Below are 115,343 nucleotides of genomic sequence, written 5' to 3'. Positions count from 1 at the left end.
GCAGCGTTACGGCTGAATTGAAAGGCAGTCCGGCATTTATGCGTTGCCTAGGTCATGACACCTCTCGCCTGATTCTTAGTCAGATTATAGCACGCCGTACCATTAATAGCTATATACAGGTCTACAAGGGTTCACAGTTGCCCTTTGGAAAATTCATAAAGTTTTTTCTGTTCCAATTATTCAATCATCAATCCGGCAATAAAGTTAATTCATTAGTTTTCTTTAAATTTCATTTTATTTTAACCTCGTTCCCTTTAAATAAAACACTTTACTTAATTTATACAGTATGACGGCAATATATACTTGAATTTTTTATTCCAAGTTATATAATATACTTATATAAATATATTTGTATCATAATAGTTATATTATTGTGACCAAACAAATATTTATCAATTTACAAAGGAGGTTTTTGTATGAACGGTTTGTTTCTTGTTATTATTTCTGCCTTGATCTTCGTGCTGGCATACCGCTTCTATGGCGCATTCATCGCTGCCAAGGTATTGACGGTAAACCAATACAAGGTCACGCCGGCCTTCCGCTTTGAAGACGGTCATGACTACGTACCGACGAATAAATACGTCGTTTTCGGCCACCACTTCGCAGCTATCGCCGGCGCAGGTCCCCTCGTCGGACCTGTCATTGCCGCCCAATTCGGTTATTTGCCGGGCGCGTTATGGATCATTATCGGCGGCGTCCTCGCCGGTGCGGTTCATGATATGGTCATCCTTTTCTGTTCCATGCGTTATGACGGCAAGTCCATTGCCGAAATCGCCAAGGCGCAGATCAGCGACGGTGTCGGACTGGCCACCTCTTTCGCTGTCCTGTTCCTGAATATCCTCGCTATGGCGGGGATGGCCGTCGTTATCGTCAATGCGCTGCATGACAGCCCTTGGGGAACGTTTACGATCGGCATGACGATTCCTATCGCCATTTTCATCGGTATCTACATGCAGTATCTTCGTCCCGGCAAAATTCGGGAAGGCACCATCATCGGTGTTGCCCTGACCCTTCTTGCCGTCGTCCTCGGTCCTTCCGTTGCCGCTTCGCCGACTTTGGCGCCGCTCTTTACGATCAGCGCAAAGGGCATCGGTATTTCTCTGATCATTTACGGCTTCGTTGCCGCGGCTATTCCGGTCTGGCTTTTACTCGCACCGCGTGACTATTTATCGACGTACATGAAAATCGGTACGATCGGGGCTTTGGCACTCGGCATCATCATTGTCGGTCCGATGGTGCAGATGCCTGCTGTAACCCAATTCGTATCCGGCGGCGGCCCGGTCATCACCGGTCCGGTTCTGCCGTACATCTTCATCACCATTGCCTGCGGCGCCATCTCCGGTTTCCACGCCATGATCAGCACCGGTACGACACCGAAGATGCTGATGAACGAACGCTCCATTCTTCCTGTCGGTTACGGCGCTATGATTACGGAATCCTTCGTCGGCATGATGGCCCTGATTGCCGCCACCAGCCTGGTTCCGAACGATTACTTTGCGATCAACTCGACGGCACAGAACTTCGCCGCCCTGAATATTCCCGTTGTCGATCTGCCTTCACTGAGCCAAATGGTCGGTGAAAATGTAGCGCACCGTCCGGGTGGCGCTGTATCGTTAGCTGTCGGCATGGCCTTCATCTTCTCCAACATTCCCGGCCTTGATCACCTGATGAACTACTGGTATCATTTCTGCATCATGTTTGAAGCCCTGTTCATCATGACGATTCTCGACGCCGGTACACGTGTCGGCCGGTACATGCTTCAGGAACTGGTCGGCCGCGTATGGCCGAAATTCGCCGATCCGCATTGGACACCGGGCGCCTTGATCGCATCGGCTGTCATCTCCGGCGCTTGGGGTTACATCGTACTGCAAGGTAATTTGTCCACAATCTGGCCTATTTTCGGTGTATCCAATCAGCTTCTGGCCATCATCACATTAGCCATTTCGTCCGTTGTCATTTGCAGCATGGGCAAAGCCCGTTTCGTCTGGGTTACAGGACTCCCCTGGGCGTTCCTAACGGTCGTCATTTTCTGGGCCGATTACCTGAACATGTTCAACATTTACTTGCCGAAAGGCGAATGGCTCCTTTTCAGTGTCTCCGCCATTATGGCGATTCTTGTCATCATCGTCAGCATCGGTTCTCTCCGCAAATGCCTTGAACTCGCCAAAACGGTTCCCGCCAGCTATCTTACCTCAGCTGACGTAGAAGCGGATGAATTGAAACGACTGAAAGAATTGGAAGCGACAGATCCTATCGCTCGCCGTTTCGAAGAACAGACGATTCAAAACCATTAATTTATATCTATGCGCTTCATCAAAAAGCCTCTCCTTTAAAGGAGAGGCTTTTTCTATACAATAACCCGTTCATCGTCTATAATGAAGAGAATTATCGGAAGGAGATGACTTTTTTGTCACAGCAAACCACCCCCTGCAATGACTGCCCCCGCCGCTGCAACAGCGCGCGGCCGTATACCGACGGCCGTACGACACCGCGTGCCGGCTTTTGCCGCAGTCCGCTGCAACCGGTCGTAGCCAGAGCGGCGTTGCACTTTTGGGAGGAACCGTGCATCAGCGGCAGCCGCGGTTCCGGTACCGTCTTTTTTTCGGGCTGCAATCTACACTGCGTCTTTTGTCAAAACGCCCAGATCAGTCAAAACTGTCACGGCGTTGCCGTTTCCACGGAAAGACTGAAAGAAATCTACGGGGAATTAATCGCACAAGGCGCACACAATATCAATCTCGTCACGGCAAGCCACTTTATCCGCGCCGTCTGCGAAAGTTTAGCAGAGCCGCTGCCGGTTCCTGTCGTCTATAACTGCGGCGGCTACGAAAGGTTGGCTGCCATTGAAAAATTGCGCGGCAAAGTACAAATCTATCTGCCCGATTTTAAATACAGCACCGCCGAACCGGCAAAGCGCTACAGTAACGCTGCAGATTATCCGGCAATAGCGACCGCCGCCATTCGCGCAATGTATGACCAAGTCGGTCCCTACGAACTGGATGCAGACGGCATCTTACAAAAAGGCGTCGTCATTCGCCATCTTATCCTGCCGGGACAACTGGAAAACACCAAGGGCGTCATTGACTGGGTAGCAAAAACGTTCTCGGAAGGACAGGTTCTGTTCAGCTTGATGCGGCAATATATCCCCTGCGGCGACGCTGCGACTTTCCCGGAAATCAATCGTCGCCTGACGAAGGAAGAGTATCGGAAAGCGGAGCAATATCTCTTTGACAGCGGCATTGAAGACGGCTTTGTACAAGAAGCAGACAGTGCCAGCGACGATTTCATCCCCGCCTTTGACGGTACCGGCGTGATAAAAAAGTAGGAAACAAAACGGTTCAATAACCGGCCCGGCAACCGCTGCACGCTCTTCATGCCCCGAACGCTCACTCGACATCAAATATCTTCCCCGGATTGAGGATCAAATTCGGATCCCATGCTTTTTTCAGAGCCTTCATCAATTCGAGTTCCACCGGATCGGTATAGGCCTTCATCAGGGTCTTACGGCATTCACCAATACCGTGTTCACCGGACAGCTTGCCGCCCAACTCATATACGACGTTGCAAGCCTGCGTTTCGAAAGCGGACAGCCGTTCCCGCCACAGCGCATCGTCCAGTTCTTTGCGCAGCACGTCTAAATGAAGATTGCCGTCGCCGGCATGACTGACGCCGCGAAAAGACAGTCCCGTGTCGGCAGCAATTTGCTTCAACCGTGTCAGCAAAGCGGCCAAACAGTCCGGCGGCACGACAAAATCCTCCATAGCCACCGGTCCCTCCGAGCCCGACGCCTCGGAAAAGTTTTTTCGCGCCCGCCAGATCCTGTCGGCATCGGCTACAAAGACGTCGATAGCGCCAAGTTCCCTGCAGCAGGCGTCAATTTCCAGACAAGTCTCATCTAACAGTATTTCCTGTTTACTGTCAACTTGCATGATCATATAATTGCCTACATCGGAATAGGGTTGTTTTTCGCCAAGAAATTTTTCAACAATACGGACACAATCATTGTCCATAAACTCCAGACAAGTCGGCTCGATCCCGGCTCCCGAGAATGCGGTCACGACAGACAGCGCCGTTGCCGCATCAGGAAAAACGGCGAGAATATGGGCGCTGTACGGCGGCAGCGGCAAGAGCTTTACGGTCAGTTTAGTAATAATTCCCAAGGTACCTTCCGAACCGATGACGATTTTTTCCAACGGATATCCTGTCGTTACTTTTTTCAGGCGGCCGCCTAAGGTCGTAATGTCTCCTTGCGGAGTGACAACTTCAATGCTGTAAATCTGATCGCGCGTCGTACCGTATTTGACGGCTCTGTTGCCGCCGGCATTAGTCGCACCGTTGCCGCCGATAAAGCAGCTGTCGCCGCTGCAGGGGTCTCCGGCATAAAGGAGGCCGCGCTTCTTTGCTTCCGCTTGCAGCACCGCCGTCCGTACGGCAGGCTCTACAACGGCATACAGCCGCTCGGCGTCGAATTCGATCATATGATTCAGCCGCTCCGTCGATAAGACGATACCACCATATCTGTTGACAACGGCCCCCGCTTCAAGACCCGTACCGGCTCCGCGCGGCACGACAGGAATCCGTTCCCGATTGGCCCATCGCATGATAGCGGCAATTTCCGTGGCGCTTCCGGGCAAAACGACGGCGTCCGGAAGACGCGCAAAGCCGTCATCCGCACCTTCGTCCCTGTCGTAAGGCAGCCGTTTTTCCGCTGTCGCATAGACATAACCGGCGCCGACGATATGCGTTAAACACTCGATATGTTCCGCCGTAAGGCGTTGATACGTTCCCATTGTTAACCTCCATTTCATCCTGCTTGTCCCGTAAATCGGAAAATACACTGCCGTTTGACAGGCCTCTTCCGTCTATGGTAGAATCTTTCAAAAATCATGCTATTTTTCTTGCAGAAAGGACCGATATTGAGATGACCAGACCTATAATAGGCGTTTCCGGCAGCTGTTGGGCCGATACCTACGGCAATCGCCTCTCTTATGCAGATGAAGCTTACTTGCAAGCGCTTACCGATAACGGCGCCACGCCGATCATCTTGCCCTATACGATGAACGGAGAAGCTGCCGTCGGCGCAATGAGCCATATCGACGGCCTGCTCCTCACCGGTGGTCACGACCTGTATCCCTTAAACTACGGAGAAGAGCCGCTGCCGAAAATCGGCGCACTCTGGCCTGAACGCGACCAATTCGATTTATTGCTTTTGCGAACCGCTGAAGAGCACGCCTTGCCGATAATGGGCATTTGCCGCGGGATGCAAGTAATCAACGTCTGTTACGGCGGCACGCTGTGGCAGGATCTGAGTTACGACGAAAGCTGCTGCCTCAAGCACGATCAGGACGACAAGGAAAATCCGACGCTGCCGCTCCATACGATCACGATTGAAGCCGATTCCCGTTTGGCCAGGATAATAAAAAAGACGGAGTGGATCACAAACTCTCGTCATCATCAGGCAGTCAAGACCGTCGGCAGCCGGCTCCGCGCCGTTGCCAAAACAAAAGACGGCGTTATTGAAGCCTTGGAAGGCATCGATTTCCCCTACCTTGCAGCGTACCAGTTTCATCCGGAAGACATGGCGAAACAGAATTATTTCGCCAAGCTTCTTTTCCGGGACTTTATAAATGCCTGCAGCGGCGGCATTTATCAGCAGTAAAAGCGCGCCCCGGCAAAAATAACTGCCAAAAGCGGAATTTGTCAGCAGGGCCGCCGCATTACGGTTCTTATTTCTCCGCCTTCTATCAAAAGAGGAAAATGCAGATACACTGCATTTTCCTCTTTTTTATCCTTTCCGGGAAAGTTTTTATCCGTAAGCCGCCATAACAGCTTTTTCTCTACAAAAAGAGACTGCGCAATAACGGTACCGCCACGGGAGTATACATAAACGTAAAGAAAAGAAACACGAAAAGACCGATCGTGCCGCCGACCAACGCGCCGTTAATGCGGATCCAGGCGAGGTCTTCTCCGACCTTGCTTTCCAGAAATTGATTGAATTTCTTTTTATCGAAGCCGGAAAGAACGTCACGGACAGCCACCCCGATCAGCGCATGCTCATGTGCCAGGATGATCTCACAGGCGCGGCGTATCTGTTCATTCAGCCATTGCTTGATTTCCGGATAGTCGCGGCAATATGCCAGATAATGTTTAAATTGCGCTTCCAGCACATTCTGCAGCTTCTCTTTGCCTTCTACGCCAGTCGTAAAGTAAGCCTGTCCCGAACGCTGCGTCGCCGTTACCCATGCTTCAATGGGCAGCGAGTCGACAAACTGGTCCTGCCATTTTTCAACCGTATAAGTCAGCTGGCCGTTCATGGAGTACATCTGGATTTCCAATTTGCGGCAAAGCCACTGCCGTTCTTTGCTGCCTGCATGTTCCCAACGATCCAGCCACGTAACCAGCCCTTTTTTGATGTCAATCGCCATTTTCCGCGTATCAATCATACCCGTAAAGCGGTGAAGAGAAACCAGTAACTGCGGCGCACTCTTCGATTCATCGATCCATTCGTTCAGCATCTGCATCAGAATATTTTCGAACTCTTTCGACTGCACGCATTCTTTCAGCAAGCCGATCGTATCGCCGAGCAGTTCGCTCTCCGGATTCTCCAGCATGGCGATGATGCGGTCCTGCAGGAGGCTGACCAGCGGCTGCCGTTTCAGATATCGCCGGATATTATCCACCATCATGCGCTTTGAAGTATCTTCTTTCGCGTACAAATACACTTTTTGTGCCGCTTCATACAGCAGGGCGCGGAATTTTTCACGGCCTGAAGGCGTTTCCAGCCAAGCGATGATGCGGTCGATAAAAGAAATCGAATACAGCTTATCCTGCCACATTTGCGGCTGCAACAGCTTCTCGGAAACGATGGTCGTCATGCCGTCGATGATCTGATTGCGATGACGATGTACCAACTCCGTGTGCCAGGGAAAGCCCAAGGGCTTTTCAAAAAGCGCCGTCACGGCGAACCAGTCGGCAATGCTGCCGATAAGCGCGGATTGAACGACAAAAAACACCAAGTTTACCGCTGTTGACTCCGCCGCCGTATACCACCACCAGAAGACGAGAAGAAAGCAGAGGAAAGACAAGGCCAAAATGCCATCGGCACGCTGACGATATGTCATGTTACCAGCCTCCTTTCAACGCCAGGCGAACACAGCAAATGAAGGCGCCCAACACGGCGCCCACGAGAGAGCCGTTGACGCGGATCATCTGTAAATCGTACCAGACGCGGCCTTCCAGCTGTTCCGCCAATCGGCGCCCATCGTAGCGGAGAATTTCTTTTTCCGCCGTTTCCCCGAACCAGGTTTGCAGCCGTTTTAGTTCACGAGCAGCCAACGTAAGAACATAGCGATTCATCTGTTCCACTTGTGTCGCACTGTCGCGCCAGCTTTCCAGCCGCGTGACGGCATAGGAGGCGGCAATGCGGCAGACGCGGTTCTGCCGCTGCGGTTCCTGCACGTAGCGCTGCCAGGCTTCTTTCATATCCGGCCGCTCGACAAGATGCCTGTATGTACGCATCTTATACGATTCCACCCGTTTCTGCCAGACCTCATCCGTTTCCAGTCGCGTCGCCTGTTCCCAGAAAAAGGCAAACATCTTCTTGCGGCGCTGGGATTCGGGATCTCTGGCCTCATCAAGAATAGTCAATAATTTTCGCTGCAAACTCGCCGATACGTGTTCTACGCCGAAAAGCTCGCTGGCCATAGCCGCCCTGACGATGAGCGAATAGATAAAATTGCGGTGTTCGTACTGCCGTAACGCTTCGCTGTAAATATCGGCAATATAATTTTTCGCCGTGTTGCTCCTGACCATCGTTTCCAGCGAAAGAATGATGAAATCGAGGAAGTCCTCTCCCGCTTCACCGGACAGACCTGTTTTCATCGCTCTGCCGGCCATCGGCGCAATTTGCAGTTTGGCCAGCGCTCCTTCACCGAAGTCGGAAAAAGCCGCAACCGCCTTTTTCATATCGACTGTATAGAGAAACGTATTCAATATCTGTCCCAAAATCCGTTCCGCCGATTGGAACCCCCGCTCCGTATGCAAATACGTCAGCGCCGCATCCAATACGGGATGATGCTTTAAAACGGCGTACATGTTCGGCACCGTCAAAATCTCACTTTCAATCATATGCCGCGCCGTTTCCGCAATACGTTCCTTGCTGCGCGGAACCAGTTCCGTCTTAAAAGAAATCCCCAACGGCCTTCGGAACAGTGCCGTAACGGCATACCAGTCGGCCAGGCCGCCGATCAATGCGGCCGCCGCCATATGCGTCACCAGGGAGCCGCCGAAAGAATCGGTAAAAGGGTATGCCAATAAGAGCAGTATTGCCGCCAACACCAGGATATACTCAGCAATATGACTGCGCTTGTATTGTTGCATTATTGCCTCCTTCGCCCTTGCTGCAGGGCTTATGTCTTCGCCACCACATCACGCCAATACCGTCGTATCGCCGCCGGTACGGGGTATCCATACAGGCACGGTGGGAAAGTTTTTGTTAAAGGCCTCCGACGGCTCCCAGGGAACACCGAAGTAATGCATGGGAACCAGGCATTTCGTCACGTGAACGTGACTCAAAAAAGAAGCGACGCCCCATTCGCGGGCGCCTTCCAGCCGGGCGTCGACAGGAAAGAAGGCGAGATCGAATGTAAGCCCGTCAAGTCTTTCCATTTCCTTATCAAACAATTCTTTCATGGCCTGATTATTTTCGTCCGTGTCTCCCAGCCAGTGCCACCAATTCAGATCACCGGCATGAAAGATGCGGACGCCGTCCGTTTCAACATAAAAAGACCCGCCTTCATCAGTCGATCCGTATTGACGAATCTGCAGATCCTGAAGCTGCAGCGTTTCATAAAGAGCCAGGGAATACACGTTATCGGCAGCCCCGTTCGTAAACGGAACGCCATCATTGACGATGTATCCCTTCGTAAAGGAAGCGAAATCGGCAATATGCTTATTAAAGTGATCACCGTGGGAGTGGGTTACAAAAAAGTAGACATCCTTCCGGCTCTTTGTATACGCATCGACGACATGGGCCGGGTCCCGGTAATAATCGAAAACCAGTATTTTCGTCGCCGTTTCGGCTGCAAAGCCGCTGTGGTCCAAATACGTTACCTTTATTTCAGACATGGAATTTCCTCCTTCATCTGCGACGACTGATGACCCGTCGCCGCCTTATCAGTATATTATATCATGTCTTGCCGTATTTTCGTACTTTTCAACGAGCAGGGCTTCTTCTCCGGCCACAGCAACAACAAAAAAAGGCGAATACGCTTCGCCTTTCAATGGAACACAAGCTGCACCAGCAACATATACAGAATCGTACCGACAGCCATGCTCAACAGTACGTTGCGACGCCAAAGATGAACGGCTACAAGGACGACGGACGCAATGATCTCCGGCAGACCATAGGACCACGTGACCAGGACCGTATCTTTAAGAGAGTACACCACGAGAAGACCCATGACGGCTCCGGGCAAGACCGTTCCCAAGTAGCGGACGAGAGCCGGCGGTTCTTTCTGCGCCGCAAAAACGGCAAAGGATATATATCGCGTCGTCATCGTGCCGGCAACGACGACAGCGACGGTTAGGGCCATTTCCAACTCAGTCACGGATCACATCCCCTTTCTTATATAGGACGAAAAAGATACTCGTAATACCGATCATGGCGGGAATGATAAACTGCGCCGCGCCGAAGATCAGTAGAGCGGCAGCCGTCGTCGCCAGTCCGATAAGGCCGTTGCGAAGGCCTTTTTCCTTATGCGTCAATTCCAGCAGCAAGACGAGAAAGAGGGCGGTCAAAATAAATTCTATTCCCTTCGTCGGCAAAAAGGTGAGATAATTCCCGACCAGTCCGCCAATCGTTGCGCCGCCGACCCAATACACCTGATTAAGCCAGGTAACGTGAACATAGAACCAGGACCGATCAATATCGGGAGGCACATCTGTAGCGGCGTTGATCGCAAAGGTTTCGTCGCACATGCCGAAAATAAGATAATATGTCTTCCACCCTAAATGTCTGTATTTCGCCAACATCGCCAGTCCGTAAAAAATGTGGCGCGCATTGACCATGAGGGTCAGAAAAAAAACGCCGACAGGATTGAACGGCGCCAACAAAAGACTGACCGTTACGAATTCCATGGAGCCGGCATAAATCAGCGCGCTCATCAGTGTCGGATAATACACGGGCAACCCCTTGCTGGTAGCGTACAGTCCATAAGAAAGTCCTAAAAACAAAAAACCTGCGCAAATCGGCGTCGTCAGCGGCAACGCGTACGTAAATGCCGACCTTTTCAACATTGACATCGCCTCTCCTCCTTCATGCACTACTTTACGCTATCATTATAATTGATTATAAAAGACTTTGTCTGCATATACGGTCTCTTTAAATTGTATGCCCTACGATTTTTTTATTTCCCCAAGGGCTCTCAACTTCCTATTGACAAATGTACCATAAAGGTATAGTATCATAGGCATCATTAGAAAAAGCGATGACCAAAACAAGTACGCGTATAAAGGCCATACAGAGAGTGCCGGCCACCGGCTGAAAGCCTGCACCGCCGCCAAGTACGCCGGAATGCCTTTGGGAGCCGGATATCCGAACTTACAGTAAGATATCCCGTCTGTCGACGTTACCGATATCGAGTGGCAGCATTTTGCTGCAATCAGAGTGGAACCGCGGGCCGCCGTCTCTGTCGAGACGACGGCCTTTTTCTTTTGCCATTTTCAGGAGGACTTCCCATGTTCGCGACACTTCGCAAGGATATTCAAGTTATCAAAGACCGCGATCCGGCGGCGAAAAACACCTTGGAAATTCTCACGTGTTATTCCGGTCTTCACGCCATCTGGGCATACCGGCTGGCACATTGTTTCTACCGCCGCCAATGGTTCGTGACGGCGCGCATCATTTCAACAATCAGCCGCTTCTGCACCGGTATAGAAATACACCCCGGCGCTGAAATCGGCGAAGGTCTCTTCATCGATCACGGCATGGGAATCGTTATCGGCGAAACGACGATAATCGGCAAAAATGTTTCGCTCTACCAGGGCGTGACTTTGGGCGGCACGGGAAAAGAAAAAGGCAAACGTCATCCGACGATCGGCGACTACGTCGTCGTCGCCAGCGGCGCCAAAGTACTCGGTTCTTTCACCGTCGGCGAAGGCGCCAAAATCGGCGCCGGCTCCGTCGTCTTGAAAGAAGTGCCGCCTCATTCGACGGTCGTCGGCATTCCCGGCCACGTCGTTCTGCAAAAGGGCCGCAAAGTACGTCGGGCCCCGTCCGAAGCCGACGTCGACTTGAATCATCATACACTGCCGGACCCGCTGGAAGAGCAGATCGCCGCCTTGCAGCAGCAAGTGGCGTTCCTGCAGCGGACAGTAGAAAATCTGACGCGATCCGAGACGGTTCTCCACAGTATCCGCGGCGGCCGTAACTGATGCGATATACGCCGGGCAACTATTGTCTCTGCGTATACATATATCAACACATGGTTATCTGTTTTTACTATGTCGGGGGGGGGGGGGGAATGGCTTATGCAACTGAACTATCTCGTAACGGGACGACCTTTTCGATGTTGTCGTGAATCGTCGGAAATACACGGTGGACTATGATTCGTTATGAACAAAAAAGGAGCTATGAATATCATGAGTACTATTTATACCAGCGCATTGGATCTGATCGGCAACACCCCTTTGTTGGAACCTGTACGCTATAATGCGGCGGCAGGGATAAAGGGAAAATTATTCGTCAAGTTGGAAGCTTTTAATCCGGCCGGTTCTGCCAAAGACCGCATCGCCAAGGCCATGATTGAAGACGCAGAAAAGCAGGGCCTGCTGAAAAAAGGTTCCGTCATCATCGAACCGACCAGCGGCAATACGGGCATCGGCCTCGCCGCCGTTGCCGCCGCCAAAGGCTATCGGGCAATCTTCACCATGCCGGAAACGATGTCCGTTGAACGTCGCAACCTGATCGCCGCTTACGGCGCCGAAATCGTTCTCACACCGGGAAAAGAAGGAATGACCGGCTCCGTCGCCAAAGCGGAAGAACTGGCAAGCGAAATCGACGGCGCATACATTCCCGGCCAATTTACCAATCCCGTCAATCCCCGTATCCATAAGGAAACGACAGGTCCGGAAATTTATCGGGACACAGACGGCGCCGTCGATATCTTCCTTGCCGGCGTCGGCACAGGCGGCACGCTTTCCGGCGTCGGTCAATATTTAAAGGAACAAAAGCCTGCCGTCAAGATCATCGCCGTAGAACCGAAGGATTCGCCGCTCCTTTCCGAAGGACATGCCGGTTCACACAAACTGCAGGGAATCGGCGCGAATTTTGTGCCGAAAACGCTGGATACAACGATCTACGATTCCGTTTTTACCGTAACGACAGAAGAAGCCTACGATACGGCCCGCCTGTTTACACAAAAAGAAGGCCTCCTCATTGGGATCTCCGGCGGTGCCGCGCTCTATGCCGCCACGAGAACCGCCGCCTTGCCGGAAAATAACGGCAAGACGATTGTCGTTCTTCTGCCCGATAACGGCGACCGTTATTTGACGACACCGGACTTTATCAAGGCGAAATAAAAGCTCGCCAAGCATAGCTAAACGGGAAAAAATACGCTTTTTTAACGAAGCGACATACTGAACGAACGTTTCACAGTCTTCAGTATGCAGGACGGAAGAGAACACCGCCTCCGGTGCTCGTGTCCGCAACCCGTTCTCAATGCAGAAACGCCCTCCGCGCAGTTTCCTTATCCTGCTGCGGAGGGCGTTTTTCTCCTGTTTATTTGCAATCAATCCGTTTATTTTACCTAGCAGTACCACTGCTTTTTATTTTTTTGCCATATCGCGACTGGCAACGATATCCACGCCGAGCCCCAGAATATCGGCGACAACGACATCACCGGTCCGAACCGGCATGACTGCCGTCACACCGCGCAAGAACGCGGCACAGTCAAGAACCTTATTCTTCGGCAGCGCTTCTTTGGAAACAACCGGCAAAAGCGGCAAAGCACCGTCTTGCGTACGTACAGTCGCCGTCAGCATCCGTTTCGGCGCCGTCAGTTCCTGCTGCGCATAAGTTATGCCGCGGGGACACGTGTTTCCCGTAATCTGCCCGATCGTTCCGTCGTTGATCTCCACAGTCAAAGCGCATCCCATGGGGCAATTGATGCAGTTCATTTTTTTTATTTCCGTGCTCATCATGCTTCCTCCTCCATAACGGAAACAGACCATGTCGTATAATGGCCTGCCGCCTTGTCAGCCGGTACATTGACGGCAATCATTTCACTCGGTTTGGCAACGGGCAAGACTTTTGTCAACAACGTATCTTCGCCGCTCCTGATCGTGAGACGGCATTTTTTCAACGGCCGCCTTACACGCATAAAGAGACGAATCACTTCATGCTCTTCGGTGACCCGCAGATGCTGCGGCACACAGGTACGTACTTCATCTGCCGCCTCGACTGTCACGTCGGCGACGGCGGCGGCAAGAACGCGGCGCGCTTTCAAAGCGGCAAATTTACCGGCTATCTCTGCCTCTTCCGAAACGAAATCGACGAGATCATGAACATGGACGACATTGCCGGCGGCAAAGATGCTGGGAATACTCGTCTCACGGTGCTGATCGACGATCGGCCCGTTGGTCAGAGAGTGCATGGAAAGACCGAGGCCCAAAGATAATTCATTTTCCGGTATCAGGCCAACGGACAACAGCAGCGTATCGCAATCAATATCGAATTCCGTCCCGGCTACGGGGCGCATCTTCTCATCAACGGCGGCGGCTGTAATTCCCGTAACGCGATCTTTGCCGTGGATAGCGGTAATCGTATGAGACAAATACAGGGGAATGTCATAGTCGTCGAGACATTGTACCATATTACGCGTCAACCCGTTGGAAAAAGGGCAAATCTCCAGAACGGCCTGCACTTTGCAACCTTCAAGGGACATACGGCGCGCCATGATCAGGCCAATATCGCCGCTGCCAAGGATAACGATCTTTTTCCCCGGCAAATACCCTTCCATATTGACCATACGCTGCGCCGCGCCGGCCGTAAAAACGCCGGCAGGCCGGTAGCCGGGAATGCGAATGGCACCGCGCGTCCGTTCGCGGCAGCCCATCGTCAGAATCAAGGTCTGCCCTTGTACCGTGAACAGTCCCTGCGCCGGACTGACGGCCGTTACGGTCTTGTCCTTGTTCACTTCAAGCACCATCGTATCAACCAGGATCTCTATTTCCCGCTTATCTTTTACCAAATCATAACACCGCTGTGCATACCCGGGGCCTGTCAATTCCTCCTTGAAATGATGGAGGCCGAAGCCGTTGTGAATACATTGCTGCAAAATACCGCCCGGCTCGCGGTCCCGTTCGAGAACGAGTATGCTCTCCGCGCCGTTCTGCCAGGCGCTATACGCGGCGGAAAGGCCGGCCGGACCGCCGCCGACAATGATAACGTCATAGATCTTGTTCATTATTCCTTACCTCCCCTCGTCGTCTCTTTCGCATAAAACAGGTAAGATTCGCCCATTTCCTTGCGTACTTCCGTTACGGGAATACGGAGTTCCCGCGCCAGGATCTGCGTCACGCGGGGACCGCAGAAACCGCCCTGGCAGCGCCCCATGCCGGCACGTGTACGGCGCTTGACACCGTCAACGGTACGCGCGCCGCAAGGGCGATGGATGGCGTCGATGATTTCCCCTTCCGTAATCGTTTCGCAGCGGCAAATGACACGTCCGTAACGAGGGTCTTTGGCAATCAGCTTCTTTTTCCCGGCTGTCGAAAGCTCGCGGAAACAGGGCTGCTGCGGACGCCCTGGCCGGTAATCAGCCTTCCTCTTTGCGCCGAGTTCGGCAACGATAAACCCTGTCAAGTATTCGGCAATCGCCGGTGCCGACGTCAGGCCCGGCGACTGAATACCGGCAGCCTGAATCAACCCCTGCGTGCAGGATGAAGGGCCGAGAACGAAATCGCCCGTACTGGATACGGCGCGGATACCGGCAAATTCCGTAATCGTGGCCCCTAACGGCAACGCCGGCACCAGTCTGCGCGCTTTTTCAAGAATATCATCCATCCCCTTCAGGGTGACCATGGTATCGTCTTTTGCTTCATCAGGCAAATCCTCCGCATTCGGGCCGACGAAAACGTTTCCATGTGTCGTGGCACAAACGAGAATCCCTTTTCCCAGCTTGCTCGGCGTCGGAAAAACGGGGCTGTGTACTAAATCTTGCTGAACAGATTTATCAAAAAGGATATACTCTCCTTTGCGCGGATGAATTTGGAACGAATCATCGCCGGCAAGTCTGCTCATATCATCGGCATGAACGCCGGCCGCATTGACGACAAAACGGGTTTCAATACGGCCTCGGTTCGTTTTGACGGCCTTGACGGCGCCGTCGATAATCTCAAAACCGACAACCTTGCATTCACGAATGACGTCGGCGCCGTTGATGACGGCGTTTTCGGCAAAAGCCGCAGTAAGCCCGAAAGGCCAACAGATACCTGCCGTCGGCGCCCAGAGCGCGCAGCACACGTCGTCACTCAAATTCGGTTCGAAAGCATGCACCTTCTCACTGTCCCAAATTTCAAGACCGGGTACGCCGTTGGCTACTCCCCGTTCATACAGATCACGAACGGTCCGGGCCTGCTCTTCATCCAACGCCGCGACTAGCGAACCGCACCATGTAATATCGAGATCGAGTTCTTCTTTCAGCTCGTGATAAATCCTGTTGCCGTCGACATTCATCTGCGCCTTCATCGATCCCGTCGGCGCATCGAACCCGGCATGAAGGATAGCGCTGTTTGCCTTGGTCGTGCCTGCGGCCAATTCCGGTTCCGCCTCAAGCAGCACGGCATGAAGATCATACTTGGATAATTCCCGCAATACGGCTGCCCCGGTGATTCCGCCGCCGATTACGACAACATCTGCTTTTTTTATCATGGTTTACAACCCTTTCCTAAAAATAATGTAAAAATTACTAAAATCAGTATACGTCAATTTGAACATAATTGCAATTTTTTATTAACATATTTTCATTTTTATTCGTTCGTATTTTGCATTGCCCCTTGAATATCCATTCCGTATCCAAATAGGATAAAAAGAAAAGAGTCAAAAGATTTCTCTTTTAACTCTTGTTCTTTTTACAGGCTCATTTTTAAAATACGGAAAAAACGGCGGCTACTACATAAGCAAATAAAGCGCCTGCCATGGGAGCGAGAACGGGAATCCAGGCATACTCCCAACCGTTCCCGCCTTTTCCGGCAATGGGAAGAATCGCATGTGCGATACGGGGACCCAGATCACGAGCCGGATTCATGGCATATCCCGTCGGCCCGCCGAGACTGAGGCCCAAAGCCCAAATCAATACGCCGACGAGATAGGGCCCGAGGCCGGCAGGAATGGCTCCCACCTGTTTGGAGAAAATCATCCAGATAATAAACATCAGGAAAAAGGACGCAATAAACTCGCACAGGAAGTTAAGGGGATAGTTGCGAATCGCCGGAGCCGTGCAAAAGATTCCCAGCTTGGCCCCCTTGTCTTCCGTTTCCCGCCAATGCGGCAAGTATGCGAGCCAGACAACGGCTGCGCCGCAAATACCGCCCAGGATCTGAACGGCCGATGTGGCCAAAAACTGCGGCAGCGTATAAATGCCGATCATCATTTTTCCCAGCGTTACGGCAGGATTCAAATCCCCTTGCGGCGCGCCCAGCGTCGTCGCCGTAAAGACGCCTAAGGTAACGGCGAAACCCCAGCCGACGGTAATGCAAATCCAACCGCCGTTCTGACCTTTTGATTTTGTCAATGTATTACAAGCGCAAACGCCGGCACCGAAAACGATAAGCACAAGCGTTCCGAAAAATTCACCCAATAAGTTTTCCATCGCAATACCCTCTTTCTTTTTACAGACAGACTCTATCACTCTTCATCAAGCCAGTGCATGGCGTGCTTAACGGCCTTGCGCCAACCTTTGTAATACGCGGCCGAAGCGGCGACTTCCATTTGGGGTTCAAAGCGGTTCTGCAATTTCCAGCTCTTCTTCAATTCTTCCTTCGACTGCCAAACGCCGACAGCGAGACCGGCCAAATACGCGGCGCCAAGAGCCGTTGTTTCAATAACTTGCGGTCTGTCAACGGGGACACGGAGAATATCCGCCTGGAACTGCATGAGCATATTATTGGCGACGGCGCCGCCGTCAACCTTCAGCGCCGCAAGGGTAATGCCCGAATCGGCTTCCATCGCGCTGAGAACATCTTTCGTCTGGTACGCCATGGAATCCAGCGTCGCCCGCACGATATGCGCTTTCGACGTGCCGCGCGTAATGCCGATGATGAGTCCGCGCGCGTTCATATCCCAATAGGGAGCGCCGAGACCGACAAAGGCCGGCACGACATACACGCCGTCACTGTCCGGAACACGTTTGGCGACCCATTCCGAATCAGGCGCCGTATCAAGAAGGCGAAGGCCGTCACGAAGCCATTGAATAGCCGATCCGGCAACAAAGATAGAACCTTCCAGGGCGTATTCGACTTTGCCGTCAAGGCCCCAGGCGATCGTTGTGACCAGGCCGTTTTCCGACATAATCGGCGTTGTTCCCGTATTCATCAACATGAAGCAGCCGGTGCCGTAGGTGTTTTTGGCCATACCCGGTTCAAAGCAGTTCTGTCCGAAAAGCGCCGCCTGCTGATCCCCTGCTGCGCCGGCAATTTTAACAGGTGCGCCCAACAGCGCCGCATCTGTGTGCCCGTACACTTCACTTGACGGTCGCACTTCCGGCAACATGCTCTTAGGAACGCCTAAATACGAAAGGAGCTGATCATCCCATTTGAGCTCTTTAATATTATAGAGAAGCGTGCGGGATGCGTTGGAATAATCTGTAACATGCACCTTCCCGCCTGACAACTTCCAAATCAGCCACGAATCAACGGTACCGAAGAGAAGCTCGCCTCGTTCGGCCCGTTCTCTCGCTCCTTCCACATGATCGAGAATCCATTTGATCTTCGTTCCTGAAAAATACGCGTCAATGACCAATCCCGTCTTTTCCCTGAATTCATCGACCAGCCCATTAGCCTTCAATTCTTCGCAAATTTCCGCCGTCTGCCGAGACTGCCACACAATCGCGTTATAGACCGGGCATCCCGTCCGTTTATCCCAAACCACCGTCGTTTCGCGCTGATTCGTAATGCCGATAGCCGCGATTTCGGCGGCCGTCAGCCCCGTCTGCTCCAAAACGGCCTGCATGACATCCATCATGGTCTTCAAAATTTCATTGGCATCATGCTCTACCCAGCCGGGCTGTGGAAAATACTGGGTAAATTCCTTCTGGCTGACGCCCATGATCTGTGAATTTTCATCGAAAATAATCGCTCTGTTGCTCGTTGTCCCGGCATCTAAAGCCATGACATATCTTTTTTCCATAATGATCTCCTTTCGCACACAATAACTCTCCTTGTCTCACGAAAATCCCCTACAGCTTTATGATACCTATTTATGAACATAGTTGCAATATAAATATTACATAATTTCATTTATAATATAGACGCTATGTGTCCTATATCAAAAACACAATAATACCCTTATTATTTCTTAACATATGCTATTCGAGCATATGTTCATTGCTTTTACACTGGCAAGAGAAATTTATTTCTTGTTTCCCTCATTTTTCTATGGGATAATAAAAACAAGCCTTTATGCTTACCGAGGAGACCTTCCATGACCAAAGATAAAAGAGACAAAGCTGCGATCACTGCTGCAAAGCTCTACTATGTCAGCAATTACAGTCAACATGACATTGCCGGCGAAATGAAAATTTCCCGCCCCTCCGTATCCCGCCTGCTGCAATATGCGCGGGAAATGGGATTCGTTCGCATCGAAATTTACGATCCTGTCGCCGATCAGAGTAATTTGGAGCAGCAACTGGTCCGCAAGTTTTCGCTACGCGACGCCTGCGTCGCCAACGCGCCGCTCGCCGACGAAGAAGAAGTCAAAAAATACATCGGACAACGCGCCGCGCTGTATCTCGATGAAATCGTCAAGGATGGTGATATTATCGGCGTCGGCTGGGGTACGACGATGTACAGCCTGGCCCGCTCGCTGCTGCCGAAATCGCTGCGCGGCACGCAAATCGTCCAGCTCGAAGGAGGCATCACACTGTCTTCCGGCGATACGTATGCCAATGAAATTCTGGATTTATTCGCTAAAAATTACGACACTATCGCCAAATACCTGCCGTTGCCGGTCTTATTCGATTCCCCGGCAGTAAAAGATCTCGTCTATCAGGACCGACACATTAAACGCGTCCTGGAACTGGGAAACAGCGCGGATATCACCCTCTTCAGCGTCGGCACGGTTCGCGACAGCGCGCTCTTTTTCCGTCTCGGCTATGCTGACGAAAAGGAGCGGAAATTCCTGCAGCAACACGCCGTCGGAGATATTTGTTCCCGTTTTTTTTGCAAGGACGGGAAAATTACCAGTCAGGAATTGAACGATCGAACTGTCGGCATCGATTTGGAGCAACTTCGCCGAAAAAAATACAGCATCCTCCTCTCCGGCGGCAGCGCCAAGCTGAATCCCATCTGCGCCGCCTTGCAATACGGCTATGCCAATGTCCTGATTACGGATCAATTTACGGCGGAAGCCTTATTGTCCATGTGAAAACAAGGAACACAAAAAAAGAGAAGTCCTCCCATGGAGGCTTCTCTTTTTACTGCCACGCTTCGGCAGGTAATGCCAAAATCTCCGGCCATTGCCGGTTGATCGCTTGCGCCATCAGCTTTTTTCCCGGCGGATCCAAATGGAGTCCGTCGACAGCCAAATCACCGCGCAGCACGCCTTCTTCATCGGCCAATCCCGGTGTGATGTCGATATGGACCTGACCGCGTATGTAGTCGTTTACCTTATCAACCTGGTATTGCCAGTCAGAGACCGTCGGCTGCTGAAAGGCCTTATCGATATTGACCGGATTGAAAGGCGGCAGCGTCAAAAATACGGGACGGATCCCGTTATCCAGACATTTCGCTTTCACGGCTTCCATATCGGCAATAACCGTTTCTGCCGCAACGCCGCCGCGCAAGCTGTTGGAGCCCATCATGATCAGTACGTACTGCGGTGCGAAAGGCAAGACGTCCCGATCAAATCGAGCCACGGTCATGGCGCTCGTATCGCCGCTTTCCGAGACGTTTAACGTCGGAAAGTTCAAATAATGCTGATAGCTGAATTCCCAATCCGTCGGCGAATAAGAAACGCTGCCGCCGCCGTGACTGATACTGTCTCCCAAGGTCGCCACGACGTAATGGGCTCCCGGATCGGTCACAAACGGAACGGCATCGGAATAAACCCCCAAGGGATTACCGTCCTTATCCAAGGCCCGCACGCGCCAGTAAAAGGGCTTCGGCCCAAAGCGCGGCCGCTGATCGTACTGTTCCGCCGCCCGCGGGTAATAGGCATCGACGCGATGCACGGACGGTTCTATCCCGTTCGGATTTTCCGGCGCTTCGTCGAGAATTTCCACTTCATATTCGACAGCGGCAGGCACGGCTATCCAATCATATACGGGGTAAAGCAAAACCGTGCCGTTACCGCTGTTATAAAAGGATAGGGGCTGCGGTTTTTCCAAAAAGGGACCGAACAAATCGACCGGCGTTTCTTCCGGTTCCGAATAACTGCTGACAGGCCTGCCTTCCAAGTCGGCGCCGCGCACGCGCCAATAAAATTCGCGCTCCGAAAAATCAGCCGGCAAGGCCAACTCATACGCATTGGTATACGCCGTCTGCAAAGGCATGATTCGTTCATAATAGACGCCGCCCTCGGGGTCTTCATGCTTTTCCAAGATCTGCAACGTATACATGACAGCGCCGTCGATTCGGGACCAGGTCAAAATCGGATGCGCGTTCGCCGGCGCCGCAGTCGTATAATGGCGCAGCACCTGCGGGCGTATGCGATCGGCTCTGTCCGGCTGAAGGCAGATCCGCCCCGCCTCTTCCATCGGCAAATGGACGACAGTGCCGGTACCGGTATCTTGCCGCGAAGTCACCAACACGCCGAAGCCGAGGGTAATACCAACGGCAAAAAAGGTTAAAAAACGTTTATCCACGGCGTCGCGCCTCCTTTCTGCAGAAACGGTTCGACAAAAATACCGGCAAAAAGATATGCTCAACTTTTTGCCGGTATCTCTTTGTCGTTCATCACGCGTCCCGATGCATAGCTTGCTGCTTCCGGCACAGCTCTTCCTTGCGGAACCGCGGCCACTGCTTGATCTCCCATTCGCGGTGCATCGCTTCGTGCTGCGTCGAAAAGGCTTCACGCCAGACCAACCGGACAGGCCGGCGCGAGCGCGTATACTTCGCGCCGCAACCGCTGTTATGCGCCGCGACCCGCTTCACCGGATCCAGCGCCCACCCCGTGTAAAGCGTATCATCTGCACAGCGAACCATATACGTATAGTACATCACACTTCATCAAGCGCATCGGTAATCGTGACGGCTTCCAAGACAACATCATCGACAGGCCGGTCTGCCCGATGCGTTTTCACGTTACTGATTTCTTCAACGACATCGTAATTTCTGACGACCTTGCCGAAAATAGAGTGATGGTTCTGCAACCACGGCGTCGGGACAACAGTAACAAAGAACTGCGAACTGCCCGTATTCGGACCGGCATTGGCCATCGCCAGGATACCCGGTTCCAAGAAGTTCAGGCCGGCGCCGAACTCGTCGGGAATCATGTCTTTGGAACCGCCCCGACCCGTTCCGGTCGGATCCCCGCCTTGAATCATAAAGCCGGCAATAATACGATGGAAAATCGTCCCGTCATAAAAATGGCTTTCTGCCAATTTTTTAAAGTTTTCTACTGTAATCGGTGCCTGTTCTGCAAATAACTCAACTGTAAATTCACCGTGATTCGTTTTAAATTCTGCGTACATGCAATGCGCCTCCTTTTGCCGATCTACTGTATTATATTATCGTAGTTTATGTAATTATGCAATGTCTGTCCCCATTTCGGCAACGAAAAAGGGAAGAACCGAAACCGTTTCTCCCCTTTTATACTTATATTACGGCAAAAATATCATCGGATCCGTCGGCGTGCCGTTGACGCGGACTTCGTAATGGACATGCGGTCCCGTGCTGTGACCGGTACTGCCGGCAAGGGCAATGATATCACCGGTCTTTACCTCCTGCCCTTCTACGACAAGAAGCATGGAATTATGACCGTATCTGGTAACCAAGCCGCCGCCGTGATCGACTTCGACGAGATTGCCGTAGCCGCTGACCCAGCCGGCGATCGTAACCTTGCCGACTGCCGTAACATGAACGGGCGTACCGTAGTCAACGGCAATATCGACGCCTTCGTGGAAGACGGTACCGCCACCCGTCGGATTACCGCGATAGCCGAAGGGCGACGTGATCGGCCCGCTGACAGGCCAAATCGACGGGTATGTCGACGCCTGATATTGCCTTGCCGACTGCTGCATCTGGATAACCTGCTGCCCCGCCGTATCGCCCAATACGGTCTTTAGTGTGATAAAGCTGATAATTCTGGCATTCGTCTTCGTTTCCAAGCGAGATGCAGCGTGCAGTACATCATTGTACCCTGCAGAAGAAAGATCGGGCGACTTCTTCTGCTGTACTACAGCGCTGCCTTCACCTTTTGGGGCGTCGCCGGAACCAGCTCCTTTCACCATTTGGCGCAATTCCTGATCCAGCGCATCCATTTTATCCATTTTCTGCTGCAACGTTTCCGTCTTGTCACGCATGATTTCCAGTTGCTGCTCGTGAAGCATTTCCTGTTCGCGCAAGCCTTGCAGAGCGATGAATTGATAGATTCCTATGAGGATCGCCACGACGAGAACGGCAAGGCCGACAAGAGCCATGCGGCGATATTTCCGATATTCTTCCGGCGTCACGACGACAGATTCCGTCGGCTCCCTGCGCAGCGCCTCAAATGACGGCAGCTGCCGCAGAGATAACTGTTGCATTTCTTTTCGCAAAGACTGCCATTTTCTTTGAAAATTCAAATGATTACCTTCTTATCCTTTTTGCACAACATTTACTTCGCCCTGATAACGGAGCGCATTCTCCAGACTTTCCGTCTCTTCCGCACTCATTCCGTAAAGGCACTTGCCGCCGATAATCGGCTTGGCAAAAATACGGGACTCATTTCTCCCGTATACGCTGGACAGGCAAAACCCGTCATTTTTACCGTCAAGAACAGTAAACGCGAAGCTTAAATTATTCCCTATGTTTTCAAAGGCATTATACTTCACGAAGCCGATCTTGCGAAACGCCTGATCCTGCACCGCCAGAATATCTTTCTGCGTGTCATGCATGGCGTTCAGCGTCTGCTGGATCTCCTGCAACTGCCGCACATCTTCACGCAGTTTCGCCTCCATGCTTTGCCCGACTTCATCTTGCATGAAAAATTCATATTTCTTATTCAATTTATGAACGCGGTAATTGAGTACCAAAATATATATCAGCAGAAGTATTAAGACGGCGCCGACAATACCGGCAGCGCCCAAATAAATCCACGTCAGGTCCAACCCGTATAACATGTCCTGCCTCCTGCTACCGTGACGATAACCAAAATTAAGATGTAAGGTGAAAAAGCGACGACATCCATGTTATATATGAAAAGAGACTTTCTGCACATCTTCACGGCGTTTTTCCGTATCGGTCAAAACGGAGAGGAGACGTTCAAATTCGTCTTCAGATGCAAAGGATATCTCAATCTTCCCTTTCCCTTTTCCCTTCGGAAAACGGATGGCCACTGCCGTTCCCAAATGCATTTTGAGCCTGTCCTGCAGTGCTTCCACATAGGGATCGGGATCCTCTTTTTCCGGTACCGTCTCTTTTTTTTCTAACAGTCTTCGAACCAACGCTTCAGCCTGCCGCGCCGACAGGCCGAGAGCGATGATCTGTCCTGCAATTTCGCATTGTTTTTCTTCATCGTTGATCTGCAACAGCGGGCGAACTTGCCCCATCGTCAGCCGTCCTTCGGAAACGTGTTGCTGCACCGGCACTGCGAGTTTCAAAAGACGCATCAGATTGGCCACGTGAGAACGACTCTTTCCTACTTTTTCGGAAACTTCGGCCTGTGTCAGACCGCAGGTGTCGATCAGCATCCGATAAGCCGCACCTTCTTCTATGGCGTCGAGGTTTTCGCGCTGCACGTTTTCTACCAGTGAAACGATCGCCGAAACGTCGTCTCCGTCGGTACGAACCAGGGCCGGTACCGTCTTCAGCCCGCACAACGCGGCCGCCCGCAGCCGCCGCTCACCGGCGATGAGTTCATACCGGCCGCCGCCTTTTTCGCGAACGACGAGGGGCTGAACAATACCGTACGCCTTGATCGACGCCGCCAACGACTGCAGCGCCTCTTCGCGAAAGACCCGCCTGGCCTGCTGCGGATTGGCCGTAATGGCGGCAAGCGGGATTTCCCTGATACCGCCTCTTACAGGTTTACCGTCACTGTTCTTGCGGTTCAACCCCAGCACGGCCAGCCGTTCATCCATATTGCCGCTATCGCCCAGTCCCGTTTTCTTAGCCGACACGGCGAATCACCTCTTTTGCCAATTGCTGATATACTTCCGCACCGCGCGAGCGCGGATCATACGCCGTAATCGGTTCTCCGTGGCTAGGCGCTTCGCCGAGCCGGACGTTGCGCGGAATGATCGTACGAAACACGTAATCGCTGAAATATTTTTTGACCCGTTCCATGACCTGAATGGAAAGATTCGTCCGGCCGTCATACATGGTCAGCAGCATGCCCAGAATACGCAGTTCTTCATTCATGCCGTTTGTTACCATATTGATCGTCTGCATCAGCTGCGTCAACCCTTCCAGAGCATAAAATTCACACTGTACGGGAATCAAAACGGAATCAGCTGCATTCAAGGCGTTTATCGTCAGCAACCCCAACGACGGCGGACTGTCGATAACGACATAATCAAACGGCTTTTTGGCCGTATCCAAAAAGGCGCGCAACACGTTGCGCAAGATAAACTCCCGTTCCTCCATAGCGACCAATTCGACAGCCGCACCGGCCAGATCGATTGTCGTCGGTACGATGAACAATTTTTTAATACTCGTTTTTAACACAACATCTTTCAACGGCGTATGTTCAATCAGACAATCATAAAGGTTGCCTGAAAGCTGCTCCTTATCAATGCCTAAACCGCTCGTGGCATTTCCCTGCGGATCAAGATCGACCAACAACGTTCGTTTGCCGCATTCTGCGAGACAGGCGCTGAGATTGATCGCCGTCGTCGTCTTGCCGACGCCTCCCTTTTGGTTCGTCACAGCAATAATATGAGCCAACACATTCACCTCATTCCGTTCCATTACCCTATCCGATTACTTTCGGAGCCTATTGTATAGTATAGCATAAAGGCAGGCGGAAACGATAGGTGCTTTTCGGAAGATTCCTCTGTAAATACATATTTTTGACACGTAACTGCAACGCCATGTTTTCTTGCAGCAAAAAACAGCCGAACCCGTTCTCCGCCATATCAACTATGGTATAATGAGCAAAGAAAGAAGAAAGGATGATACGTATGGCAAAGGCCAACTTGTCTTTACAGGAAATCAATATAGACGCAATCAAACACTATGCGGCGCTCCGCAATTTGGCGGATACCGGCGATGATGCGTTAAAAAAAGCGGCTGACAGCGTCATCGCAGCAGCCGTACCGCAAGGGCTTTACCAGCAGGTATTTTATGACGATGCCAGTCACGCTATCCTTTGTGACAGCCCTTTTACGCTGAGCAGTCAGCAACTCCGCACTCGCCTGGAGCACACCGGAGACATCGTCTTGCTCCTGGCAGCCACGCTCGGGCCAGCCGTCGACGAAGCCATTGACCGGCTCTTTCTGGTCAAAGACTTTCAAGACGGCCTGCTCCTTGACGCCGCCGCCAGCGCCGCCGCCGATCAGCTGCTCGGCATGCTGACCAGCGAAATCGCTTCTTTTGCCGCGAAAAAAGGCTATGCCGTCGCGTGGCAAAGCAGTCCCGGCTGCGGTGACTGGCCGCAGGGACAACAAGCCGACCTCGCCATTGCTGCCGGCGGCGCACAGATCGGCATCACCGTAACGGCAAGCCGCATGCTGATACCGCGCAAAACGATCACGGCCATAACCGCTCTCCGATATACTGGAGACGCCGCCTGCAGCGGCGGTTGCGCCGCATGTGCCATGGCGGGAAATTGTCACGCCGAAGAGGAAGATAACGATTGGTAACCGGAAACAGTAAAAAGGGAGATTCCGTCAGCGGAAATCTCCCTTTTGTTCGAATCGTCAAAGATTAAAAAATATCGTGAAGGACGATCGTCTGCGATCGGTTCGGACCGACGGAAACGATGCCGAGGGGAACGTCGACGAGTTGGGCAATACGTTCCACATAGTAGCGCGCATTTTCCGGCAGTTCCGCATAGGTCTTGCAATGCGAAATGTCTTCCTTCCAGCCGGCCATCTCTTCATAAATCGGTTCAGCCTTTTCCAAGACGTCGAGACTGGCAGGATATTCTTTCAAGACTTCTCCGTTGTACATATAGCCTTTACAGATTCTGATCGTATCCAGTCCGTCCAGGATATCGAGGCGCGTAATCGCCAGGTAGTCCAGGCTGTTCAGCATAGCCGCATACGCAACGACTGCCGTATCCAGCCAGCCGCAACGGCGCGGACGGCCGGTAACGGTTCCGAATTCATGTCCTGTCCGGCGCAGATAGTCGCCGATTTCATTATCCTGTTCAGCCGGGAACGGACCGGCGCCGACACGGGTCGTATACGCCTTGACGACGCCGACAATATTCGCCATCCGACGCGGTCCGACACCGGCGCCGACACACGCGCCGCCGGCAGTCGGGTTGGAACTCGTGACAAACGGATAGGTGCCGTGATCAAGATCCAACATAGCGGCCTGAGCCCCTTCAAACAGAACCTTTCTGCCTTCCTTGATGTATTGGTTGGCCGAGTAATTCGTATCCTTGACAAACGGGCGAATCCGTTCGGCATAAGCCAGATATTCTTTCGAAATCGTTTCGTAATCAAATCCTTCACAACTATAATATTGTGTAAACAGCCGGTTTTTCAAGAGCAGATTTTGTTTCAGCTTGCGGCTGAACACGGTTTCATCCATCAAATCGCCGATACGAATACCGACGCGGTTGATCTTATCGGCATAGCAGGGGCCGATGCCGTTCTTTGTCGTACCGATTTTCGCATCGCCCTTAAGCTTTTCATCTTCTTCATCGATGCGAATATGGTAGGGCATGATAACGTGGGCCCGTGTGGAAATTTCCAAGGCGCTGATCCGAACGCCGCGCGCCCTCATTCCGTCCAGTTCTTCCAAAAGAACGCCGGGATTGACGACGACGCCGCTGCCGATAATACACGTCTTTTCAGAATATAAAATACCGGACGGCAAAAGACGCAGCGCAAAGGAAGCGTCTTCGACGACAACAGTATGCCCCGCATTATTGCCGCCTTGCGAACGAATGACGACATCCGCCTTCTGCGCCAAATAATCTACGATCTTGCCTTTACCTTCATCGCCCCATTGCGTCCCCATTACCATTGCTGTAGCCATATATTCAACATCCCTTCATTAAGTCCAATTCACAAACACCTTTTATTATACACGAAAGACACGCAAATTGATATCCTTAATGAACGAGAAAACAGAATCTTCTTCCATCTTTCACCCGGCATTCTTCCCATACAAAAACAAAATACGGTTTAAAAACTATTTTGTATTAGCAATTTAACCGATTTTACGATATAATGAAAAAATATATGGAAGAACTTAAGTAACTATTTGTATATAGCAAGGAGACGGTTATGTTATTTGAAAAATCCACTGTCGGCGGCATCGATGTATCGTGCCGCATTATCCGTTCGGCAACCTTTGAAGGAATGGATGACGGACACGGCTGTCCGAAAGAAAAGCTGATCGAATTGTATGAAACGCTTGCCGACGGCGGCGTAGGCCTGATCATTACAGGCATGATGGCCGTCAGCCCCAAAGAATTCCACCAGCATCGCCAAATCAGGATCGACGACGATCGCTTCATCGCGCCGTTGCGAATATTGACGGACCGGGTTCACGCCCACGGCGGCAAGATTATGGCGCAGTTGGTCATCATGGGTTCCGCCATCGCTTTGCCTGAAGGCGCAGGCAAGGCGATTATCAGCCCCAGCGGCATTCCCGATAAGGTCGTTGTCAAAACCCAAGAGTCACGGGCATTGACCGTCGACGAGATCAAAAGTCTCATCGACGATGCCGTCCACGCCGCTCTCCGCGCACAAAAAGCCGGTTATGACGGCATTCAATTTCACGGCGCTCACGGCTATCTGGCCAGTAAATTCCTGACGCCATTCTTCAACAAGCGCACAGACGAATACGGCGGATCGTTGAAAAACAGAGCCCGCTTTCTCACAGAAACGATTGCCGCTATTCGAAAAGCCGTCGGCCCTGCTTATCCGATTTGGGTAAAGCTGAACAGTTCCGACTACATGGAAACGGAAGGGCTGACCCTTGACGAAAGCATGCAAGTCATGGCCTGGCTTGCCGATGCCGGCGCCAACGCGATAGAGATCAGCGGCGGCAATACTTCTTCATTGCCGCGTCAAGGCCCTATCCGCGCCATCCGCCGCACGAAAGAACCAATGTACTTTGCCGGCGCCGCAGCAGCGGCGGCGGCGGCGCTGAAAGGACGTATTGCTATCGGCGTTGTCGGCGGCTTCCGTACGGCTGCAGAAATGGAAGACTGCTTGCAAAAAACGGATATCGCTTTCATTTCCATGAGCCGTCCCTTGCTTCGCCAGCCCGATCTGCCGAACCTATGGCGCGACGGCAGCACGGAACCGGCGTTGTGCATCTCCTGTTCACGCTGTTTTCGAGCCGATGACGTGGCCTGTATTTTTAATGAAAAAGATAAATAAACTGTAATCTCCTTCCCTTCCCGTGCTATACTATATGTATATATTGTTTCGTAATACCCTCGGCCCCGAAAGGAGGAGAGGCGATGAGCGGATTCTTCATTTTCCCGGCGCTCCTGTTGATGACAGCAGTCGCAATCCTTTGTCTGCCGCTGCTGTATACAATCGAAATATCTACTGCGTCACCGTTCCGCTGCCACGGTCGCGCCGCATGGTTCAACAAGGCCCTTGCCGTTGAATGGAAGTATGAATACGGCCGTCCTCTGGAGAAAAAAATGTTTTTCCGTTGGCGCCCCTGGCAGAAGGCAGACGACAGCGAGTCCTTAAATCCCGACGATATCGCAGCGTCTCTTGCAACGGAGCAAGCGCAAACGACATACGAAGAACTGGCTCGCGCCCCAAAAGAACAGTTGGAAAAAAGCCCAAAACATGCATTTCCTTGGAAAACGTATGTGCTCCGCCTTGATTTCTTCATTGCCGTCCTTCGGTTCCTGCGGCAGCTGCTTCATCACTCCCGTATCCGCCGTTTTACAATATGCGGCAGTTTAGGCCTCGGTTCACCGGATCGGACAGGGCTCGTCGCGGCCCTCTTATACAGTACGATACCGGCAAATATCGGCGGACTGCAATTTAATTATGTAGAAACCGAGTACGATTGCCTGACTGCGCTGTCCGGTCGAATCCATCCGGCAGTTCTCATCGCCTATGCGGTCTCACTGGTCCTTACCAGACCCGTGCGAACCCTGGCTTTTACTTGGTTCAAAGAGAGAAGGGAAGATCACCATGGATAAAAACGATGTAAAAAACAATTTGGAAACAATTTTTGAAAACTTCCGAAATATGATCAAAGTGGAAACAGTCGTCGGCGAAGCGGTCCACATCGGCGATGCCATTCTGGTTCCCTTCGTCGACGTCTCTTTCGGTTTCGGCAGCGGCAGCGGCGGCGGCGATATGGCGCATCAGGGAGCAGGCGGTGGCGGCGGCGCGAAACTCGAACCGACGGCAATTTTAGTAATCAAAGGTGAACGCGTCGAACTGTTCTCCATCAAGAAAGGCGGCTATCAGGCCTCCGCTTTTGAAAAACTGCTGACAATGGCGCCGGAAATCATCGATAAAATGAAAAAGGACAAATACATTTACATCAAAGACGAAGACGCGACGGAGACGGCGCCAAAGTCGACGGACGCTACCGTATAACGTAGGTAATGTATAGGTATAGTCACATTTCTGTTACAATAGTTGTAGTTTCAAAACAAGTCTGCTATAATTAGCAAGTACAAGAGCAAATCAATTCGTTCATTTCAGGAGGTACACCTATGAAATTAAAAAAACAGTTGGCATCCCTTGCGGCAGTAGGCATGTTAAGCGTTGCGGCAGCAGCGTCGGCATTCGCATCGGGAGTAGGCTATGTAAATTTTGATACGTTAGTTCAAGCTCATAAAGATTTTCCGAAAGTAAGCGCTCAGATGCAATCAGCCATTAAAGATGCCAATGAACAGTTTGCAAAACGTTCAAAGGACATGAAAACGGATCAGGAAAAACAGAACCTCGGCAAAGAGTTAGCGCAAAATCTCAGCAAATTGGAAAACAGCCTGATCGTTCCCATCGAAAAAGATGTTGTCGCCAAGGTGGAACAAGTTCGCCAGAACAAAGGATATGACGCGATTGTAGCACAAGGCGCGATTATTGCCGGTTCGGAAAATGCAACGGACGAAACACAAACAGTAGCGCAGCTTTTAAAATAATTCATCTGTAAAAAAACGCAACTTCTCTTGAAGAGGTTGCGTTTTTTCTATGCAAAATAAGCAAACATATGTTTAATCCCTCCCTTATCAGGTTTCAAATTTTCGATTTTAAGGCCTTGTTATTTTTATCTGCATATACTTTTACCTATTTTTATTATATTTCGTCGTATCCCCTTTTACGGGTGTTTTTCATAAATTACACCTTATCGGTAAATTTTATTGATCATATCCTTGACATATACCCCTATAGGGTATATGATACAAGTAGATAAATACCCTATAGGGGTATTAAAAAGGGAGGTTATTCTATGAAAGAAACCAACGGTTCCGGCGCCGACGATTGTTGCCTGAAAATGAAATATCGTGATAAAACCGGTACCGAATATAAATGTCTTATTTCACGCTTAAATCGAATTGAGGGACAAGTTCGCGGTATAAAAAACATGGTCGAAAATGACCGCTATTGTGTCGATATCCTGACGCAGGTCAGCGCCGTTCAATCGGCATTGAACGCCTTTAATAAGGAGCTGTTGGCGCAGCACATCAAAAGCTGTGTCGTAACCGATATCCGTAATGGCAATGATGAAGTAATCGACGAACTTGTCTGTCTTTTACAAAAACTGATGAAGTAGGTGATCATCGTGAAACATGAAAAGTATGCAATCAGCGGCATGAGCTGTTCAGCTTGCTCCGCGCGGGTGGAAAAAGCGGCCGCCCGTCTGCCGGGCATGAAAAAGGCAAGCGTCAATTTGTTGACAAACAGTATGCAAGTCGACTATGACGAAGCACTGTTATCCTCTCAGGATATCATTACTGCCGTCACGAACGCCGGTTACGGCGCCGCGCCGGCAGGCGCGGGAAAAGAAAGCTTCGTTGCCGACGAAAGCGCCGCATCGGCAGCTGCAAGCGCCATTCAGGAGCTGAAAAACCGTCTCATCGGCTCTGTTCTTTTTCTGCTCCCGACGATGTATATCGCCTCCCACGGACTCTTCCAACACCTTTTCGGTCTTCCTGTCCCCCATCTGGTCGAGGCTGTATTCGACGGGCCGAGAAATGCCATCGCCTTTGCGTTCGCCCAATTTCTCCTGCTCCTGCCCATTATGTACCTGAACAAAAAATATTATATTAACGGTTTCCACAGTCTCTTTCAAGGGGCTCCGAATATGGACAGTCTCGTTGCCATCGGCTCATCAGCTTCTGCCGTCTTCGGTATCTTTGCCATTTTCCGTATGGGCTGGGGACTTGGTTACGGTGATTTGGGACTAGTAGAAACATACAGCACCAACCTTTACTTTGAATCGGCAGGCATGATCGTGACCTTGATTACAGTCGGCAAGTATTTGGAAGCCAGAGCAAAGGGAAAAACGAGCGCGGCCATTGAGAAGCTGATGGACCTGGCGCCGAAAGAAGCGACGGTCCTGCGTGACGGCAAAGAAGTATCCATTGCCATCGAAGAGCTTCTCATCGGCGATGAAATCGTCATCCGCCCCGGCGAAAGCATTCCGGCAGACGGGATTATCTCGCAAGGGACGACGAGCATTGACGAATCGGCTATTACCGGCGAAAGCATTCCTGTTGAAAAGCAAGTCGGTGACGCCGTAACAGCCGCTACGATCAACAAGGCGGGATATATTCACGTTACAGCAAAGCGTATCGGCGAAGACACGACGATCAGCCAAATTATTAAACTCGTCGATGAAGCCAGCGCCAGCAAGGCGCCTATTGCCAAAACGGCCGATACGATTGCCGGTATTTTTGTGCCGGCCGTTATCGCGATTGCCCTGGTAACGACGGCAATCTGGTATTTCTTTGTCGGCACCGATCCGGAATTTGCCTTTTCTGTCGGCATCGCCGTCCTCGTCATTTCCTGCCCCTGTGCTCTCGGACTGGCAACGCCCGTCGCCATCATGGTCGGCACCGGCAAAGGCGCGGAAAACGGAATCCTCATCAAATCCGGCGAAGCGTTGGAAATAGCACATCGGATTGATACGGTAGTAATGGACAAGACCGGCACGATTACGATCGGGAAACCGTCTGTAACCGATATCCTGCCTTACGGCGTCACAAAAGAAACACTTCTCTCTTTGGCTGCCGGTTTGGAAAAAGGCAGCGAACATCCTTTGGCAGAAGCCGTCATCGCCTATAGCCGTGAGCAGGGAATCACGCCGACGGCGATCAGCGATTTCCGCGCCATCTTCGGGCGCGGCGTCTGCGGAACCAGCAACGGCGTCACGTATTATGCCGGCAACCGGGAGCTGATGAGCGAGCACAAGATCGACACGACGGCGCTGAAAGAGACGCTGGATCGGTTATCCGATCAGGGTAAAACACCGCTTATCTTTGCCGCCGGCGATAAGATCATCGGAATCATTGCCGCTGCAGATACGGAAAAAGAAACGAGCGCAGCCGCTATTTCCCGTTTCAAAGAACTCGGCATCAAGGTTGTCATGCTGACGGGAGACAACAAAAGGACAGCCGAAGCGGTCCGCAAACGCCTGCATATTCCCCAGGTCATTGCCGGGGTCTTACCGCAGGATAAAGAAAAGCATATTGCCGACCTGCAAAAACAGGGCCATTGCGTGGCCATGATCGGTGACGGTATTAACGATGCCCCGGCATTGATGAAAGCCGATCTGGGCATAGCCATCGGTGCCGGAACAGACGTTGCCATCGAAAGCGCCGATGCGGTGCTGATGCGCAGTGATCTCCTCGATGCGGTCAGTGCCGTTCGCCTCAGTAAAGCGGTTATTAAAAACATCAAAGAAAACCTCTTCTGGGCCTTTATTTACAATATCATCGGAATTCCCCTGGCAGCCGGACTGCTCTATCCGGCCTTCGGAATCAAGCTCAGTCCCGTTATCGGCGCCGCCGCCATGAGTTTGAGCAGTTTCTGTGTCTGCATGAATGCCTTGCGGCTCCGGTTCTTTAAAGCGGAAAGAGCGCCTCATCATGTTTCACGTGAAACATTGCCGGCTCAGTCCGTCGTCACATCCGCTCCTTCAGAAATACCTGCAAGCCCTGTACACACAACGCTTACCGTAAGAGGAATGATGTGCCAACATTGCGTAAAGCAGGTCACCGCCGCGCTTTCCGAAATAGCCGGTGTCACTGCTGTCAACGTATCGTTAGAAAGAGGCGAAGCCGACGTCTCCAGTACAATCGCCATCCCGACGGCAGTATTCTCAGAAACCCTTACTGCTGCAGGATATACATTACAACTTCCAAAGGAGGAACAAGAAATGGAAAAAACAATTAAGATTGAAGGAATGATGTGCCAACATTGTCAACAACACGTACACGACGCGCTTTCAAAAATAGACGGCGTCACTGCCGTAACCGTTGATTTGGAAGGCAAAAAGGCCGATATAAAAGCTGATCGTGATATTCCGACAGATGAATTGGCCAAAGTCATTGCCGACGCCGGATATGAACTCGTCAAATGAAGAAAGAGCCACCATGTTTCACGTGAAACATGGTGGCTCTTTTTTTTAGATACAAGCGTTGCTTCGAGATTGTCGCCAATGGCCTTAGGCCAGGCCGCGCCATTCTGCGATGGATACCGTTGTCGGTAACGATGACCGCTATGGCTTCCTCTATAGAAGGGTACCCACATCATCGCCCGACTGTATAAGAAGATTAGGATTCACCTATCGGTATGCGAACGGTAACTGTCGTTCCCTCGCTTACACGACTTGCAACATCGATCGTTCCGTCGTGGCAAAGAACATATTGCTTCGCCAGAGCCAACCCGATACCGCTGCCGCCGCTGCCTCGATTCCGCGATTTTTCGCCACGGTAAAAATATTCAAATATATGGGGCAGATCAGTCTCCGCAATTCCCTTCCCTTCATCGGCGATGGTCAACACGAGATAGTTCTGGTTATTTAGCGCAGTCGTAACGGAAATGGTCTTGCCCGTTTCCGTATAGCGAACGGCATTGTTCAACAAATTATACACAACTTGATTGAAACGATCCGCATCAACGTTGACAGGAGGCAGATCGGCCGCCAAATGCACTTCGATCCTGAGCCGCTTCTCGTCAAGCATGGGCTGGAGCATATTGACAGCCCGCGATAACAGATTGTTGATATCCGTTTCTTCTTTGTGCAGCAGTAATTCATGATTTTCCGCCAGGGACAAATCGCGCAAATCCTGAACCAGGCGGCGCATGCGGACCACTTCATCTTCAAGCGACAAGACCGTCTCTTTGTCAAGCGGTACGACATCGTCCAGCATACCTTCCAAATTGCCCTGTAATATCGCCATGGGCGTACGTAGTTCATGAGCCATTCCGGCAAAGAGCCGCCGCCTTTGCTGATCGTTTTCGTAAAGCCGGCGGGACATATCGTTAAAAGCGGCTGCCAGTACGCCGATTTCATCATGACGCCGCACCGGTACGGTCTTGCCCAAATGCCCTTCCTGCAATTCCCGCACGGCCGCCGTCAGTTCCGATACCGGCCGCGTCAGATGACGAATGACAAAATAACTGACCGTACTGCCTAAAATAACCATGACGAATCCGATCCAGAAGAGGAATTTATGCACGGAAGCAATGTATGCTTCTTCATCAATCCCCTTGACAGCAACGGTCAACCCGTCAGCCTCCGTATAGACATATTCCGAAAAATGGGCTTCCATTTGCAAGTTGACAATCATAACAAGCAACGCAATCACCGCCGCAAAGAGAAAAAAGATCATAACTGCCAACCGAAAAGAAAGTCGTTCGTTTTTACCCAAGATGTTCACCGCCAAACTTATACCCTATCCCGTAAACAGTCAAAATATAAGCGGGATTGGCCGGATCGACTTCCACCTTCTTCCGTAAGTTGCGAATATGTGTATCAATCGTCCGCTCAAACCCTTCAAAGGCATACCCGCCCTGTACTTTTTCCATCAGCTGCATGCGGCTGAATACCCGTCCCGGAGATAATGACAGTATCTCCAGCAGCTTAAATTCCGTCGGCGTCAAAGTCAACGCTTGATTGCCGCGATAGACGAGAAAACGCTCTCTGTCGATAAGAAGGTCGGCTGCACGGTAAGACGCCGGACGGTGAATGACTTCACCCAGGCTGCGCCGCAAGCGAGCATGAACCCTAGCGACGAGTTCCTGCATATTGAACGGTTTTGTGACATAGTCGTCGGCACCGATATCAAGGCCCTTCAGCCGATCCTCTTCACTGTCACGGGCGGTCAGAAAAATAATCGGAATATCGCTGATCTGTCGCACACGATTACAAACCTCATACCCGTCCAGCTTGGGCATCATTATATCGAGAAGCATAATTTGCGGCTCATGTCGTTCCATCATGGCCAATGCTTCTTCTCCGTTTTTGGCAATATAAACAATAAATTGATTCTGCTCAAAATAGGAACGCAGCAATTTGATCAGTTTGTCATCATCATCGACAATAAGAATAGAATACGGACTCATACGGCATATCTCCTTACGCATCAGTATTGTGCTTACATTGTACACCATTTATACAAAACACGGAAACAGAAGCGCTCTGTTTCCGTGTTTTGTATAAAACGTACTGACATCTCTAGCTATTCTTGTGTTGGTTCTGATCCTGATCAGCTTGATTCATCGGGCAGGAGTCCGCGTTATTCCCGTTCATGCCGCCCTGTCCGCCTTGGTTCATATTCATCGATTGCTGCTGATTCATCATATGTTGATGCATGTCACCATGATTCATCGTATCATGTGACATACCGCCGTGATTCATCATATCGTTTGACATGCCGTCATGATTCATCATCTGCCCGCCGGGCATGCTCTGCTGCGGCGCCGTCCAGCCGGCAAGCTGCGGATCAGCCATGCCGAAAACCATGGCAATATGCGTTAAAGCAACGAAAGCAAAGACCCAAATAACGTGTTTTTTCAATTTCATTCTCGTATCACTATTTTTACTGATAAGATTGAATTCCATAAGTAAAATAACGACAGCAGGTATGACGGCAAGTAAATAACTGTAAACAGCAATTACATCAAGCGGACCGCGCCACTGAATAGTCGGAACATACCAGACGGCGATGAAGATCGCCACGGCGATAAAGAAAATCGCTAAGACAATCGACGCCCCGTGTCGCAATGAGCTCCAAGTACCTTTTCCCTCTTCCTGATAATACAAACTGAAAATCTCGGAAGCCAAAACTGTTTCCGCCAAAGTCATCGGCACCAACATGAATAAAATCAGAAACCACGGTTGGTGCAACGACAAAAGTTCCATATAGTGTGTCATTGCCATATTCATCATCATAAATCACTCCTTTTTGTAGTGTCTACAGTATACCTGTTCCCTATAGAGAATTTATGAAGAAAATGTGAAGATATAATGAAGATCACCTTCACCCAACCCCCGTCACCGAAAGAGCATCGCTGCATCTCAACATGCGATGACCGTATGTATTGCCTGAAGACCTTGATTTTTCTTTTACAACATACTATAATATCATCAACGTCCGTAATTTTAGTTGCATTGTAGGGAACTTAAGTTGCTATACAAGGAGAGGGGTCTTATTTATGTCCATTCAATTAAGTATCGTCATTTTATATATCTTCCTGCTTTTTGCGATCTCTCTCTATGTCAAACATCGTGCAGCCCAAAATCCGACAGAATACTTATTTGCCGGCCGAAAGCTTTCAACGACACTGGTTGCCGTCAGTATCACCGGCATGGCCGTCGGTGCCGCTTCTACGGTCGGCGTCGCAGAAAGCGCCACAAAGATCGGGCTTGCCGCCGGCTGGTATAACGGCGCCTGGTCTATTGGCGCCATCGTCATGGGGATTCTTGCGGCAGGCCGCTACCGCTCGCTGAATTGTACAACTATTCCGGAACTCTTTGAGCGGAGCTACGATAAGAAAGCTCGTGTCATCAGCGTTATCGGTCTTTCCCTGATTATGATCTGCATTACGTCGCTGCAATACGTTGCCGGCGGCTCCATCTTATCAACGCTTATGCCCGATATCTTCACGATGGAATCGGGCATGATCGTAAGCGCCGTTGTATTCATCGGCATTACGGCTATCGGCGGACTCTGGTCTTCAGGATTGTCAAATATCCTCAGCGTCACCGTCATTTACTTGGGCATTATTTATTCTCTCGTCCGCATCCTGCTCCGCGACGGCGGTATCAGCGGCATCGCTGCCAGTCTTCCCGTTTCCTCCGTAGATTGGTTCAGTCCCTTTGCCGGCATTTCGGCGGCGACGCTTCTCGGCTGGATCATCGTCATGGTGACGCAGGCAATTACCGCACAGGGACCGGTCCAAATCGCCTGCGGCGCAAAAGACGCAGGCGCCGCCAGACGAGGGTTCATTTTAGGCGGCATATTGATCTTTCCCATCGGTTTCCTCTGCGCCATCTTGGGATTGGCCGCCAAAGCGCAATATCCCGACTTGAACCCGACATTGGCATTACCGCAAATTATTATGAGTCTCGATCCCTTTTCGTCGGGCCTGACCTTGGCCGGTCTCTGGGCCGCCGACGTTTCAACGGCCTGCACGATCCTTCTCGGCGCCAGCACTCTCGTTGCCCAAGATATTTACCGCCGCTTCTTCTCACCGAAAATGACACAAAAAACGTATTTGCGCGCCAACCGAATGATTACGCTCCTGATCGGCATCGGCACCTTATGGATGGCCTTTAACGCCGTCGGCATCGTCAAGATCATGCTGATCGGCCTGAGTCTGACGACCGCCTTTACGCTCGTCTTCCTCTGCACGCTTTTCTGTCCTTCCCTATGCCGCAGGAACACGGCCTTCTGGACGACACTCGTCGGAATTGCAGGACTGATCCTCTGGCAGCTTTTCCCGGCAATACGCATCTTGCCTCATGTCATTTATTTTGAATGGATCATCTGTACGGTTACCCTTCTTCTCGTCCGTGTTATCGACAAAACGCCGATTACGCCGCCGACACGCCGGGAAGACGACCTGTAAAATGCGGCACATGCAGACGGCATTGACGGAAGCGCGAGAACCCCCGGTGTTCTCCAATTCGTCAAATAGCTAAACAGAAAGGGTCTGCAGCGAAAGGCATATTCAATGCCTTCCGCTGCAGACCCTTTTGCCATGTTTCACGTGAAACACCAGTAGATGATATTGTCAAACGTCTACATCCCGCAAATCCAAAGAACGAACTTTTTCGCGTACAGGCAAGATCGCCGCCGGACTGACAGACAATTCATCAATCCCCATGCGCAGAAACGTTTCCGTCAAGGACAAATCGGCGCCGAGTTCGCCGCAAATGCCGACCCAGATACCGGCGGCGTGTCCGTTCCGAACCGTCATTTCAATCAACCGCAAGATCGCCGGGTGATGGGCGTCGAAGAAATCGTCAAGCCGTGTCTGCTGACGATCGATGGCCAGCGTATATTGCGTCAGATCATTCGAGCCGATACTGAAAAAATCGACTTCTTTCGCCAGTTCATCACTGATAATCGCCGCCGCAGGCGTCTCGATCATAATCCCTACTTCCATTTCTTTGTCGTAAGCGATCCCTTGTGCCGTCAATTCTTCTTGTACATCGCGAAGCATCGCTTTGCTCCGCCTGATTTCATCAAGGGAAATAATCATCGGAAACATGACGGCGACTTTGCCGAAGGCGGAAGCCCGACACAACGCGCGAAGTTGGATCCTGAACAAGTCGGGGCGGCTGAGGCAAATGCGGATGGCCCGCATGCCCATGGCCGGATTTTCTTCCGTCTCCAAGTTGAAATAGTCTACTTTCTTGTCGGCGCCGATATCAAGGGTGCGAATGACGACACGTTTACCGCCCAGTGCCTGCGCCGTTTTTTTATACGCCGCAAACTGCTGCTCTTCCGTCGGATATGTCGTATTTTCCAAATACAGAAATTCACTGCGGAACAGGCCGATCCCTTCCGCGTCATGTTCCGCTACTTGGGCCAAATCTCCCGTATTGCCGATATTGGCATACAAATCAATTCTTTTCCCGTCCTTCGTTTGTGTCGGCAGTCCGCGCAGCCGCTCCAATGCGGCCTGATGAGCCGCCGCCGTCTCCGCTTTGCGCTCCATCGCCGCCAACATCTCCGGATCGGGATCGAGATAGACCGTACCCGTATACCCGTCAATAATGACTGTCAACCCTTCAACGTCATCATGGAACGGCGTATCGGTGCCGACAACGGCGGCTATCCCCAACGTCCGCGCCAAAATAGCGGTATGTGAATTGGTGCTGCCGCCGGATGTAACAAAACCGAGGATCTTATCCGTATCGAGCTGCAGCGTTTCACTCGGTCCCAAGTCATCGGCGCCGATAATGACACCGTCATAAGCGCTCAAATCGGTATCCTGGCAGCCGCAAAGCGCCGCTTCGACGCGGCGTGAAATGTCGATGACATCGGCGGCGCGGGCTTGCATATACGTATCATCCATAGCACGAAACATCTGGGCAAACTGCTGCGCTGTCCGTTCTACTGCGTCTTCCGCACTCATATTGCCGCTGCCGATCAAGGTTTCTACCGTTTCCAGATAGTCATCGTCGGCAAGCATCATCTGATGCACCTCAAAAACGGCGGCTTCGTCTTCCCCCACTTTTTCAACGGCGCGTTCGTACAGCGCCTGCAACTGCGCGACAGCCGTTTGCCGGGCCTGACGGAAACGCTGCAGCTCCGCTTCTATGCCGGCAGCAGGCCGCTGCGCCGCAGAAGCGGACTGCCGGTGAAACAGTGCTAGCGGTCCGATCGCAATGCCGGCAAACACGCTTTTCCCCCGTATCACTAACATCGGCATCCCTCCTTGCTATAAATTGGCTTGCAACGCCGCTGTCACGGCGGCAGCCGCCGCTTCTTCATCGGCACCGTCAACTTGTACGGTAATGGTCTCGCCTTGCTTGATTCCCAGCGCCATGACGGCGAATATCTTTTTCAAATCACCGGTTTTGCCGCCTTTAACAACGGTAATGGCTGAGGTAAATTTCTTCGCTTCCTTCACGAGAATGCCGGCAGGACGAGCGTGGACTCCTTGAGGGTCGGTAATAACGTAAGTAAATTCTTTCATTGAAAAAACCTCCTTTATACGAAACACGTAATCGGAAAAATATTGACAAACAATCTATTTCAACCGTTAACAGATGCGAAATCTATGCCGCGTCGTCACGGATTATTCCCATGATGACCGCTCCGACGGCGGCACCGGCAAGCAGCGACAACGCATACATGGGCCAATGCGTAACGACACCGAAAACGAAGATACCGCCGTGCGGCGCCGGAACGGCGCATTCGAAGAGCATCGATAATGCGCCGGCCACGGCAGACCCGACAGCACAAGACGGAATAATATGAACCGGATCGGCGGCGGCAAAGGGAATAGCGCCTTCCGTAATAAACGATAAGCCCATAATAAAATTGGTTACCGTCGACTGCCTTTCCTTGACCGTGAATTTTTTGCGGAAAAGGAGCATCGCCAAGGAGATGGCAATCGGCGGTACCATGCCGCCGATCATGACGGAAGCCATAATGCCGGAACTGACAGCAGCTCCGGACGCGTTCAGAAGCGACGCCGTCCCGAACACGTAAGCCGCTTTATTGATGGGTCCGCCGAAATCAATCGACATCATGCCGCCAAGAACGAGGCCGAGGATCACCTTGCTCGACGTCGTCATCGACAACAAGGCGTTCGCCAGCCATTGATTGAACACGGCCGTCGGCGGATTGATCAGATACGTCATGACGACACCGATAAGGATCAACCCGCCGACGGGATAAATAAGGATCGGCTTCGTTCCTTCCAGCGCCTTCGGCATGTTCCGGCATAATCGTTTCAGCGCAAGCACCAAATACCCGGCAATAAACCCGGCGAAGAGAGCGCCGAAAAAGCCGGAACCGCCGTTCGTCGCCAAAAAACCGCCGACGATACCGGGCATTAAAGCGGGCCGTTCGCCGATGCTGGCGGCAATAAACCCGGCCAAGATCGGCAGCATCATACTGAAGGCAAGGCCGCCGGTCTGTTTCAGGAAAGCCGCCGTTGCCGTACCACTTCCGAAAGCGGCCGTACCGGCATGTTCCATATCGACGAGAAATGCCAGGGCAATGAGAATGCCGCCGCCGATAACAAACGGCAACATGTGGGAAACACCGTTCATGAGATGCTTATAAACCTGACGCCCCACACTCTCCCGCCCCGTATCGCCGGCCGCTTCGTCGCTGCTGCCGCCGCCATCGAAAACGGGAGCCGTACCGTCCACGATAGTCCGGATCAATCGTTCCGGCTCCTTGATCCCGGCAGCCACACGCACGAACAGTACTCTTTTACCAGCAAACCGCTGTGTCGGCACGTTCTTGTCAGCCGCCACGATGACGCCGGCAGCTCGTTCAATATCGTGCGCGCTTAAGCTGTTCTTTATGCCGCCGGAACCGTTCGTTTCCACCTTGATCGCGATTCCCATGGCCGCCGCCTTGTTTTCCAACGCTTCTGCCGCCATGTACGTGTGGGCAATGCCGGTCGGGCAGGCCGTCACGGCGACGATAAAAGGTTGCGTCGCCGTATCGGCAACTTCCGGGAAATGCTCTTCTTCGCCAAGGATAGCCGTCTCCTTGGCATCAATGCAGGCCAAAAAGGCTTCTTGCGTCGGCGCCGCCAGCAAACGGGCACGAAAATCATCATCCATAAGCATACGGCTTAACCGGCTCAGAACATTGAGATGAACGTCGGCGCCATCTTCGGGAGCGGCGATGAGAAAAAACAGAAAAGCCGGTTCATCGTCAAGACTTTCGTAATCGACGCCGCCGCGAACGACCATCGCCGCCAGTCCCGGTTCAGCAACGGCAGCCGTCTTGGCATGCGGGATGGCTACCCCTTCGCCGATACCGGTACTGCCTTCCGCTTCACGCCGCAGAACGGCGTCTTCATACGCCTGCGCATCAATCAGATTACCACTTTTTTCCATCAGCGAAACGGCATGAGCAATGGCGGCGCGCTTATCGGCCGCCACAGCCTGTAAATCAATGCTGCAAAGCTGTAACAAATCGCGAATCCTCATGATCTATCTCCTCTCTTTATTCAGTTGCAGACTAAACAGCCGCATAACATCCTCTTTTTCAGCTAACCAAGGGCGAAAGGCGGAAGCGCTGCCGGCACTGATTCCCAACTGCAGCGCCTTTTGCAGATCGCCGTCGTACCGTTCATACCCGGCAAGAAAACCGGCCACCATACTGTCGCCGGAACCGACGGAATTGACCAGCGTGCCGGCAGCCGCCGACAGGCGGTAAACCTTTTTATCTTCCCCCAGCAGCAGCGCGCCTTTACTGCCGAGCGAAACCAATACATTACAGGCTCCCATAGCCTGAAGCCGTCTGGCACAGAGAACGACCTCTTCATCGCGATGGAGCTCCAAGGCGAACAGTTCTCCCAGTTCAGCCTGATTCGGTTTGATCAGGAACGGGTGATAGTTCAGGACTTTTTTCAACAAGTCGCCCGTAGCGTCGACAACGGTGCGAATCGGCCTGCCGCTGAGTCCTTTTAAAATTTGCTCGTATATGTCGACGGGAATATCTGCGGGAATACTGCCGGCCAAAACCAGCGTATCCCCGTCTTGAAGGCGCTGCAGCCGCTCCGTTAAAGCGTCCAGGGCAGAAGCGGGAAGATGAGGCCCCATCCCGTTAACGGCGGTTTCCGAGGCAGCGCTGATCTTTACATTAATACGGGAATTCCCTTCCGTCAGGCGGATAAAGTCGCAGTCGCCGCCGTTGACCCGGCAAAGACGCTCAATCTCCTGCCCCGTAAATCCGGCGACAAAGCCGAGCATCTTGGCCGGGATCCCCAGGTTGCCGAGCATTAAGGCGACGTTGATCCCCTTGCCGCCGGGATAGATCCGCTCTTCTTCAGCCCTGTTGATATCGCCGCTGACAAACCGCTTCACGCGCACGACATAATCAAGAGACGGATTAAACGTTACTGTATAAATCATACGATATGCACCTCTGTAATCTGCTGAAACGGCGTAAAATCAAAATGCTCCGCTTCCTGCGCCGTAATAATGGAAACTTCCGCCAAATCGGCAAACGTAATGTGTGAAGCCAAACCGAACTTACTGCAGTCCGCCAAAACCGATTTATACCGGCAATGCTGCAGGGCCGCCATTTTGCAATCGCCTTCTTCCGCATCCGGCGTCGTACAGCCGGCTTGGAGAGAAATGCCGTTCGCACCGAAAAACCCTTTCGTGAAATGATACCGCCGCAGCATATCCCGCATCTCACTGCCGACGATGGCCGCCGTTTTCTCCTTGATGCGGCCGGGCAGGATCAGTACGTCTCGACCGAAATGAGCCAATTTCTGTGCCAGCGGCAAACTGTTGGTCACGAAAGAAGCCTTGGAACCGCTCAAAAAGTCGGCCATCTGTTCAACAGTGGAACCGGCATCTAAATAAATAAAATCAGCATCGCCGATCTGTGCCGCCGCAAAGCGGGCAATCCGTCGTTTCGCCTCCATGTGGTACGCGTATTTTTGCTGTAAATCCTCCCAGTCGGCATCGTAAGCTCCGCAGCCCTCACGCCACGTCGCTCCACCGTGAACGCGATTTACAAAACCCGACGCCTGCAGAGACAGCAAATCACGCCGTGCCGTCGCTTCGGAAACGGAAAACAGAGAAACGATTTCCTGTACCGTAAGGGCCTTTTGCCGGCGAATGTACTTTAAAATTTCCTGCTGCCGCTCTTCCGCCAACATGTGATCACATCCTTGCTCTTGTCGTTAATTATGTATTCAGTATATCGTCACATTCATTCTAAATCAATCATATTCAATCAATATATAAATTAAGCAATCAAAATCGATCGCTTATAAGATAAAAACATACCGATACCAAACAATTGTGCCCTCTCCGGCCGGTTACGGTGCAAAAACCTGCTATCCCGCCATCTTCCTCAGCCCATGTTAAGCGCCCTACCGGGACGGCCGCCGTTTTTTCGCGGCTACCGGCCACTTCGTTTCGGACAATGTAATTTTACACAATTTATACAGCCTCTTTTCACGTTACTGAATATCCTTCTGTATCATAACTGACAGAGTGATATTTTATCGAAAAGGAGAATAGTAAATGAGATTAAAAACGCTAGCTTTATGTGCCTTGACGGCATTCAGTATTGTCGGCCTGATCGGCTGCGGCAATACCGGCACCACCGCATCTTCCGGCAACTCGGACAAAAAAATCGAGCTTAAATTCTGGCATGCCATGGGCGGCAGCGGCGCCAAGGGGATTGATGAACTCGTCAAGCGGTTTAACGACTCACATCCCAATATCCACGTAACGGCTGAATTCCAGGGTTCCTATGACGATACGATCACGAAACTGCGCAACGCCGGGAACGGCAAAAACCTGGGCGCCGACGTAGTACAGGTTTTTGATCTCGGCACGCGGTACATGATTGATTCGGGCCTGACCGTACCGGTCCAGGATTATCTGGACAAGGACAAGTACGATATCTCCAAGATAGAACCAAATATTGCGGCGTATTATACGATAAACAATAAGCTGTACTCCATGCCGTTCAATTCGTCAACGCCGCTTTTGTATTACAACAAAGACATCTTCAAAAAAGCCGGCATCGAAAAGCCGCCGACATCGCTGGAAGAACTGAAAGCGATGGGACCCAAATTAGTTCAAGACGGCGGCGCGCAAATGCCGTTGGCTCTGACGATATACGGCTGGTACAGCGAACAGTTCTTCTGCAAATCCGGCATTCCTATCTTCGATAACAATAACGGACGTGAAAAAGCGCCAGGCAACTATATTGCCAATAACAATAAAGAATTGGAACAACAATTGACTGTTTGGAACGAATTGGCCAAAGCCGGCATTGCCCCCAATATCGGACGGAAAGGCGGCCCTGATGAATTCAATTCCGGTAAGGCGGCCATGACAGTCGCTTCAAGCGCCAATCTCCGTGATACGCTGAACCAGGTCGGCGGTAAATTCGAAGTCGGCACGGCGTTTTATCCCAGCGTAAAAGCCGGTGATAAAGGCGGCGTGTCCATTGGCGGCGCTTCCCTTTGGATGATCAACAGTGAAGACAAAGCCCGTATGGACGCTACCTGGGAATTCATCAAGTTCATGATCAGCCCCGAATCACAAGCTTATTGGAATTCCATGACCGGCTACTTCCCCATTACGGTAGATGCAGCAAAAGAATCGGTCTTCAAGGATAACATGTCCAAGTTCCCGCAGTTCCAGACGGCCATCGATCAGCTGCATGCTTCCAATCCTCAATCGCAAGGCGGATTAAGCGCGTCCTTCGCCGAAATTCGTCAGATTACGGAAAAGGAAATCGAAAATATGCTGAACGGTGCCAAGACACCGGCGCAGGCAGCCGCCGCCATTGCCGAACAGGCCAATGCAGCCATAAAGATTTACAATGACGCGAACGGCACAAAATAACAAACTGGAACAATTTCATTAACGGACATTGCTGACAGAAAAACGACAATTTTTTCCTTGTCGTTTTTCTGTGTTTTTTGCAAAAATAATACAGCCAGACGGCAGACGAGGTACTCTCATGAACAAAGACCTTTTGTCAAAAATAATGGCCTGGGAAGGCTATCTGTACCTATTACCGGCCATACTTATTATGGTCATATTCATCATCTATCCCTTCGTGCAGACCATCATCCTCTCGCTTCACCAAACGAATGTAAAGGGCCTGATGATACATTTTAAAGGCCTTGGCAACTACATCGATCTGTTTTCCAATCCCGTATTTTATCACAGTATCATGATCACCGTCGTATTTGTCGTGATCACCGTCTGTGTCGGTGTTTTCATCGGCTTGACCAGTGCGCTGCTTTGCCAGAAAGACTTTCCCGGCATCCGCGTATTCTCCGCCACCTACGCGATGCCAATGGCGATCGCTTCTTCCGGAATCGCGCTGATCTTCCAGATCATGCTGAATCAGACAAACGGGATTATCAACATGCTGTCAGGCGCCCATATCGGCTGGCTCACTACCCCGACCTATGCACTGCTGTGCGTCAGCTTTATTACGGGTTGGCTCAACAGCGGCGTCAATTTCCTTTACTTCTGCGCCGGCCTGGCCAGCATTGACAACAGCTTATATGAAAGCGCCTCTATTGACGGCGCCGACAGTATCAGAAAATTCCTATACATTACCTTGCCGAATCTCCGCCCCATAACCTTCTTCGTTATCGTCACCAACATCATTCAGGCCTTTCAGGCCTTCGGACAAATCAAAATCCTTACTATGGGAGGACCGGGAGAAGCTACCAATGTGCTGGTGTACGACATTTACAAAAACGCCTTCATCACCTTCCGCTACGGGTACGCCTCTGCCGAATCGGTAACCTTGTTTATTATTGTCATGATACTGACATTTGCTATCTTCAGACTCCGCGCCAAAGGTGGGCAACAACATGAAAAAAATTAACGATTGTAAAACAGCGGGTATACTGCTTTTAAACATACTGATGGCCATATTTGTCATGTTCCCGATCATCTACGCCGTCTGCATCACCTTCAAACCGCCAAGCGAAGTATTTGAAGCCAACTTTTTTCCAACAAATCCTACCGTTCAGAATATTATCGACGCCTTTGAAACGGCGCCATTGGGAACCTATCTCTTAAATACTTTCATCGTGGCGGTCTCCATTACGTTGGCACAGTCGCTCACTTCCTGTTTAGCCGCCTTCGCCTTCCGTTTCCTGAAGTTCAAAGGCAAAAACTTGCTGTTCGCCCTGGTCATGGCCACCATGATGGTTCCCGGCGAAGCGATCATTATCGCGCAATATTTGATGGTCCGGGACTGGGGTTGGCTCGACACGCTGTATGTATTAATCATTCCCTTCGCCATTTCCACTATCGGCATTTTTTTATTCAAACAGGCGTTGGAAAATTTTCCCTATGAAATTTACGAATCGGCCCGAATGGACGGCTGCTCAAATATCTACTTCGTCTTTTATATTCTGATTCCCTTAATGCGGCCGACGCTGGGAGCTTTAGCGGTAAATTCCTTTTTAAGCGGCTGGAACATGTACATGTGGCCGCTGTTGACTACCAGTGCCGACAACAGCCGCACCGTTCAGATCGGGCTGAGCATGTTGAATGCCGTCGATTCGCAGTCCATCGTTCTGATCATCGCCGGCGTCGTAAGCTGCATGATCCCGTCGCTGATCATCTTCATCGTATCGCAAAAAAATATGATCAAAGGACTGGCCGCCGGCGCCGTAAAAGGATAGTGCCGTCTTCGCATAAACGACGGCACGCATTGCCAATCATATCGATAAAGGAGTTTTTATGTCTAACGTCACCTTGGAAAACATCAGCAAACTATACGACCATTCTAAACAGACCTCCGTCAGCAAGTTGAACCTCGCCATACGGGACGGCGAATTCGTCGTCATCGTCGGGCCTTCAGGCTGTGGTAAATCCACCACTTTGCGCATGATCGCCGGACTTGAAACGATCAGCGAAGGCAAACTCTACATTGACGATGAACTTGTCAATACAAAAGACGCCAAAGACCGAAACATTGCCATGGTTTTTCAAAATTACGCGCTTTATCCGACGATGACCGTGCGCGACAATATGGGTTTCGCCCTGAAAATGCACCGCGTGTCCAAAAAGGAGATCGACAGAAAAGTACGCGAAGTCGCCGGCATCCTGCAATTGGAACCATATCTCGACCGCAAACCGGCGGCTCTCTCCGGCGGCCAACGACAGCGCGTCGCCCTCGGCCGGGCCATGGTACGGCAGCCCAAAGTCTTCCTGTTGGATGAACCGCTTTCCAATCTCGACGCCAAACTGCGGGTGACGATGCGGGCCGAAATCGTAGAGCTCCATCGCAAACTGCGCACGACCTTCATTTATGTCACCCACGATCAGACGGAAGCCCTGACCATGGCGGACCGCATTGCCGTCATGAACAGAGGCAAGCTGGAACAGTTCGCAGCGCCGAAAGAATTGTACTGGAATCCGGCCAATCTGTTTGTCGCCGAATTTATCGGCAGCCCCCAAATGAACACGGTGGCGGCGACGCTGTTCCATAAAGAAGGCGCCGTTTATGTCCGGCTGCCGTCTGGAGCCGACCTGAAACTGCCCGATGCGGTCGTCGGCCGGTTAAAAAAACCTGCCCTTAATCCGAAAATCTACCTCGGCTTTCGGCCGGAGCATATCCGGCTGGCCCGGAAAGACGAAAAAAACACCCTCTGCGTTCATGTTCAAAACGTGGAAGACATGGGCTATGATACGTTCGTCTACTTCCATATGCCCGGCAGCCGTCACCAACTCGTCGCCCGCCTGACAGGCAACGAAAACATCGCCTATGACGCCGATATCTCTTTTGTCATCGACATGGACCACGTCTATCTCTTCGACGGGGAAACGGAACAGTCTTTATTAACCCCTGTTTCCGACGTCGCTGCAAAGGAGACCGGCCATGACTAGCATCATTGCTCACAGAGGGTTTGCCGCCAAATATCCTGAAAATACGATGTTGGCGTTTCAAAAAGCTCTCGCCTGCGGTGCCGACGGCATCGAACTGGATGTACAGATGACGAAGGACGGCGTCCCTGTCATCTGTCACGACGAAGACATCTCCAGAACCAGCAACGGCGTCGGTTATCTCAAAGATTACACGTATGCGGAGCTGTGCCGATTAAATTTCGCGCATACCTTTAAAGGCATCTGGAAAAAAATCCCGACGCTCGAAGAATACGCGACTTGGGTAAAGGAGACGGCTTTAATAACCAATATCGAATTAAAAACGAATATCTTCACTTACGACGGATTAGTGCCACGCGTAAGCGAGATTATTTCCCGACACGGCCTGGAAAGCAGGACCATCTATTCCTCCTTCAATCATGAAACGATCCGGGAAATCAAGCGCCGTCAGCCGGAAATCCCCTGCGGCTTTCTGACCGACTGCCGCCTGCTGCAGCCGGAAGACTATTGTCGGCAGCGCCATGTCGAATGCTATCATCCCAACTATCTGCACGTCACGTATGAAACGGTTCAGGCCTGCCATGCCTGCAACATCGCCGTAAATCCGTATACGGTAGACAAGCCGGAAGACATTCAACGCTTCCTGTCCTGGCAGACGGACGGCATCATTACGAACAACCCGGCGTTGGCGCTAAGCTGCAAAATAAAACAATACGGCTGAGCCGATCATCTCCGACTCCGGCAGGGACGGGACCGCGCCTGTCCATTATGCAATAAAACGAAACGGCAACGTCTTTCATCCTGACACCCAAACGCCCCCATGCCGACCGCTGCATTCGACATGGGGGCGTTTTCCCGCCGTTTTGATCTATTATTTTACCGTTGTGCGCTATCCGCCGCAGTCCGCCCGGATATCTCCGCTCCGGCGCAAAGCGGCTTCGCGTGCCGCTTACAGCGATTCGTATGTCGGTACGGTACCGCTCATAAAATCATGCCCGCAGCAAACTCATCCAAAGATAGCCGACGCCGGCGATGAAGAACACCTCCACCACCGACACAACCGCGCCCGTCAGCCACCATTCTTTTTGTGTCACATATCCTGAAGCGTAGTAAATGGCCGCCGTTCCCGTGCCGTAATGCGTCGTGCCCGGAGACACACAGGTCAATAAAGCAAACACCATCCCGATAACGTATAAATCTCCGCCCAATGCCGCCAAAACCGTAACGAAGGGCAGAAAGAAAGCCTGCAGATGGATAAAGAGACTGGTCAAAAAATAGTGAATATAAAAGTAGAGCAATACCAATGCCGCGTAAACGAATATGAACGCGCATCCTAAAAAAGGAGCCTGTATACAAGTTACGAGCCAATGAATAACGCCGTGGCCGGCTAAAAATCCGGTAAGGGCGAGCAACGGAGCAAGCCAGAGCAAGATATCCCAAGCCATTTTTTCTTCCAACAAATCGGCATATGCTATAATCTTCGTGTAAAGCATCAACACTACGCCGGTTAAAGCAACGACAGCCGCATGGATCTGCAATGCAGGCCCCAACGTCCAAAGCGTAATCATCCCCAAGAAAATAGCAAGCAAAACCTTCTCTCTTTTTGCCATTGGGCCCATTTTTTTTAGCTGTTCCCGCGCGAAACGGGGCGCCAACTTCATCTCTTCCGCCGTCATCGTCGGTTTGTTCAACCCATAAATAACCCAGGGAACGGCGACTGAGACGAGAAGCATCGGCACACTGGCATATACAAACCAGGTCAGCCACGAGATTTCTATGCCGAACGATGCCTGCAGCATCGCAACAGCCAGCGGATTCGTCGACATGGCCGTTAAAAACACGGCGCCGATAATTAAATTGAGCTGAAAACTTGCCATAAACAGGTAACTGCCGATTTTTTTCCGACTGCTTGCCGCCGGTCCGGAATCCAGCGCTTCGGCGAGAGCCTTCGTGATCGGAAATATGATTCCCGCTCCCCTGGCATTCGTATTCGGCAAAAAAGGGGCAATCAAAAAGTCGCAAAAACTGATCGCATAGACGAGCAGGATCGGATGATGCCCCATGACAGCAATGAAGTGATACGCGACGCGTTGTCCGAAACAGGTTTTCCGAAATCCGACGGACGTGAAAAAAGCGAATAACACCAGCCAAACCGCAGGATTCCCGTATCCGCCCAACAATACCTCCAAGGGCACGGACTTCGTCAGCAGGAGACTGCATAACAACACGAGCACCAGGACTCCCAGCGACGCCGCCGAAAAAAAGCAGGCCAGAATAAATCCGGAAAAAAGCGTAAAAGCATGCCATACAGGTACAGAAATACCGGTTGGCGCCTCGGTCAAGTATAAAACACCGGCAACGGCAAGGGCCGGCAAGAACCGCATAAAACCGTTTATATCTTTCATTTCTCCTCTATTCCCGCACAAATAGCGTTACGTTTTTTTTGCATTGCCGCACCTAGCGGCCGAAAAGTACGCGCGCTGCTGCGCCGCACCTTTCGCCCCGTCGCGGTCGCCTCCTTCTTATTCCGCAAACGCGGCCAACAGCTTATATTTTTGTATTTTTCCTACGGCGGTTTTAGGCAATTCGTCTACCCATACAAACCGTTTCGGTACTTTAAACGCCGCTAAATGACGCAAACAGAAGGATTTCAGTTCTTCATCCGTCGGTTTGTCGGTCCCGCCGGCAACCAAAAACGCCCAGGGAACCATTCCCCACGTCGCATCGATTTTACCGACGACGGCCGCTTCACGGACATGGCGACTGTTTTTTAAGCAAGTCTCTATTTCAACGGGATAAATATTTTCTCCCCCCGAAATGATACAATCTGCCAGTCGGCACTTGACATATAAGTACCCCTCTTCGTCAAGATATCCCATATCGCCGGTTCGATACCATCCGTCGGCGGTAAAGGACCTTTGATATCGCTCGTTCTGGCCTAAATACCCGACACATAACGCCGGCGACTGAATCTGGATCTCGCCTACGCCGCCTTCGCCCGCTCCGGTCCCGCCAATGCGCAGGCGGTTCGAAAAAAGCGGCAATCCTGCCGAACCCATTTTTCTTGAAATATCGCGAGGCGGCAGAGCGGCGATTTGCGAGCAAGTTTCCGTCATGCCGAAGGACTGTACCACGGCAATCCGCTTTTCCTGACAGGCCGACAATAATGAGCGGTCAACAAAGCCTCCTCCTAAAAGCATAAGGCGGAACGAGTCCGGATATACGGCATCGCCAAGATCTTTTAATAATGCCGAAAGCGTATAGCTTACTACGGAAATGATGCTCCCCTTCCCACGCAGCAGCGCCTGATTGACCAAAGCGGCGTCAAAGCGCCGGAAAAGATGAACCGGCATGCCGTAAACCAGCCCCCTGACAAGCACGGAAAGGCCGCTGACATGATATAACGGCGTAATCGCCACCCACATATCCGCTTCATGGAAACCGAGGTTCGTAACGCTGGCCATCGCCGATGCGTAATGATTGCCGTAACTTTGCATTACGCCCTTAGGCTTTCCCGTCGTTCCGGAAGTATATAGAACACTCATGACCTGATCGTCCGGAAACAACTCCTGCATGACGCGCCGCCGGGACGCCTTTTTTCGGTTGGCGTAACACCATTCCAACGAAAGGCACGTTATGGCAACATCCGTTGCCGCGTCGTTCACTTCCGAAAGGCGCGTCAACCATTCATTTGCGCAAAAAATCAGAGAGAGGCTTGCATCGTTAATCTGCACAGTCAATTCTTCCGCACTCAGCCGCGTATTCAAAAGCACCATTTCTATGCCGGCGTTCATGCAGGCTAATATGGCGACGTACATTTCTGCGGAATTATTCGAAAAAATGCCGACACGGTTGATTCCGCCGCAGGCATCCAACACGGTGGCGAACAGATCGCTCATTTCCTGTGCCGTTCGGTACAGCTCCTCAAACGTCCACTGCTCTTCTTCAAAGATGAACGCCAACTTGTGCGGCGAAAGCCGCGCCCGTTTAAAAATCCAGTTTTCCAGTGTCATAGAAAACAGCCTTACGGAAATTTCGGATAAGAATCAAAATCGGGAGACCGTTTTTCCAAAAACGCATTTTTTCCTTCTTTGGCTTCATCCGTCGTATAGTAAAGAAGGGTCGCATCGCCGGCAAATTGCTGCAAACCGGCGAGACCGTCCGTATCGGCATTCATCGCCGCCTTAATGAACCGCAGTGCCGTCGGCGACATTTCCAAAATCTTCTCGCACCATTGCAGCGTCACCGTTTCCACGTCCGCCAAAGGAACCACCGTATTGACCCAACCCATTTCATACGCTTCCTGCGCCGTATATTGCCGGCACAGGAACCATACCTCTTTAGCCCGCTTGTGTCCAATGACTCTCGCCAAATATCCGGAACCGTATCCGGCGTCAAAGGAACCTACCTTGGGTCCGGTTTGTCCGAAACGGGCGTTATCTGCTGCAATCGTCAAATCGCATACCAGCTGAAGCACGTTCCCGCCGCCGATAGACCAACCCTTTACCATGGCGATGACCGGCTTGGGAATCACGCGGATCAGCCGTTGCAAATCAAGGACATTCAAGCGCGGAATGCCGTCTTGTCCTACATAACCTCCATGGCCGCGTACACCTTGATCGCCGCCGGAGCAGAACGCCTTATCACCGGCTCCGGTTAAGATAATAATCCCAATGTGGGCGTCGTCACGGCAAAGGGAAAACGCCTCCATCAATTCCTTTACCGTTAACGGCGTAAACGCGTTGTGTACCTGAGGACGGTTAATCGTGATTTTAGCGATGCCCCCGTTCCGTTCAAATAAAATCTCCTCATATGTCTTCACCGACTGCCAATCTGTCATGTTGCCTTCTCCTCTCCAATTACGTTTATCTGCTTTCTCCGTTGTTGCCGTCAAGCGAATCTCGTCCCTGCATTTACCCATCCCTTTTGGCCGTTAACGAGCCTGCTATACAGCGGACAGCGCCGCCTTTCGCGCCGGTTTCGGCAAGGACGCGCAAACGCAAATCAAGGGCAGAACCATCTGCGATATTGTGATGATGAATCTATCGTACCCTGAGATTCTGCCCATATATTTTCTTCAACCGATGTCGCCATGCAAGCAACTATTGTGTCCATTATATCAATAATTGTTTTAAATGAGAAGAAAGAAGACGGAACTGCCGTCGTCTTGGCGCCGCTTCATTTCTTTCTGCCGTCTTCAACGCGGTAAGACGGCATGTCCCGCCGCAATCGACTATCTCTGCCTGCTTTACAGCTTTGCAGTACGTATCTACAATAAATACCAGCGCCGACCGTATCCGGCGCGGCTACGGTCAAATGCCGCATTTACCATAAAAAGCAGATATTCCCCGTTTGTACAGGAAATATCTGCTTTTCGTTTTGCCAACAAAGATCCGACAGGGTCGTGCCGCCGATCGTTCTTATCAATACCATTCGTTGATATAGCACTTCGTCTTCGGAAAAATATTTTGCAGCGCCTCGACCGCTTTCGGCGTACCGTCAAGCCTTCCGTTGAAGGCCAGCGCAGCGGCATCTACAGCGCCAAAGAGAAGAAGGGCCAAAGCTCCCACGGACAGGGAAACGGCCGGTTCCGCCTGCGGCGTATATTCAACCGTTGCCGCACCTCCCTGCACCGTCAACGTGAACGTACCCGTGTTCCATGAGGCCAGCGGGTCGGCGACGGCGACGGTCAGCGAAGTCGCCAGTGACGGCGCGTAGGCAACGCTTTCCAAGGCTCCTTTGACATCGACAATGCGGCCTGCCATAAAGGGAATCGTCTGATGGCCTTCTTTACCGTCCGGATAAAAACGGTACGACTCATCGTGCAGGCCTTCGTTCCAGCGAACTGCCGTCCCCTGCGAACGATGGTTGTAAAGATAAGAAAGAAGGCCGCCCTTTCCCTTGGCCGTGGCGTAGACGAATTCACCGCAGTTAATCGTCGGCTCGCCCAATTTATAGAACATGTACGCAATAGGCTGTTCTCCGTCAAACACGACGGCGATCTGTCCTTCGGCAAGCTGACCGGCGATATGGCTGCGCCACGATTCTTCATTGCGCACGGCATAGCCCGACAGGTCCGCCGTATACCGGGCATAAATATCCGCCAAATAATGCCATTGGTCCGGATCGCTGAGAAAAGCGAAACGGACATCCTTGACGACGAAAGGCCGCAGCGCTTCAAGGGGCATCGTTTCCTGCCATTGATGACAATATAGCTCATAACCGTAAGGCTGATAAAATCCGGCCTTTGACGGCATGAGGATATTGACGAAATGGTGACGCCTTTTCATTTCTTCCAGCGCCGCCAACAGAAGCTTGCCGCCGACGCCGCCGTGCCGTGCCGCCGGATGCGTCGCCAGGCCGACGATATAAGAAGTTTCGACAAAACGGCCGCGCAGCCTCAACGTATACGGATTCAAATGGGTAAGACAGGCGAGCGCCTCGTTTTTAAACCCGAGCAAAACGTTTTCAGGGCGATAGACGTGTCTGAAATACCATTGAAAAAAAGGATCCTCCTTCGGCTCAAAACAGTAAGCCCATAACGCTTCGATCAATCCTCTGTCCTGCTTTTCGGCGATGCGGAATTCCATCGTATCCCCTTCCTTTCCTGTCGGAAAAATGCGGCAAAGCAGCCGTACTGCTCATGTCTGACCGCTCCTATAGGACTGAGCGTCAGACTTGTTCTCTTAACGTCACATCAAATTTTTCAACATAGTGATGCGGATTGTATGACTCCTTCGATTGGCGCAGACCGGGAATCCCCATATCTTCTTCTCTGTTTATATACGTCGTATGGCTCCAGGCATGAACGACAAATTCGTGGTTGATCGCCTGATAAAGGCCGCGAATGGCGGGATCGCTCTTTTCGTAGTGGATGATGGCCGTATCGTCGTTCAGCATTTCCCCGATAGAAAAGGCCGCGATTTTATTGAAAATGCGGATGGCGCCGCCTGTCGCACCGAGAACGTCCCAATTGGCAAAGACCGTTTCAATGGCCTGCCGTTCACCATACAGTTCTTCGTCATTTTCTTCATCGCGGTCAAGCCGTCCGTCAAACCAGCGTTTTTCCGCTTCCAGACATTCCGTAAAAACATCCGGCGTAATCGGCACGTATTCATAGCCCATATACTGATTACGAAAATGATTGAGATTATTTTTCTTCTGCCGGAATTTTTTGCCCGACAAGTTGATCAGATCCTGCGTCAAGTACACGTATTCATAGTTATCTCGATCCGGCGTAATCGTATAACAGTCCGGACAAAGCGCCGTAATGCGTTCGACAACTTCGGGCACGACGCCCTTCATGAGAAAAGGGTATCCTTGGGCGGCAAACCATTCTTTCATATGTTCGAGCCCTTTGACAAAGCTGCCGTCCTTACGGGCAAAGGGCGGCAGCCAAAACTGCTTCTTGCCGCGGCCGGAGCGAATAAATAGGACGTTGTCCTCTTTAGCCCATTGTATTTCATAAGGCCGTTGCCAGGAAAAAAGCGTCATAAATGACGTATCGGCCTGTTCATATCGCTTTTGTTGAAAGTAATCATCAATGATCGGTTTATCTTCCAATCGAAATTCTCTGAAACTTATGATAAAAATCTCCCCCTTACAACTATTTGGAAACAAACGGATTGTCCCTGAGATAAAACCGCCACGGAAATTGTTTTCCCGCTGCGGCGTACTCGATATTACGGCGCCGGGACACGGCGATATCGACGGATTCGCTCCCGTCATCGTGCAGAAGATACAGACCGTCGCCGCACAGGTCGGCGCCGTTTTGTGCCAGTGTGATATCCATCGCCCGGCACAGCTTGCCCGGCCCGTTCGTAAGATTGACGGAAAATTTTTCCGCCTTGCGATTCGTCAACATGGCGGAAATTCCGTCGACGGGCTCAACGGCGCGGATCAAAACGGCTTCCGCCGTATCCCGCGAGCCCGTGACGATATTAAAGCAGTGGTACATGCCGTAAATCAGGTAAACGTAGGCAATGCCGCCTGCTTCAAACATCGGCGCCGTCCGCTTGGTCCTGCCGCGGCTGGCGTGGGAGCCGTCATCTATCTTGCCGTCGTAAGTGCCGCCGTAGGCCTCCGTTTCCACAATACGGCCGACAAAATGCGCTTGCGCCGTATGCCGCACGAGATAGGACCCCAAAAGCGCCCGTGCCAGAACGACGGCGCCTTCGGCAAATTCTTCCCGCTGCCATCTGGACTGTATCATGTCCGCTTACGACAGCCGAGAGAATAAGATATTTCCGACGCGAACTGACTCATCATGAAGAGCATTTTCTGGCGAATGGAGTCGTAAAAACGCATCGACGGACCGGCAATGGTCAAGGAGGCGACAACACGCTCTTCAAAACTGAAAACAGGCACAGCCAGGGCAAAAAGACCGTGTTCGCTTTCATCTTGCGTAATGGCGTATCCGTTGTGCCGGATCATCGTCAATTCGCTTTCCGTCAGCGTCCCGTACGCCGCAATGATGCGTTCCCGCTCTTCCGCAGACGCCCAGGCGATCAGCACCTTGCCGGCTGCGCCTTTATAGATGGGCAGAACCTCTCCGAGAGGGATAACGCGGCGCAAAGAATGGCTGCTCTCAACATGATCCAGGCAGATACGATGATCGCCTTCGGCAATATAAATGCTGACGGTCTCGTTAAATTCCTGCTGAAGCTGCCGTAAATAAGGCTTGGCCAGCGTAATGACATTTTCCGTCCAATGTGATGAATACCCCAACGCCAAGGCGCGGGGACCGAGGCGATATTGCTTGGACGAATCGCTGCGCGTCAAGTATTGACGCCGCTCCAGCGTATTGACAATCCGAAATGCCGTTGACGTGTTCAAGTCTGTCCGTTCGGCAATCTCCTTTAGTGCCATGCCCGTATTATTGTCGACGAAAAGATCCAATACATCAAGGCTTTTTTCCAGGGATTTCAGCAAGCTGTTCTGCCGGTTCATGTGTTGATCTGCTTCTTTCACTCCATTCACCTTCTCTTTACCCGTTGATCTTCATGCCTATTTCCAATGAATCAGGCGGATCGGCAACGATGCGGTCGCCTTCACGCAAACCGTCGAGGATAATAACCCTGCCGTTTTCCTCATCGCCTGTAAGAACGGCCTTGGCATCGACGAGACCGTCATCTTTGACAATATACACAAAATCGCCGCTGTCTTTTGTACGGATAGCCGTTTTCGGCACGGTGATCTGTTCCACGACTTGCGGCGTCGAAAGGCGAACGTGATAAAACTCTCCGGGAACAAAGAGATTCTTCGTATTGTTGAACGTAACTTTCGCCATATACGCTCCCGTAGCATTGTCTTTTTCCGTTGCCAAATAGGTCAGCTCACCGATTTCCGTTTCTCCGGAAGCAGCCAACACGGTAACAGTGATTGAGCCTTTCCCCTTGGCATCCGTCAACGCCCGGATATAGTCTTCCGGTACGGCAAAGGTCGCGACGAGAGGCGTTATCTGCTGAATCGTTGCCAACACGTTGCCGGCTACGGCAATGGACGGATTATCATTGACAGCCGTAACACGACCGTCGATAGGCGAGTAGATCGTCGCATTGCCGAGCATATCGCGAGCAGCCTGAACGGATTGCTGCAGCTGCGCGATCTGTCCGCTGTCCGCAGCCGGCTGCGCCGCCGCAGACGGCGCCGAGGCGCCGCTGCGCGCCATCATTTGATTATATTCGACCTTGGAAATGGCCCCCATTTGATACCAGACATCAAGCTTGGCACGCTGACTTCCATCGCCGCCGGAAGCTTCTTCCGGTTGGGACGGCACATAAGCGGCAGCTGTCGCTGTCGCCGCCGCTAATTGCGCTTCGGCGGCGACGACGCTCTGCTGATAAGGCGCCGCATCGACTTGAACGACAACGTCTCCGGCCTTTACTTCCTGTCCGACCGTAAGCGGTGCGGATACCAATTTTCCCGATAATTTGGGAATAATATTTGTCATGTGAAGCGCCGTAATGTTGGCATCCAGTGTCAAGGCAACGGGATGCTCCGATTTCATAACCGTTTCCGTTTTCGTGGAAACGGTATTGCCGCAACCCGCTAAAAGAGCCGCCGTCACAACGGCAGTCCCTGCAAGGAGTGCCCATTTTTTCCAATTCACGCTATCCCTTCCCGTTCTTTCTTAAAAAAAGGTGTAAAATGCCGTCACCGCGAGAACGCCAGGCAAGCCGAAGATACCGACCAGGAGCCCCGTTACCCAGGTGACCGGTACCGTGTGCAACCCGAAGGCGGCGCCGAAAGTATTGATCAGCCAAAATACGACCAGGCCGCTGACGACGTTAACAATCAGGTGCCGCAGCGGCGCCAGCAAGAGGCGATTCAGGATGAACAGGACGACGATACCGATGAGAATACTCGTATATTCCATAGTGACCTCACATTTCTTGTCTGTTCGCCACGGCGCCGGCCAGCGTCGCCTCGTCGGCAAACTCGATATCCCCGCCCGCCGGCAAACCGCGGGCAATGCGGGTCACGCGAATGCCTGTCGCCTTCAGCAGCCGGGCCAGGTAAAGAGCCGTCGCCTCGCCTTCGACATCGGGATCGGTGGCGATGATGACTTCCTGCACCTCCGTGTCGCCGAGGCGCTGCAGCAATTCTCTGATCCGCAAATCATCGGCGCCAATACCGTCTAGCGGCGACAAAGCTCCGTGCAGGACGTGATAGAGACCGCGGTAATCACCGCTCCGTTCAATGGCCAGGACATCCTGCGGCGTTTCGACGACGCAGATGACGGAACGATCCCGCCTGTCGTCGTCGCAGATCGGGCACGGGTCCTGCGCGGAAAGATTGAAGCAGACGGAGCAAAGACGCATCTCTTTTTTCGCAGTAGCAACGGCCTCAATAAATGCCCGCACCTTGTCATCCGGCTCCTGCACCAGAAAATACGCCAGCTTACGGGCCGTCTTGATGCCGATGCCGGGCAAACGGCGAAATTCTTCTGCCAACCGATCGAGAGGCGTATCCATCAGAACATTCCCGGCAGCTTCATGCCGCCTGTGATCTTGCTCATTTCCTGCGCCATCATTTCATCCACTTTCTTATTTGCTTCATTGACGGCGGCAACGATCAGATCTTCAAGCATTTCCGTATCTTCGGGATCAACGACACTGGGATCGATATGAACGCGTTCGACCACTTTTTCGCCGTTCATCGTAAGAGTCAGGACACCGCCGCCGACAGTGGCGTCAACGGTGCGCTGCTTCAATTCATCTTGAAGCTTCTGCATGTCTTTTTGCATCTTCTGTACTTTCTTCATCATACCCTGCATATTATTTCCACCAAACATTGCAACTACCTCCTATTATGGCTAACCAGATCTTCATACGTTTTCATCTTCCAGATAAATGGTACATTCTCCCACCGTTTTCAACAGCGGATCGAGCATCTTTCGTTCCGCCTCCGGTATGTCGGCAACGCCAATGCGCTGCCGCCCTAAAGGCGTCTGCGGCACGGATGCCCGTGTTACGCCTACAACTGTGTTTTCAGCGTTTTTTTTTTCGTACGCCGCCAGCGCCGGGTCCTTTTCCTCATAACAGACCATATGATACCCCTTGCCCAACAGCTTCGCCAGCGCCGCATCAATATGCGTATAGTAATCCTTGCCGTTCGCCCGTTTGACCATAAAATCGCCTTTCAAGGAGACGATGACGTCCGTATCACCGATATGGACGATACGACCGCCGCGGACGCAGGCGAGAATAACCTTCTTTCGTTCCTTGTCGAGAATCCGGCAGACGTCTTGCCAAATGGCGTCATACCGCTCACTGCTGACGGCTGCAGGTTGCGGCAACGGCGATGCAGACGCAGCGGCCCGTGTTTCGGCAGGCTCCTCTTCCGGCATTTCCTTCGCGGCAACAGTCGTCGCCGCAGCCACGTCAGCCGGCCGCGATCGGACAGGCGCCGCTGCCGCAGGATCCGAGTGCGGCAACGGCCGGCCGTCTGCAAGAGCGGCTTCAATCCGGCCGATGCGTTCCAGAACCGACGGCGGCACTGTATCGTTCCGCTCTTCCAGCCGTTTCACCCTGCCTCCCAAGTCGCCTTGCTCCGTCCCGCGAACGCGGCTGGCCATCAGCAGCCCCATTTCCACGGCAATGCGCGGCAACGGTGACGTCTTGGCCCGAAGCAAAGCGTCCTGCAACACTTCGATCATGGCAAAAACACGGTCGCCGTCAAGGGCCGCCGCTGCCGCCGCGAGCCTGTCCGAAGCATCGGCATACGCTGCCAGCAAATCCGATTGCGGCGCGGCCTGGCAAAGCATAACGGCACGCAAATGAGCAATAACTTCGGTCAAAACGGTCCGCGGCTCCTTGCCCATGGCGACAACGGTATCGACGGCTTCGATCAGCGTGCGCCCGTCGCCGCGGCGCAGCGCCTCACCGATGCGAAAAAGCCACTCCCTGCCGACGAGTCCCAGCAGACTGCGCACGACGTCTTCATCAATCGTTGATGCCGAATTGCCGGCGCATTGATCCAACAGACTCAAGGCGTCCCGCATGCCGCCATCGGCCTGAAGAGCAATGATCCGGGCCGCCGCCGCCGTGATGTCGATCTGTTCCTGTGCCGCGATGTACAACAGGCGTTCGGCAATATCACCGCTCGTGATACGGCGAAATTCATACCGCTGACAGCGCGACAGAATCGTAACGGGAATCCGCTCCGGCTCGGTCGTAGCCAGGATAAAAATCACGTGTCCCGGCGGCTCTTCCAACGTCTTTAACAGCGCGTTGAACGCTTCCGTCGTCAGCATATGCACTTCATCAATGATATAAACCTTTTTCTGTCCCTCAGCCGGCATGAACTTGACCGTTTCCCGCAACGTCCGAATATCGTCGACGCTGCGGTTGGAAGCGGCGTCGATCTCAACGACGTCCAATGATTCTCCGGCCGCAATATGGCGACAAACGTCACACTCATTACAGGGATGCGCCGTCGGTCCGCGCCGGCAATTCATCGCTCTGGCGAAGATCTTCGCCGTACTCGTCTTGCCCGTGCCGCGCGGTCCGGAAAAAAGATAGGCGTGCGCCACCTTATCCGTCTCTATCGCTTTCTGCAAGGTTTCCGTAATATGCCGCTGCCCGACGACATCTTCAAATATCTTAGGACGCCATTTACGATACAAAGCCACATACGCCATTTAGAATCACTACTCCATATACCAAAAAAAGCAGCTAATCGCTGCTTTACTATCTGCGTAAAAGTACTCGTGTATGATAGCCTGACAGGTTACCTCGTGGCACATGGAACGGTCTACTTATCGCTGCTTCCTCTCGGACCTGACGAGGTTCATAGGGTTTCATTGCACAAGCCCCGACAGGCTACCACGCACCAGCACTTTTATTCAATTAGCTATATAATTATAGCTTAAAAACAGGGAAATAGCAAGAAAAAATGCGTTCAGACCCCTGCTGTGCCTTTGCCGATGAAGCATAGAAGCAATCCCTTTTTCGGACCTCATTGCCGGAAACGCCGTCTTTTTGCCGACGCCGAAACAAAAACAAGACTCTACACGATTGTATAGAGTCTTGTTGTAAATCATTCCGGCTTATTTATGCTGCCAAATATCAACACGACGGTTGTCGGCGCGACCCTGATCCGTATTGTTCGTGCTTACGGGATCATTTTCGCCCTTGTAATTAAGCTGCAACTGCGCGCTGTTTACACCGTTGTTTACGGCATATTGTGCGACGTTGGTCACGCGGCGTTTCGAGAGATCGTCATTATAGCCGTCCGTCCCTTTCGAGTCCGTATTGCCGACGAGTTTGAACGTATCGTTCGGATGGCTCTTGGCTACAGCTACGAAGTTATCGAGTTTAGCCTGTTCCGACGCCATCGGCTGATCCTGGTCGAAATCGAAGTGAATGCTGTCCAGATAGTAGTCATTGTATACATGCGGCGTTTCCGTTACAACCGGTGCCGGTGTCGGTTCCGGTGCGACATAAACCGGTTCCGGCGCAACTTCATGGCCGCCGCCGAAGCGGTAGGACAAGGTTACAAACGGCCCTTTGTACGAAATATTGGCATCGTCGATAAGGCCGGCTTCGCCTTTATCGGCCAGCTTCGTGTTGACATAGCGATAACCGGCGCTGAGATCGAAATCCTTGCTCATCGTGTAGCCGAGACCTGCTTCCCAAAGCGTCGTACGCTGTGTGCCGACTGCCGCCTTGCCGTAAATGTCGAAGTTTTCCGACAACGGCGCTTTGGCAATCAAGCCCAACTGGGCCACATTGTTCGCCTGGCTGTAGTTGGTATTTTCAAAAGAGTTTTTAATGCGATTCCAACCGCCGTAGAGAGCGAAGTTTTTATTCAGCGAATATACGAGATTGACTTCGTGTTCATCGCCATTAGTGCCGACGCCAGTCGTTTCGGCGGTCCCCTTCGTCTTCAAGCCGTGATAGGCGTATTCCAAGCCCCATTTGTCACTGAGACCGTACGTCAGGCCGCCCTGGAAATTCCATTTGGCGTCGGTGCTGACATTACTGCCGCCGGCGACCCAATTGCTGGCATCAGCTTCGGCCTTCGGATTCCAAGCGCCGAGATCGAGCTGCCACTGGCCTTGTTCAAATTGTGTCTGCGGCGTAGCAAATGCGAATGACGTTGCACATGCAGCGGCTACGGCAGCCAATGCGAAAGATTTCTTTTTCATTATTAACCCCACACTTTCATTATTAGAATAATTCCATATCCCCAAATTCCCTATTTATTTGGATACTTCACCATTTATAGTACGACTTAATTGTTACAGCTTTGTTACAGTTTTTCAACAATCCCTATTCAGTAAACTGCAGTTTTATTTAAATACCCATTTCTTCCGTGACAAGTAATTCCAGACCGTTACGATTGCGCTGGCCAGTATTTTGGACGGCACAGGCGGCAGTCCCAACAAGGCCGGCGCCGTAAAAATCCACATGAGAAGGAGGTTCCAGAGCAAGCCGATTGTACTGACGAGAAAGACGAGAGATATTTCCGCTTTTTTCCGATAGCGGCTGCCGCTGTCAAAGACAAAGATATTCCCCATGACATAATGATAACACGTCGACAGCGTAAAAGCCGCCGTCGTCGCCGTCAAAACATGGTACGTCGGAAACACCGCGCCGTAAAGACCGTCAATGCAGCGAAGGATAACGTAAAAAAGGATCCATTCCAAGATAGCTGCCGAACCGCCGATAACGAGATAGAGAAAAACCTTCATATATTCATTATTCGTATAATCACGGCCGAAAATCCGTTTTTCTCTCATGTTTTTCGCTGCCTTTCGCGCTGTTGTTTCTTCCAATCCTTAATCTGCCGCAACCGTTCTTTCAGCCGGGCCTCCAGCCCTCTTTCCGTCGGCACATAATATTCGCGCCCTGCGAGCGAATCGGGCAGACATTGCATAGCCGTCAGGCCCTCCGCATAATCGTGCGCGTATTGGTACCCCTTGCCGTAAGACAGATCCTTCATCAACGTTGTCGGCGCATTGCGAATGACGAGAGGGACCGGCTCGGCGAGCTGCGTCAACGCGTCTTTACGGGCTTTCATATACGCCGCTTCCATGGCATTTGATTTCGGTGCCAGCGAAAGATAGACGACAGCCTCCGTCAAATGAACGGAACATTCCGGCATGCCGATAAAATGGCAAGCCTGATAAGCGGCCACAGCCAGTTCCAAGGCGCGGGGATCGGCAAGCCCCACATCTTCACTGGCAAATCGCGTGACGCGCCTGGCAACGTAAAGCGGATCTTCACCGGCTTCCAGCATCCGCGCCAGCCAATAGACTGCCGCGTCGGGATCGGAATTACGCATGGATTTATGAAGCGCGGAAATAAGATTATAATGCTCTTCTCCATGCTTGTCGTACAGAAGTGATTTTTTGGAAATACATTGTTCCAGCAGTTCCTTCGTGACCGTGACGGTATCGCCTGACAGCTCTCCGTTCAGAACGGCCATTTCCAACGTCGAAAGCGCTGTACGCCCGTCTCCGTTGGCAAAAGCCGCGATCCAGCGAAGCAGTTCATCGTCAATGACGACAGTCTGCGTTCCGAAACCGGCGGGATTCGTCAACGCCCGCTTCAACAGGAGAACGAGCTCATCTTCCGACAAGGCCTGTAGAACAAAGACCTTACAACGGGACAATAAGGCGCCGTTGATTTCAAAAGACGGATTCTCCGTTGTCGCGCCGATCAGGATAATGCTGCCCTTTTCGACGAACGGCAGAAAAGCATCTTGCTGCGCCTTATTAAACCGGTGAATTTCATCGACGAAAACGATCGTCTTTTCACCGAATTGCGTATTGCTGTCAGCTTCCTGCATGACGGTTCGAATTTCTTTGATCCCGCTCGTAACAGCGGAAAAGTCGATAAAAGCCGCTTGCGTATGTTTGGCAATAATCCGCGCCAGCGTTGTCTTGCCGACGCCGGGCGGCCCCCAAAAAATCATGGAAGTAATGCTGTCGTTTTCAATGAGGCGGCGCAATATCCTGCCGCGGCCCAAAAGATGCCCCTGTCCGATAAATTCAGCCAATGTCTGCGGCCGTAAACGAGCTGCCAGAGGCTGCGGCACAGTTCCGGCGAAAAGAGTAGTTTGTTCCATAACGGCGCCTTTCTTCGCAGAAAAGGCAGTGCACCGCAACGGCAGCACTGCCTGAGTACGAACGGTCAGTATATCCTTTCGCAGCAAGACGGCAATTCGGCCGTTCTGCCGTAAGCGAAAAGTTATTCGTCCAAACCGGTCAATTTCTTGTATTCCGCGCGAACGGAATCTTCACAAGCGCGCATGGCAAGAATCGTCTTTTCCATTAATTCAGAAAGATCCCAGCCCAGCAATTGTGCGCCTTGTTCGATAACGTCACGGGAACAGCCGGCGGCGAATCGTTTATCTTTAAACTTCTTTTTCAGGCTTTTTACTTCCATATCCTGCGTGCTCTTTGATGGACGCATCTTTGCGGCGGCGCCGATCAGCCCCGTTAATTCGTCGGCAGCAAAAAGAACTTTCTCCATTTTTTCCTTCGGCTCCCAATCGGTGCAAATACCGTAACCGTGACAACAAACGGAATAAATGAATTTGTCATCGGCGCCGATTTCGGCGAGGAGCTCCGGCGCTTTCCGGCAATGCTGTTCCGGGTACTTTTCAAAATCGACATCGTGCAGCAGGCCGACTAATCCCCAATAGTCCTTTTCCGCGCCATAACCGAGTTCTTCGGCATACCACCGCATTACTCCTTCAACAGTCAAGCCGTGCAAAATGTGAAAAGGCTCCTGATTATATTTTCGCAACAGTTGCAGTGCATCGCTACGTTCCATAGACAACATCCCCCTTAATAAATAATATCTATTATAGCATATTACCCAAACGGTTAATGCGGAAATCTTCAATAATTCTCATGAACGTTCGATTATTCATCGGATTTTCATTGAAGGCGAACAAATGAGAGTCGCACGAGCAATCACTGCAGCCGAAACGGGGCACTGTCCGATCGGCAACGGCGCCGACAGCGCGGGCAAGCTCGCATTCCAGATCATCGGCCGTACGAATCGGAATCGGCGCGACTATCTCGGCAACGGCGCGGAGATAATCAAAATGCCAACGCAATTTTTTTCGCCGCCTGCCGTGACGGGCCAACCGGGCAGACAAATTTCGCTTCGCCGAACCGACGTAAACGTAAAACCCTTTGGCAAAAAAAACGGGGCCCAGCGAACCGATTGCAACGGTCGCGTCCGCCGGCATTTCGACGACGATCAGGTAGTCGCCGCCATCACGATTCTCTCTGCGCAGCACATCTTCCGGATAGGCGAGGAGACCGCGCGGCTCGGGCAGCGTAAAGGTCTCATCCCAGGCCACGGCCAACGCTTTCCAGTCAAGATACGGCGCCGCCTCATAAAAAGCGGCGGCAAAAGCGGGATCGGTATGGTAATCCGGCAAAAACCAGCGCGCCCGCGGCCATTGAACGAGAAAGAGCAGCCCTGTACGAAATCCTTGCCGTTTCAAGGCAACCAGATGAAGAAGATGTTTCCGTCCCCGTTCCGTTACGGCATCGGGAAACATGGCGCCGCCATCGCTGCCGAAAAGAGAACACGACTTTACTTCGACAAAGAACAGTTCTTCGCCCTTTTTCAGCAGCAGGTCAAAACGGCTTTCGCCGATCGTGACTTCACGGCGAAAGACATGCCATCCTTCCCAGCCCGGCACAGCCTGCCGCTCAATCAGACTGGCGGCAACGTCATTCGTATACTGCGTATCCATCAAAACGGGGACGCCGTCACGTTCGATACCGACGACGTCATAAGCCGTTTTGCGCCTGACCTTACCCTGCGCGGCCGCGCGGCGCAGCCAGAGCGTAACCCCCGGAAAAAGCAGTTCCCAAAGACGACCCGGATTCGGCAGATGACACGTGACAACGCCAGCATCTGCAGCGGCGTGAACGATAAATCGATTCGGCCTGTCGATAAACGAAGCCTTGATAAGATCACGTTTTTCCATTCGCACCGCCTTCCTCCGTCTGTAAGAAATGATACAGCGCTCCGATCATGGCCGCCGTATTGCCCAATGCGGCAAATCGCAGCGACGTCCGCGCCAAGATATAGGGATCTACCAGCCGCTGCAGCTGCCGCACCAATCTCGGCTCAAGATAGTCACGCTGCGCCATGACGGCGCCGCCGAGAACGACGACCGCCGGATTGAGAAGCCAGCAGATATTGGCGATCTCCTCAGCCCAACAATCGATCCCGCCACGGATAACGGCAGCGGCTCTTTCATCACCGGCAGCGGCGGCGGCAAAGAGCGCTTTACCGTCGCGCACCGCGCATCCGGCAGCCGTCGCGCGGCGCAACAGCGCCGGTACTGCGGCACGTTCCTCAAAGGTTTCCCTGCTGCCGTGCCGCAGCAGGCCGATCTCACCGGCACTGCCGGCGACGCCGCGCCAAAGCTGCCCGTACTGCAACAGGGCGCCGCCAATACCGGTACCGACAGCCATACAAAAAAGCGAAGCGGCGCCTTGCGCGGCGCCACGCCAATATTCACCGTAAGCGGCGGCATTAACATCGTTTTCCGCACTGCAGGGCACGCCGCATCTCCGAGAAACTTCGTCGGTCAGAGGCAACCCAGCATAACCGGGCAGATGACTTCCTGCCCACGCAATAACACCGCTGTCCGTATTGACGACGCCTGTCGTCGCCAGCGCCACGCCGGCGACGTCGTGCTCCCGCCGATACTGCAAGACGACGGCGGCCACTCTGTCGGCCAACGACGCCGCTCCTCCCGTCGTCAGGCAAGAAGGCATCTTGCCGCTGTGCAAAAGCACGCCGCTCCGCTCGGCAAGGCCGTATTTTATATCCGTTCCGCCAATATCAACGACTACGTATTTCATGACTCTCCTCCCGAATGATCCTGTTTTCCGCAATTATCGCTTCTATCGTATCACGGAAGCGAAAAAAAAGATACGCCGCCTGCAAGGACGACGTATCTTCAACGCATACCGCTCCGTACTCAAGCCGGCCAATCGCCGCTGAACGAAACGGCGGCCGGTCCGGTCATGTAAACGTTGCCGTCAGCTTCGCTGTATTCAACATGGAGTGTCCCCAGATAAAGCTGCACATCAACGCTGCGACCGGTAAATCCGTTCAGGAAAGAACCGACGGCGCAGGCGCAGGAACCGGTGCCGCAAGCCAACGTGGCCCCGGCGCCGCGTTCCCAAGTATGAACTTTAATCGTATGATCATCGACGACTTGGACGAAATTCATATTCGTCTTGCGCGGGAAAGCGCTGTGCGTTTCGAATTTCGGGCCCAACTGATGAAGCGCGACGGCGTCCACATCGGTCACATACGTCATCGTATGAGGCACGCCCATGAGCAGGCTCGTAATCTTATACGTCGTACCGTCGACGACAAGGTCTTCATTGACGACGGGTCCTGCCGGACCTTCCATGGGAATCTGACTGCGATCCGTAAAAGGCTTGCCCATGTTAATCGTAACCAAAGACACTTTACCGTCGGCGCCGACAGTGACTTGCGGCGTCATGATACCGGCCAGCGTTTCCACCGTAAAAGTATCTTTCTTCATGATGCCGTTATCATATACATATTTGGCAAAACAGCGAATACCGTTGCCGCACATTTCCGCTTCGCTGCCGTCGGCATTAATAATGCGCATGCGCACGTCGGCTTTATCGCTGGGAACGATGACGATGATCCCGTCGGCGCCGATGCCGGTATGGCGGTCACACACGGCAACGGCGAGATCCGTAAAATCTTTTGCCGCGCCTGCCGCATCTTCAAAAAACACAAAATCATTGCCTAACCCATGCATTTTAACAAATTTCATACGTTCCTCCTCTATTACAGACCAAAGGTTTCTATGCAACTGTACGTATACGTTTATTATAACAGCGGAAAATAGCAAATATATGAAAATAATGCTATACTTATTGCAAATTCTGTTTCAGGAGGCATGCATGTACAAAAAAACGGGATATTTGACGGAAGATCTGCGGCTCTTCCATCTTTGCGACAAGGCGGAACGGCACTTCCCCTGCCACTATCATGACTTCGACAAGATAACGCTTTTTCTTCAAGGCGAAGCAGCCTACGAAATCGAAGGCAAACAATATGCGCTTCAGCCTTTTGATATCGTCCTCGTCAGAACCGGTCAGCTTCATCGTCCCCTCGTCAGCGGCGCAGCGCCGTATGAACGCGTCATCGCCTACATGTCGCCCCACTTTTTCACCGGATACGCCGCTGCCGGCTACGACCTGAACGCAGTGTTTACGGAAGCGGCGGCACCCGTCTTGCGGCAGGGACCGGAAATCGGCAGTCTGTACGGCGCTTCGTGTCGACTGCGCCAAGCGTGGACGGACACCGGAGAATATTCCCCCTTGCTGCAGCAGACGGTTTTTCTCGAATTCCTCATTCATTTGGCACGCGCCGTGAAAGATAAAAAAATAGGCTTCATCAAGACGGGAAAAGAAAATGAAAAGATCCGGGAAATCATCACTTACATTCACTCGCACTTGACGGATACGCTCTCCGTTTCTGCCGTTGCCGCCGCTTTTTACATCAGCAACGACTACTTGATGCACCTCTTTAAAGAAACGACAGGCTATACGCTGAATAAGTACATTACGCTGAAACGCCTTTTGCTGGCCAAACGATTGATGGCGGAAGGACTGCCGCTGACAACAGTCTGCTACGACAGCGGTTTCCGCAACTATTCCACCTTTTACAGGGCCTGGAAGGAAACCTTCCGCCAATCGCCGCGTCAAGGGCTGCCGCCACAGGAAAAAGAAGATCCCGTCGACTGACGAAAACCGCTCCCTTTACAGCCGGCTTTTCCAATGATATCGGAGCCGGCTGCAAAGTCCCTTATTTCCACTCGTACCCAAAGATATAGTAGTATCAGCTGTATCTGTTGTGGATATATTGTGTATACCTTGATCATACTTTCTGCAAAACGGGACTGCTCCGCCATCGTTGACCGCCCATTTCCTGACCGGCCCGTTCCGACACTGTGCATAGCCTGAAAGTTTTCCATCGGTGACGGCGGCATTTTTACAGCTGCCCCTGTTCACAAACACGAAATCCCCGGCGCAGAAAAAGAAGACGCCGGGGATTTCATAGTAAAACTTACCGTTTTCTGTTGTAATTAATGAGACAGCCTGCTTGGATGATCTGCCGTTCTTCCGCCGTAAGCTCATCGATATACAGCGTAATTTCATGAACATTCGCGCCGCTGACAACGTAGGCCTTCACATTTTTCATATCACCTTGGAGAATCGCCGCGATCTGAGGAACATAAATGTAGTCTCCGACGGCAAAGGACGGCGCCTCCTTCATTTGGAAAGGCACCATGCCCCAATTGATGACATTGGAACGGTACCGCTTCGTCGCATATTCACGGCAAATATTGGCCAAACCGCCGAGAACGCGTTGACAACTGGCCGCTTGTTCCCGGGCCGAACCGTCGCCCGGTTTGATACAGTAAATCACGCTGCCGATACCGACCGCTTCCCGTTCGATTTTACCGACAGTTTTTTCCAAGACATCGTAAACGGCATGTATTTCCGCCGGAACGGTACCGCCGCGCCGTTGCGCTTCCAAGGCGCGAACCGCCTTGGAGCGACCGACGTACGCCGGATCACGGCGGGACAGGGTGAATTCGGCCAACCCGAGCGGGTTCGACCGATAAGAAGACGTCTCGCCTGACGGAATGAGTTCATCAGTTGTCGTAACGGGATCCAGTATTTTCGAACATACCTTGACGAGAATCGAATCCGTCAGGGCCTCCTGTTCCGGCCAATCCTTGATATTCGGTCCGTAAACGAGAGGCGTATCGGCTGCCGGCCGGCCGAACCCCTGATAAACCCTGGCGGCGTATGCCGCATCGTCATACGTATACGGCGCTTCCCGATAGTCGTCAAAATACCCGTCTGCCGACGTTAAAACGCCGCTGTTAACAGCCGTTGCCGCAATAGACCTAGCGTCCATCAAGGCGACGGCCGAGAATTGACCGCTGCCGGGCTTGCTGCCTTCCCGGTTCGGGAAGTTACGCGTCGTATGACGAATACTGAAGGCATTATTGGCCGGCGTATCTCCGGCGCCGAAACAGGGGCCGCAAAAAGCCGTTTTCACGACGGCGCCGGCAGCCATCAAATCCGTTACGGCTCCTTTGCGCAGGAGATCCATATAGACCGGTTGCGACGACGGATAAACGTCAAGCGTAAAAACGCCGTTGCCGCAAGACCTGTTCTTCAACACATGCGCAGCTGCCAGAACATTCGTATAATTGCCGCCGGAACAACCGGCAATCACGCCTTGCTGAACATAAAACTTGCCGTCTTTAATTTTATCGCTTAACGTAAACGTAACGGCCTCGCTGGTTATCCGCTCTTTGATGGCCGTTTCAACGTCATGAAGAATATCCGCCGCATTGGCGACTACTTCATCAATCGTAAACGCATTGCTTGGGTGCATCGGCATGGCGATCATCGGTTTGATTTTACACAGATCGACGTAAATCATGCCATCGTAGTAGGCAACGGCGGCAGGATTTAATTCCCTGTAATCATCGCCGCGGCCATGCTGCGTCAAATAGGCTTTCGTATCGTCATCCGTCCGCCATACGGAAGAAAGGCAGGTCGTTTCCGTCGTCATGACGTCAATACTGTTGCGGTAATCTGTCGACAGTGCCGTAATGCCGGGACCGACGAATTCCATGACCTTATTCTTCACGTACCCGTTTTTGAAAACGGCGCCGACAATAGCCGTTGCAATGTCATGAGGACCGACAGACGGCGCCGGCGTACCGTCAAGATAGACGCCGACGATAGCCGGACAGGCCACATCGTACGTATCGCATAACAGCTGTTTAACCAGTTCGCCGCCACCTTCGCCGACAGCCATCGTGCCGAGAGCGCCGTAACGCGTGTGACTGTCGGAGCCAAGAATCATTTTCCCGCAGCCCGCCATCTTTTCACGCATATACTGGTGAATGACGGCAAGGTGAGGCGGTACATAAATGCCGCCATATTTTTGAGCTGCCGACAAGCCGAACACGTGATCGTCTTCATTGATCGTCCCGCCGACGGCACAAAGCGAATTATGGCAGTTAGTCAATACGTAAGGAAGCGGAAACGTCTCCATTCCCGACGCTCTAGCCGTTTGAATAATGCCGACAAAGGTAATATCATGCGAAGCCATGGCATCGAATCTTATTTTTAAATGATCCATCGTATCTGCCGTATTATGTTCCTTTAAAATGCCGTAAGAAATCGTTCCCTTGCGAGCCGCCTCACGGCAAGCCAGTTTTCCCGTCACGGCTTCCACCCGAACAGCTTCTCCTTCGGGAATGATTTCATTTCCGTTCACTAAATAAACGCCGCCGTCATATAATCGAATCATTGATAAAAATCTCCCTTCTATACATAAGCCAGTCCCTTATGTCAGTATTGAAGTTTCTAATTGTAAAATTATCGTAATTAATTTTCACAATGAGAAATTTTTATATATTACGTAAATATTATATCATAATCTATTTCTCCATTACCAGCTTTATCAAGCCTATTTTTCATTGTTTTTTATTTTACATTACCACTATTTATGTTATAATAACTTATATCTCAACTACTTGTTGAAGGCCCTGTATCTTAATGTATTTTTATGTATATTAGCGAATATCTATAAACATAAAAATTCTGCTGTAAAAGCGCAGGAAGGAGCGTCTTTCAGTATGGACCAAAATATTTATTTAGCTCAATTTTATGGAAAATCTCAGAATTTTACGCAGATCCCCCGCACGTGGTATTCCAAATACGGTGTCAAGCGCGGCCTGCGTAATGAAGATCACACCGGCGTCCTCGTCGGCCTGACGCGAATTGCCGATGTCGTCGGCTACAAACGCGACGGTGACAACAATAAAGTCAATTGCGACGGTATTCTGTATTACCGTGGCATCGATATCCGTGATCTCGTCAAAAAAGAAAATTATCACGGCTATCTCTACGAAGAAGCCTGTTTTCTCCTGCTTTTCGGCTATCTGCCGAACCGGAAAGAGCTCGCTTCCTTCTGCCATATCCTGCAGAACAGTTATGATCTGCCTGACGAATTTTTAGAAATGAACTTACTGCGGCTGCCCGGCAAGAATTTGATGAACAAATTACAGCACGCGTTATTGACATTATATAATTACGATCCCGATCCGGATAATACCGATATTTACCAAACGCTGCGCAAAGGTCTCAACATTATGGGCAAAATGCCTTCCATCGCCTGTTATGCTTATATGTCCAAAGTCCATTATTATGAGCGACGCAGTTTGATCATCCATTATCCGCGCAAAAATTATTCGGCGGCACAAAATATTCTTTCCCTTCTCCGCCCTGATGAAAAATTTACGGAACAGGAAGCTCACCTTCTCGATCTCCTGCTCTTCCTTCACGCCGACCACGGCGGCGGTACGAACTCTACCTTTACCAACGTCGTCGTCGCTTCGACGGATACGGACATTTACTCCGCCATGGCCAGTTCCATCGGCGCGCTGAAAGGACCGCGGCACGGCGGCGCCAACATCAAAGTTTCCATCATGATGCACCGTATCATGGAAGCCATCGGCCCGAACGGCACGGAAGCGCAGATGCGAGACGTCATCAACAAAATTCTGAACAAACAATTCCAGAACCAGAGCGGCCTGGTCTACGGCTTCGGTCACGCCGTTTATACCTTGTCCGATCCTCGCGCCGAAATCATGCGCCACTTCTGCGGTAAACTGGCAAAAGAAAAAGGAATGGAACAGGAATTTGAATTCTATCGGCGTTTCGAAAGCGTCGCCATCAAGACGCTGAGCGAACGAAAGGGAACGAATATTTGCAGCAACGTCGATTATTACAGCGGCTTCGCCTATAAAATGCTCGGCATTCCGCAGGATCTCTTTACGCCGCTCTTCGTCGTCAGCCGTCTCGTCGGCTGGTTGGCGCACAATATTGAAAATAAATTGTACGACGGCCGCATCATCCGTCCGGCTACGAAATATGTCGGCGATATAGTTGCTTTTACCCCTTTGGAGGATAGATAAAAATGAAAACCATCACCGTATTTAAAGGCGACGGCATCGGACCGGAAATTACGGACGCCGTCATTGCGATCTTACAGCAGGCCCATGCCGATTTGGACTACGAGTTTTTTAACGTCGGTGCTGCCGAATACGAACGAAACGGCGCCTTGATCCCCGACGCCGCTTTCGCCTCTTTTGAAAAAACGCGCCTTCTCCTGAAATCGCCGATCACGACGCCTATCGGTAAAGGCTTCCGTTCTCTTAATGTCACCTTGCGCAACAAATACGATCTTTATGCGAATATCCGTCCTGCCAAGGCCAACGCAGCCGTCAAAACGCCGTTCCCAAACGTTGACATCGTCACCTTCCGTGAAAACACGGAAGATCTCTACGTCGGCGTAGAACAGGCGATTGACGCCGATACGATCCACGCGACGAAAATCATTACCCGCAAAGCCAGCGAACGGATCATCCGCGACGCCTTCGCTTACGCCGTAAAAAACGGCCGTAAAAAGGTGACTTGCGTCCATAAGGCCAATATACTGAAAATGAGCGACGGACTCTTTCTTTCCGTTTTCCATGATATCGCCAAAGAATTCCCTGCCGTCGAAAGTGACGACAAGATCGTCGACAACGTCTGCATGCAGCTTGTCATGCGCCCGGAAACCTTTGACATCATCGTGACGCCGAACCTATACGGCGACATCATCTCCGATTTGACGAGCGGCCTCATCGGCGGTCTCGGCCTCTTGCCTTCCATGAACCTCGGCAAAGACTACGCCATGTTTGAAGCCGTTCACGGCAGCGCCCCCGATATTGCGGGAAAACATATTGCCAACCCGACAGCACTGCTCTGGTCGGCATGTATGCTCCTCGACCATATCGGCGATACGGAAACGGCGGCCAGAATACGCCGTGCCGTCGATACCGTTCTCTCTGCCGGTATGACGCTGACACCGGATCTGGGCGGAAAAGCAATGACAGAAGAATATTGCCGATCCATTATCGACGTATTGCAGTAATATCATGAACAAAAGACGCATTTATTCGGATAAAACCGCAACGATAAAGCGAAAAGGTATTTTCATCGACTCTATCTATCCTATATTGGATACAGTTTCTTAAAACAACATCCGAACAATGCAGTCATTTATGATTACAACTTCTACCGAATCAAAGATAAATAAAAAAGGCTGAGCCCTGTTCAACACAGAACTCAGTCTTTTTTAGTCGCCTAATGACTCGTTCGTCATTTTAAATTCATTCGTCGTTTAATATTTTTATTGCTCATATGTACTCATATCCATTTTTCCAAGTCTTTTGGCAATAACGGCCGTACCTACAATATCACTGGTATTATTCAACAAGGTGTGCGCAGGATCTATTACCGGCCAAATTGCAGCGATGATTGGTATTACGGAAAGCGGCATTCCTAAGGCCTGCAACAAAACCGTACTCATGACGATTCCCGCCCCTTTGACACCGGCAGCGCCGATGGACAAAATAATACCTAAAAATATGTATAATATCATCTTGGCAAACGTAATTTCTATACCATATATATGAGAGCAAAAAACACAACACAATCCTATAAATATGGCAAAGCCGTTCATGCCACAAGTATTCCCTAAGGGTAATGTAAAACCATAAATATTTTCTGGAATCCCCAATTTCGTTCCTACTGTCCGCAGTGATACCGGTAAGGTTGCCGCCGATGACGTCGTCGTAACGGCAACAATCATCGGTTCCGTAATTTTTCTAAAAAACGTAATAGGTCCCAATCCTGCCAACACTTTTAAAATCAACGGATACATGACGATAAGAACAAAAATCGCCGTAACGTAATCAGCAACAATCAAAGCAATAACATCTTTAACCGTTGCGCCGGAAATTGTCGTTACCATTGTAGCCATTAATGATGCAATGCCGACAGGCGAAAAAGCAATAACAAAATCAGTAATTTTCAGCATAATATCCGTACAATTGTCAATAAGCTTAACTACTGATTCCACTTTTTTCCCTAAAGATAAAATTGCAACACCAAGAAACATTGCAAATACGATAATTTGTAACATATCTTGTTTCACCATAGCATCAACAATATTCTCAGGAAACCATGAAACAACATTATTAATAAAATTATAATCAACATTTTTTACTTGAGCACCGTCCATTAAAAATTCCGTTGTTCCGCCACCCAGATTGATTCCCATGCCGACTAGCGCTCCCAAAGCAGCGCAAAGACCGGAAGTGACGACAATATACAGCATGAATCTGCCCCCTACAGTTACCAGCTGTTTGACATTTCCCATTTTACAAATACCGTTAGTAATGCTGAAAAAGACAAGAGGAACAATCAGCATTTTTAACATTCTTAAAAAGACTGTACCTAACGGTGACAAAAGTTTCGTTAACGCCGGAGAAGAAAAACCCAAGATAAAGCCAACAATAATACCCATCAGTATTTGTGTGCCTAATCCTAATTTAATATTGTTCATACTATTTCCTCCCTTAGATTCACCCTTCTATAATAGAGAAATTTCTTTAACTATCTGCAAAAATTGTTCAATTTCCTCCGGTGTATTCACATGAAGAGGAGAAATACGCACCATTCCTTCAGAATCAAACTGTTCTACCATGCGCTTGGAATAAATGCTGTCATTTGCTCTTTCAAAAGCAATTACACCTCTCTTGTCCAATTCATCTCTTGCAGATTTACAATCCATATTTAAAAATTCTATTCCTATGATCAGATCTCTGTGCATAAGGTCCTTATCATCCATTTTTACCTTTATACCTTTTATATATCGAAGACCTTCTGTCGAATCATTTCCTTCAAGCATTAATTCCAGAATGGCTCTTTCATGATTAGCAATACGTGTCATGCCTGCTTCAAATAATTTTCTTCTGTCCGTTTCATCCTGATTTTTTTTCTTACCGAGAAAACAGACATAATCCATAATTTCTGAAAATGCCGCAAAATGTCCTGTACCGGGACTACCTATTTCCCAATCATCAGACGCTTTCCCCAATAAGCGATGATGTGTCAGCGTAGATACCCGATCAGAAAGGTACATGATAGAAAACCCTCTAATACCAAAAAATTTATAAGGCGCAATATTCATTACATCAATATCAAATTTTTCGGGGTCCAAAAAACCGTGAGGAGCATGTTGTACGGCATCACTAATAATAATTATATTCGGATTAATTTTACGCGCTTCCGTAAAAATAGTATTTATATCCATGATATATCCTGATATATTTGAAGCCGACATAACACTTAAAATAGCTGTATCCCGATCAATCAATGACAATATGGAAGAAGGATCAATTCCCCCCGTTTCTTTATTTGCCTTGGCAATCCTTAACTCTCTTCCATATTTCTCTGCATACATTTTCATAGCATCAAATGACGACGGATGTTCCAAAATAGTTGTGACACAGTTCGTTCCTTTCACATAACCACTGATAATTCTGACTGCCTCCATCATCAACTGGGAAGCCGTATACCCTGTTGCAATCGTTCCCCGTTTGGCATTAAAAAACATACGCATATTAGCTCTTCCCTGGTTCTCAATGTCCAACAACTCAAGCGCCACTTTATTTGTATGTTCTGATGCATCAGGAATTTCATCTATTTCTTTAAATCGATCACTCGCCCTTATTAAGCGAAGGGAACCGCCTGCATTATCAAAAAACAATCTCTTGTTGCCATGAATATCTTTTTCTACATATTTAAATTTTTTTCTTATCTCTCTTAATTCTTCACAACTAAAAAAATTTTCTCTAAATTTTAACATAATCATTCCTCCATTCATTTTTTATGAAGATGCAAAAAAACAATTTTATATATCGCATAAAATCATTTTTTATTATCACGATTATACGTCACCTTATAATTAAAATAAAAATTGATTTTTATTTTAATTAATATGAAAATATTTTATATTTTATGATAAGATATTAAAAAAAAGGAGAATATTATTAAAATGGATTATCAATTAATAGAGACATTTATTGTTATTAGCGAAGTGAAAAATTTGACACGAGCATCAGAAATTCTTTATAAAACACAACCTACTATTTCCAATAGAATACAGCAATTAGAGAATATACTCGGTTATTCTTTACTGATTCGTGAAAAGGGAAAACAGCAAATAGAACTAACGCGTAGAGGGGAAATATTTTTAAAAAGTGCCAAAAAATTTTTTGAAATTTACAATACGCTGCAAGGCGAATCAACGGTAATTTCCAGTAATCTCAACATAACCTCTATTTCCAGTTATCAATTCCCGTTGGTATGCAATGTCTGCAAAATTATAGCTGACAACTACGACATTTCGTATTCACTGTATACTTATCAAACAGAAGATGCCTATACGTTAATCTCAAAAAAGAAATTGGATTTAGCTATCGTATCTTCGTTCAAAGAAAAAGAAAGTGTCTTTTGTGATCCTATCTTTTCGCAGAAATATTTTGCCATTCGATACTGTTCGTCTCCTAATCCCATTGAAACCATTGATGTTGCTTCTTTGGATCCTAACCAGGAAATTTATCAAAAATGGAATGATGAGTTTCAACATTGGCATGACAAGGTATTTAAAAACCGCAGCCCCAGAATAGAAGTAGATTCTTATAATGTTTTAAAAGATATTTTTCTATCAAAACCATACTGGACAATTATGCAGGAAAGCAATATTGCCATATTACAAAAAGAAATTCCTCTGCAAATATATAAAATATCAACGCCGCCTCCGGAAAGAAAAGGATTTGTCCTAACCAACCATTTTGCCGATAAAAAGACGATTCCTCTAATAAAGAAATTTAAATCGTTACTACAGCAAGAAGTTGAAAAATATAGAATAACTGACAATTACACTCAACGTTCCACGTGTGAAAAATAATTTTATGCTGAAGATCGTTGTCGTTTTTTTCACTATGCTATAATAAATAAAACAAGAAAAGGAGGTCCGACTATGAATATTACCGTCCTGGGCTGCGGCCGCTGGGGTTCTTTTCACGCTTGGTACGCCCATTCCCTCGGACATCATGTCACCCTGTGGGGTCGCTGCGGTTCCGCTCGCCTGCAGGAGCTGATAGCAACGCGAAAAAATGATTATTTACAGCTGCCGCCCGATATCAGGCTGACATCCGACCTGGCGGCAGCATTGCAAGGCGCCGATATCTGTATCATTTCGATCAGCGCACAGCAGCTGCGCGCCTTTACAAGTCAGTTAAAAGGGAGCGGCAACGCGCTGCGAATGCCCTTTATTCTGGCTATGAAAGGTTTGGAAACGGGCAGCGGTAAACGGCTTTCAACGGTATTTGAAGAGGAATTGGGACCCCAGGTTCCCTGTTCCGTCTGGGTCGGTCCCGGCCATGTGGAAGATTTTATTAACGGCATGCCAAACTGCATGCTCATGGCCTCTAAAAATAAAGAGCTGACGAAAATGTTGGTCAACATCTTTTCAGGATCCCTCATCCGCTTTTATTACGGCTCCGACTTGTTGGGCGTCGAGATCGGCGCCGCTGCAAAAAATGTCATGGGAATCGCTGCCGGCATGCTTGACGGTGTCGGTTACAGCAGTCTCAAAGGAGCGCTCATGGCCAGAGGAACACATGAACTGGCCTGTTTGATCAAGGCCATGGGCGGCAACGCCATGAGCGTTTACGGTCTCAGTCATCTGGGCGACTATGAAGCGACTCTTTTTTCCAGGCACAGCAATAACCGCCGTTTCGGCGAAGACTTTATCAGCGGCAAGCCTTTCGGCAAGTTGGCAGAAGGCGTTTATACGGCGGAAGCGCTCATGGACCTGTCGCGGCAATACGACATAGAACTGCCGATCAGCCGTACTGTATATGAAATCGTCCACGACAAAAAAAATCCCTTTGACGAACTGAATCAGCTCTTCCTGCGTTCCATAAAAAAAGAATGACCGCCGGTTTCATGATGGTCGATAAGGAGTATTTTTATGAAAAATACGTATGTTGCAGAAATCAGTCAAAAAGCATTTCCCTTTTTTAAAGAAAATTGTGACGCCTTTTTCCATAAAGAAATGGCGCCGATCCAATACAAAGGCATTTCCGGTTCCTTCGGCAGTTATGCCGAGCGCGGCGGAGAACGGGCAATGGTGCGACTTCGCTTTTTGTCAGGCAAACTCGCGAAAGAACAGCTTCTCTATGTGGCGTCTGCCATCAGAAAATATGCCATCGAAAAAATTCATTTGACGACGGGACAATCGATACAGTTCCATCACCTTTCGGGAAAATCAATTTTATCGATTTTCCAGGAAAGTCCGGCTCACGGCGTGTACTGTCTCGGCAGCGGCGGCGATCACTTCAGCAGTATTACGGCGAGTCCGCTCCGCGGCGTCGACAAAAATGAATATCTGGACATCAGCCCCTACGTCGATTTGGCGCAGCAATATCAATATGATCACTTTTTTGAACTGGACTTGCCGCGCAAGTTCAAGATCGCCTTCACCAATGGCGCGGACAATGAAAGTCACGCCACCCTGCGGGATCTGGGATTTACAGCCAATCGTGACGGCACTTTCGACGTATATGCCGCCGGCGGTCTCGGCCCCAATCCGCAACGCGGCATCCGCGTCGGTACGCACATAGACGGCGACGACTGCCTCCGCTACCTGGATGCCATGCTCGCTCTTTACAGTCGTTACGGCGAGCGAAAGATCCATTCCAGAGCCAGAAGTCGCTATCTCCCCGCCAGCCTCGGTCAGGACAAATTTATCGCTCTTTTCCAAACCTTCCTGGCCCTTTCCCAAAAGAAGACCTTTCCTCATGCCGAAAAAGCGGTTCCCCTTGCTAAAGAAGGAGCTGACGGACAGGCGCCGAAAAACAGGCGGATAAAAGCCCAAAAGCAAAAAGGGCTCTATTATATCAATTACAAACCCTTATGCGGCGAACCGCAGCGGGAAACGTTGCTTTCCCTCTGCGATTACCTCGCCGCAATACAGGACGCGGAAATCCGAATCAATTCGGACCAATCCCTGTATATCGTCAATCTGACCGCTGCGGAAGCGGAACACGTCGCGGCGCTGACAGCCGCGGACAACGCAAACGACGATTTTGAAAGCTCCGTCTCCTGCATCGGAGCCGCTATCTGTCAAATGGGTATACGCGATTCCCAGACGCTGCTGCATACGCTCATCACCACCCTTCGTGACAGAAAGATCGACACGAAATTTTTGCCGAAAATGCATTTGTCGGGCTGCCACTTTTCCTGTGGCACGCAACAGATCGGCGCCATCGGCCTGCGCGGCGCCGTAAAACGTATTGACGACAGTCCGCAGCCGGCGTTTGCCGTCCTCGTCAACGGCTCCTATGAACAAGGGGAAGAACGGTTTTCTCAAGAAATCGGCATTATGACGGAAAAAAATCTGCCTCTTTTTTTGGAAGCGCTGGCCTGTCTTCTGAATAAAGAAAACAAACCCTTTGCCGCTTGGTACGCTGACCACGAGACCGCATTCGCTGATCTCGTCATGACTTTCGCGTAGAGATACCGCCTTGTACGCTGCTCCTCGCCGACACGCTGACAATCGTTCGACGGAGCAGCGTTTTTCATATTCCGATGCAACGCTGTCTCCCGATCGTTTCCATATAAAAACAATGGATCCGTCAAAAAGCGGATCCATTGTTGAATAATACTTATCAAATTTATCGATAGTTTATATTGAAAAATTTTTGAATTTTGTCTATCGTATACTTAATATCGGCAGAAGACGTCAACGTTACTTTGCTTCAAATTCTTTCGCCAGCAATAAAAAGTCGTCTTCGTGCGCCTGCAGCCAGGAGGAAAAATCAACAGCGCCGTCTCTTTTCAATCGGCCGGCAAGGTTGACGATAAATGCGGGAATCTCTGTTGCCGCAATGACAGCCGCTTTTTCTCCAAATTTTTCGCTGCCGAATCGTTCCGATCCGCCCGTCGTCAGGACAAAGGCCGGCACCATGCCGTCAACCGTTTTCTTCACGAAACCGTAAAACCCGATCGTGCCGGCCTGATGTGCGCCGCACGACGAAGGGCAGCCGGAAATGCGCAGTTGCGGTAAGACGGATGAGTCGATGCCGGAAGCCTTAACAGCCGCAACTATCTTTCCCAAAAGGCCCTGCGAGTCTTGCAGGCCCACCTGGCAAACGGCCGCGCCAATACAGGACACGGATGCTTCAAAGGAATTTTTCGCACCGTCTTCTGTCAGCGCGAGGACCTGCCGAGCTTCATCGGCCGTCAGATTGACAATGTACGCGCCCTCATCGGGAGACAATCGTATTTCCGTTTCCGCCAGCGTGCTGAGGTAATCCAACAAAGACAGGAAATCGGCCTGCGCCGGATTGCCGCCGGTCGGATGGTACAGGACATAATACAGTCCTTCCTGTTTCTGTCTTCCCACCCGGTACCCGCTAAGCGTATCGTCAGGCACGCCCGTTTTATGGACGGCATGGCAATACAACGCCGGATCAATCGTCAACTTCTCCGTCTCTTTTGTTTTTTGCAAGAATGTCAAAAATTTTTCTCTGAATGCGTCTGCGCCGCCGAGAATCTCCTGCAAATACCGCGTACGGGCATGACTTCTTTTGTTGTAATCTCCGTACGTAGAAAACAGCATGGCCATCGCCTTGATGTAGTACAAAATTTCTCCCGGATCTACGTGACTGCCAACTTGAACGCCCATTTTGGGATTCGGTCCCAAGCCGCCGGCGGCAAAAATATCGAACGTACCGTCGTCCAGTCCTTTAAATCCCATATCTTTATAGGTCACATGAGCCCGGTTATCTGCGCCGCTGGAAAAAGCATTTTTTAATTTTCTGGGAAGCCTTATCCCTTTGACTAAGGTCAAACTGTATTCGGAAGCCGCCGTTACGTAAGGAGAAATATCCCAGGTTTCCGTCGGATCAATGCCGCGCAACGGAGGCGCGACAACATTTCGCGGATGGTCTCCGCCGCCGCCGCGGTTATAAATACCGTGGTCATAACATTCCTGAAAAAGACGGACAATCGTATCTCCGTCCAAGTGATGGAACTGTATCGATTCACCTGTCGTAAAATGAATATCCGTTAAATGATACCGCCGAATAGCTGCAGCCAGAAAAGACAGTTGCCCATGATTGATAATGCCGGCCGGAAAACGCCACCGCGACATGCCCGTAGCGGCGCCGCGTTCAGCGTAACTGCCGAATGGACCGGACAGGCCTTTGTACTGATTAACGGCGATTTCCTTTGCATAAAATTTTCTTGTATTTTCTTTGAAAACAGGCAAATCTGCGATCAGATCCCGTTTCAACGCTTCCGATATTCCTGCCATAATAAACGCTCCTTTGTTCATTTTATGTATGTAAACATGTTTCCTGCGACAACAATTGTTTTCCGTACCGTTTACAGAATACCACGTTTTATTTTCCTTGTGAATATCATAACTTGTTTTCGCAGCCCCAATCTCCGCTGTCTTATATCATTATATGTTTTTCCCGACCGGCAATAGCTGTCAAGCAACCATCTCGGAAAGGAGGTTCTCTTAATGAATCCACAAGAAATCGAAACCATGAGAAATCAAAACCCCTTTAAATCGCTGAACGATATCGTATACGATATCTTGCTCCAGGAAATACTCAGCTTTCACATCTGCCCCGGTTCACGGCTGACGGAAAGTACTATCGCCCAGGAATTGGCCGTCAGTCGTTCACCTGTTAAATCGGCGTTGGAAAAACTGGCGGAAAACAATTTTATCGAAAAAAATAAAGGATATCACGTCGCTTCTTTTACTCGCAAAGAATATGACGATGCGATGGATATCTCTTATCTTATTGAACCCTATGCAGCCGGACAGGCCGTATCCAACTTGACGGAAGAACGGTTGAATATCCTCTACGCCCTTGCCAGCGAAGAAAAATCTGTTGCCAAAAAAGCTAAATTATCCGGCGTATCGCACGCTTATTACAGCGATATTATGAGACTGGAATATGCTTTTCACAGTAAGATAATCGAATATTCCAATAATCTTTTACTGCAACAAATTTACGAAGCACTTAAATACAAACTGTTCCGTTATCGCAGTTATTTGCTCTACGATCCGCCCCACGATTTTTACGATATTATCGGCAATGAGCATATGATCGTCTGCAATAACCTGAAAATAGGCGATAAGATTATTGCCGAAGCCGTCATGCGCCGCCACATCGCCATTTCACAAAGTAAATTCCAACGAGTTTTTAAAATAGAAAATTTATTCTAATATTTCCTGTGTTTTTTAATAAACACCGATACTATACTGAAAAATACGTATAGTATCGGTGTTTTGCATTATATTTTATACACTTAAACGCTTAGTTTCTTTTCAATTTCTTACAATTGCACTTTTTTTGACGCAAACACTATTTTATCTTACGATTTATGCATACGAAGTATTCGGAAAAATTATGTTTATAATTTACCGTCATCTACGGTTTTCCAAAATCCTAAGGAGGGAGAAGATATGTCTTCATTCGAAAAATTCGTCAAGTTTATTACGAAGTACGTGACGCTCTGGGTTATTATTGCCGCTGTGCTTGCGTATCTCAACCCGGCGCCGTTCAAACCGTTCGGCGGCATGATTTCATTTCTCTTGGGCATCATCATGTTGAGCATGGGCCTTTCCATGACGCCGAACGATTTCAAGCTCGTCTTCACGCGGCCGAAAGACGTCATTATCGGTGTCGTTACACTGTATGTCTGCATGCCTCTGGTCGGCTTGGCGATCAGTAAACTGTTGGGTCTGTCACCGATGCTGGCTGTCGGCATGGTGCTCCTCGGCTGCACACCGACTGGAACCTCTTCCAATGTTATGACTTTCCTGGCTAAAGGAGATAAAGCACTGTCCGTTACGATCACCAGCCTGAGCACCATGCTGGCGCCGGTCATCATGCCGTCGCTGCTTCTGTTTTACGTCGGCAAATACATGTCCATCGACGCTGTCGGCCTTTTTTTGAGTATCATCAAGATCGTCATTGTCCCCATCGTTCTGGGGATCATGATTAACAAGGTATTTTCCAAGCAGATGCCCGTCATTTCCAAAGGCGTTCCTCTCGTTACTGTCGCCGCCATCGTGACAATCATCATGATTTGTGTTTCCCTCAACGTCGAACGATTGCAGACCGTCGCCGGCGTCGCCGCGCTGAGTCTCGTTTTATATACCGCCGTAGGCCTGTCGATCGGCTTTATCATATCAAAATTACTGCGCATGCCCGTCGCTAAAAGAAAAGCCCTGACCTTCGACGTCGGCGTACAAAACACGGCACTCGCCGTCACATTAGGCATCACCTATTTTGATCCCATGTCGGCAATTCCCGGCGCCATCGGCGTCGTTTGGACAACAGTATTCTGTTCTTTCATCGCTTCTCTTTGGGGTAATAAAACGCCGAATCAAGACCAACCGGCGCTGGAACTATCATAAAAACATCATCGTTTATCGTACACAAAGGAGTGACGTATCATGACAAAATTTAATGCAGTATCACAGGAATTACTTGATGAATTACGCCGTATAGTAGGGGAAAAAGGCGTGACGACCGATCCGGAAAAACTGGATACTTACAAAACGGACGAAGAAGGCAATCCTTATTGGTTTACGACGCCGGAAGTCGTCGTTTTTCCTAAGACGACGGAAGAAGTGGCGGCAGTTGTCAAATTAGCCAATAAGTACCTCGTTCCGATTACGCCCCGCGCAGCCGGATCCGGCGTCGCCTGCGGTGCGATCCCCGTTCATCACGGCATCGTCATGGAACTGGATCGCATGGACAAAATCATTACAATCGATCCCGACAACATGTATGCCGTCGTACAGACCGGCGTCCGCACCAGCGTCATTCAGCAGGAAGTCAAACAGCACGGTCTGCTTTATGCCGGTGACCCGTGCAGCGCCGACAGTTGCCAAATAGGCGGTAATATTGCGACTAACGCCGGCGGTAATAAAGCCGTCAAATACGGTACTACGCGCAATCAAATCTACGGGATGAAGATCGTCACGCCGACAGGAGAAATCGTCGACGTCGGCGCAAGATTGCAGAAATGTTCTACAGGTTATTGCTTGGAGCAGCTCATCTGCGGCAGTGAAGGAACCCTCGGCATCGTAACGGAAGCAACGTTGAAGCTGCGTCCTCTGCCGCCCCATAAATTCGACCTCGTTGCTATTTTCAAGAACGATGACCAGGGCTTTGCTCTGCCGAATAAGATTCTGAAAGCCGGCATCGAACCGACGAGTATCGAATATATGGACAACAAAGCACTGACCATGTGCAGCAAATTCTGCAAAGTCACGCTGCCTCACATTGAAGAAGGCTGCTGTTATGTCATCATCACTGTCGAAACCTTCGACCCCGACGAATTGGATAAAAAGATGGAAAAAATCAGCGATCTTTGCGACGCCATGGGCGCTGTCGACGTCATTCAGGCAGATGACCGCATCTGGGGCTGCCGCCGTCAATTTGCCGAAGCGGCCCGCGATATCGATATCATGTACGCCGCCGAAGACTTCGTCGTGCCTTTGGAAAAAATTCCGGAAATCACAGGAAAATTACCGGCTCTCGAAGAAAAGCACAACATTTTCGCCGTAACTTCGGCACATATAGGCGATGGCAACATTCATGTCCTGCCGCTGAATAAAGACGGTATTTCACCGGAAGACTGGCTTCACAAATTACAGGACTTCCATAAAGACTTATTTGCCGAAGTATACGCCTTAGGCGGAAAAATGTCGGGAGAACACGGCATAGGATATAAAAAGCTGCATGATTTCAAACGCTGCACGCCTCCGGGAGAATTACAGCTGATTAAAGCCATCAAACGCGCGCTCGATCCGAACAATATTTTAAATCCTTCCAAAATCATCGACTTGGATGATGAATAACTCATCTCCTTGTTCATTACAATCACTTCTAAACAACAAGAACCTCATTCTTTTCGGAATGGGGTTCTTGTTGTTATACACGCTATTCTTCTTTCATCGGGATCTTCGTCACCAATACTTTGTCGACACGGAGATTATCCATATCGACGACTTCAAAGCGGAAATTTTCCCATTCGTATATATCCGTCTCTTTCGGAATACGACCGATGCCGTAAGTAACAAATCCTGCCAAGGTCTTATAAAGCGCTTCCTCTTCACCGGGCATTTCTTCTTCCAGTTCAAAGTGGTCCTTAAATTCTTCAATCGTCAGCAGTCCGTCCATAAGCCATTCATTCTCTTTACGGCGAATGATGCGGTTCGCTTCTTCCGCCTTTTCTTCTTCACCGACAGGCATGATACCGACAAGCTCTTCCAAAATATCATGAACCGTAAGGATACCGCTGAAATTCCCGTATTCGTCAAGAACTGCCGCTTCGTGTACGCCTTTATCCTGAAAGATGTGAACGATCTTCATGATATCCATCGACTCGGGAACATAAACGGGCCGGCGAATATTCCGTTCTAAAATAGTCGTCAGCGGCGTTTTCCTTCCTCTCGCGATACAGACGTAGTATTGATGGAAAACATCATTAAGAGACACCATGCCGAGAAAATGATCGAGCGACCCTTTGCCGACGGGAAGGTTCAAATGGTGATAATAACCGAGTTCTTTCATAATCGTTTCTTCCGTATCTTCCAAGTCGATCCAATCTACTTGGGCGCGGTTGGTCATAATATCGCCGACATTCATGTCGGTCAGCCGGAAAACGCGTTCCACAAGCTTCGGTTCTTCCTTTTCAAAAGCACCAAGTTCGGCTCCCTGTTTCAGCAGGAGACGGATCTCATCTTCCGTTACCGGCAAAATCTCCGGATCGGAAGCGCCGATGAGCTTTGTCACGGCAGCCGTCGAAGCGGAAAGAAACCAAACCAGAGGCGTGCAGACATAAGAAAAATACAGCATAATACGCGCCAAAAAACAGGCGATCCGCTCGGGACTGTCAATGGCGATCCGCTTCGGTACGAGCTCGCCGAGAATCAAGGTCAGATACGTGATGATAACGATGATCGTCGTCAAGCTGATCGTGTAGGCATACGGTTCAAAAGCAGGTACCATGGCTACGTATTCGGACATAGGGCCGGCCATCTCCGTACCGCCGTAAACACCGGTAAGCAAACTCACCAAGGTCATGCCGAACTGAACGGTAGAAAACATTTTATTCGGATTTTCCCGCAGCTTCAAAACGATGTCGGCCGATTTGTTCCCCTCTTCCGACAAAGCTTCCAGACGGCTTTGATGACAACTGACGATGGACATTTCCAGCATGGAAAAAATGCCGTTGCCGACTGTCAGCAAAACGATAACCAAAAATTGTTTGCCCAGTGAAAACTCCACTGCAAATCACGTCTCCTTTTACATCCGTATTACCAACCGCCGATACCGATGCTGATACCGCCGTGATGATGGTGGCCGATACCGATGCCGATACTGGGGAAATAAGCGCCGCCATTGCTGTCATCAACGTCATTGACAACGCGAATATCCTTGGCAACGTTCTTTTGCAGGCCGCCTACGGTAATGGCGGCAACAATCGTCGTTTTCCCCGCAGACTTCGGCCGAATCAGATTTTGTTCCGTAACTTCGGCAACAGTCGTGTTCAAACTTGTCAGCGAAACGTCATAAGGAAGAGCTCCCGGTACAGAAACATGGACGGTACCGATGGAGCCGAGAGGTATTTTTTTCGGAGAAACGGAAAAATCGACTTTTCGCATCAACGTTTCCGCCGTTCCCCATAGCAGTTTGCTTTCAGCAGATATCTTGCCGGTGCGCCAAACACAGCTGCCGTCTTTCGCCGCTAAAAAACTGCCCGTTTGCTGATGCCGTACCGTATCATAGGCGTGAACGGCATAGAAAAAATCGTCGATCAGATCTTTATTGATGCGGTAATATTGCTGACCGGGAATGAGCCCCGTATCGGCTGCAGGCAACTTGTCCAACAGAGAGGTAATCGTGTCAAAGGTTTTCCCCTTCATGAGATAATACTTTTCCGGCTGATCCAAATACATGGCCGGATCGGTCTGTGCGACAGATACGGTATTTTCGCCATTCTTTTCCGAAGCGGCCTGATCATCAGCCATAGCCGCAGCCGTGCCGAAGGCGATGAAAAAAACAACGGTAACAGAGAGTATTTTCAATTTCACGGGGAACGCTCCTTTCCTACACTTTTCCTTTACAGGTGTAATTTTTTCTTCATGTCTTCAAAACGATTCAATGCCGCATAAAGCGTTTCATCCTTTACGGCGAAATGGAGCCGTACATAATCTTGCACATGATCGTCAAAAAAAGAAGAACACGGCACGGCGCCGACGCCTATTTTTTCAACTAAGTCTTCGGCGAACTTCACGTCGCTTTCGTAGCCGTAATCTTGAATATCCAGAAGCAAATAAAAAGCGCCTTGCGGAATATTATGCGGAATTTGCAAACGATCCAAACCATCCATCAGTATCTGCCGCTTTCTGGTATAAAAAGACAGCAGCTCGTCATAATACTCCTGACCGAACTGCAGCCCCGCAATAGCCGCTTCCTGAAGCGGACTCGGCGCGCTGATCGTCAAATAGACGTGAATCTGCTTAGCCGCTGCAATGACGTCAGGCGACGCAATAATATACCCGATGCGCCAACCCGTGATGGAATACGTTTTCGAAAGAGAACTGCATTGAATCGTCCGTTCATACATTCCCGGCAGCGCCGATAAATACGTATAAACAGCAGGCTCATATACGATATGGGAATAAACTTCATCGACAATGGCAAAGGTATCATATTTTTTTGTCAAATCGGCAATAAACGTCAATTCTTCTGCAGTAAATACTTTACCGCAAGGATTGGACGGATTACAAAGAATGATCGCCTTCGGATGCTGCTTAAAAGCATTTTCCAATTCGTCAGGATCAAAGGAAAAATCAGGTCGTTTCAAATGAACATAGAGCGGTTCTGCCCCTGCTAAGAGAATATCGGTGCCGTAAGCTTCGTAAAAAGGGGAAAAGATAATGATCTTATCTCCCTTATCGGCTACCGTCATCACTGCCGTCATGATCGCTTCCGTACCGCCGCAGGTAACGACGATCTCTTTTTCAGCGTCAAATTCCTGTCCCGTAAACTGCTTCCGACAAGCAGCCAACGCTTGCCGGAAATTGGCAGCGCCGCTGTCCGGACTGTATTGGTGCGGACCTGCGGCGGCAATCATTGCCAGTTTGTCCGTAATAGCCTGCGGCGGCGGAAAATCAGGAAATCCTTCGGAAAGATTAACAGCGTCAAACTGTTCCGAAAGATGAGACATATGAGCAATGACAGAAGGGGAAAAAAGTCTTATTTTTTCAGATATATTCGGCATACAGCGTCTCCTTTATACTATAAATCAAGATTGCGGACTTTTTTTGCATTTTCCTGGATAAACTGCCGACGCGGCTCCACTTTATCACCCATTAAAACGGAAAAAATACGATCCGCTTCAATAGCGTCTTCCAGGTGCACTTTGAGCATCGTCCGATATGCCGGATCCATCGTCGTCTCCCAAAGCTGTTCCGGGTTCATTTCGCCGAGACCTTTATAACGCTGTACAACTACGTTATCATTGCCAGTTTCATGTAATTTGTCCTTCAGTTCCTCATCCGTATAAAGATACCAGAACGATTTGCCCTTACGAACCTGATACAACGGAGGCTGTGCAATATATACGTGACCTTCCGTAATCAGCGGTTTCATGAAGCGGTAAAAAAACGTCAGAAGGAGCGTGCGAATATGAGCGCCGTCAACGTCTGCATCGGTCATGATGATGATTTTATCATAACGGCGTTTCGTTATATCGAATTCTTCCCCGATACCGGTGCCGAATGCCGTAATCATGGAACGGATTTCTTCATTGGCCAAAATTTTATCAAGACGGGCTTTTTCGACATTGATAATTTTACCACGAAGCGGTAAAATAGCCTGAAAACGCCGATCCCGTCCCTGTTTTGCAGAACCGCCGGCAGAATCGCCTTCGACGAGATAAATTTCCGTCTGTTCCGGATTTTTTTCGGAACAATCGGCCAATTTTCCGGGAAGACTGCTGATTTCCAAGGCATTTTTACGGCGCGTCAATTCCCTGGCGCGACGAGCGGCCTGACGGGCTCTGGCGGCAGAAATTGTCTTGTTAATAATGTTTTTCGCTTCACCCGGATGCTCTTCAAAAAATTCCTTCAATCCGTCGGAAATAACGGTGTCGACGATTCCCTTAACTTCGCTGTTACCGAGTTTCGTCTTCGTCTGCCCTTCGAATTGGGGCTCCCTTACTTTAACGCTGACAATAGCTGTCAACCCTTCCCGAACGTCTTCACCGGAAAGATTTTCCTCATTTTCTTTAATAATGCCTGCAGAACGTCCGTAATCGTTGACAGTACGCGTTAAGCCGGAACGGAAACCGCTCAAATGTGTGCCGCCTTCTTCCGTAAAAATATCATTGACGAAGGTCAATATATTTTCGCTGTAACCGTCATTATATTGCATTGCCAAATCGACAATAACGTCGTTTTTATTTCCTTCCAGACTGACCACCGTCTGATTAACGGCCTCTTTATTTTCATTTAGAAAACGAACGAAAGAAACGAGACCACCTTCATAACAATATACTTCGGTCTTGCCGGAGCGTTTATCGGAAAGCGTAATATGAAGTCCTTTATTCAAAAAGGCCAACTCGCGGAGACGAATTTTCAGCGTATCAAAATCGTAGACAATATCGGGGAAAACGGCATGATCCGGTTTAAAAGATACACGCGTTCCCGTTTCTTCCCCTTTCTCCAGAGGGCGTACCGCTTTCAGCTCACTGTCCGTAAGGCCGCGGGCAAAAGATATTTGCCATAAATAGCCGTCACGCTTCACTTCCACTTTAGTCCAGATGCTGAGCGCATTGACAACGGAAATACCGACGCCGTGCAGGCCGCCTGAAATAGGATACCCGTCGCCGCCGAACTTACCGCCTGCATGGAGCACCGTCAAAACGACTTCAACGGCAGGTCTGCCGACTTTATGCATGGCCACCGGTATGCCGCGGCCGTTATCCACGACGGTAATGCTGTTATCCTCTTCAATAACCACTTCAATATGGGTACAGTATCCTGCCAACGCTTCATCAATACTGTTATCGACAACTTCATAAACCAGATGATGAAGGCCGCGCAGGCTGGTACTGCCGATATACATACCGGGTCGCTTGCGAACGGCTTCCAACCCTTCCAACACTTGTATCTGTTCTGCACCGTAATCTATTTTTTTGTCTTCCGACATGAATGGATTCCTCCTCTACCTTAATTATATTATTATACTCTATTTATGCGGTCATGACTAATTCCGTCCATTAGCATCAACATGCTTTTCAAATATATGACAATAGCGTTTGACAAGGGTTTCCAAAGAAATGGGCGAACCGTAAAGGCAATATTCCGTAAGCACATAGGAACGAACATCTTCGCGCCGGCAATTACCTGCCAATACGAAAGGCCTCGCATGTTGCAAAAGCGGATTGGATTTAATGGACTTCGTCGGGTGATTTTTGAATAAGGCAATAATAGACACGACACTAATCATTTGATTGCCGCCGATATGAAGATACATCTTCTTTTCTCCTGTATTTGGCAACTAAATTTTGAATAAACGATACCGATAACGCTGCCGGCTCTTTTTGTGTGATCAATAAGGCCAGAACCAGATCTTCATCTTCTCTGTCATAACCATGATACACCTTATCGATCAACTGATAAATCATATTCCGGCGTACGGTATTATAGTTTTCTTCAAATACTTTGCACGGGGAAAAAAAATCGCCTTTTTTTATATCGTCCCATTTGAGCCAAGGCATATCTTCCAACAGGGACCGTATGGCGACTTGCTGCTTTCTCTTCTCTTCAGCTTTACAAAAACGACATCTTTCCTCACCGGTTTCGATCCAGCGACCACATGAACGGCACTTTTTGAAGCCGGCATTGCCATAAAGAATTTTTCTCTTTTCCTGCAAACAGCGCAATCGAATGATTTTATCTCTGATTCCTCTTTCCGCAACGGCAGTTTCTTTTTCGATCTTGTCAAACAGCGTTGCATCTAAAGCGATATTTTTAAGCGTTCCTTTCGGAATATACGCTTCTGCTTCACCGTCTTTCCATTCATAAACGATTTTTTTCGGCTTTTTGCCGCTTTTTCTGAAACTGACGTCTTGTAAATACGCTTCACCGATAAACTCATTCAATTTGATAAGGATACTCTCTTTGAACATGAAAAGCTGATTCATCCAAACGGAATTTAAAACGGCAACGGTAACCGTCGTATCCTGAAAACCGCATATGTAGGAATATTTGGCGATTGGTTCTCCCATGATTTCAGCCCAGTTCGCCTTTGCCTGCTGTAAACGATACGGCAACAACAGATGGTGAGCGGACAAAACGGCAGGAATCGAAAGGCCTGCCGGTTTCAAGACATTCTTTTTTTCAGTCACGCTGCACCGCCTTTCCCCGTTCGATACCGATAAAACGGCAATCCTTTACGGTTTGAAACATTCCCGGCTCCGTCGTTGTAATAAACGTCTGTATCCGACTGCGCACAAAATCCAACAATCCTTGCCGCCGCTTCTGATCAAGCTCGCTCATGACATCATCCAATAACAGTACAGGATATTCACCGCTTTCCGACTTGATATATTCCAATTCCGACATTTTCAACGCCAAGACGGCCGTACGCTGCTGTCCCTGCGAGCCGTATCGTTTCAATTCGGCGCCGTCGACAGCAAACACCAGGTCGTCACGATGCGGGCCGACAGATGTCGACATGCGCTGAATATCGGCATCCAGGTTATGTTGAAGCAGGGAAAAATACCATTCTTCATCTCTTCTCTGTCCTTCATGCCGTCTGCCGTCTTCAACATACGGCTGCATATAAGAAAGCGATAAATTTTCACTGCTCCCGGTCAGTCGACGGTGAATAACGCCGGACAAAAACGCAATCTTATGCAAAGAATCCAGCCTTTTTGCCGTAATCTGCGCCGCAAACCGGGCAATCTGCCGGTCCCATTCCGTCAATGACCGTCTGTCGGTATATTTCATCTGTTTCAATAAAAAATTTCGCTGTGCCAGAGAGCGATTATATTGCAGCAGCGTTTTATAATACGCCGGACTGACCTGAGATATTTCCATATCCAGAAAGCGTCGCCGTAACGAAGGGCTTCCCTTAATCAACTGCAAATCATCGGGAGAAAAAATGACGGCCTGCAAAGTACCGATCAATTCCCGATGTTTGACGTTGGTCCCATTGACGAAAATTGCTTTTTTATCCTCCCTGGAAAGAACGATTTTCACTTCTTCTTCGACGCCGCCCCGTTGAAAACCGATGATAATGCTGCCTTCGCCGGCTTCCCAGTGAAGACAATCATTGTCGCTGCCGTTCCTGTATGATTTGCCGATACTGCCCATATACAGCGCTTCCAGCAAATTTGTTTTGCCTTGTCCGTTAGAACCGTGCAGCACGACGACAGATTGCGGAAAGGAAAAACAGGCGTCCCTGTAATTTCGAAATTGATGAAGGCGCAAAGACGTAATGATCATTATCTATACTCCGACTATTTTATATGTGCCGGCACCTTTAACCGTAACGATATCACCATGACGCAGCTGTTTTCGTTTGGCCGTGCAAACCTCATCATTGACAAAAACGGCTTGCTCTTCCAGAAGAAAACGAACTTGCCCGCCACTGACGACAACATTCGCCAATTTTAATAACTGATCCAACTGAATCGTTTCCGTTTTGATGCTGATTATTTCCTGTTGTTTCATAGCTCTCTTCTCCTCATTCAACGTGTACGCATAGGCGTTACGACGAAGACACAACGATCTTCTTCCAGATCTTTGACCAAAAGGGGGCTGTTTTCTTTACATTGCAGCGAAATTTCATCGCCGTGGCAATGTTTTAAAATATCAAGGATATATTTTCCGTTGAAGGAAATACTCAATTCTTCTCCTTCCATTTTGCAAGGAACAAAATCTTCGACTGTCCCGTGATCCGGATCCTGGCTGGTCAATTTGATCTGATCGTCGGCCATGACGAAATTGATCACATTGTACTGCGCGTCTTTGGCGACAATGGAGGCCCGTTCCACCGCGCCTGTAAATTCGGTTCTGTTGACGGTTACGGCGCAGGAAAAAGAAGTCGGAATAACGCGCTGGTAATCGGGGAATTGGCCTTCAATCAACCGCGTCTTAATATATACGTTGCTGAACTTGACAGCCAGATAATTGCGGATTGCCGTAATCTGTACGGGTACGGGCATATCGGTCGGCAACTGTCGGGATATTTCGCTCAAAAGCCTGCTGGGAATCACGGCCTGCAGTCTTTCCGAGACGGGTGCGTCAAGTTCAGCCGTTTTTAATGCCAACCGATGCGTATCGGTGGCGACCATGGAAATCGTCGCGCCGTCAACATCCAGAAAAGTGCCGGTGAATATAGGCCTGGCCAAATCGGCTGCACAAGCGTAAGCGGTATGTTCGATCAGATCTTTTAAAGTAATACTGTCTGTCATAAATTGCGAATAACCCTGTTCAACGACTTCCACCTCATTAAAATCGTCAGGATCCATTGTCAGGTATTGATATTTTAGGTTGCCGCCTTGAATCATCATTTGCGTATCGGCGTCTTGTTTGGATACGGTAATTTCTTCGCTGTTAATACGTCGTGTCAGTTCCAAAATATGCGGATCTGCCAAAAAAGCTTCTCCTTTTTCTTCAATTATACCGGGAATGATCGTTTTAATGCTCATGTCATAGTCATTGGCTTGAATTTCAATAACGCCGTTCAACGCTTTAATGAGAAGGCCGTTTTCAGAGGTGAGATTGTTGCTTTTGTTTTGCGCTACTTTCTGTACAGATTGGAGTCCTTTATTGAAGTCATCTTTTTTAACCAGTAATTTCATGTTCTTGATTCCCCTTTTTCGGTTATGGATAGTTGAATGATGAAAGTTAAAAAATAGTAGTAATAGTAATAGGAACTGTGGATTTGTGAAAAAGGTTGCTTATTCCTTTTATCAGGCTATGCACAAGTGTGTATAAATAGTGGATAACTGAAAATCTTTTTTCCACATTTCAACTTTTTTTTATTTGTCCCCAAACTATGGACAACGCATGCACTTATGCATTCACATTTTTTATCTTGTTTTTCAGTTCTTCAATCATGGCACGGAAATGTTCATCTGTTTCCATCGTTTTCATGATCTTAGTGCAGGCGTGCATGACTGTCGTGTGATCGCGGCCGTTGAAGGCTGTGCCGATATGAGGATAAGTGTTTTCCGTCAGTTCACGGCATAGATACATGGCGATCTGTCGCGGCAAAGCAATGTTTTTAGTCTTTTTTTTACTCATCAGGTCTTCATATTTTACTTTATAGAAACGGCAGACTGTTGCAGTAATTTCATCGATTGTAATATATTTTTTGTCATTATTGACGGAAACGAGTTCTTTTAACGCTTTTTGTGTAATTTCCAAGGTAATCGGTGAATTTTCCGCCGACGCCTGCATTTGCGCTCTAAAAAAGGCTCCTTCCAGTTCACGTACGTTAGTACTCATATATGAAGCAATATAGTCAATAGCTTTTTTATCGACGGCGATATGTTCTTTTTGCGCCAGGCTCAAAAGAATGGCCATTCTCGTTTCCAGGTCTGGCGGATCGATATTGACGACCATACCGCCTTGAAAACGGGAACGAAGTCTGTCTTCCAGTTTTTTTATATCCTGCGGCGGTCTGTCGCTGGTAAAAACCATTTGTTTACGATCACGGAAGAGCGTGTTGAATGTATGAAAAAATTCTTCCTGTGTCCGTTCCTTGTCTTCGAGAAATTGAATATCATCGACTAAAAGGACGTCGATATTCCGATACTTTTGACGAAAACTTTCAGGATTTTTATCACGTAGCGAGTGGATCATGTCATTGGTGAAATCTTCGCTAGTAATGCAATGAAGTCGTAATGTCGGAAATTTTTCCAACAGACTGTGACCGATGGCCTGCATTAAGTGCGTTTTTCCAAGTCCGCTGCCGCCGTAAATAAAGAATGGATTATACTTTTTAGCCGGCGCTTCGGCAATGGATAAAGCCGCTGAATAGGCGATACGATTACTGTTGCCCACAATGAAGTTGTCGAAAGTATACATATCGTTCAATTCGGTATAGCCTGTCGGTTTGATGGTGTCCGTATTTTTTTGTTCCGTTGTTGCAGACGGAACGGAGGAGATCTGTGTCAGATCTTCCTGCACTGTCGGTTCCGTATCGGCAGGCTGCTGTTGTTGCGGTTTAACGTGATGAATCGTTTCGGCTACCGGTTCTTCGGGAATAATCGTCTTGTCTTCACTGTTGATCAACTCTACGTTCGTTTCGCTGCCGATAACGAGTGTTGCCGTTTCTTTCAGCAACTGTCCGTATTTTCTGGTTATGTACAGGCAGATAAATTTATTTGTCGTATCCAAGATAAGCGTATCGTTTTGATACATATAAGGAATAATAGAGGTTTCGAACCACGTCGTATATATTTTCGGGTCTACCTTTTTTTGTAATTCTCTTAATATTCCTTCCCAAATTTCTATCAGATCTGTCGTTTCCATGGAAGCATCCTTTCTTGGGGATATGTTGTAATCCGTGTTTGTGGATAAGGTGGAAAATTTTGGTAAGAAGCGTTGGCTGTTACTGAAATATGCGCAATGTGACCGTTGAAACTTATCCACAATTTGTTGATAAGTTGTTGATAACCGGTTCGTTCTATCCACATTTTACACTAAAGTTGTCAATAAATGAATAGAATTGGCCGGAAACGATTGTAATGAAGAATACTTGCAGTCCGTATACGAACATGAGTAGTAATAATATATTTTATCATAATTTTTAATTTTAATGAATCAATGGCGCAAGACGGTAAAGGACCGGCAAGGGAAATAATTGACAGTAACCTATCTATTGAGTATAATTACACTGTTATGGTGTAAGTAATGGTAATAACTACGGACAGAAGGAGGTGTCTTACTTGAAACAGACATATCAGCCGAATACATTGTGGAAAAAGAGAACCCACGGTTTTCGTGAAAGAATGAAGACCAAAGGTGGCCGTATGGTTTTGAAAAAACGCCGCATGAAGGGCAGAAAGAAGCTTTCTGCGTAAATTTTGTTCGCCGATAAACAGAAAAGTTCCGCCAGGGATTTTTCTGTTTTTCTACTATTTGCCGGGATCAGAAGTCTATGTATGAGTTGAAAAAAGAAAAAAAGATATGTAAAAATAAAGAATATCAGCTCGTATATAGGCGAGGAAAATCTGTCGTTAACCGGTACGCCGTTCTCTATGTGCTGCCACGTTCGCCGAAGCACAAAACGCGCATCGGTTTTGTAACGGGAAAAAAGATCGGCTGTGCCGTGGAAAGAAATCGCTGCCGGCGTTTGATGAAAGAAGTTTATCGCCTGCATCAGTTTGAAATTGGCGACGGATATGATCTGGTATTGATTGGCCGCAGCAGGTTAAAACATTTATCGTATGGCGAAGCGGAAAAAAATATACTTCATTTATTGCGTCTTGCCAAGGTTTGGAGAAAGAAGCGGATACAATGAAACGCTTATGCATTGCTCTCATTCGCTTTTATCAACTTTGTATTTCCCCGTTAGGTCTGCCTTGCTGTCGTTTTTATCCGACGTGCAGCGCCTACGCCGTAGAAGCGTTGCAGAAATACGGCGTATGGAAAGGCGGTTTTTTAGCAGTGAAACGGATTCTGAAATGCCATCCTTTTCATAAGGGCGGTTACGATCCGGTGCCGTAACGAAATCAATACAAGAATCGGCCGGATGAAATAAAGGCTGTGTCGATTTACTTCGAAAATTTTACTTCATTGGACAGGAGTTGAGAGTATTGGGTTTTTTCAGCGGGATCATGGACGTGCTCAGCGGGATTATGTCTACCTTTCTCGATTATTGCTATGCCTTTACGCATACGCTGGGGTATCCGAGTTACGGTATTGCCATCATTATGCTGACGTTGATTATCAAATTGATTTTGTCGCCGTTGACGGCGAAACAAATCAAATCGATGGAAGGTATGCAGCAGCTGCAACCGAAAATTAAGGAATTGCAGCAGAAGTATAAGGGAAATCAGAAGAAATTGCAGGAAGAAATGGGCAAGCTTTACCGACAGATGGGTGTCAATCCCTTGTCCGGATGTTTGCCGATATTGATTCAGATGCCGTTTCTGATCGCTATTTTTTACGCATTGCGCGAATATCCTTACGATCCGATGTATCAAAGTTTCCTGTGGTTGCCGAGTCTGGGCGAGTCGGATCCGACCTATGTGCTGCCTATCGTATCGGCCCTTTCCACGTTTGCCATTCAAAAACAGATGACCGGCGGCCAGGCGGCGATGTCGGAAGCGCAGGCCAAACAGCAGAAAATTATGCAGATTGCTATGCCGTGCTTTATCGGCTGGATCAGTTTGAGTTTTCCCAGCGGTCTGATTATTTACTGGATCATTTCCAACGTGTTCCAGTGGGTACAGCAGGTAATTATGTTTCGCGGCAAAAATAAAGGAGCAAAAGCATGAAAACGATTGAGGCTACAGGAAAAACGATTGAAGCTGCCATTCGCTCCGGATTGCTTCAGCTCGGTAAGACGGAAGACGAAGTCGATGTCGAAATCATAACGGCGCCGAGCAGCGGCTTTTTGGGTTTCGGCAGTAAGCCGGGAAAAGTTCGTCTGACGGTGAAGGAAGAGACAGTAAATCCGGAAACAGCGGCGGATACGGATAGGGTAGAAAATGAAATAAAGGAAACGGAAGATACAGCGGAAACAGCTGTGGAGGCGACGGAAGATTATCCTGCAGAAGAGGCGGCGTTGGAAGCCAAAGCTTTTCTTCAGGAAGTGCTGGATAAGATGAAGATTCCCGTCATTATTGAAAAGATGGTTAAAGAGGATCGAATTATCCTTCATCTGCACGGTGAAAACCTGGGGGTTCTTATCGGCAAACATGGACAGACACTGGATGCACTGCAGTATTTGACGAATCTGAAAACGAATCAGGGACATGGCAGCCGCCATTTCGTCATGCTCGACGTGGAGAATTACCGCCGTCGCCGTGAAGAAACGTTGAAGCAGCTGGCTTTGCGCCTTTCAGGACGGGTAAGACGGAAGAACGACAAAGTCGTATTGGAGCCGATGAACGGATATGAACGAAAGATTATCCATATCGCGCTTCAAGATAAAGCGCATATTCGTACTGAAAGTGAAGGACAGGACCCGTATCGTCATGTCGTTATTTACTATCAAGAGTGAGCAGATAAACCCGGTGCAAAGCACCGGGTTTTTTGCAGAAAGGAGGCCCCCTTTATGTATGATCCGGATGATACGATTGCAGCCATTGCGACGCCGCCGGGACAAAGCGGTATCGGTGTAATCCGCGTCAGCGGCAGCCGTTCGTTTGCGTTGACTGACGGCGTGTTTCACAGTGCTTCATCAATACCGCTCGAAAAAAGGCGTGACCGTTCCGTTCAGTACGGCACGATCGTTGATGAAACGGGGACGATTATCGATGAAGTGTTATTGTTATTGATGCACGGGCCGCATTCATATACGGCTGAAGATGTCGTTGAAATACAATGCCACGGCGGCGGGCAATCGTTACAGGCGATTATGGGGCTTTTGCTGCGCAGCGGTGTCCGGCTTGCGGCGCCAGGTGAATTCACACAACGCGCGTTCATAAACGGCCGTATTGATTTGGCGCAGGCGGAAGCTGTTATGGACGTCATTCAATCGAAGAGCGCTGCCGGTTTGAATTGCGCCGTGACACAGCTGGAAGGCCGCCTTTCCGGCTTAATCGGCGAATTGCGAAAAGAATTGGCCGACTTTATGACGCGTATTGAGGTCATGATCGACTATCCTGAAGAAGATCTGGAAGAAGTTGCCATAACCGATATAGGAGCAGGTTTGCGGGAAATGGAAGAAAAGATAGAGGTCATGTTGCAAAAGTCGGAAAGTGGACGTATGATTCGCGACGGTATTACTGTCGCCATTGCCGGCGTGCCGAATGCGGGCAAGTCGAGTCTGCTCAATCGCCTTCTTGCCGAGGAACGGGCGATTGTCACCGATGTGCCGGGAACGACGCGGGACAGTTTGGAAGAATGGGTGACCTTGAACGGTATTCCGCTCCGCCTCGTCGATACGGCAGGCATACATGAAACGGAGGATAAGGTTGAACGGATCGGCATCGACAGGGCGCGGCAGTATCTGGACAAAGCCGATATCAACCTTGTCGTTATTGACAGTGCGCGACCTTTATCGGCGGCGGATCGGGAGATTCTGATTGCCGCCGGCAAAAAGCGGGCAGTGATCGCCTTGAATAAAGCGGATCTGGCAGCGCAGGTAACGGCGGCGGATCTTGCGGCATTTCCGTATCCCGTTATTGCCGTTTCCGCTAAAGACGGTACGGGATTGGAGGCGTTGGCAGCGCATCTGACCGGTATTGTCCGGGAAGAAGGGCTCCATGAAGGGACCAGCGCCTTGCTGACCAATACGCGGCACATTGAACTGGTTCGACAGAGCAGAGAAGCGCTGCGGCGGGCGCGGCAGACGATAGATTCATCCATGCCTGTCGATTGCGCCATTGTCGACATTCGGGAAGCCTGGGAACGGCTCGGGTCGATTACGGGGGATACCGTTGCCGATGATATTGCGGCGGAAATTTTCAGTCGGTTCTGTTTGGGAAAATAAGGGGGATAAAGCATGTTCATTGCAGGTTCGTATGATGTTATCGTCGTCGGTGCCGGCCATGCCGGCTGTGAAGCGGCTTTAGCCAGTGCCCGGCTGGGCGCCGCAACGTTGTTGGCGACGCTCAACTTGGATAATATTGCTCTCATGCCGTGCAATCCTGCCGTCGGCGGCCCGGGCAAGAGTCACTTGGTAAAAGAGATCGACGCCCTCGGCGGACAAATGGGAATCAATACGGATGAAACGTGCATTCAGATGCGGATGCTGAATACGGGAAAGGGGCCCGCCGTTTATTCCTTGCGGGCGCAGTCCGATAAAAAACTGTATCAGCAGGTGATGACGAAAACGTTGGAAAATCAGGAAAATCTGGATGTCAGGCAACTGATGATTACGGAGGTGGTCATCGACGGCGGCAGTGTTTGCGGCGTGCGCACGGAATTGGGAGAAGAATATCGCGCCAAGTGCGTGATACTGGCGACGGGGACGTATTTGAAAGGAAAGATCATCATCGGCGACTGCGTCTATTCCGGCGGTCCTATGGGACAGCGTTCCGCCGAAGATCTTTCGGCGTCTCTTCTCGCCGCCGGATTGAAACTGATGCGCTTTAAGACGGGGACGCCGGCCCGCGTCGACAGACGAACCTTGCGGACTGCCGAGATGAGCCGGCAAGACGGAGACAGTGCAGGCCATGCCTTTTCGTTTCTTTCGGAACGGAAAAATCGGAATAAAGCCTGTTGCTGGCTTACTTTCACGAATGAAGAGACACATGAGATCATTCGCCGCAATCTGGACAGGGCGCCGATGTGCAACGGTGTCATAGAGGGGATAGGACCGCGGTACTGTCCGTCCATCGAATCGAAGATCGTCCGTTTTGCCGACAAGCGAAGACACCAGCTCTTCGTTGAGCCGGAAGGACTGATGACGGAAGAAATGTACGTACAGGGAATGAGTACGAGTCTGCCTGTCGATGTGCAGCAAGCGTTTTTGCAGACCATACCGGGGCTGGAAGATGTCAAGATCATGCGTCCCGGGTACGCCATCGAATACGATTGTCTCGATCCGCTGCAATTGACGCCGTCGCTGGAAACGAAAAAGATCAGCGGCCTGTTTTCTGCCGGGCAGTCGAACGGGACAAGCGGATATGAAGAGGCGGCGGCACAGGGACTGATAGCGGGTATCAATGCCGCCCGTAAGGTTGCCGGACAGGAGCCGTTCATCCTGACCCGCGCCGAAGCCTATATCGGCGTTCTCATCGATGATCTGGTGACGAAAGGGACGGAAGAGCCTTATCGCATGATGACGAGCCGCAGCGAATATCGGCTGATTCTGCGGCAGGACAATGCCGACTTGCGGTTGACTCAAAAAGGTCGTGATCTCGGCCTGGTATCGGCAGAACGGTATGATCTTTTTTGTCGAAAAAAAGCGGCAGTTGAGGCGTCGCTGAAGGAACTTCGATCACTGGCCGTCACACCGACGGCGGAGAATCAGAAAAAACTGGCGGCGGCAGGTACGGCGCCGATCCGTACGGGCTTGACGGCATATGATCTGCTGCGCCGTCAAGATCTGACGTATGAACGGCTGCGGCAATATTTTCCTTTAGCCGAGTTGGCTGACGACGTTCGGGAAGAAATCGAAATTCTGATAAAGTATGAAGGGTATATAACGCGTCAACTGGAACAGGTGGAAAAGATGAACCGCTTTGAACGAAAGCTGTTGCCGCCCGATTTTGACTATGAAGGACTGGCGACGCTCTCTGCCGAAGCGCGGCAAAAACTGGCGGAAATCCGCCCTCGTTCCCTCGGGCAGGCGAGCCGTATTTCCGGCGTTTCGCCGGCGGACATTACGGCGCTGCTGATTCGGTTGGAACAGCGGCAGCGGGAGGGAAAAGGACATGTTTCTATGTGAACTCACGGCGGCATTGGCGCCGCTGGGCATTGTGCTTACAAAAAAACAACGGCAACAATTTGATACCTTTGCAGCCATGCTTGTCGAAAAAAATAAAGTAATGAATCTGACGGCCATTACGGAACCGAAAGAGATTGCCGTTAAACATATGGCCGACAGCCTTTCCTGTTATGAACCAGTTTGGTTTCCGGAAAACGCGTCGCTTCTCGATTTGGGGACGGGCGCCGGGTTTCCCGGCGTTCCCTTGGCGATTTTGCGGCCTGATCTGGAGATCACTTTTTTTGATTCCCTTCAAAAGCGACTGCGCTTCGTTGCAGAAGTTACGACGGCGTTGGGTTTGGAACGAGTACATTTTCTTCACGGCAGAGCCGAAGAAGAAGCGCACCGTACGGAATACCGGGAGGCCTTCGACATCGTTACGACGCGAGCTGTCGCCAGGTTGAACATCCTCAGCGAATGGGCCTTGCCGTATGTTCGGTGCGGCGGCGCCTTCATTGCGCTGAAAGGAGCTCGTTATGAAGAAGAACTTGCGGAAGCGGCAAAGGCGCTGACCGTTCTCGGCGGCGCCGCCGCCGTGGTCAGGGCAGTCTCTCTTTACGGAATCAGTGACAAGCGGGCGGTGTTTTATATCCGCAAAGAAAAGGAAAGCCCGAAAAAATATCCCCGTAAGCCCAAAATGGCGAACAAAAATCCGTTGTAATCATATAGGAAGGAATGTGAAGAAAATGTTTTTGAAAAAAAGAATGTTCACGTTATCCGTAATTTGTCTTACTGTCTCTTCTCTTACGGCTGTTGCGGCGATGCCGGAAAGGCCGGAAATCCGTGCGGCTGCCGCTTATGTCACAGATTGTGATACAGGTGCGGCCCTTTATGCCAAAAATGCCGATGCCCAAGTATCTCCCGGCGGTACAACCATGATGATGACGGCCATTTTGGGCCTTGAACTGGGGCAGGGAAAGATGGACCGGAACGTAACGATCGCCCCTGAATCGACGCAACTTGACAGCGACGTAGCCGTACTGGGCCTTCGCGCCGACAGAACGGCTACGCTCGGCAATGCGCTGGCCGGAATGATGACGTACAGCGGCTGTGATGCTGCCATGGACATTGCTGCTACCGTGGCGTCGTCGCAGCGTGATTTCGTTGATAAAATGAATGATAAAGCGCTGGCTATCGGCGCCGTGCACACGCATTTTACCAATCCCTCCGGATTGCCGGAAAGCGGTCATTATTCGACTGCCGCCGATTTGGCGAAAATTGCCGCATACGGAATGAAAAACAGCGATTTTCGTACGTTGGTGAGCCGTTCATCATATGAAATGACCTATTCCGACGGCGATACGGAGACGCTGACGTCGCTCAACGAATTGCTTGCCGGCCAATACGGGGGTGCTAACGGCGTGCGTACAGGAAGTACCGATAATGGTGGTCCCTGTCTGATCGCTTCGGCAACGCGGGAAGGGAAGACGCTCGTCGCCGCTGTAATGAATTCTTCTGATCGTTTCGGCGATGCCGCGGCGTTATTGGATTATGGCTTTGCCGTTTTGAAAGAAAAAGGAGCATCTGGAAGCGATTTCGCTACGGCGACGGCGGGAAAGAGCGATGAAAATCCGTACGTTCTCCGCGATGCGCCGGCAGGGCAGACGTTGAGTCAACTTGCGGCGGAACAGGCTGCAGCGGCGCAGCATACGCAACAGTCGGCGTTATAGCATGAAAAACACAACAAGTGTTATAAAACAGCCGCCATTACCGATTTTACATCGGTAATGGCGGCTGTTTGTCGTCAAACAAGTGCGATCAAACGAGGGCGAAAAAATCGTTCAATCCTTCAGCCAGTGTCGGATGAGTAAAAATAAAGTCACGAATAACCGTATACTTGATATTTTGTGTCATCGCTAAGCGGATGATGTTGATCAATTCATGTGAATCGGCACAGAAGAGCTGCGCGCCGAGAATCAGATCCGTTTCCGGATCCACTAAGGCTTTCAGCAAGCCGTCGCCCTGTCCCAAAACCTTTGCTTTGGGAATAGCCGCTGCAGGCATGGAAACGACGGTATAGGCAAGTCCTTGCCGCTTGGCTTCGGCTTCACTCAGGCCGACGCGGGAGAATGTGGGGTTAATGAAGACGGAGTAGGCGAACGCGCCGCGATTGTCGACAGTCCGGACTTTTTGGCCGTATATATCGTCCCAAATAATGCGGCTGTCATCAAGTGACATGTACGTAAATTGCAATTTGTTGCAGACGTCACCTGCCGCCCAGACTGATGGCGCTGTTGTGCGCAGATGATCGTCGACAACGATCATTCCGCTGTCGTCGGTGCGGATCCCGGCTTTGGACAGCTGCAGCTCCGTCGTATCGACGCGGCGGCCGGTAGCGACGAGAACGGCGTCTCCCGCCAGCGTATGCATCTGTCCGCCCTTTTCATATAGGGTCGTGCCGTCGTTTATTTCCGTCACGTTAACGCCGGTTTCGACACGGATTCCCTGTCCGGTCAGGACTGCGAGAATGGCTTGCGCCATATCACTGTCTTCACGACCGAGAAATACGTCGGCGTCTTGCAGAATAGTCACTTCACTGCCGTATTCGGCAAACATGGAAGCAAATTCGAGACCGATATAACCGCCGCCGATGATCGTCAGCTTTTCAGGCAAGACGTCAAGATCCATGATGGTTTCACTGACATAGACGAAGGCGTTATCTTTTATGCCTTTGATCGGGGGAATAAAGGGGCCGGCGCCCGTATTGATGATGATCTTTTCCGCAGACAAGGTTACTGTCGAGCCGTCACTCTTTTTGACCGTTAGGCGGTTTGCGTCTGCAAAAGAAGCGATCCCGTCGATGACTTCGACGCCGGCGGCAATTAACTTGTCGTAATTTGCCTTACGCAAGGCGGCGGTCAAATTATTTTTGCGCTTTACAGCAGCGCGATAGTAAGCGGCTTTTTCGCTGAAATCGCCATGCGGTGCCGCAGCGGCGGCTACGGATAGGGTTTTTGACGGAATGCAACCGATATTGATGCAGGTACCGCCGTACATATGTGAGCTTTTTTCAATGAGGGCAACCTTTTCTCCTTTAGCTGCCAACTTTCCTGCCAATGTTTTGCCGGCTTTACCGAAGCCGATGATAAGTGTATTATACATCATGATTCGCTCCTTTTTATCAATAAATAATTATTATTTATTATATCTTATCATAAGAAAGGATTTTGAACAAGTATATGTTTATGTTGACAAAGTATATGTCACTGCCTATAATAAAAGGACAACAAAACCGATATGGAACTGACGGATAGTGGAATTAACCACATGAACCGTATCGCATAAAGTATGAGCCGACCGTCTGGGCAGAGATATGAATGTATACTTTGGCCGGAAAGGGTCGGTATTTTTTATATCTCTTTTTACGTTTTCGTACGAGAGAGGGGTATTGTATGAAGAGAAATCGGTGGCTTATCGCTTTATCCGCTATGGGACTTCACATTTGTATCGGCAGTGTATATGCGTGGAGTGTGCTGACCAAACCGATCATGCAGAGCATGGGATTTACGTTGAAAGAAACGACGTGGACATTTTCTCTGGCTATTTTGTTCTTGGGCCTTTCAGCCGGCTGTCTGGGCGCTTTCGTTCAGAAGATCGGGCCCCGCAAATCAGGACTTTTGGCGGCATTCTTTTTTTGCGGCGGTATGTTCGGCACGGCGTTGGCATTACATTTGCACAGTCTGCCGCTGCTTTACCTGGCCTATGGCGTTATCGGCGGTATCGGCCTCGGTACGGGGTATATAACGCCGGTGTCGACGTTGGTCAAATGGTTTCCGCATAATCGCGGTTTTGCCACGGGTCTGGCCATTATGGGCTTCGGGTTTGCCAGCATGATTGCCGGACCGGTGATGCAACTTCTTGTTGAATCTTTCGGGCTGGTGACGAATTTCGTTATTCTCGGCGGCGTTTATTTTATCGTCATGACGGCATCGTCCCTTTATCTGGCGCCGCCTGCAGCCGGTGATATCGTACCTCGGGATAAAGTGCTGGAAGAAAGCGGCAGGAAACGGCCTGTCTATGCGGCGGCACTACCGCAGTTCACCGTCAAAAAAGCGATGAAAACATGGCAGCTTTACACGATTTGGTTCCTCTTCTTCACCAACATTACCTGTGGTATTGCCCTGCTTGCCGTTGCGTCGCCAATGGCGCAGGAAGTCGTCCATATGACACCGCTGGCGGCAGCGTCCATGGTCGGGATCATCGGCTTCATGAACGGCGCCGGCCGCATTGCGTGGGCGACGGTTTCCGACTATATCGGGCGAGCCAATACGTATCTGTTGTTCTTTGCCTTGGAAGTGGCAGCCTTTTATAAGCTTTCAACCGTTACTAATTCCTTCAGTTTTCAGATCCTCGTACTCCTGATCATAACCTGTTATGGCGGCGGCTTTTCCTGTATGCCGGCCTATCTCAGCGATCTCTTCGGCACCTTGGAACTGAGCGCTATTCACGGCCGGGTCCTGACGGCTTGGGGCGCTGCCGGAGTTGCCGGTCCCCTGCTTCTTTCCTGGATCAGAGAAACGACCAACAGCTACGCCGTAACCTTGCAGTTCTTTTCCGGCTGCTTTGTCGTCGCTTTTTTAGTCATGGCTTATCTTAAATACAAGACACGTCACGGCATCATCGGTACGGAAACGGCATGGACGGAACAGGAAGTAAAGCATGCCTGAATAAAAACGGAATAGGCGCGTTGTTGAGGTATCGTGGACCGTCGGTCTGCGGTACCTCTTTTTAAAGGATGCAGCCTGTCTTTACATACGGTCGTGGCGCGGCTTTAAAAGAATGCGTGAAGGCTGAACTTTTCGACAAAAAGATTCGCCGATTGACGGCGTCAATATTTTTTGAGGCCGTTAATCGCGTTTCCACAGGCCGCAGAGAGTAGGAAAAACAGAGACGGCGTTCTGCTGTCATCGTTGCAGACGATGGAAAAGCGGGCGTCTTTTCGCGGGCCTTTTTGTACGGCGCCGCAGGTTGAACTGATTGTCCATGCAAAGAGAGTCCCTGCCGATTGGCAGGGACTCTCTTTATTTAACATGGAGGCTATCGCGTTTTGCCGGAATTGCACGTTGTTAGGGGATGAATGGGTCTTGCTCGACCTTTATTGTGCGGCTTCCTGCATGGAATCGATAATAGCCTGGGCCGTGTTAACGACTTCGATTTTCTTGTCCGCCTTTAACGTCGAGGCCATGGAGATGCGTTCGTTGAGAACGGTCATGTTTTTCAGATTGTCGTCAATGAATTGCTGCATCAAATCACCGGATTTGACGGCCCAAGAGCCGTTTTCCAAGATGGCGACAGTCCGTTTTTGCAAATTAAGGGCTTTCATGTGTTCCAGATAATCGAGCATGACCGGATAGATGCCCAAATTGTAAGTGACGGAGGCCAGTACGATGTGGGAATACTTGAAGGTTTCGGAAATCAACGTGGAGACGTGTGTCGTGGAAACGTCATAGACGTGAACGTTGGACATCCCTTTTTGACACAATTCCGAGGCCAAAGCCTGTGCCGCGGCTTCCGTGTTGCCGTACATGGAAGCATAAACGATCATGACGCCTTTTTCTTCCGGTTCATAGGTGCTCCAATGCGTATATTTATCGAGGAGATAACCGAAATCCTGACGCCAAACGGGACCGTGGAGCGGGCAGATAACTTTTATCTTATCCAGGACCGTAGCGGCTTTGCCCAGGAGATGCTGGACGTGGGGGCCGTATTTGCCGACAATATTCGTATAATAACGGCGCGCTTCGTCAATCCAGTCGCGGTCGAAATTGACTTCGTCGGCAAAGAGTTTGCCGTCCAAGGCGATAAAGGAGCCGAATGCATCAGCCGAGAACAATGCGCCGTTGGTGAGATCAAGCGTGATCATGGCTTCCGGCCAGTGTACCATCGGGGCTTCTACAAACGTTACCTGGTGTTTGCCGAACGATTGGACGTCGCCTTCTTTAACTTGGATCAACTCCTGATTATCAATGGAGAAACCGAATTGACGCATGATCATGAAGGATTTTTCCGTGCTGATGATTTTTACCTTCGGGTAACGCAAAATGATTTCTTCAATGGAGGCGCCGTGATCCGGTTCCATATGATTGATGACTAAATAATCTAAATTGCGGCCGTTCAGAACATGTTCGATATTTTCCAACAACTGCCGGCATACGGACCAGTCGACGGTATCGAAGAGAACGGTGCTTTTATCCATCAGCAGATAGGCATTGTAAGATACACCTAAGGGGATGGGATGGATATTTTCGAATAAATGGGTGCGATGGTCATTGGCGCCGACCCAATATAAATCATCTGTGATGTTTCGTACGCAATACATGAGCAGACTCCTTTCTATTCTTTAATGAAATGATCTTTTCCTTCAGCACATTCCGGGCAAACCCAATCTTCCGGAAGTTTATCGAATAACGTGCCCGGTGCAATATCGGCATCTTCGTCGCCGAGTTCAGGAACATATTCATAACCGCAGCCGCTGCAGACATAACGGGGGCCGATCGGTTCCGGTTTCGGCGGCAGCGGTCTTTTCATCTTGACCATAGGCGGAGCCGCTTTTTTCTTTTCTCTGCCCAATGCATCGGCCAGAAGCGGCAGGATTTCGTTGACATCGCCGATAATGCCATAGTCACAGTTCTTGAAGATCGGCGCGTTGCCGTTCTTGTTGATGGCAACGATCGTCGAAGCGTCTTTAATCCCTTTCAAATGCTGTTTGGCGCCGGAAATGCCGCAGGCGATATAGAGATTGCCTGTGAACTTCTGTCCGGACATGCCCACATACCGTTCGATCGGTACGTATTGCAAAGTTTCGGCGACGGGGCGGGAAGAACCGACGGCGGCGCCTGCAGCGGCGGCCAGATCTTCAATGAGGCGCATGTTTTCTTTGGCACCGATGCCCTTGCCGGCGGAGACGACGCGTTCAGCGAGCGCGATCGGCGTATCGGCGGGAATGCCGACGGAGAAATCATAACCGTCCTGCTTCAACGTTGCAACCAGTGTTTCCACTTGTTCTTTAGCATTGCCGTCACTGAAAATTTTTGTTTTGCGTATGCCCGTAATCGGCGCAGGTTTTTTAGCAACGGAACGGGATTCGCTGTGACTTTTTCCAAGCTTGCCGAGAAGATGAGCGGCAATGACGACACGCTGGATTTCATTTGTCCCTTCATAAATCGTCGTGATCTTGGCGTCACGATAAGCCCGTTCGACGTCCATGCCCTTTAAGAAGCCGGAACCGCCGAAGATCTGCAAGGCATCATTCGTGATTTCCATAGCGGCGTCGGAAGCGTACATTTTGGCCATGGCGGCTTCCATGCTGTAGCTTTCATGGTGTTCTTTCAATTCTGCAGCCGAATAAATGAGGTAACGGGAAGCCCGCAGCTTTGTAGCCATATCGGCGAGTTTGAAGGAGATACCTTGGTTGATACCGATGGGATCGCCGAACTGATGCCGTTCTTTAGCATAATCCAAAGCGCTTTCGTAAGCGCCCTGCGCGATGCCGAGAGCCTGCGAAGCGATCCCGATACGGCCGCCGTCCAACGTTGCCATGGCGATCTTGAAACCTTGCCCTTCTTTACCCAAGAGATTTTCCTTCGGCACTTTGACGTTGTTAAAGATCAATTCCGCCGTTGTCGACGAACGAATACCGAGTTTGTCGTAATGATCGCCGAATTCGAATCCCTTCCAGCCCTTTTCGACGATGAAGGCCGAAATGCCTTTTGTTCCGATATCGGGAGTAGTAACGGCGAAGACGACATAAATGTCAGCTTTCGGTGCGTTCGTGATAAAAATTTTACCGCCATTGAGGAGGTAGTGATCCCCCTTGTCCACTGCTGTCGTTTCCGTGCCGCCGGCATCGGAACCGGCATTTTCTTCCGTCAGGCCGAAGGCGCCGATCTTCTTGCCCGATGCTAAGGGACGCAGATATTTTTCTTTTTGTTTTTCATTGCCGAAAGCGGCGATCGGATACGAACCGAGGGAAACATGAGCCGAAAGGATAACGCCGACACCGCCGTCGACACGAGATAATTCCTCTACGGCAATGGCATAGCTCAAGACGTCGAGTCCGGCACCGCCGTATTCTTTCGGATAGGGCAGACCCATCCAACCGTTTGCGCCGATTTCTTTGACGATTTCGTCAGGAAATTCATTGTTTTGATCCAAACGAAAGGCAATAGGTTTAATCTTTTCTTCTGCAAAGGCGCGGATTTTTTTGCGTAACGCTTCATGTGCTTCTGTGGTCATAAACAGCATAGAAAACAAGCCTCCTTTTGAATACGGAACTTACTTTTCCGCAGGCGGATCAAGGACGGAACGGAGACTGATAGCGGCCAACTGTTGATCGAAGTCTTTTTGCAAAGCACGCAGGTTCACATGAACCTGACAGCCGCCGTTGGACGTTCTCCATTCACATTCGGAAGCCGGACGCATGCAGCCGGCCAGACACGTTTCACCTTCCATGACCAGGATCAGGTCATAGAGGCTGACTTTCTCTAAATCTGCTGTCAGCGTGCAGCCACCTTTTGGACCGCGTACCAATTTGATAAAGCCCGCGTTGGCAAGTTTTTTCACAATTTTGTACGTAAAGGACGGAGGGATTCTTCCCTCTTCGGCAATGGTAAGCGCGTTGTGCGTCTTACCGTCTCGCAGTGATCTGATAACACGTAAAGCATAGTCAGTCTGTTTGTTCATGAACATCGTATCAATCCACCTGTTTTTTTATTTGTCCGAACACATCATAACATTCTGGACATTTTTAATCAAGAATAATGTCTATACAATTATGACATAAGAAAAAAACAAACTATTACCATAAATTATGTCTTAAAAAGGAATGATTTCTTCTTATTGTTATAAATGTGAATAGGGAGCTTAAAATACGAATCAATCTGTATCTGGCATAAAAGAGGGTATACCGCATAAACGCAAGTCGTATTACCTTACACGGGAAACGATTCCTCATATAAGCAGATAAAAATCGTATAGTATTTCTACCCGTATTTTATCATTTTTTAGGACAGATTGGAAAAGTTTTCTTCTCCTTTTTTCTTCAGTATTTTTTGAAATAGTAATATATTGCAAAATATTAGCAGTTGGTAACGATTCTATCATAAAAAATCGGCAAAGGGAGAAGGCAAAAAATGATCGTACAGTATAAACTGTTATGGAAAAAGCGCCGGCATAGCGGACTCCTGTTGGCTAAAGGGCGGCGGCAGCCAGACAATGAAGTGCTGGACGGTGCTGCACAAGCAGCAAGATAATAAGATGGGGCAGTAAAATACAAGCGGCGGAGCTGCTGTTCTGGAACATGATAACACCCTACATCCGGGAGGCGTTAATTGTATACGGGATCTCGACTGTAAATAGGAAAAGCGGCGCTGCATACGCAGTGCCGCTTTTCCTATCGTTACGTCAAGGCATGAGCGATTTCTCGCTTCAAGCCCAACATATATTCAATTTTTTCCGGTAACGTGTCGTCTTTCATTCGGTTTTTCGGACCGGAAAGACTCATTGCCGCAATGGCGACATCACCAGAAATGATCGGGATCCCTATACAAAATAGATCCTTTTCACCTTCTTCATCATCAATGGCATAACCTTGTTGTTTAATTTTTTTTAAATCATCATTCAGCATGGATACGGAAGAAATCGTCTTCTCTGTCGCCTTTTTAAAACTGGCATCAGTATATGCGGACAGGTCAACATTTTCCGAGAAGGCAAGTAAACATTTGCCGACGGCGCAGCAATAACAATCCCGATATGCGCCGACGCTGATACCGGAGTTAGCGCTGACGGCACGGACACTCGTTTCCTGATAAATAATCGCGCTCTGGTACAGATGATCTGCGTTCTTGCTTAAAATGGAGACATTGACGGTTTCGTTGAATGTTTTATTTAACTGATGAGTAAAGGGCTTTATAAACTTAATGAGTTCCCAATGGTTATTCAGCGAAGCGCCGATGATAAATAATTTAATACCGAGAGCATACTTACCGGTCTCTTTATTTTGTTCTACAAATCCTTTCGCTTCTAATGTGGAGAGCATCCTAAAAACGGTACTTTTATATAACCCCAGATCTGAAGCGATTTCTGTTAGTGATGTCTCCGTCTTTTTCTTGTGTAAATATTGTAAAATATCAAGTGACCTGCTGACGGATGTGATGATGACCGAGTCTTTATAATTCATGCTGTAAAGTCCTCCTGAGAAAAATATCCTTCTTATGCCGTTTTTATTTCAGATACATGAAGGTATTCACATGTCATTGTAGACAATCATACAGCATTCTTTATTTTTTGGCAAAATTATGTTGAAAAATCATTTTATGTATGCTATTATTTAAACCATAAGTAAACTTTTTTATTTTAAACAATAACAGAACAAGGTTCTATTAAATAGAACCACTGATAAACTTTACTTATACCATAAGACGACTTTACCGAACGGAGTATTATCAGAACTAAGTTCTATTAAATAGAACAAAAGGGCGCTGCCGATTTTTGAAATGATTTGGATGATGAACAGATAGTTTTATGAAAGCCGTCATCATTTTCAGATAGTCGAAATCAATACGGTATTTTGTTGCAAAGTGTTTGTTATTTCATAACCCAAAGGAGTTGATATAAATGGAAAAAATGAGCATGAACACGGCACGGTGCAAAGGCTGTTACCTTTGTATCGCCAACTGTAAAGTTGGCGCTTTGCATTTGTCCGAGGAAACAAATGCAAAAGGCGTGGTTGTCGTCCAGGCGGATCAAGAAAAATGTGTACAGTGCGGTAGTTGTTATGCCATGTGTCCGGATCTTGTGTATGAAATTTTTTAGGAGGATAAATTATGGAGAAACTGTTAATCAAGGGAAATGAAGCGTTAGCTGAGGGGGCCGTTCGTGGCGGCTGTCGTTTTTTTGCCGGATACCCTATCACCCCACAGTCCGAAATTTTGGAATGGATGGCATGGCGGCTTCCGGAAGTAGGTGGTTCCTTTGTCCAGGGGGAGTCTGAGATTGCTAGTGTTAACATGACCTTTGCTGCGAGGGCGCTTGGGGCAAGAGCCATTACGTCTACTTCCGGACCGGGATTT

Annotated in this window: 105 protein-coding genes, 1 other RNA gene, 1 pseudogene and 1 riboswitch (1 of these 108 only partly in view); of the genes and pseudogenes, 40 read left to right on the top strand and 67 right to left on the bottom strand. The window is 50.0% G+C overall.

Annotated features, from left to right (window positions below):
- Window positions 1-416 precede the first annotated feature (416 nt).
- Window positions 417-2,294, top strand: a complete 1,878-nt coding sequence (locus C0977_RS06610; RefSeq protein ID WP_101912839.1) for a carbon starvation protein A — start codon at window positions 417-419, stop codon at window positions 2,292-2,294.
- A gap of 104 nt (window positions 2,295-2,398) precedes the next feature.
- Entirely contained in the window at window positions 2,399-3,325 is a 927-nt protein-coding gene (locus C0977_RS06605) for a 4Fe-4S cluster-binding domain-containing protein (protein ID WP_101912838.1), read from the top strand.
- A gap of 61 nt (window positions 3,326-3,386) precedes the next feature.
- Here C0977_RS06605 and C0977_RS06600 read toward each other — a convergent pair whose 3' ends face one another.
- Entirely contained in the window at window positions 3,387-4,790 is a 1,404-nt protein-coding gene (locus C0977_RS06600) for an FAD-binding oxidoreductase (RefSeq protein ID WP_023054025.1), read from the bottom strand.
- Window positions 4,791-4,921: 131 nt separating this feature from the next.
- Here C0977_RS06600 and C0977_RS06595 point away from each other — a divergent pair, with 131 nt between their 5' ends.
- Window positions 4,922-5,659 (top strand): gamma-glutamyl-gamma-aminobutyrate hydrolase family protein, encoded by a 738-nt coding sequence (locus C0977_RS06595; protein WP_101912906.1) that lies wholly within the window; start codon window positions 4,922-4,924, stop codon window positions 5,657-5,659.
- Between the two features lie 178 nt (window positions 5,660-5,837).
- On the opposite strand, the gene C0977_RS06590 is transcribed toward C0977_RS06595, so the two are convergent.
- The 5 genes from C0977_RS06590 to C0977_RS06570 form a co-directional block, all read right to left on the bottom strand.
- Window positions 5,838-7,121, bottom strand: a complete 1,284-nt coding sequence (locus C0977_RS06590) for a DUF445 domain-containing protein (protein WP_101912837.1) — start codon at window positions 7,119-7,121, stop codon at window positions 5,838-5,840.
- Between the two features lies 1 nt (window position 7,122).
- A complete protein-coding gene (locus C0977_RS06585) occupies window positions 7,123-8,379 on the bottom strand; it encodes a DUF445 domain-containing protein (protein ID WP_101912836.1) in 1,257 nt (418 codons plus the stop codon).
- A gap of 48 nt (window positions 8,380-8,427) precedes the next feature.
- Window positions 8,428-9,126, bottom strand: coding sequence for an MBL fold metallo-hydrolase (locus C0977_RS06580; RefSeq protein ID WP_023054015.1), 699 nt, complete (start codon window positions 9,124-9,126; stop codon window positions 8,428-8,430).
- Window positions 9,127-9,278: 152 nt separating this feature from the next.
- Complete coding sequence (locus C0977_RS06575) at window positions 9,279-9,608, bottom strand: branched-chain amino acid transporter permease (RefSeq protein ID WP_101912835.1); 330 nt, start codon at window positions 9,606-9,608, stop codon at window positions 9,279-9,281.
- Window positions 9,601-10,302: an AzlC family ABC transporter permease gene (locus C0977_RS06570; RefSeq protein WP_101912834.1), complete on the bottom strand. Its 702-nt coding sequence runs from the start codon at window positions 10,300-10,302 to the stop codon at window positions 9,601-9,603. Before C0977_RS06570 ends, C0977_RS06575 begins: the two co-directional genes overlap by 8 nt.
- A 435-nt stretch (window positions 10,303-10,737) precedes the next feature.
- Between C0977_RS06570 and cysE the strand changes: the two genes are divergently transcribed.
- Window positions 10,738-11,433 (top strand): serine O-acetyltransferase, encoded by a 696-nt coding sequence (gene cysE, locus C0977_RS06565; protein WP_101912833.1) that lies wholly within the window; start codon window positions 10,738-10,740, stop codon window positions 11,431-11,433.
- 207 nt (window positions 11,434-11,640) lie between these two features.
- Entirely contained in the window at window positions 11,641-12,579 is a 939-nt protein-coding gene (cysK, locus tag C0977_RS06560; RefSeq protein WP_101912832.1) for a cysteine synthase A, read from the top strand.
- A 246-nt stretch (window positions 12,580-12,825) separates the two neighbouring features.
- On the opposite strand, the gene C0977_RS06555 is transcribed toward cysK, so the two are convergent.
- From C0977_RS06555 to glpK, 5 genes are all read right to left on the bottom strand, one after another.
- Window positions 12,826-13,200: a DUF1667 domain-containing protein gene (locus tag C0977_RS06555; RefSeq protein WP_234987591.1), complete on the bottom strand. Its 375-nt coding sequence runs from the start codon at window positions 13,198-13,200 to the stop codon at window positions 12,826-12,828.
- Window positions 13,197-14,465 (bottom strand): NAD(P)/FAD-dependent oxidoreductase, encoded by a 1,269-nt coding sequence (locus tag C0977_RS06550; RefSeq protein ID WP_101912830.1) that lies wholly within the window; start codon window positions 14,463-14,465, stop codon window positions 13,197-13,199. The genes C0977_RS06555 and C0977_RS06550 overlap by 4 nt, the downstream gene beginning before the upstream one ends.
- Window positions 14,465-15,931, bottom strand: coding sequence for an NAD(P)/FAD-dependent oxidoreductase (locus C0977_RS06545; protein WP_101912829.1), 1,467 nt, complete (start codon window positions 15,929-15,931; stop codon window positions 14,465-14,467). The genes C0977_RS06550 and C0977_RS06545 overlap by 1 nt, the downstream gene beginning before the upstream one ends.
- 214 nt (window positions 15,932-16,145) lie before the next feature.
- Window positions 16,146-16,871, bottom strand: coding sequence for an MIP/aquaporin family protein (locus C0977_RS06540; RefSeq protein WP_101912828.1), 726 nt, complete (start codon window positions 16,869-16,871; stop codon window positions 16,146-16,148).
- Window positions 16,872-16,906: 35 nt separating this feature from the next.
- Window positions 16,907-18,406 (bottom strand): glycerol kinase GlpK, encoded by a 1,500-nt coding sequence (glpK, locus tag C0977_RS06535; protein ID WP_101912905.1) that lies wholly within the window; start codon window positions 18,404-18,406, stop codon window positions 16,907-16,909.
- Between the two features lie 294 nt (window positions 18,407-18,700).
- Between glpK and C0977_RS06530 the strand changes: the two genes are divergently transcribed.
- Complete coding sequence (locus tag C0977_RS06530) at window positions 18,701-19,642, top strand: sugar-binding transcriptional regulator (protein ID WP_023053944.1); 942 nt, start codon at window positions 18,701-18,703, stop codon at window positions 19,640-19,642.
- A gap of 49 nt (window positions 19,643-19,691) precedes the next feature.
- Here C0977_RS06530 and C0977_RS06525 read toward each other — a convergent pair whose 3' ends face one another.
- From C0977_RS06525 to C0977_RS06495, 7 genes are all read right to left on the bottom strand, one after another.
- Window positions 19,692-21,080: an SGNH/GDSL hydrolase family protein gene (locus C0977_RS06525; RefSeq protein WP_234987590.1), complete on the bottom strand. Its 1,389-nt coding sequence runs from the start codon at window positions 21,078-21,080 to the stop codon at window positions 19,692-19,694.
- 91 nt (window positions 21,081-21,171) lie between these two features.
- Window positions 21,172-21,435, bottom strand: a complete 264-nt coding sequence (locus tag C0977_RS06520; RefSeq protein ID WP_023054040.1) for a GIY-YIG nuclease family protein — start codon at window positions 21,433-21,435, stop codon at window positions 21,172-21,174.
- On the bottom strand, window positions 21,435-21,908 hold the full coding sequence (locus C0977_RS06515) for a peptidylprolyl isomerase (protein WP_023054004.1): 474 nt from the start codon (window positions 21,906-21,908) through the stop codon (window positions 21,435-21,437). The genes C0977_RS06520 and C0977_RS06515 overlap by 1 nt, the downstream gene beginning before the upstream one ends.
- 129 nt (window positions 21,909-22,037) lie before the next feature.
- Window positions 22,038-23,000: a M23 family metallopeptidase gene (locus C0977_RS06510; RefSeq protein ID WP_023053976.1), complete on the bottom strand. Its 963-nt coding sequence runs from the start codon at window positions 22,998-23,000 to the stop codon at window positions 22,038-22,040.
- 12 nt (window positions 23,001-23,012) lie between these two features.
- Window positions 23,013-23,537 carry a DUF4446 family protein gene (locus tag C0977_RS06505; RefSeq protein ID WP_023054032.1) on the bottom strand — a complete coding sequence of 175 codons (525 nt, stop codon included), beginning with the start codon at window positions 23,535-23,537 and terminating at the stop codon, window positions 23,013-23,015.
- A 69-nt stretch (window positions 23,538-23,606) separates the two neighbouring features.
- On the bottom strand, window positions 23,607-24,536 hold the full coding sequence (locus C0977_RS06500; RefSeq protein WP_023054021.1) for a ParB/RepB/Spo0J family partition protein: 930 nt from the start codon (window positions 24,534-24,536) through the stop codon (window positions 23,607-23,609).
- Window positions 24,526-25,302 (bottom strand): ParA family protein, encoded by a 777-nt coding sequence (locus tag C0977_RS06495; RefSeq protein WP_036242952.1) that lies wholly within the window; start codon window positions 25,300-25,302, stop codon window positions 24,526-24,528. The genes C0977_RS06500 and C0977_RS06495 overlap by 11 nt, the downstream gene beginning before the upstream one ends.
- A gap of 236 nt (window positions 25,303-25,538) precedes the next feature.
- Here C0977_RS06495 and C0977_RS06490 point away from each other — a divergent pair, with 236 nt between their 5' ends.
- Window positions 25,539-26,219, top strand: a complete 681-nt coding sequence (locus tag C0977_RS06490; protein WP_101912827.1) for a hypothetical protein — start codon at window positions 25,539-25,541, stop codon at window positions 26,217-26,219.
- A gap of 64 nt (window positions 26,220-26,283) precedes the next feature.
- Here C0977_RS06490 and C0977_RS06485 read toward each other — a convergent pair whose 3' ends face one another.
- A complete protein-coding gene (locus C0977_RS06485; RefSeq protein ID WP_101912826.1) occupies window positions 26,284-27,567 on the bottom strand; it encodes an adenylosuccinate synthase in 1,284 nt (427 codons plus the stop codon).
- Window positions 27,568-27,818: 251 nt separating this feature from the next.
- Between C0977_RS06485 and C0977_RS06480 the strand changes: the two genes are divergently transcribed.
- From C0977_RS06480 to C0977_RS06455, 6 genes are all read left to right on the top strand, one after another.
- Entirely contained in the window at window positions 27,819-28,922 is a 1,104-nt protein-coding gene (locus C0977_RS06480; protein ID WP_101912825.1) for an NADH:flavin oxidoreductase, read from the top strand.
- 83 nt (window positions 28,923-29,005) lie between these two features.
- Complete coding sequence (locus C0977_RS06475) at window positions 29,006-29,710, top strand: hypothetical protein (protein WP_101912824.1); 705 nt, start codon at window positions 29,006-29,008, stop codon at window positions 29,708-29,710.
- On the top strand, window positions 29,703-30,116 hold the full coding sequence (locus C0977_RS06470) for a GerW family sporulation protein (RefSeq protein WP_023054053.1): 414 nt from the start codon (window positions 29,703-29,705) through the stop codon (window positions 30,114-30,116). The genes C0977_RS06475 and C0977_RS06470 overlap by 8 nt, the downstream gene beginning before the upstream one ends.
- 119 nt (window positions 30,117-30,235) lie before the next feature.
- Complete coding sequence (locus C0977_RS06465; RefSeq protein ID WP_023053952.1) at window positions 30,236-30,664, top strand: OmpH family outer membrane protein; 429 nt, start codon at window positions 30,236-30,238, stop codon at window positions 30,662-30,664.
- A gap of 353 nt (window positions 30,665-31,017) precedes the next feature.
- Window positions 31,018-31,296: a metal-sensing transcriptional repressor gene (locus tag C0977_RS06460; protein ID WP_101912903.1), complete on the top strand. Its 279-nt coding sequence runs from the start codon at window positions 31,018-31,020 to the stop codon at window positions 31,294-31,296.
- Window positions 31,297-31,305: 9 nt separating this feature from the next.
- Entirely contained in the window at window positions 31,306-34,107 is a 2,802-nt protein-coding gene (locus C0977_RS06455; protein ID WP_101912823.1) for a heavy metal translocating P-type ATPase, read from the top strand.
- Window positions 34,108-34,300: 193 nt separating this feature from the next.
- Here C0977_RS06455 and C0977_RS06450 read toward each other — a convergent pair whose 3' ends face one another.
- The 3 genes from C0977_RS06450 to C0977_RS06440 form a co-directional block, all read right to left on the bottom strand.
- The gene (locus tag C0977_RS06450) at window positions 34,301-35,401 is read right to left on the bottom strand and encodes a sensor histidine kinase (RefSeq protein WP_101912822.1); all 1,101 of its coding nucleotides are present in this window, start codon (window positions 35,399-35,401) and stop codon (window positions 34,301-34,303) included.
- Entirely contained in the window at window positions 35,394-36,095 is a 702-nt protein-coding gene (locus C0977_RS06445; RefSeq protein ID WP_101912821.1) for a response regulator transcription factor, read from the bottom strand. Before C0977_RS06445 ends, C0977_RS06450 begins: the two co-directional genes overlap by 8 nt.
- Before the next feature lie 112 nt (window positions 36,096-36,207).
- Entirely contained in the window at window positions 36,208-36,924 is a 717-nt protein-coding gene (locus C0977_RS06440) for a DUF6803 family protein (RefSeq protein WP_200814235.1), read from the bottom strand.
- 263 nt (window positions 36,925-37,187) lie between these two features.
- Between C0977_RS06440 and C0977_RS06435 the strand changes: the two genes are divergently transcribed.
- Window positions 37,188-38,603 (top strand): sodium:solute symporter family protein, encoded by a 1,416-nt coding sequence (locus C0977_RS06435; protein ID WP_023053964.1) that lies wholly within the window; start codon window positions 37,188-37,190, stop codon window positions 38,601-38,603.
- 165 nt (window positions 38,604-38,768) lie between these two features.
- On the opposite strand, the gene ptsP is transcribed toward C0977_RS06435, so the two are convergent.
- The 5 genes from ptsP to C0977_RS06410 form a co-directional block, all read right to left on the bottom strand.
- On the bottom strand, window positions 38,769-40,409 hold the full coding sequence (gene ptsP / locus C0977_RS06430) for a phosphoenolpyruvate--protein phosphotransferase (protein ID WP_101912820.1): 1,641 nt from the start codon (window positions 40,407-40,409) through the stop codon (window positions 38,769-38,771).
- 15 nt (window positions 40,410-40,424) lie between these two features.
- Window positions 40,425-40,682, bottom strand: a complete 258-nt coding sequence (locus C0977_RS06425) for an HPr family phosphocarrier protein (RefSeq protein WP_101912819.1) — start codon at window positions 40,680-40,682, stop codon at window positions 40,425-40,427.
- Between the two features lie 82 nt (window positions 40,683-40,764).
- Entirely contained in the window at window positions 40,765-42,663 is a 1,899-nt protein-coding gene (locus tag C0977_RS06420; protein WP_101912818.1) for a PTS fructose transporter subunit IIABC, read from the bottom strand.
- Between the two features lie 3 nt (window positions 42,664-42,666).
- Window positions 42,667-43,590 carry a 1-phosphofructokinase gene (pfkB, locus tag C0977_RS06415; protein ID WP_101912817.1) on the bottom strand — a complete coding sequence of 308 codons (924 nt, stop codon included), beginning with the start codon at window positions 43,588-43,590 and terminating at the stop codon, window positions 42,667-42,669.
- Window positions 43,587-44,348 carry a DeoR/GlpR family DNA-binding transcription regulator gene (locus tag C0977_RS06410; RefSeq protein WP_101912816.1) on the bottom strand — a complete coding sequence of 254 codons (762 nt, stop codon included), beginning with the start codon at window positions 44,346-44,348 and terminating at the stop codon, window positions 43,587-43,589. The genes pfkB and C0977_RS06410 overlap by 4 nt, the downstream gene beginning before the upstream one ends.
- Before the next feature lie 370 nt (window positions 44,349-44,718).
- On the opposite strand from C0977_RS06410, the gene C0977_RS06405 reads away from it, so the two are divergent.
- The 5 genes from C0977_RS06405 (at window position 44,719) to C0977_RS06385 (ending at window position 49,792) form a co-directional block, all read left to right on the top strand.
- Window positions 44,719-46,056: an ABC transporter substrate-binding protein gene (locus tag C0977_RS06405; RefSeq protein ID WP_023054016.1), complete on the top strand. Its 1,338-nt coding sequence runs from the start codon at window positions 44,719-44,721 to the stop codon at window positions 46,054-46,056.
- 118 nt (window positions 46,057-46,174) lie between these two features.
- Window positions 46,175-47,059 carry a carbohydrate ABC transporter permease gene (locus C0977_RS06400; RefSeq protein WP_023053917.1) on the top strand — a complete coding sequence of 295 codons (885 nt, stop codon included), beginning with the start codon at window positions 46,175-46,177 and terminating at the stop codon, window positions 47,057-47,059.
- A complete protein-coding gene (locus C0977_RS06395; protein ID WP_023054057.1) occupies window positions 47,046-47,867 on the top strand; it encodes a carbohydrate ABC transporter permease in 822 nt (273 codons plus the stop codon). Before C0977_RS06400 ends, C0977_RS06395 begins: the two co-directional genes overlap by 14 nt.
- Before the next feature lie 58 nt (window positions 47,868-47,925).
- A complete protein-coding gene (locus tag C0977_RS06390; RefSeq protein WP_101912815.1) occupies window positions 47,926-49,074 on the top strand; it encodes an ABC transporter ATP-binding protein in 1,149 nt (382 codons plus the stop codon).
- Window positions 49,067-49,792: a glycerophosphodiester phosphodiesterase gene (locus C0977_RS06385; RefSeq protein WP_101912814.1), complete on the top strand. Its 726-nt coding sequence runs from the start codon at window positions 49,067-49,069 to the stop codon at window positions 49,790-49,792. Before C0977_RS06390 ends, C0977_RS06385 begins: the two co-directional genes overlap by 8 nt.
- Before the next feature lie 268 nt (window positions 49,793-50,060).
- On the opposite strand, the gene C0977_RS06380 is transcribed toward C0977_RS06385, so the two are convergent.
- The 20 genes from C0977_RS06380 to dapF all read right to left on the bottom strand — a co-directional run bounded on the left by C0977_RS06380 (window position 50,061) and on the right by dapF (window position 69,378).
- Complete coding sequence (locus C0977_RS06380; RefSeq protein WP_101912813.1) at window positions 50,061-51,476, bottom strand: DASS family sodium-coupled anion symporter; 1,416 nt, start codon at window positions 51,474-51,476, stop codon at window positions 50,061-50,063.
- A gap of 117 nt (window positions 51,477-51,593) precedes the next feature.
- Window positions 51,594-53,084 carry an o-succinylbenzoate--CoA ligase gene (menE, locus tag C0977_RS06375; RefSeq protein WP_101912812.1) on the bottom strand — a complete coding sequence of 497 codons (1,491 nt, stop codon included), beginning with the start codon at window positions 53,082-53,084 and terminating at the stop codon, window positions 51,594-51,596.
- Window positions 53,085-53,095: 11 nt separating this feature from the next.
- On the bottom strand, window positions 53,096-53,911 hold the full coding sequence (menB, locus tag C0977_RS06370) for a 1,4-dihydroxy-2-naphthoyl-CoA synthase (protein ID WP_101912811.1): 816 nt from the start codon (window positions 53,909-53,911) through the stop codon (window positions 53,096-53,098).
- 583 nt (window positions 53,912-54,494) lie between these two features.
- Window positions 54,495-55,661 carry a GNAT family N-acetyltransferase gene (locus C0977_RS06365; protein ID WP_036242959.1) on the bottom strand — a complete coding sequence of 389 codons (1,167 nt, stop codon included), beginning with the start codon at window positions 55,659-55,661 and terminating at the stop codon, window positions 54,495-54,497.
- Window positions 55,662-55,743: 82 nt separating this feature from the next.
- Window positions 55,744-56,634 carry a DUF2156 domain-containing protein gene (locus C0977_RS06360; RefSeq protein ID WP_101912810.1) on the bottom strand — a complete coding sequence of 297 codons (891 nt, stop codon included), beginning with the start codon at window positions 56,632-56,634 and terminating at the stop codon, window positions 55,744-55,746.
- Between the two features lie 43 nt (window positions 56,635-56,677).
- The gene (locus C0977_RS06355) at window positions 56,678-57,283 is read right to left on the bottom strand and encodes a DNA-3-methyladenine glycosylase (protein WP_101912809.1); all 606 of its coding nucleotides are present in this window, start codon (window positions 57,281-57,283) and stop codon (window positions 56,678-56,680) included.
- Window positions 57,280-58,041, bottom strand: a complete 762-nt coding sequence (locus tag C0977_RS06350) for an IclR family transcriptional regulator (protein WP_023054048.1) — start codon at window positions 58,039-58,041, stop codon at window positions 57,280-57,282. The genes C0977_RS06355 and C0977_RS06350 overlap by 4 nt, the downstream gene beginning before the upstream one ends.
- A gap of 16 nt (window positions 58,042-58,057) precedes the next feature.
- Window positions 58,058-59,182: an efflux RND transporter periplasmic adaptor subunit gene (locus C0977_RS06345; RefSeq protein ID WP_023053984.1), complete on the bottom strand. Its 1,125-nt coding sequence runs from the start codon at window positions 59,180-59,182 to the stop codon at window positions 58,058-58,060.
- A gap of 21 nt (window positions 59,183-59,203) precedes the next feature.
- Complete coding sequence (locus C0977_RS06340; RefSeq protein ID WP_023053982.1) at window positions 59,204-59,449, bottom strand: pro-sigmaK processing inhibitor BofA family protein; 246 nt, start codon at window positions 59,447-59,449, stop codon at window positions 59,204-59,206.
- Between the two features lie 7 nt (window positions 59,450-59,456).
- Complete coding sequence (gene recR / locus C0977_RS06335; RefSeq protein ID WP_023053995.1) at window positions 59,457-60,047, bottom strand: recombination mediator RecR; 591 nt, start codon at window positions 60,045-60,047, stop codon at window positions 59,457-59,459.
- Window positions 60,047-60,367, bottom strand: coding sequence for a YbaB/EbfC family nucleoid-associated protein (locus C0977_RS06330; RefSeq protein WP_023053942.1), 321 nt, complete (start codon window positions 60,365-60,367; stop codon window positions 60,047-60,049). The genes recR and C0977_RS06330 overlap by 1 nt, the downstream gene beginning before the upstream one ends.
- A gap of 33 nt (window positions 60,368-60,400) precedes the next feature.
- Window positions 60,401-62,215, bottom strand: a complete 1,815-nt coding sequence (dnaX, locus tag C0977_RS06325) for a DNA polymerase III subunit gamma/tau (RefSeq protein WP_101912808.1) — start codon at window positions 62,213-62,215, stop codon at window positions 60,401-60,403.
- A 41-nt stretch (window positions 62,216-62,256) separates the two neighbouring features.
- Window positions 62,257-62,452: signal recognition particle sRNA large type (ffs, locus tag C0977_RS06320), an RNA gene on the bottom strand.
- A 171-nt stretch (window positions 62,453-62,623) separates the two neighbouring features.
- Window positions 62,624-63,724 (bottom strand): OmpA family protein, encoded by a 1,101-nt coding sequence (locus tag C0977_RS06315; protein WP_036242965.1) that lies wholly within the window; start codon window positions 63,722-63,724, stop codon window positions 62,624-62,626.
- Between the two features lie 144 nt (window positions 63,725-63,868).
- A complete protein-coding gene (locus tag C0977_RS06310; RefSeq protein WP_101912807.1) occupies window positions 63,869-64,318 on the bottom strand; it encodes a GtrA family protein in 450 nt (149 codons plus the stop codon).
- A complete protein-coding gene (locus tag C0977_RS06305) occupies window positions 64,315-65,649 on the bottom strand; it encodes a replication-associated recombination protein A (RefSeq protein WP_101912806.1) in 1,335 nt (444 codons plus the stop codon). Before C0977_RS06305 ends, C0977_RS06310 begins: the two co-directional genes overlap by 4 nt.
- 122 nt (window positions 65,650-65,771) lie before the next feature.
- Window positions 65,772-66,359 (bottom strand): hypothetical protein, encoded by a 588-nt coding sequence (locus C0977_RS06300; protein WP_023053948.1) that lies wholly within the window; start codon window positions 66,357-66,359, stop codon window positions 65,772-65,774.
- 31 nt (window positions 66,360-66,390) lie between these two features.
- Window positions 66,391-67,536 (bottom strand): DNA/RNA nuclease SfsA, encoded by a 1,146-nt coding sequence (sfsA, locus tag C0977_RS06295; protein ID WP_023054035.1) that lies wholly within the window; start codon window positions 67,534-67,536, stop codon window positions 66,391-66,393.
- On the bottom strand, window positions 67,523-68,422 hold the full coding sequence (locus C0977_RS06290; RefSeq protein WP_101912805.1) for an ROK family protein: 900 nt from the start codon (window positions 68,420-68,422) through the stop codon (window positions 67,523-67,525). The genes sfsA and C0977_RS06290 overlap by 14 nt, the downstream gene beginning before the upstream one ends.
- Window positions 68,423-68,541: 119 nt before the next feature.
- The gene (gene dapF, locus C0977_RS06285; RefSeq protein WP_023054047.1) at window positions 68,542-69,378 is read right to left on the bottom strand and encodes a diaminopimelate epimerase; all 837 of its coding nucleotides are present in this window, start codon (window positions 69,376-69,378) and stop codon (window positions 68,542-68,544) included.
- A 130-nt stretch (window positions 69,379-69,508) separates the two neighbouring features.
- Here dapF and C0977_RS06280 point away from each other — a divergent pair, with 130 nt between their 5' ends.
- A complete protein-coding gene (locus C0977_RS06280) occupies window positions 69,509-70,354 on the top strand; it encodes an AraC family transcriptional regulator (protein WP_101912804.1) in 846 nt (281 codons plus the stop codon).
- A 322-nt stretch (window positions 70,355-70,676) separates the two neighbouring features.
- Here the strand turns inward: C0977_RS06280 and C0977_RS06275 are convergent, their stop codons facing one another.
- Window positions 70,677-72,950, bottom strand: a complete 2,274-nt coding sequence (locus tag C0977_RS06275) for a hydratase (RefSeq protein ID WP_101912803.1) — start codon at window positions 72,948-72,950, stop codon at window positions 70,677-70,679.
- A 328-nt stretch (window positions 72,951-73,278) separates the two neighbouring features.
- Here C0977_RS06275 and C0977_RS06270 point away from each other — a divergent pair, with 328 nt between their 5' ends.
- Both C0977_RS06270 and C0977_RS06265 read left to right on the top strand, forming a co-directional pair.
- Window positions 73,279-74,619 (top strand): citrate synthase, encoded by a 1,341-nt coding sequence (locus C0977_RS06270; RefSeq protein ID WP_101912802.1) that lies wholly within the window; start codon window positions 73,279-73,281, stop codon window positions 74,617-74,619.
- A gap of 2 nt (window positions 74,620-74,621) precedes the next feature.
- Window positions 74,622-75,620, top strand: coding sequence for an isocitrate/isopropylmalate dehydrogenase family protein (locus C0977_RS06265; protein ID WP_101912801.1), 999 nt, complete (start codon window positions 74,622-74,624; stop codon window positions 75,618-75,620).
- Window positions 75,621-75,878: 258 nt separating this feature from the next.
- Here the strand turns inward: C0977_RS06265 and C0977_RS06260 are convergent, their stop codons facing one another.
- The gene (locus C0977_RS06260; protein WP_101912800.1) at window positions 75,879-77,096 is read right to left on the bottom strand and encodes a dicarboxylate/amino acid:cation symporter; all 1,218 of its coding nucleotides are present in this window, start codon (window positions 77,094-77,096) and stop codon (window positions 75,879-75,881) included.
- A 27-nt stretch (window positions 77,097-77,123) separates the two neighbouring features.
- Entirely contained in the window at window positions 77,124-78,401 is a 1,278-nt protein-coding gene (locus C0977_RS06255) for an aminotransferase class V-fold PLP-dependent enzyme (protein ID WP_200814234.1), read from the bottom strand.
- Window positions 78,402-78,590: 189 nt separating this feature from the next.
- Between C0977_RS06255 and C0977_RS06250 the strand changes: the two genes are divergently transcribed.
- The 3 genes from C0977_RS06250 to C0977_RS06240 all read left to right on the top strand — a co-directional run bounded on the left by C0977_RS06250 (window position 78,591) and on the right by C0977_RS06240 (window position 82,118).
- Entirely contained in the window at window positions 78,591-79,505 is a 915-nt protein-coding gene (locus C0977_RS06250; protein WP_101912799.1) for a LysR family transcriptional regulator, read from the top strand.
- A 72-nt stretch (window positions 79,506-79,577) separates the two neighbouring features.
- A complete protein-coding gene (locus tag C0977_RS06245) occupies window positions 79,578-80,537 on the top strand; it encodes an NAD(P)H-dependent glycerol-3-phosphate dehydrogenase (RefSeq protein WP_101912798.1) in 960 nt (319 codons plus the stop codon).
- Between the two features lie 36 nt (window positions 80,538-80,573).
- Complete coding sequence (locus C0977_RS06240; protein WP_101912797.1) at window positions 80,574-82,118, top strand: nitrite/sulfite reductase; 1,545 nt, start codon at window positions 80,574-80,576, stop codon at window positions 82,116-82,118.
- A gap of 234 nt (window positions 82,119-82,352) precedes the next feature.
- On the opposite strand, the gene C0977_RS06235 is transcribed toward C0977_RS06240, so the two are convergent.
- Entirely contained in the window at window positions 82,353-83,921 is a 1,569-nt protein-coding gene (locus C0977_RS06235) for a nitrite/sulfite reductase (RefSeq protein ID WP_101912796.1), read from the bottom strand.
- 213 nt (window positions 83,922-84,134) lie between these two features.
- On the opposite strand from C0977_RS06235, the gene C0977_RS06230 reads away from it, so the two are divergent.
- The 3 genes from C0977_RS06230 to C0977_RS06220 all read left to right on the top strand — a co-directional run bounded on the left by C0977_RS06230 (window position 84,135) and on the right by C0977_RS06220 (window position 87,497).
- A complete protein-coding gene (locus C0977_RS06230) occupies window positions 84,135-84,848 on the top strand; it encodes a GntR family transcriptional regulator (RefSeq protein WP_023054038.1) in 714 nt (237 codons plus the stop codon).
- Window positions 84,849-85,088: 240 nt separating this feature from the next.
- The gene (locus tag C0977_RS06225) at window positions 85,089-86,045 is read left to right on the top strand and encodes a bile acid:sodium symporter family protein (protein ID WP_101912795.1); all 957 of its coding nucleotides are present in this window, start codon (window positions 85,089-85,091) and stop codon (window positions 86,043-86,045) included.
- A 39-nt stretch (window positions 86,046-86,084) separates the two neighbouring features.
- Window positions 86,085-87,497 (top strand): FAD-binding oxidoreductase, encoded by a 1,413-nt coding sequence (locus C0977_RS06220; RefSeq protein ID WP_023054029.1) that lies wholly within the window; start codon window positions 86,085-86,087, stop codon window positions 87,495-87,497.
- An 82-nt stretch (window positions 87,498-87,579) separates the two neighbouring features.
- Here the strand turns inward: C0977_RS06220 and C0977_RS06215 are convergent, their stop codons facing one another.
- The 10 genes from C0977_RS06215 to dnaA form a co-directional block, all read right to left on the bottom strand.
- A complete protein-coding gene (locus C0977_RS06215; protein WP_023053974.1) occupies window positions 87,580-88,929 on the bottom strand; it encodes a hemolysin family protein in 1,350 nt (449 codons plus the stop codon).
- 29 nt (window positions 88,930-88,958) lie between these two features.
- Window positions 88,959-89,735: a hypothetical protein gene (locus C0977_RS06210; RefSeq protein WP_101912794.1), complete on the bottom strand. Its 777-nt coding sequence runs from the start codon at window positions 89,733-89,735 to the stop codon at window positions 88,959-88,961.
- Between the two features lie 29 nt (window positions 89,736-89,764).
- Window positions 89,765-90,928, bottom strand: coding sequence for a pyridoxal phosphate-dependent aminotransferase (locus C0977_RS06205; RefSeq protein WP_101912793.1), 1,164 nt, complete (start codon window positions 90,926-90,928; stop codon window positions 89,765-89,767).
- A gap of 17 nt (window positions 90,929-90,945) precedes the next feature.
- Window positions 90,946-92,859: a DNA topoisomerase (ATP-hydrolyzing) subunit B gene (gyrB, locus tag C0977_RS06200; protein WP_101912792.1), complete on the bottom strand. Its 1,914-nt coding sequence runs from the start codon at window positions 92,857-92,859 to the stop codon at window positions 90,946-90,948.
- Window positions 92,860-92,916: 57 nt separating this feature from the next.
- Window positions 92,917-93,186 (bottom strand): hypothetical protein, encoded by a 270-nt coding sequence (locus tag C0977_RS06195; protein ID WP_023053957.1) that lies wholly within the window; start codon window positions 93,184-93,186, stop codon window positions 92,917-92,919.
- Window positions 93,152-94,060 (bottom strand): DUF721 domain-containing protein, encoded by a 909-nt coding sequence (locus C0977_RS06190; protein WP_159459041.1) that lies wholly within the window; start codon window positions 94,058-94,060, stop codon window positions 93,152-93,154. Before C0977_RS06190 ends, C0977_RS06195 begins: the two co-directional genes overlap by 35 nt.
- Complete coding sequence (recF, locus tag C0977_RS06185; protein ID WP_200814233.1) at window positions 94,053-95,162, bottom strand: DNA replication/repair protein RecF; 1,110 nt, start codon at window positions 95,160-95,162, stop codon at window positions 94,053-94,055. Before recF ends, C0977_RS06190 begins: the two co-directional genes overlap by 8 nt.
- 3 nt (window positions 95,163-95,165) lie before the next feature.
- Window positions 95,166-95,390 (bottom strand): RNA-binding S4 domain-containing protein, encoded by a 225-nt coding sequence (locus tag C0977_RS06180; protein ID WP_023054039.1) that lies wholly within the window; start codon window positions 95,388-95,390, stop codon window positions 95,166-95,168.
- A gap of 17 nt (window positions 95,391-95,407) precedes the next feature.
- Window positions 95,408-96,523 (bottom strand): DNA polymerase III subunit beta, encoded by a 1,116-nt coding sequence (gene dnaN / locus C0977_RS06175; RefSeq protein WP_101912790.1) that lies wholly within the window; start codon window positions 96,521-96,523, stop codon window positions 95,408-95,410.
- 214 nt (window positions 96,524-96,737) lie between these two features.
- Window positions 96,738-98,201, bottom strand: a complete 1,464-nt coding sequence (dnaA, locus tag C0977_RS06170; protein WP_101912789.1) for a chromosomal replication initiator protein DnaA — start codon at window positions 98,199-98,201, stop codon at window positions 96,738-96,740.
- Window positions 98,202-98,617: 416 nt separating this feature from the next.
- On the opposite strand from dnaA, the gene rpmH reads away from it, so the two are divergent.
- From rpmH to C0977_RS06130, 9 genes are all read left to right on the top strand, one after another.
- Window positions 98,618-98,752, top strand: coding sequence for a 50S ribosomal protein L34 (gene rpmH, locus C0977_RS06165; RefSeq protein WP_023053961.1), 135 nt, complete (start codon window positions 98,618-98,620; stop codon window positions 98,750-98,752).
- A gap of 77 nt (window positions 98,753-98,829) precedes the next feature.
- Window positions 98,830-99,192 carry a ribonuclease P protein component gene (rnpA, locus tag C0977_RS06160; RefSeq protein ID WP_023053950.1) on the top strand — a complete coding sequence of 121 codons (363 nt, stop codon included), beginning with the start codon at window positions 98,830-98,832 and terminating at the stop codon, window positions 99,190-99,192.
- Window positions 99,189-99,398 carry a membrane protein insertion efficiency factor YidD gene (gene yidD, locus C0977_RS06155; RefSeq protein ID WP_023054011.1) on the top strand — a complete coding sequence of 70 codons (210 nt, stop codon included), beginning with the start codon at window positions 99,189-99,191 and terminating at the stop codon, window positions 99,396-99,398. The genes rnpA and yidD overlap by 4 nt, the downstream gene beginning before the upstream one ends.
- 110 nt (window positions 99,399-99,508) lie before the next feature.
- A complete protein-coding gene (locus C0977_RS06150; RefSeq protein WP_101912900.1) occupies window positions 99,509-100,171 on the top strand; it encodes a YidC/Oxa1 family membrane protein insertase in 663 nt (220 codons plus the stop codon).
- A complete protein-coding gene (gene jag / locus C0977_RS06145) occupies window positions 100,168-100,899 on the top strand; it encodes an RNA-binding cell elongation regulator Jag/EloR (protein WP_101912788.1) in 732 nt (243 codons plus the stop codon). The genes C0977_RS06150 and jag overlap by 4 nt, the downstream gene beginning before the upstream one ends.
- Before the next feature lie 54 nt (window positions 100,900-100,953).
- Window positions 100,954-102,333 carry a tRNA uridine-5-carboxymethylaminomethyl(34) synthesis GTPase MnmE gene (gene mnmE / locus C0977_RS11020; protein ID WP_200814232.1) on the top strand — a complete coding sequence of 460 codons (1,380 nt, stop codon included), beginning with the start codon at window positions 100,954-100,956 and terminating at the stop codon, window positions 102,331-102,333.
- A 12-nt stretch (window positions 102,334-102,345) separates the two neighbouring features.
- The gene (gene mnmG / locus C0977_RS11015) at window positions 102,346-104,235 is read left to right on the top strand and encodes a tRNA uridine-5-carboxymethylaminomethyl(34) synthesis enzyme MnmG (protein WP_200814231.1); all 1,890 of its coding nucleotides are present in this window, start codon (window positions 102,346-102,348) and stop codon (window positions 104,233-104,235) included.
- On the top strand, window positions 104,222-104,935 hold the full coding sequence (gene rsmG, locus C0977_RS06135; RefSeq protein ID WP_101912787.1) for a 16S rRNA (guanine(527)-N(7))-methyltransferase RsmG: 714 nt from the start codon (window positions 104,222-104,224) through the stop codon (window positions 104,933-104,935). The genes mnmG and rsmG overlap by 14 nt, the downstream gene beginning before the upstream one ends.
- Before the next feature lie 25 nt (window positions 104,936-104,960).
- Complete coding sequence (locus tag C0977_RS06130) at window positions 104,961-105,944, top strand: D-alanyl-D-alanine carboxypeptidase family protein (protein WP_101912786.1); 984 nt, start codon at window positions 104,961-104,963, stop codon at window positions 105,942-105,944.
- Between the two features lie 88 nt (window positions 105,945-106,032).
- On the opposite strand, the gene C0977_RS06125 is transcribed toward C0977_RS06130, so the two are convergent.
- Entirely contained in the window at window positions 106,033-107,379 is a 1,347-nt protein-coding gene (locus C0977_RS06125; RefSeq protein ID WP_101912785.1) for an FAD-dependent oxidoreductase, read from the bottom strand.
- 124 nt (window positions 107,380-107,503) lie between these two features.
- Window positions 107,504-107,588, top strand: a riboswitch (ZMP/ZTP riboswitch).
- A 78-nt stretch (window positions 107,589-107,666) separates the two neighbouring features.
- Here C0977_RS06125 and C0977_RS06120 point away from each other — a divergent pair.
- Window positions 107,667-108,941, top strand: a complete 1,275-nt coding sequence (locus C0977_RS06120; RefSeq protein ID WP_101912784.1) for an OFA family MFS transporter — start codon at window positions 107,667-107,669, stop codon at window positions 108,939-108,941.
- Window positions 108,942-109,369: 428 nt separating this feature from the next.
- Here the strand turns inward: C0977_RS06120 and C0977_RS06115 are convergent, their stop codons facing one another.
- From C0977_RS06115 to C0977_RS06100, 5 genes and pseudogenes are all read right to left on the bottom strand, one after another.
- Window positions 109,370-110,593: an FprA family A-type flavoprotein gene (locus C0977_RS06115; protein ID WP_101912783.1), complete on the bottom strand. Its 1,224-nt coding sequence runs from the start codon at window positions 110,591-110,593 to the stop codon at window positions 109,370-109,372.
- 14 nt (window positions 110,594-110,607) lie between these two features.
- Window positions 110,608-111,273: an FAD-binding protein gene (locus tag C0977_RS11375; RefSeq protein WP_268802363.1), complete on the bottom strand. Its 666-nt coding sequence runs from the start codon at window positions 111,271-111,273 to the stop codon at window positions 110,608-110,610.
- Between the two features lie 114 nt (window positions 111,274-111,387).
- A pseudogene (locus C0977_RS11370) lies at window positions 111,388-112,518 on the bottom strand (acyl-CoA dehydrogenase); the annotation flags it as partial.
- 30 nt (window positions 112,519-112,548) lie between these two features.
- Complete coding sequence (locus tag C0977_RS06105) at window positions 112,549-112,962, bottom strand: RrF2 family transcriptional regulator (RefSeq protein WP_023053998.1); 414 nt, start codon at window positions 112,960-112,962, stop codon at window positions 112,549-112,551.
- Between the two features lie 709 nt (window positions 112,963-113,671).
- The gene (locus C0977_RS06100; protein ID WP_101912781.1) at window positions 113,672-114,451 is read right to left on the bottom strand and encodes an IclR family transcriptional regulator; all 780 of its coding nucleotides are present in this window, start codon (window positions 114,449-114,451) and stop codon (window positions 113,672-113,674) included.
- Window positions 114,452-114,888: 437 nt separating this feature from the next.
- On the opposite strand from C0977_RS06100, the gene C0977_RS11365 reads away from it, so the two are divergent.
- Together C0977_RS11365 and C0977_RS06090 are read left to right on the top strand one after the other, a co-directional pair.
- Window positions 114,889-115,086 carry a 4Fe-4S dicluster domain-containing protein gene (locus C0977_RS11365; protein WP_101912780.1) on the top strand — a complete coding sequence of 66 codons (198 nt, stop codon included), beginning with the start codon at window positions 114,889-114,891 and terminating at the stop codon, window positions 115,084-115,086.
- Between the two features lie 11 nt (window positions 115,087-115,097).
- Window positions 115,098-115,343, top strand: partial view of a 3-methyl-2-oxobutanoate dehydrogenase subunit beta gene (locus C0977_RS06090; RefSeq protein ID WP_101912779.1) — the start only. The gene runs 828 nt beyond the window's last position; the window shows 246 of its 1,074 coding nt (coding positions 1-246); its start codon is at window positions 115,098-115,100; its stop codon lies beyond the right edge, outside the window.

Source organism: Megasphaera vaginalis (ex Bordigoni et al. 2020) (assembly GCF_900240295.1).
Taxonomy (GTDB): domain Bacteria; phylum Bacillota; class Negativicutes; order Veillonellales; family Megasphaeraceae; genus Megasphaera; species Megasphaera vaginalis.
Note: the sequence above shows the minus strand (reverse complement) of the source record. Positions and strands in the feature narration are given on the sequence as shown.

Coding starts and splice junctions, on each gene's coding strand:
- cysK (WP_101912832.1), top strand. CDS start 11,641: ATGAGTACTATTTATACCAGCGCATTGGATCTGATCGGCAACACCCCT.
- C0977_RS11365 (WP_101912780.1), top strand. CDS start 114,889: ATGGAAAAAATGAGCATGAACACGGCACGGTGCAAAGGCTGTTACCTT.
- C0977_RS06150 (WP_101912900.1), top strand. CDS start 99,509: ATGGACGTGCTCAGCGGGATTATGTCTACCTTTCTCGATTATTGCTAT.
- recF (WP_200814233.1), bottom strand. CDS start 95,162: ATGATCATTACGTCTTTGCGCCTTCATCAATTTCGAAATTACAGGGAC.
- dnaX (WP_101912808.1), bottom strand. CDS start 62,215: ATGGCGTATGTGGCTTTGTATCGTAAATGGCGTCCTAAGATATTTGAA.
- C0977_RS06365 (WP_036242959.1), bottom strand. CDS start 55,661: ATGGAATTCCGCATCGCCGAAAAGCAGGACAGAGGATTGATCGAAGCG.
- dapF (WP_023054047.1), bottom strand. CDS start 69,378: ATGAAATTTGTTAAAATGCATGGGTTAGGCAATGATTTTGTGTTTTTT.
- C0977_RS06120 (WP_101912784.1), top strand. CDS start 107,667: ATGAAGAGAAATCGGTGGCTTATCGCTTTATCCGCTATGGGACTTCAC.
- menB (WP_101912811.1), bottom strand. CDS start 53,911: ATGACAGATTGGCAGTCGGTGAAGACATATGAGGAGATTTTATTTGAA.
- C0977_RS06515 (WP_023054004.1), bottom strand. CDS start 21,908: ATGTACGCAGAATTTAAAACGAATCACGGTGAATTTACAGTTGAGTTA.
- C0977_RS06395 (WP_023054057.1), top strand. CDS start 47,046: ATGAAAAAAATTAACGATTGTAAAACAGCGGGTATACTGCTTTTAAAC.
- C0977_RS06355 (WP_101912809.1), bottom strand. CDS start 57,283: ATGATACAGTCCAGATGGCAGCGGGAAGAATTTGCCGAAGGCGCCGTC.
- C0977_RS06250 (WP_101912799.1), top strand. CDS start 78,591: ATGGATTATCAATTAATAGAGACATTTATTGTTATTAGCGAAGTGAAA.
- C0977_RS06385 (WP_101912814.1), top strand. CDS start 49,067: ATGACTAGCATCATTGCTCACAGAGGGTTTGCCGCCAAATATCCTGAA.
- C0977_RS06485 (WP_101912826.1), bottom strand. CDS start 27,567: ATGGCTACAGCAATGGTAATGGGGACGCAATGGGGCGATGAAGGTAAA.
- C0977_RS06425 (WP_101912819.1), bottom strand. CDS start 40,682: ATGAAAGAATTTACTTACGTTATTACCGACCCTCAAGGAGTCCACGCT.
- C0977_RS06590 (WP_101912837.1), bottom strand. CDS start 7,121: ATGACATATCGTCAGCGTGCCGATGGCATTTTGGCCTTGTCTTTCCTC.
- jag (WP_101912788.1), top strand. CDS start 100,168: ATGAAAACGATTGAGGCTACAGGAAAAACGATTGAAGCTGCCATTCGC.
- C0977_RS06465 (WP_023053952.1), top strand. CDS start 30,236: ATGAAATTAAAAAAACAGTTGGCATCCCTTGCGGCAGTAGGCATGTTA.
- cysE (WP_101912833.1), top strand. CDS start 10,738: ATGTTCGCGACACTTCGCAAGGATATTCAAGTTATCAAAGACCGCGAT.
- C0977_RS06480 (WP_101912825.1), top strand. CDS start 27,819: ATGTTATTTGAAAAATCCACTGTCGGCGGCATCGATGTATCGTGCCGC.
- C0977_RS06230 (WP_023054038.1), top strand. CDS start 84,135: ATGAATCCACAAGAAATCGAAACCATGAGAAATCAAAACCCCTTTAAA.
- C0977_RS06435 (WP_023053964.1), top strand. CDS start 37,188: ATGTCCATTCAATTAAGTATCGTCATTTTATATATCTTCCTGCTTTTT.
- C0977_RS06505 (WP_023054032.1), bottom strand. CDS start 23,537: ATGTTATACGGGTTGGACCTGACGTGGATTTATTTGGGCGCTGCCGGT.
- pfkB (WP_101912817.1), bottom strand. CDS start 43,590: ATGATTTATACAGTAACGTTTAATCCGTCTCTTGATTATGTCGTGCGC.
- C0977_RS06470 (WP_023054053.1), top strand. CDS start 29,703: ATGGATAAAAACGATGTAAAAAACAATTTGGAAACAATTTTTGAAAAC.
- rnpA (WP_023053950.1), top strand. CDS start 98,830: ATGTATGAGTTGAAAAAAGAAAAAAAGATATGTAAAAATAAAGAATAT.
- C0977_RS06460 (WP_101912903.1), top strand. CDS start 31,018: ATGAAATATCGTGATAAAACCGGTACCGAATATAAATGTCTTATTTCA.
- C0977_RS06290 (WP_101912805.1), bottom strand. CDS start 68,422: ATGAAATACGTAGTCGTTGATATTGGCGGAACGGATATAAAATACGGC.
- C0977_RS06315 (WP_036242965.1), bottom strand. CDS start 63,724: ATGAAAAAGAAATCTTTCGCATTGGCTGCCGTAGCCGCTGCATGTGCA.
- C0977_RS06220 (WP_023054029.1), top strand. CDS start 86,085: ATGACAAAATTTAATGCAGTATCACAGGAATTACTTGATGAATTACGC.
- C0977_RS06545 (WP_101912829.1), bottom strand. CDS start 15,931: ATGATAAAAAAAGCAGATGTTGTCGTAATCGGCGGCGGAATCACCGGG.
- C0977_RS06100 (WP_101912781.1), bottom strand. CDS start 114,451: ATGAATTATAAAGACTCGGTCATCATCACATCCGTCAGCAGGTCACTT.
- C0977_RS06280 (WP_101912804.1), top strand. CDS start 69,509: ATGTACAAAAAAACGGGATATTTGACGGAAGATCTGCGGCTCTTCCAT.
- C0977_RS06440 (WP_200814235.1), bottom strand. CDS start 36,924: ATGATGATGAATATGGCAATGACACACTATATGGAACTTTTGTCGTTG.
- C0977_RS06530 (WP_023053944.1), top strand. CDS start 18,701: ATGACCAAAGATAAAAGAGACAAAGCTGCGATCACTGCTGCAAAGCTC.
- C0977_RS06125 (WP_101912785.1), bottom strand. CDS start 107,379: ATGATGTATAATACACTTATCATCGGCTTCGGTAAAGCCGGCAAAACA.
- C0977_RS06400 (WP_023053917.1), top strand. CDS start 46,175: ATGAACAAAGACCTTTTGTCAAAAATAATGGCCTGGGAAGGCTATCTG.
- C0977_RS06300 (WP_023053948.1), bottom strand. CDS start 66,359: ATGGAACGTAGCGATGCACTGCAACTGTTGCGAAAATATAATCAGGAG.
- C0977_RS06105 (WP_023053998.1), bottom strand. CDS start 112,962: ATGTTCATGAACAAACAGACTGACTATGCTTTACGTGTTATCAGATCA.
- C0977_RS06380 (WP_101912813.1), bottom strand. CDS start 51,476: ATGAAAGATATAAACGGTTTTATGCGGTTCTTGCCGGCCCTTGCCGTT.
- C0977_RS06180 (WP_023054039.1), bottom strand. CDS start 95,390: ATGAAACAACAGGAAATAATCAGCATCAAAACGGAAACGATTCAGTTG.
- C0977_RS06405 (WP_023054016.1), top strand. CDS start 44,719: ATGAGATTAAAAACGCTAGCTTTATGTGCCTTGACGGCATTCAGTATT.
- gyrB (WP_101912792.1), bottom strand. CDS start 92,859: ATGTCGGAAGACAAAAAAATAGATTACGGTGCAGAACAGATACAAGTG.
- C0977_RS06305 (WP_101912806.1), bottom strand. CDS start 65,649: ATGGAACAAACTACTCTTTTCGCCGGAACTGTGCCGCAGCCTCTGGCA.
- C0977_RS06260 (WP_101912800.1), bottom strand. CDS start 77,096: ATGAACAATATTAAATTAGGATTAGGCACACAAATACTGATGGGTATT.
- C0977_RS06195 (WP_023053957.1), bottom strand. CDS start 93,186: ATGTATCTTCATATCGGCGGCAATCAAATGATTAGTGTCGTGTCTATT.
- glpK (WP_101912905.1), bottom strand. CDS start 18,406: ATGGAAAAAAGATATGTCATGGCTTTAGATGCCGGGACAACGAGCAAC.
- C0977_RS06255 (WP_200814234.1), bottom strand. CDS start 78,401: ATGTTAAAATTTAGAGAAAATTTTTTTAGTTGTGAAGAATTAAGAGAG.
- C0977_RS06240 (WP_101912797.1), top strand. CDS start 80,574: ATGAAAAATACGTATGTTGCAGAAATCAGTCAAAAAGCATTTCCCTTT.
- C0977_RS06580 (WP_023054015.1), bottom strand. CDS start 9,126: ATGTCTGAAATAAAGGTAACGTATTTGGACCACAGCGGCTTTGCAGCC.
- C0977_RS06520 (WP_023054040.1), bottom strand. CDS start 21,435: ATGTACTATACGTATATGGTTCGCTGTGCAGATGATACGCTTTACACG.
- menE (WP_101912812.1), bottom strand. CDS start 53,084: ATGACACTGGAAAACTGGATTTTTAAACGGGCGCGGCTTTCGCCGCAC.
- C0977_RS06605 (WP_101912838.1), top strand. CDS start 2,399: ATGACTTTTTTGTCACAGCAAACCACCCCCTGCAATGACTGCCCCCGC.
- dnaN (WP_101912790.1), bottom strand. CDS start 96,523: ATGAAATTACTGGTTAAAAAAGATGACTTCAATAAAGGACTCCAATCT.
- C0977_RS06610 (WP_101912839.1), top strand. CDS start 417: ATGAACGGTTTGTTTCTTGTTATTATTTCTGCCTTGATCTTCGTGCTG.
- C0977_RS06475 (WP_101912824.1), top strand. CDS start 29,006: ATGAGCGGATTCTTCATTTTCCCGGCGCTCCTGTTGATGACAGCAGTC.
- C0977_RS06310 (WP_101912807.1), bottom strand. CDS start 64,318: ATGAGAGAAAAACGGATTTTCGGCCGTGATTATACGAATAATGAATAT.
- mnmG (WP_200814231.1), top strand. CDS start 102,346: ATGTTCATTGCAGGTTCGTATGATGTTATCGTCGTCGGTGCCGGCCAT.
- C0977_RS06600 (WP_023054025.1), bottom strand. CDS start 4,790: ATGGGAACGTATCAACGCCTTACGGCGGAACATATCGAGTGTTTAACG.
- rsmG (WP_101912787.1), top strand. CDS start 104,222: ATGTTTCTATGTGAACTCACGGCGGCATTGGCGCCGCTGGGCATTGTG.
- C0977_RS06340 (WP_023053982.1), bottom strand. CDS start 59,449: ATGGAATATACGAGTATTCTCATCGGTATCGTCGTCCTGTTCATCCTG.
- C0977_RS06245 (WP_101912798.1), top strand. CDS start 79,578: ATGAATATTACCGTCCTGGGCTGCGGCCGCTGGGGTTCTTTTCACGCT.
- dnaA (WP_101912789.1), bottom strand. CDS start 98,201: ATGGAAACGACAGATCTGATAGAAATTTGGGAAGGAATATTAAGAGAA.
- C0977_RS06410 (WP_101912816.1), bottom strand. CDS start 44,348: ATGTTGGCGGAAGAGCGGCAGCAGGAAATTTTAAAGTACATTCGCCGG.
- mnmE (WP_200814232.1), top strand. CDS start 100,954: ATGTATGATCCGGATGATACGATTGCAGCCATTGCGACGCCGCCGGGA.
- C0977_RS06225 (WP_101912795.1), top strand. CDS start 85,089: ATGTCTTCATTCGAAAAATTCGTCAAGTTTATTACGAAGTACGTGACG.
- recR (WP_023053995.1), bottom strand. CDS start 60,047: ATGGATACGCCTCTCGATCGGTTGGCAGAAGAATTTCGCCGTTTGCCC.
- C0977_RS06585 (WP_101912836.1), bottom strand. CDS start 8,379: ATGCAACAATACAAGCGCAGTCATATTGCTGAGTATATCCTGGTGTTG.
- C0977_RS06445 (WP_101912821.1), bottom strand. CDS start 36,095: ATGAGTCCGTATTCTATTCTTATTGTCGATGATGATGACAAACTGATC.
- C0977_RS06205 (WP_101912793.1), bottom strand. CDS start 90,928: ATGCCGAATATATCTGAAAAAATAAGACTTTTTTCCCCTTCTGTCATT.
- C0977_RS06275 (WP_101912803.1), bottom strand. CDS start 72,950: ATGATTCGATTATATGACGGCGGCGTTTATTTAGTGAACGGAAATGAA.
- C0977_RS06555 (WP_234987591.1), bottom strand. CDS start 13,200: ATGATGAGCACGGAAATAAAAAAAATGAACTGCATCAATTGCCCCATG.
- C0977_RS06390 (WP_101912815.1), top strand. CDS start 47,926: ATGTCTAACGTCACCTTGGAAAACATCAGCAAACTATACGACCATTCT.
- C0977_RS06330 (WP_023053942.1), bottom strand. CDS start 60,367: ATGTTTGGTGGAAATAATATGCAGGGTATGATGAAGAAAGTACAGAAG.
- C0977_RS06270 (WP_101912802.1), top strand. CDS start 73,279: ATGGACCAAAATATTTATTTAGCTCAATTTTATGGAAAATCTCAGAAT.
- yidD (WP_023054011.1), top strand. CDS start 99,189: ATGAAACGCTTATGCATTGCTCTCATTCGCTTTTATCAACTTTGTATT.
- ptsP (WP_101912820.1), bottom strand. CDS start 40,409: ATGTTAGTGATACGGGGGAAAAGCGTGTTTGCCGGCATTGCGATCGGA.
- C0977_RS06595 (WP_101912906.1), top strand. CDS start 4,922: ATGACCAGACCTATAATAGGCGTTTCCGGCAGCTGTTGGGCCGATACC.
- C0977_RS06130 (WP_101912786.1), top strand. CDS start 104,961: ATGTTTTTGAAAAAAAGAATGTTCACGTTATCCGTAATTTGTCTTACT.
- C0977_RS06490 (WP_101912827.1), top strand. CDS start 25,539: ATGGCAAAGGCCAACTTGTCTTTACAGGAAATCAATATAGACGCAATC.
- C0977_RS06540 (WP_101912828.1), bottom strand. CDS start 16,871: ATGGAAAACTTATTGGGTGAATTTTTCGGAACGCTTGTGCTTATCGTT.
- C0977_RS06550 (WP_101912830.1), bottom strand. CDS start 14,465: ATGAACAAGATCTATGACGTTATCATTGTCGGCGGCGGTCCGGCCGGC.
- C0977_RS06420 (WP_101912818.1), bottom strand. CDS start 42,663: ATGAGGATTCGCGATTTGTTACAGCTTTGCAGCATTGATTTACAGGCT.
- C0977_RS06115 (WP_101912783.1), bottom strand. CDS start 110,593: ATGTATTGCGTACGAAACATCACAGATGATTTATATTGGGTCGGCGCC.
- sfsA (WP_023054035.1), bottom strand. CDS start 67,536: ATGGAAAAACGTGATCTTATCAAGGCTTCGTTTATCGACAGGCCGAAT.
- C0977_RS06265 (WP_101912801.1), top strand. CDS start 74,622: ATGAAAACCATCACCGTATTTAAAGGCGACGGCATCGGACCGGAAATT.
- C0977_RS06570 (WP_101912834.1), bottom strand. CDS start 10,302: ATGTCAATGTTGAAAAGGTCGGCATTTACGTACGCGTTGCCGCTGACG.
- C0977_RS06235 (WP_101912796.1), bottom strand. CDS start 83,921: ATGGCAGGAATATCGGAAGCGTTGAAACGGGATCTGATCGCAGATTTG.